The organism is Brachybacterium sp. FME24 (assembly GCF_014897705.1).
Lineage (GTDB): Bacteria > Actinomycetota > Actinomycetes > Actinomycetales > Dermabacteraceae > Brachybacterium.
Genome location: NZ_JABUXV010000007.1, coordinates 113,839 through 227,933, shown reverse-complemented (window position 1 = coordinate 227,933; position 114,095 = coordinate 113,839). Strand labels below are relative to the sequence as shown.

General features: G+C 70.0%; 97 protein-coding genes (2 of these 97 only partly in view). 46 read left to right on the top strand and 51 right to left on the bottom strand.

The annotated features are described in order from the left end of the window. The 3 genes from INT51_RS10165 to INT51_RS10155 form a co-directional block, all read left to right on the top strand. Window positions 1-1,549, top strand: the final stretch of a protein-coding gene (locus tag INT51_RS10165) for an ABC transporter transmembrane domain-containing protein (protein WP_193105179.1). It extends 1,787 nt beyond the left edge of the window; only the last 1,549 of its 3,336 coding nucleotides appear in the window; the start codon falls outside the window, past its left edge; it ends in the stop codon at window positions 1,547-1,549. 232 nt (window positions 1,550-1,781) lie between these two features. Beyond that, window positions 1,782-3,149: a UDP-glucose/GDP-mannose dehydrogenase family protein gene (locus tag INT51_RS10160; RefSeq protein WP_193105178.1), complete on the top strand. Its 1,368-nt coding sequence runs from the start codon at window positions 1,782-1,784 to the stop codon at window positions 3,147-3,149. Between the two features lie 86 nt (window positions 3,150-3,235). Continuing rightward, window positions 3,236-4,759 carry a BCCT family transporter gene (locus INT51_RS10155; protein ID WP_193105177.1) on the top strand — a complete coding sequence of 508 codons (1,524 nt, stop codon included), beginning with the start codon at window positions 3,236-3,238 and terminating at the stop codon, window positions 4,757-4,759. A 44-nt stretch (window positions 4,760-4,803) separates the two neighbouring features. On the opposite strand, the gene INT51_RS10150 is transcribed toward INT51_RS10155, so the two are convergent. From INT51_RS10150 to INT51_RS10130, 5 genes are all read right to left on the bottom strand, one after another. Beyond that, entirely contained in the window at window positions 4,804-7,950 is a 3,147-nt protein-coding gene (locus INT51_RS10150; RefSeq protein WP_193105176.1) for a YhgE/Pip domain-containing protein, read from the bottom strand. A 152-nt stretch (window positions 7,951-8,102) separates the two neighbouring features. Next, on the bottom strand, window positions 8,103-9,086 hold the full coding sequence (locus INT51_RS10145) for a peptidoglycan-binding protein (RefSeq protein ID WP_193105175.1): 984 nt from the start codon (window positions 9,084-9,086) through the stop codon (window positions 8,103-8,105). Window positions 9,087-9,279: 193 nt separating this feature from the next. Then, window positions 9,280-10,254 carry a tRNA glutamyl-Q(34) synthetase GluQRS gene (gene gluQRS, locus INT51_RS10140; RefSeq protein WP_193105174.1) on the bottom strand — a complete coding sequence of 325 codons (975 nt, stop codon included), beginning with the start codon at window positions 10,252-10,254 and terminating at the stop codon, window positions 9,280-9,282. Between the two features lie 31 nt (window positions 10,255-10,285). Further along, window positions 10,286-10,822 carry a GNAT family N-acetyltransferase gene (locus INT51_RS10135; RefSeq protein ID WP_193105173.1) on the bottom strand — a complete coding sequence of 179 codons (537 nt, stop codon included), beginning with the start codon at window positions 10,820-10,822 and terminating at the stop codon, window positions 10,286-10,288. 91 nt (window positions 10,823-10,913) lie between these two features. Continuing rightward, window positions 10,914-11,702 carry a hypothetical protein gene (locus tag INT51_RS10130; RefSeq protein WP_193105172.1) on the bottom strand — a complete coding sequence of 263 codons (789 nt, stop codon included), beginning with the start codon at window positions 11,700-11,702 and terminating at the stop codon, window positions 10,914-10,916. A 254-nt stretch (window positions 11,703-11,956) separates the two neighbouring features. Between INT51_RS10130 and INT51_RS10125 the strand changes: the two genes are divergently transcribed. Beyond that, window positions 11,957-12,493, top strand: a complete 537-nt coding sequence (locus INT51_RS10125) for a peptidylprolyl isomerase (RefSeq protein WP_193105171.1) — start codon at window positions 11,957-11,959, stop codon at window positions 12,491-12,493. 472 nt (window positions 12,494-12,965) lie between these two features. Here the strand turns inward: INT51_RS10125 and INT51_RS10120 are convergent, their stop codons facing one another. After that, entirely contained in the window at window positions 12,966-15,191 is a 2,226-nt protein-coding gene (locus tag INT51_RS10120; RefSeq protein ID WP_304502143.1) for an MMPL family transporter, read from the bottom strand. A 153-nt stretch (window positions 15,192-15,344) separates the two neighbouring features. Here INT51_RS10120 and INT51_RS10115 point away from each other — a divergent pair, with 153 nt between their 5' ends. Together INT51_RS10115 and INT51_RS10110 are read left to right on the top strand one after the other, a co-directional pair. Then, window positions 15,345-16,499 carry a DNA glycosylase AlkZ-like family protein gene (locus INT51_RS10115; RefSeq protein WP_193105170.1) on the top strand — a complete coding sequence of 385 codons (1,155 nt, stop codon included), beginning with the start codon at window positions 15,345-15,347 and terminating at the stop codon, window positions 16,497-16,499. A gap of 52 nt (window positions 16,500-16,551) precedes the next feature. Beyond that, a complete protein-coding gene (locus INT51_RS10110) occupies window positions 16,552-17,472 on the top strand; it encodes a rhomboid family intramembrane serine protease (protein ID WP_193105169.1) in 921 nt (306 codons plus the stop codon). A gap of 165 nt (window positions 17,473-17,637) precedes the next feature. Here the strand turns inward: INT51_RS10110 and INT51_RS10105 are convergent, their stop codons facing one another. Beyond that, complete coding sequence (locus tag INT51_RS10105) at window positions 17,638-17,904, bottom strand: hypothetical protein (RefSeq protein WP_193105168.1); 267 nt, start codon at window positions 17,902-17,904, stop codon at window positions 17,638-17,640. Between the two features lie 239 nt (window positions 17,905-18,143). On the opposite strand from INT51_RS10105, the gene INT51_RS22685 reads away from it, so the two are divergent. Together INT51_RS22685 and INT51_RS10095 are read left to right on the top strand one after the other, a co-directional pair. After that, window positions 18,144-19,277, top strand: a complete 1,134-nt coding sequence (locus INT51_RS22685) for a sensor histidine kinase (RefSeq protein WP_193105167.1) — start codon at window positions 18,144-18,146, stop codon at window positions 19,275-19,277. After that, entirely contained in the window at window positions 19,274-19,876 is a 603-nt protein-coding gene (locus tag INT51_RS10095) for a DNA-binding response regulator (protein ID WP_193105166.1), read from the top strand. Before INT51_RS22685 ends, INT51_RS10095 begins: the two co-directional genes overlap by 4 nt. A gap of 689 nt (window positions 19,877-20,565) precedes the next feature. Here INT51_RS10095 and INT51_RS10090 read toward each other — a convergent pair. Continuing rightward, window positions 20,566-21,195 carry a pyroglutamyl-peptidase I gene (locus INT51_RS10090; RefSeq protein ID WP_193105165.1) on the bottom strand — a complete coding sequence of 210 codons (630 nt, stop codon included), beginning with the start codon at window positions 21,193-21,195 and terminating at the stop codon, window positions 20,566-20,568. Window positions 21,196-21,301: 106 nt separating this feature from the next. Between INT51_RS10090 and INT51_RS10085 the strand changes: the two genes are divergently transcribed. Further along, window positions 21,302-21,958, top strand: coding sequence for a GNAT family N-acetyltransferase (locus tag INT51_RS10085; protein ID WP_193105164.1), 657 nt, complete (start codon window positions 21,302-21,304; stop codon window positions 21,956-21,958). A gap of 102 nt (window positions 21,959-22,060) precedes the next feature. On the opposite strand, the gene INT51_RS10080 is transcribed toward INT51_RS10085, so the two are convergent. The 5 genes from INT51_RS10080 to INT51_RS22680 all read right to left on the bottom strand — a co-directional run bounded on the left by INT51_RS10080 (window position 22,061) and on the right by INT51_RS22680 (window position 27,828). Continuing rightward, window positions 22,061-23,878, bottom strand: a complete 1,818-nt coding sequence (locus INT51_RS10080) for an ABC transporter ATP-binding protein (protein WP_193105163.1) — start codon at window positions 23,876-23,878, stop codon at window positions 22,061-22,063. Further along, entirely contained in the window at window positions 23,875-25,857 is a 1,983-nt protein-coding gene (locus INT51_RS10075; RefSeq protein WP_193105162.1) for an ABC transporter ATP-binding protein, read from the bottom strand. The genes INT51_RS10080 and INT51_RS10075 overlap by 4 nt, the downstream gene beginning before the upstream one ends. Window positions 25,858-26,159: 302 nt before the next feature. Further along, window positions 26,160-26,513: a hypothetical protein gene (locus tag INT51_RS10070; RefSeq protein WP_193105161.1), complete on the bottom strand. Its 354-nt coding sequence runs from the start codon at window positions 26,511-26,513 to the stop codon at window positions 26,160-26,162. 231 nt (window positions 26,514-26,744) lie between these two features. Continuing rightward, entirely contained in the window at window positions 26,745-27,146 is a 402-nt protein-coding gene (locus INT51_RS10065; RefSeq protein WP_193105160.1) for a hypothetical protein, read from the bottom strand. A 112-nt stretch (window positions 27,147-27,258) separates the two neighbouring features. Further along, on the bottom strand, window positions 27,259-27,828 hold the full coding sequence (locus tag INT51_RS22680; protein WP_304502142.1) for a GNAT family N-acetyltransferase: 570 nt from the start codon (window positions 27,826-27,828) through the stop codon (window positions 27,259-27,261). 161 nt (window positions 27,829-27,989) lie between these two features. Here INT51_RS22680 and INT51_RS10055 point away from each other — a divergent pair, with 161 nt between their 5' ends. The 3 genes from INT51_RS10055 (at window position 27,990) to INT51_RS10045 (ending at window position 30,245) form a co-directional block, all read left to right on the top strand. Continuing rightward, entirely contained in the window at window positions 27,990-28,574 is a 585-nt protein-coding gene (locus INT51_RS10055) for a YdcF family protein (protein ID WP_193105159.1), read from the top strand. Window positions 28,575-28,758: 184 nt separating this feature from the next. Then, the gene (locus tag INT51_RS10050; protein ID WP_304502141.1) at window positions 28,759-29,637 is read left to right on the top strand and encodes a hydrolase; all 879 of its coding nucleotides are present in this window, start codon (window positions 28,759-28,761) and stop codon (window positions 29,635-29,637) included. Between the two features lie 92 nt (window positions 29,638-29,729). Continuing rightward, entirely contained in the window at window positions 29,730-30,245 is a 516-nt protein-coding gene (locus INT51_RS10045) for an ATP-binding protein (protein ID WP_193105158.1), read from the top strand. Window positions 30,246-30,373: 128 nt separating this feature from the next. On the opposite strand, the gene INT51_RS10040 is transcribed toward INT51_RS10045, so the two are convergent. Further along, a complete protein-coding gene (locus INT51_RS10040) occupies window positions 30,374-31,783 on the bottom strand; it encodes an alpha-amylase family glycosyl hydrolase (protein ID WP_193105157.1) in 1,410 nt (469 codons plus the stop codon). A 95-nt stretch (window positions 31,784-31,878) separates the two neighbouring features. On the opposite strand from INT51_RS10040, the gene INT51_RS10035 reads away from it, so the two are divergent. Further along, window positions 31,879-32,652 carry an alpha/beta hydrolase family protein gene (locus INT51_RS10035; RefSeq protein ID WP_193105156.1) on the top strand — a complete coding sequence of 258 codons (774 nt, stop codon included), beginning with the start codon at window positions 31,879-31,881 and terminating at the stop codon, window positions 32,650-32,652. Window positions 32,653-32,680: 28 nt separating this feature from the next. Here INT51_RS10035 and INT51_RS10030 read toward each other — a convergent pair whose 3' ends face one another. From INT51_RS10030 to INT51_RS10020, 3 genes are read right to left on the bottom strand one after another with little or no spacing between them, the layout of a single operon-like run. Continuing rightward, window positions 32,681-33,058: a hypothetical protein gene (locus INT51_RS10030; RefSeq protein WP_193105155.1), complete on the bottom strand. Its 378-nt coding sequence runs from the start codon at window positions 33,056-33,058 to the stop codon at window positions 32,681-32,683. Next, entirely contained in the window at window positions 33,055-34,272 is a 1,218-nt protein-coding gene (locus INT51_RS10025; RefSeq protein ID WP_193105154.1) for a serine hydrolase, read from the bottom strand. Before INT51_RS10025 ends, INT51_RS10030 begins: the two co-directional genes overlap by 4 nt. Window positions 34,273-34,274: 2 nt before the next feature. After that, a complete protein-coding gene (locus tag INT51_RS10020; protein WP_193105153.1) occupies window positions 34,275-34,859 on the bottom strand; it encodes a helix-turn-helix domain-containing protein in 585 nt (194 codons plus the stop codon). Window positions 34,860-35,050: 191 nt separating this feature from the next. Between INT51_RS10020 and INT51_RS10015 the strand changes: the two genes are divergently transcribed. Further along, window positions 35,051-35,335: a YciI family protein gene (locus tag INT51_RS10015; RefSeq protein WP_193105152.1), complete on the top strand. Its 285-nt coding sequence runs from the start codon at window positions 35,051-35,053 to the stop codon at window positions 35,333-35,335. A 51-nt stretch (window positions 35,336-35,386) separates the two neighbouring features. Here INT51_RS10015 and INT51_RS10010 read toward each other — a convergent pair whose 3' ends face one another. From INT51_RS10010 to INT51_RS10000, 3 genes are all read right to left on the bottom strand, one after another. Further along, window positions 35,387-35,890, bottom strand: a complete 504-nt coding sequence (locus tag INT51_RS10010) for a hypothetical protein (protein ID WP_226832195.1) — start codon at window positions 35,888-35,890, stop codon at window positions 35,387-35,389. A 130-nt stretch (window positions 35,891-36,020) separates the two neighbouring features. Beyond that, a complete protein-coding gene (locus tag INT51_RS10005; protein WP_193105151.1) occupies window positions 36,021-36,938 on the bottom strand; it encodes a LysR family transcriptional regulator in 918 nt (305 codons plus the stop codon). A gap of 101 nt (window positions 36,939-37,039) precedes the next feature. Further along, complete coding sequence (locus INT51_RS10000; protein ID WP_193105150.1) at window positions 37,040-37,450, bottom strand: Rid family hydrolase; 411 nt, start codon at window positions 37,448-37,450, stop codon at window positions 37,040-37,042. Between the two features lie 78 nt (window positions 37,451-37,528). Between INT51_RS10000 and INT51_RS09995 the strand changes: the two genes are divergently transcribed. Further along, window positions 37,529-38,014, top strand: a complete 486-nt coding sequence (locus tag INT51_RS09995; protein WP_193105149.1) for a helix-turn-helix domain-containing protein — start codon at window positions 37,529-37,531, stop codon at window positions 38,012-38,014. Here the strand turns inward: INT51_RS09995 and INT51_RS09990 are convergent. From INT51_RS09990 to INT51_RS09970, 5 genes are read right to left on the bottom strand one after another with little or no spacing between them, the layout of a single operon-like run. After that, window positions 37,966-39,297 carry an LLM class flavin-dependent oxidoreductase gene (locus INT51_RS09990; protein ID WP_193105148.1) on the bottom strand — a complete coding sequence of 444 codons (1,332 nt, stop codon included), beginning with the start codon at window positions 39,295-39,297 and terminating at the stop codon, window positions 37,966-37,968. The genes INT51_RS09995 and INT51_RS09990 overlap by 49 nt on opposite strands. Continuing rightward, the gene (locus INT51_RS09985; protein ID WP_193105216.1) at window positions 39,294-40,274 is read right to left on the bottom strand and encodes an LLM class flavin-dependent oxidoreductase; all 981 of its coding nucleotides are present in this window, start codon (window positions 40,272-40,274) and stop codon (window positions 39,294-39,296) included. The genes INT51_RS09990 and INT51_RS09985 overlap by 4 nt, the downstream gene beginning before the upstream one ends. A 5-nt stretch (window positions 40,275-40,279) precedes the next feature. Next, the gene (locus tag INT51_RS09980; RefSeq protein WP_193105147.1) at window positions 40,280-41,275 is read right to left on the bottom strand and encodes a transporter substrate-binding domain-containing protein; all 996 of its coding nucleotides are present in this window, start codon (window positions 41,273-41,275) and stop codon (window positions 40,280-40,282) included. After that, entirely contained in the window at window positions 41,275-42,306 is a 1,032-nt protein-coding gene (locus tag INT51_RS09975; RefSeq protein ID WP_370540799.1) for an amino acid ABC transporter ATP-binding protein, read from the bottom strand. Before INT51_RS09975 ends, INT51_RS09980 begins: the two co-directional genes overlap by 1 nt. After that, window positions 42,303-43,340 carry an amino acid ABC transporter permease gene (locus INT51_RS09970; RefSeq protein WP_193105146.1) on the bottom strand — a complete coding sequence of 346 codons (1,038 nt, stop codon included), beginning with the start codon at window positions 43,338-43,340 and terminating at the stop codon, window positions 42,303-42,305. The genes INT51_RS09975 and INT51_RS09970 overlap by 4 nt, the downstream gene beginning before the upstream one ends. 148 nt (window positions 43,341-43,488) lie before the next feature. Between INT51_RS09970 and INT51_RS09965 the strand changes: the two genes are divergently transcribed. From INT51_RS09965 to INT51_RS09955, 3 genes are all read left to right on the top strand, one after another. Continuing rightward, entirely contained in the window at window positions 43,489-46,161 is a 2,673-nt protein-coding gene (locus INT51_RS09965) for an FAD/NAD(P)-binding protein (RefSeq protein ID WP_193105145.1), read from the top strand. Window positions 46,162-46,243: 82 nt separating this feature from the next. Beyond that, window positions 46,244-46,744 (top strand): MarR family winged helix-turn-helix transcriptional regulator, encoded by a 501-nt coding sequence (locus INT51_RS09960; protein ID WP_193105144.1) that lies wholly within the window; start codon window positions 46,244-46,246, stop codon window positions 46,742-46,744. Continuing rightward, entirely contained in the window at window positions 46,741-47,163 is a 423-nt protein-coding gene (locus INT51_RS09955; protein ID WP_193105143.1) for an organic hydroperoxide resistance protein, read from the top strand. Before INT51_RS09960 ends, INT51_RS09955 begins: the two co-directional genes overlap by 4 nt. 83 nt (window positions 47,164-47,246) lie before the next feature. Here the strand turns inward: INT51_RS09955 and INT51_RS09950 are convergent, their stop codons facing one another. Further along, a complete protein-coding gene (locus INT51_RS09950; protein ID WP_193105142.1) occupies window positions 47,247-49,046 on the bottom strand; it encodes a SulP family inorganic anion transporter in 1,800 nt (599 codons plus the stop codon). After that, window positions 49,043-49,411: a helix-turn-helix transcriptional regulator gene (locus INT51_RS09945; RefSeq protein ID WP_193105141.1), complete on the bottom strand. Its 369-nt coding sequence runs from the start codon at window positions 49,409-49,411 to the stop codon at window positions 49,043-49,045. Before INT51_RS09945 ends, INT51_RS09950 begins: the two co-directional genes overlap by 4 nt. Before the next feature lie 96 nt (window positions 49,412-49,507). On the opposite strand from INT51_RS09945, the gene INT51_RS09940 reads away from it, so the two are divergent. Then, window positions 49,508-50,074, top strand: a complete 567-nt coding sequence (locus INT51_RS09940; RefSeq protein WP_193105140.1) for a hypothetical protein — start codon at window positions 49,508-49,510, stop codon at window positions 50,072-50,074. 149 nt (window positions 50,075-50,223) lie between these two features. After that, window positions 50,224-51,204, top strand: coding sequence for an aldo/keto reductase (locus INT51_RS09935; RefSeq protein ID WP_193105214.1), 981 nt, complete (start codon window positions 50,224-50,226; stop codon window positions 51,202-51,204). A 24-nt stretch (window positions 51,205-51,228) separates the two neighbouring features. Here the strand turns inward: INT51_RS09935 and INT51_RS09930 are convergent, their stop codons facing one another. Next, window positions 51,229-51,981, bottom strand: a complete 753-nt coding sequence (locus INT51_RS09930; RefSeq protein WP_193105139.1) for an SAM-dependent methyltransferase — start codon at window positions 51,979-51,981, stop codon at window positions 51,229-51,231. Between the two features lie 174 nt (window positions 51,982-52,155). Here INT51_RS09930 and INT51_RS09925 point away from each other — a divergent pair, with 174 nt between their 5' ends. After that, window positions 52,156-52,335 (top strand): hypothetical protein, encoded by a 180-nt coding sequence (locus INT51_RS09925; RefSeq protein WP_193105138.1) that lies wholly within the window; start codon window positions 52,156-52,158, stop codon window positions 52,333-52,335. A 49-nt stretch (window positions 52,336-52,384) separates the two neighbouring features. Here INT51_RS09925 and INT51_RS09920 read toward each other — a convergent pair whose 3' ends face one another. From INT51_RS09920 to INT51_RS09880, 9 genes are all read right to left on the bottom strand, one after another. Then, a complete protein-coding gene (locus tag INT51_RS09920; protein WP_193105137.1) occupies window positions 52,385-52,927 on the bottom strand; it encodes an AAA family ATPase in 543 nt (180 codons plus the stop codon). Between the two features lie 30 nt (window positions 52,928-52,957). Continuing rightward, window positions 52,958-53,878 (bottom strand): HAMP domain-containing sensor histidine kinase, encoded by a 921-nt coding sequence (locus INT51_RS09915; RefSeq protein WP_193105136.1) that lies wholly within the window; start codon window positions 53,876-53,878, stop codon window positions 52,958-52,960. Window positions 53,879-53,947: 69 nt separating this feature from the next. Continuing rightward, entirely contained in the window at window positions 53,948-54,730 is a 783-nt protein-coding gene (locus INT51_RS09910) for a hypothetical protein (RefSeq protein ID WP_193105135.1), read from the bottom strand. Beyond that, the gene (locus INT51_RS09905) at window positions 54,727-55,647 is read right to left on the bottom strand and encodes an ABC transporter ATP-binding protein (RefSeq protein ID WP_193105134.1); all 921 of its coding nucleotides are present in this window, start codon (window positions 55,645-55,647) and stop codon (window positions 54,727-54,729) included. The genes INT51_RS09910 and INT51_RS09905 overlap by 4 nt, the downstream gene beginning before the upstream one ends. 117 nt (window positions 55,648-55,764) lie before the next feature. Continuing rightward, complete coding sequence (locus INT51_RS09900; RefSeq protein ID WP_193105133.1) at window positions 55,765-56,472, bottom strand: response regulator transcription factor; 708 nt, start codon at window positions 56,470-56,472, stop codon at window positions 55,765-55,767. A 68-nt stretch (window positions 56,473-56,540) separates the two neighbouring features. Next, window positions 56,541-57,227, bottom strand: coding sequence for a hypothetical protein (locus INT51_RS09895; protein WP_193105132.1), 687 nt, complete (start codon window positions 57,225-57,227; stop codon window positions 56,541-56,543). A gap of 157 nt (window positions 57,228-57,384) precedes the next feature. Beyond that, complete coding sequence (locus INT51_RS09890) at window positions 57,385-58,725, bottom strand: MFS transporter (protein WP_193105131.1); 1,341 nt, start codon at window positions 58,723-58,725, stop codon at window positions 57,385-57,387. 352 nt (window positions 58,726-59,077) lie between these two features. Continuing rightward, window positions 59,078-59,824 carry a response regulator transcription factor gene (locus INT51_RS09885; RefSeq protein ID WP_193105130.1) on the bottom strand — a complete coding sequence of 249 codons (747 nt, stop codon included), beginning with the start codon at window positions 59,822-59,824 and terminating at the stop codon, window positions 59,078-59,080. Continuing rightward, window positions 59,809-61,107: a sensor histidine kinase gene (locus tag INT51_RS09880; protein WP_193105129.1), complete on the bottom strand. Its 1,299-nt coding sequence runs from the start codon at window positions 61,105-61,107 to the stop codon at window positions 59,809-59,811. Before INT51_RS09880 ends, INT51_RS09885 begins: the two co-directional genes overlap by 16 nt. Before the next feature lie 163 nt (window positions 61,108-61,270). Between INT51_RS09880 and INT51_RS09875 the strand changes: the two genes are divergently transcribed. Further along, complete coding sequence (locus tag INT51_RS09875; protein WP_226832194.1) at window positions 61,271-62,389, top strand: CPBP family intramembrane glutamic endopeptidase; 1,119 nt, start codon at window positions 61,271-61,273, stop codon at window positions 62,387-62,389. On the opposite strand, the gene INT51_RS09870 is transcribed toward INT51_RS09875, so the two are convergent. From INT51_RS09870 to INT51_RS09855, 4 genes are all read right to left on the bottom strand, one after another. After that, window positions 62,302-63,039 carry an NADPH-dependent F420 reductase gene (locus INT51_RS09870; RefSeq protein WP_193105128.1) on the bottom strand — a complete coding sequence of 246 codons (738 nt, stop codon included), beginning with the start codon at window positions 63,037-63,039 and terminating at the stop codon, window positions 62,302-62,304. The two genes, INT51_RS09875 and INT51_RS09870, sit on opposite strands and share 88 nt — an antisense overlap. 71 nt (window positions 63,040-63,110) lie before the next feature. Next, a complete protein-coding gene (locus tag INT51_RS09865; RefSeq protein ID WP_193105127.1) occupies window positions 63,111-64,163 on the bottom strand; it encodes a LacI family DNA-binding transcriptional regulator in 1,053 nt (350 codons plus the stop codon). Window positions 64,164-64,238: 75 nt separating this feature from the next. Then, the gene (locus INT51_RS09860; protein ID WP_193105126.1) at window positions 64,239-65,528 is read right to left on the bottom strand and encodes an ABC transporter substrate-binding protein; all 1,290 of its coding nucleotides are present in this window, start codon (window positions 65,526-65,528) and stop codon (window positions 64,239-64,241) included. A gap of 38 nt (window positions 65,529-65,566) precedes the next feature. After that, entirely contained in the window at window positions 65,567-67,093 is a 1,527-nt protein-coding gene (locus INT51_RS09855) for a sulfatase-like hydrolase/transferase (protein ID WP_193105125.1), read from the bottom strand. Between the two features lie 415 nt (window positions 67,094-67,508). On the opposite strand from INT51_RS09855, the gene INT51_RS09850 reads away from it, so the two are divergent. The 4 genes from INT51_RS09850 to INT51_RS09835 all read left to right on the top strand — a co-directional run bounded on the left by INT51_RS09850 (window position 67,509) and on the right by INT51_RS09835 (window position 71,102). Then, a complete protein-coding gene (locus tag INT51_RS09850; protein WP_193105124.1) occupies window positions 67,509-68,552 on the top strand; it encodes a CAAX protease in 1,044 nt (347 codons plus the stop codon). Window positions 68,553-68,661: 109 nt separating this feature from the next. Continuing rightward, the gene (locus tag INT51_RS09845; RefSeq protein WP_193105123.1) at window positions 68,662-69,675 is read left to right on the top strand and encodes a glycoside hydrolase family 43 protein; all 1,014 of its coding nucleotides are present in this window, start codon (window positions 68,662-68,664) and stop codon (window positions 69,673-69,675) included. A 184-nt stretch (window positions 69,676-69,859) separates the two neighbouring features. Beyond that, entirely contained in the window at window positions 69,860-70,759 is a 900-nt protein-coding gene (locus INT51_RS09840; RefSeq protein ID WP_226832193.1) for a sigma-70 family RNA polymerase sigma factor, read from the top strand. Window positions 70,760-70,865: 106 nt separating this feature from the next. Continuing rightward, window positions 70,866-71,102, top strand: coding sequence for a hypothetical protein (locus INT51_RS09835; protein WP_193105122.1), 237 nt, complete (start codon window positions 70,866-70,868; stop codon window positions 71,100-71,102). 179 nt (window positions 71,103-71,281) lie between these two features. On the opposite strand, the gene INT51_RS09830 is transcribed toward INT51_RS09835, so the two are convergent. Next, window positions 71,282-72,292 (bottom strand): LacI family DNA-binding transcriptional regulator, encoded by a 1,011-nt coding sequence (locus tag INT51_RS09830; protein WP_193105121.1) that lies wholly within the window; start codon window positions 72,290-72,292, stop codon window positions 71,282-71,284. Window positions 72,293-72,597: 305 nt separating this feature from the next. On the opposite strand from INT51_RS09830, the gene INT51_RS09825 reads away from it, so the two are divergent. From INT51_RS09825 to INT51_RS09795, 7 genes are all read left to right on the top strand, one after another. Next, a complete protein-coding gene (locus INT51_RS09825) occupies window positions 72,598-73,599 on the top strand; it encodes a sugar ABC transporter permease (protein WP_193105120.1) in 1,002 nt (333 codons plus the stop codon). A gap of 77 nt (window positions 73,600-73,676) precedes the next feature. Continuing rightward, a complete protein-coding gene (locus INT51_RS09820) occupies window positions 73,677-74,558 on the top strand; it encodes a carbohydrate ABC transporter permease (RefSeq protein ID WP_193105119.1) in 882 nt (293 codons plus the stop codon). An 83-nt stretch (window positions 74,559-74,641) separates the two neighbouring features. Then, entirely contained in the window at window positions 74,642-76,291 is a 1,650-nt protein-coding gene (locus tag INT51_RS09815) for an extracellular solute-binding protein (protein ID WP_193105118.1), read from the top strand. A gap of 101 nt (window positions 76,292-76,392) precedes the next feature. Further along, window positions 76,393-78,042: an extracellular solute-binding protein gene (locus INT51_RS09810; RefSeq protein ID WP_193105117.1), complete on the top strand. Its 1,650-nt coding sequence runs from the start codon at window positions 76,393-76,395 to the stop codon at window positions 78,040-78,042. 161 nt (window positions 78,043-78,203) lie between these two features. Beyond that, window positions 78,204-79,469, top strand: a complete 1,266-nt coding sequence (locus INT51_RS09805; protein WP_193105116.1) for a sulfatase — start codon at window positions 78,204-78,206, stop codon at window positions 79,467-79,469. 206 nt (window positions 79,470-79,675) lie between these two features. Beyond that, window positions 79,676-80,686: a serine hydrolase gene (locus INT51_RS09800; protein ID WP_193105115.1), complete on the top strand. Its 1,011-nt coding sequence runs from the start codon at window positions 79,676-79,678 to the stop codon at window positions 80,684-80,686. A gap of 44 nt (window positions 80,687-80,730) precedes the next feature. Beyond that, complete coding sequence (locus INT51_RS09795; RefSeq protein WP_193105114.1) at window positions 80,731-82,053, top strand: hemolysin family protein; 1,323 nt, start codon at window positions 80,731-80,733, stop codon at window positions 82,051-82,053. 104 nt (window positions 82,054-82,157) lie between these two features. Here INT51_RS09795 and INT51_RS09790 read toward each other — a convergent pair whose 3' ends face one another. Continuing rightward, on the bottom strand, window positions 82,158-86,075 hold the full coding sequence (locus INT51_RS09790; protein ID WP_193105113.1) for an endo-alpha-N-acetylgalactosaminidase family protein: 3,918 nt from the start codon (window positions 86,073-86,075) through the stop codon (window positions 82,158-82,160). A gap of 223 nt (window positions 86,076-86,298) precedes the next feature. Between INT51_RS09790 and INT51_RS09785 the strand changes: the two genes are divergently transcribed. The 3 genes from INT51_RS09785 (at window position 86,299) to manA (ending at window position 90,441) form a co-directional block, all read left to right on the top strand. After that, window positions 86,299-88,050 carry a pyruvate dehydrogenase gene (locus INT51_RS09785; protein WP_193105112.1) on the top strand — a complete coding sequence of 584 codons (1,752 nt, stop codon included), beginning with the start codon at window positions 86,299-86,301 and terminating at the stop codon, window positions 88,048-88,050. Window positions 88,051-88,189: 139 nt separating this feature from the next. After that, entirely contained in the window at window positions 88,190-89,242 is a 1,053-nt protein-coding gene (locus INT51_RS09780) for a hypothetical protein (RefSeq protein ID WP_193105111.1), read from the top strand. A 2-nt stretch (window positions 89,243-89,244) separates the two neighbouring features. After that, entirely contained in the window at window positions 89,245-90,441 is a 1,197-nt protein-coding gene (gene manA, locus INT51_RS09775; RefSeq protein WP_193105211.1) for a mannose-6-phosphate isomerase, class I, read from the top strand. A 9-nt stretch (window positions 90,442-90,450) separates the two neighbouring features. Here manA and INT51_RS09770 read toward each other — a convergent pair whose 3' ends face one another. Then, the gene (locus tag INT51_RS09770; RefSeq protein WP_193105110.1) at window positions 90,451-91,569 is read right to left on the bottom strand and encodes a MauE/DoxX family redox-associated membrane protein; all 1,119 of its coding nucleotides are present in this window, start codon (window positions 91,567-91,569) and stop codon (window positions 90,451-90,453) included. A gap of 119 nt (window positions 91,570-91,688) precedes the next feature. On the opposite strand from INT51_RS09770, the gene INT51_RS09765 reads away from it, so the two are divergent. Beyond that, window positions 91,689-93,140, top strand: a complete 1,452-nt coding sequence (locus tag INT51_RS09765) for an aldehyde dehydrogenase family protein (protein ID WP_193105109.1) — start codon at window positions 91,689-91,691, stop codon at window positions 93,138-93,140. 69 nt (window positions 93,141-93,209) lie between these two features. Here the strand turns inward: INT51_RS09765 and INT51_RS09760 are convergent, their stop codons facing one another. Continuing rightward, window positions 93,210-94,841 (bottom strand): hypothetical protein, encoded by a 1,632-nt coding sequence (locus INT51_RS09760; RefSeq protein WP_193105108.1) that lies wholly within the window; start codon window positions 94,839-94,841, stop codon window positions 93,210-93,212. Between the two features lie 134 nt (window positions 94,842-94,975). Between INT51_RS09760 and INT51_RS09755 the strand changes: the two genes are divergently transcribed. Together INT51_RS09755 and INT51_RS09750 are read left to right on the top strand one after the other, a co-directional pair. Then, a complete protein-coding gene (locus INT51_RS09755; RefSeq protein ID WP_193105107.1) occupies window positions 94,976-96,406 on the top strand; it encodes an MFS transporter in 1,431 nt (476 codons plus the stop codon). A gap of 24 nt (window positions 96,407-96,430) precedes the next feature. Then, complete coding sequence (locus tag INT51_RS09750; protein ID WP_193105106.1) at window positions 96,431-97,690, top strand: hypothetical protein; 1,260 nt, start codon at window positions 96,431-96,433, stop codon at window positions 97,688-97,690. 50 nt (window positions 97,691-97,740) lie between these two features. Here INT51_RS09750 and INT51_RS09745 read toward each other — a convergent pair whose 3' ends face one another. Continuing rightward, a complete protein-coding gene (locus tag INT51_RS09745) occupies window positions 97,741-99,315 on the bottom strand; it encodes an MDR family MFS transporter (RefSeq protein ID WP_304502140.1) in 1,575 nt (524 codons plus the stop codon). A gap of 284 nt (window positions 99,316-99,599) precedes the next feature. Between INT51_RS09745 and INT51_RS09740 the strand changes: the two genes are divergently transcribed. Both INT51_RS09740 and INT51_RS09735 read left to right on the top strand, forming a co-directional pair. Then, window positions 99,600-100,343 carry a GolD/DthD family dehydrogenase gene (locus tag INT51_RS09740; RefSeq protein ID WP_193105105.1) on the top strand — a complete coding sequence of 248 codons (744 nt, stop codon included), beginning with the start codon at window positions 99,600-99,602 and terminating at the stop codon, window positions 100,341-100,343. Window positions 100,344-100,649: 306 nt separating this feature from the next. After that, window positions 100,650-101,714, top strand: a complete 1,065-nt coding sequence (locus INT51_RS09735) for a transglycosylase family protein (RefSeq protein ID WP_193105104.1) — start codon at window positions 100,650-100,652, stop codon at window positions 101,712-101,714. A 111-nt stretch (window positions 101,715-101,825) separates the two neighbouring features. Here the strand turns inward: INT51_RS09735 and INT51_RS09730 are convergent, their stop codons facing one another. After that, on the bottom strand, window positions 101,826-102,410 hold the full coding sequence (locus INT51_RS09730) for a TetR/AcrR family transcriptional regulator (protein WP_193105103.1): 585 nt from the start codon (window positions 102,408-102,410) through the stop codon (window positions 101,826-101,828). A 125-nt stretch (window positions 102,411-102,535) separates the two neighbouring features. Between INT51_RS09730 and INT51_RS09725 the strand changes: the two genes are divergently transcribed. From INT51_RS09725 to INT51_RS09715, 3 genes are all read left to right on the top strand, one after another. After that, window positions 102,536-104,059 carry an MFS transporter gene (locus INT51_RS09725; RefSeq protein WP_304502139.1) on the top strand — a complete coding sequence of 508 codons (1,524 nt, stop codon included), beginning with the start codon at window positions 102,536-102,538 and terminating at the stop codon, window positions 104,057-104,059. A 264-nt stretch (window positions 104,060-104,323) separates the two neighbouring features. After that, a complete protein-coding gene (locus INT51_RS09720; RefSeq protein ID WP_193105102.1) occupies window positions 104,324-106,387 on the top strand; it encodes a nucleoside-diphosphate sugar epimerase/dehydratase in 2,064 nt (687 codons plus the stop codon). A 4-nt stretch (window positions 106,388-106,391) separates the two neighbouring features. After that, a complete protein-coding gene (locus tag INT51_RS09715; protein WP_193105101.1) occupies window positions 106,392-107,537 on the top strand; it encodes a DegT/DnrJ/EryC1/StrS aminotransferase family protein in 1,146 nt (381 codons plus the stop codon). Window positions 107,538-107,706: 169 nt separating this feature from the next. Here the strand turns inward: INT51_RS09715 and INT51_RS09710 are convergent, their stop codons facing one another. Further along, window positions 107,707-108,741 carry a GNAT family N-acetyltransferase gene (locus tag INT51_RS09710; RefSeq protein ID WP_193105100.1) on the bottom strand — a complete coding sequence of 345 codons (1,035 nt, stop codon included), beginning with the start codon at window positions 108,739-108,741 and terminating at the stop codon, window positions 107,707-107,709. Window positions 108,742-108,841: 100 nt separating this feature from the next. Beyond that, window positions 108,842-110,179, bottom strand: coding sequence for a hypothetical protein (locus INT51_RS09705; RefSeq protein ID WP_193105099.1), 1,338 nt, complete (start codon window positions 110,177-110,179; stop codon window positions 108,842-108,844). A gap of 65 nt (window positions 110,180-110,244) precedes the next feature. On the opposite strand from INT51_RS09705, the gene INT51_RS22675 reads away from it, so the two are divergent. Further along, window positions 110,245-111,318, top strand: coding sequence for a sugar transferase (locus tag INT51_RS22675; RefSeq protein WP_370540798.1), 1,074 nt, complete (start codon window positions 110,245-110,247; stop codon window positions 111,316-111,318). Further along, a complete protein-coding gene (locus tag INT51_RS09695; RefSeq protein WP_193105097.1) occupies window positions 111,318-112,355 on the top strand; it encodes an ATP-grasp domain-containing protein in 1,038 nt (345 codons plus the stop codon). Before INT51_RS22675 ends, INT51_RS09695 begins: the two co-directional genes overlap by 1 nt. Window positions 112,356-112,448: 93 nt before the next feature. Here the strand turns inward: INT51_RS09695 and INT51_RS09690 are convergent, their stop codons facing one another. Then, window positions 112,449-113,531 (bottom strand): hypothetical protein, encoded by a 1,083-nt coding sequence (locus INT51_RS09690; RefSeq protein WP_193105096.1) that lies wholly within the window; start codon window positions 113,529-113,531, stop codon window positions 112,449-112,451. Window positions 113,532-113,769: 238 nt separating this feature from the next. Next, window positions 113,770-114,095, bottom strand: partial view of a hypothetical protein gene (locus INT51_RS09685; protein WP_193105095.1) — the 3' end only. 862 nt of this gene lie beyond the right edge of the window; the window shows 326 of its 1,188 coding nt (coding positions 863-1,188); the start codon falls outside the window, past its right edge; its stop codon occupies window positions 113,770-113,772.

Here is a 114,095-nt window from a genome sequence, read left to right as displayed (position 1 = left end):
GGTGATCGCTCGTTTCACGGCGATCGCCGCCCTCGGCCGAGTCGGGGTGCGCATCGCGACCGCCCTGCGCTCCCGGCTGCTCGCTCACGTCCATCGCCTGTCCCCGGGCGACGGCGGGGCGCCCACGATCTCGGCCCGCAACGGCGGTCAGGCCGACGATGCCACGGTGCGCCCGCTGATCGATGATGTCGCCGCGTTGCGGGATCTCCTGTCCCACTCGGGCCCGCGCGCCGTCGCGGCCGCGCTGACCCTCCTGTCCCTGCTGCTGGTCACCGTGATCGTCGAGCCGCTCGCGGCGCTCGTGCTCCTCGTGGTCGGGGCGCTGTACGTGCTGACCGCCACGTTCGCGCTGCGCCGCGGCCGCATTGCGGAACGCAAGGCGCTCACCGAGTCCCGCATGCTCGCCGACACCGCCGAGGAGCTGGTCGCCGCCACCGGCACCATTCAGTCCTACGGCCTGGAGTCCCGCTCCGAGCGCGGACTGACCGAAGCCGGCACCCGCGCCGGTCGCGCGCTGACCCGGGCCCGTCGCTCCGAGACCCTGGTGCACCTGCTCACGCAGCTCATCGCCGGGATCGGCGTCGTCGCCACTCTGCTCCTGGGGGGCCAGCGGGTCGCCGCAGGAACCATGACCCCGGGTGACCTGGTGCTCGTCCTCGCCGACGTCCTGATCACGATCGTCGTGCTGCGCGAGCTGCTCCAGCACCTGGGCAGCGTGAGGTCGGCGCCCGCCGCGGGCGACCGTATCGCCGCTCTGCTCGCGCGCGAGGCCGGCATCCCCGAACCCCAGCGCACCCAGCCCGTGGACCAGGTGGGCGGCGAGATCGTGTTCTCCGCCGTCAACACGGCCGGTGGGCCCGGCGGTGACCTGTTCGATGCGGTCTCCCTGGTGGTCCCGGCCGGGCAGCACGTGGCCCTGCTGGACCGGGCGGGCCACGAGTCCGCGGCGCTGATCTCCTACCTGCTGCGCTTCGACCAGCCGGATACCGGTCGCGTGCTGCTGGATCGCTTCGACACCCGCACCCTCTCCCTGACGGATCTGCGCCGCCAGGTCGCCGTCGTCCAGCGCGAGCCCGTGCTGTTCACCGATACGGTGCGCGAGAACATCCGCATCGGCCGTCCCGACGCCACCGACGCCGAGGTGGCCGAGGCCGCTCGCCGCGCCGGGGTGGACGACGTCATCGCCCAGCTCAGCTCCGGCTTCGACACCGTGCTGGTGCGACGCGGGAACGTCCTGACCGACGGTCAGCGGCGACGGATCGCGATCGCCCGGGCGCTGCTGCGCGATGCCCCGATCGTCGTGCTCGACGCCGCGGACGCGGATCTGTCGACCGCTGAGCGTCAGCCGGTCCTGGCGGCGCTGGCGGCCCTCGTCCAGGGGCGCACCGCGATCGTCAGCAGCCGTGACCCGGAGACCATCACGGCCATGGACCGCGTGCTGTGGTTCGAGAGCAGCGACGTGCGCGAGGACGGTGCCCCCACGGCCCTGGCCGCGGACCCGTCCTCCCGTCTCGCGCGCTGGCTGCGCACCCAGGACGAGAGCGTCTGAGCGGAGTCGACCCGGTGAGGAGCCGGGTCGATCTCCGATGGGCCGAACCGGCCCCGGACGAGCCGCACCGGCCGCCGATGCGCCGAGGCGTCGTCGGACTCTCGACTGCGCTCAACCGTGCGGCCACCTCCCTGTCACCCGGGGAGGCAACAGTGGAGCCACTGTCCGGGCCCCGAGGGGTTCGTCGGCCGTACCGGTGATCTCCGGGGCAGCGCGAGAAAGCGGGTCCACCATGAAGCTCTCCGTCATCGGTGTGGGATACCTCGGCGCCGTCCATGCCGCGAGCATGGCCGAGCTCGGCCACGAGGTGATCGGTCTGGATGTCGACGCCCGTCGCATCGAGCAGCTCAGCGCGGGCGAGGCACCGTTCCACGAACCCGGCTTCGCCGAGATCCTGGCCCGCGGGCTGGCCTCCGGCCGTCTGCACTTCACCACCGACTACGCCGACCTCGCCGACGCCGAGGTCCACTTCCTGGGCCTGGGGACCCCGCAGCGGGCCGACGGGTTCGGGGCGGACCTCAGCCACCTCCACGCAGCCGTCGACTCGCTCGCCGCAGTGCTTCCCGCCCGCGACGGCGCCGCGACCCTCGTGGTCGGGAAGTCCACCGTGCCGGCCGGCACCGCCCGCGGCCTCGCCGAGAGCCTCGAGCGGGTCGACGGGGTGCACCTGGTGTGGAACCCGGAGTTCCTGCGGGAGGGCTTCGCCGTGCAGGACACCCTGGAGCCCGATCGCGTCGTCTACGGCGTGCGCGATCCCGATGCCGGCGGCACCGAGGTCGAGATGCTCGACGCCGTCTATGCGCAGATCCTCGAGGGCGGCGTGCAGCGCCTGGTGATGGGCTTCGAGACCGCCGAGCTGGTCAAGGTCTCCGCCAACGCGTTCCTGGCCACGAAGATCTCCTTCATCAACGCGATGGCCGAGCTGTGCGAGGCCACCGGCGCCGACGTCACCGACATCTCCCGCGCGCTCGGTATGGACGACCGCATCGGGAACAAGTTCCTGCGCTCCGGCGTGGGCTTCGGGGGCGGTTGCCTGCCCAAGGACATCCGGGCCTTCATCGCCAGCGCGGAGGATCTCGGCGCCGGGCAGGCCCTCGGGTTCCTCCGCGAGGTCGACGCCGTGAACCAGCGCCGACGAGTGCGTGTGGTGGAGCTGGCCCGCGAGATGCTCGGTCCCCTGCGCGGGCGCCGTATCACCGTGCTCGGCGCGGCCTTCAAGCCCGACAGCGATGACGTGCGCGACTCCCCGGCCCTCGAGGTCGCCTCCCGGCTCATGGCCTCCGGTGCCCACGTCACCGTCACTGATCCGGAGGCGCTGGCCAATGCGGAGCGTCGCATCGAGGGCCTGGTCACCGAGGCGGACGCCAGCGAGGCCCTGCGGGGCGCGGAGCTCGTGCTGCTGCTGACCGAGTGGCGCGAGTACCGTGACCTCGACCCGATCGCCACGGCCCGCCTGGTCGCGGCCCCGCGGATCATCGACGGCCGCACCGTGCTCACTCCGCGGGACTGGCGCGCCGCCGGCTGGGAGTTCCGGGCCCTCGGGCGCCCCGAGGCCCCGGTCGCCGACCACGTCCCCGATCCGGAGCTCGCCCTGTTCTGATCGGTCCCGCTGCGAGCCCCGGAATGGGGCCGCAGGTCACCGCCACCCCGAGGCCCCCGAGCTAGGCACTTCTATACTCGACAGGGATGACCGCGCCGGCGCCCGTACCGCAGGCCCGGGGGCGACTCGGGCCCGTCTTCCACGCGTCCCTGCTGCTCTCCCTCGCCTTCGTGGCCTTCGGGCTGTGGCGGCCCCACCTGCTCACCGCCGTGCTCGCGGCCCTCCGCGACGTCGTGGTGGGCACCTTCGGCCCGGTCTACCCCATCACCGTCACGGCACTGCTGCTGTTCGTGCTCGTCCTCGCGGTCAGCCCCGTCGGCCGAGTCCGGCTCGGCGGGCCGGACGCGACCGCGGAGTTCGGCGTCGTCTCCTGGATCGCCATGCTGATGAGCGCCGGGGTGGGACTCAGCTTCCTGTTCTGGGGCAGCGCAGAGCCGCTCATCCACCTCGCCGACCCGCCGCACGGCACGGCGGATCCGGAAACTGTCGCGGCCGCACGGGACGGGATGCGCCACGCCCTGATGTTCTGGGGCCCGCACGCCTGGGCGCTGTACGCGGTGGTGGCCCTGGCGATCGGCTACGCGAGCTTCAATCGCAGGGAGGGGATGCTGGTCAGCGCCGCCCTTCGCCCGCTGCTGGGAAAGCACTCCGACGGGTGGCCGGGCACCGTGGTGGACGTGATCGCGGTGTTCGCCATCCTGTTCGGCGTGGCCACCTCCCTGGGTCTCGGCACCGGGGAGCTCAGCGCCGGCCTCGCCGCCCACTTCGGGATCGCCGACTCGTTCGGCGTGAAGATCACGATCATCGCGGGCCTGATGGTCTTCGCGACGATCTCCTCGATGACCGGGCTGGGTCGCGGCATCCGCCTGCTCAGTCTGGTGAACATGACGTTGTGCGGGGTGCTCCTGGCAGCGGTGTTCGTGCTGGGGCCGACGACCGCGATCCTCACCACCGCCGGTGCCGGGTTGCGCGACCTCGGCCTCCACCTGGTGCCGATGAGCCTGGCGATCGAGGCGCCTGTCGGTGACCCGTGGACCGGCGCCTGGGTGTACTTCTTCTGGGCCTGGTGGATCGCGTGGGCGCCGTTCGTCGGCACCTTCATCGCGCGGATCTCGCGGGGGCGGACGATCCGCGGCGTCGTCGGCGGCGTCGTCCTGGTGCCGTCCGCGGTCGGCGTCGTGTGGTTCTCCGTGTTCGGAGGCACCTCCCTGGAGCGGGAGCTCAGCGGGGCCGTGGACGTCGCCGAGATCGCCGGGGAGACGAAGTCGGTGGCCACGCTCGCCGTCCTCGACACCCTGCCGCTGACCGGGTTCACGCTGGTGCTGCTGGTCCCGGTGCTCGCCCTGCTGTTCATCACCTCCGCCGATTCGGCGTCGTTCATGCTGGGCAGCACCACGACAGGGGGCAGCCTCAAGCCTCCCCGGCCGGTCCGGCTCCTGTGGTCCTTCGCGGCAGCCTTCGCCGCGGTGCTGCTGCTGGGCGGTGGACCGGAGGACCTCCGGGGGGCTGCCGTGGTCGCGGCGATGCCCTTCACCCTGCTGATGCTCGCCCTCGCGGTCTCCTTGGTGATCATGCTGTGGCGGGACCGCCGTCGGGAGGATTCCGCGTAGCGCGAGTTCCCGGGCCCTCCGCGTTCGGGACCGTGCCCGGCCCGTCAGGTTCGCGCGGCATCCGGAGTCGAGAGGTCACCGGCAGGGGCTGGGTCCTCCTCGAAGGTGTGACCGTCGGCCTCCTGCAGTGCGCGTCGACGCTGCACGACGGCGCCGACCAACCCCAGGGCCACGCCGACTGCGAGCCAGCCGGCGAGCCACAGCAGATCGCCGGTGGGATCCACCCACCCCCCGCCGATCGCGCCGCGGAACGCATCGACCGCGTGGGTCATCGGCAGGAAGGGATGGATGACCTGGAAGAACTGTGGCAGGGTCGCGGTCGGATAGGTACCGCCGGCCCCGGAGATCTGCAGGGCCACCAGCACCAGGGCGACGAACTTCCCGACCGGCCCGAACAATGCCCCGAAGCCATGGTTCAGCGCCACGAACACCAGGCTCGTGATCGCCGACAGGCCGAACAGCAGTGGCAGGTCGTCCATGGTGATCCCGACCGCCCAGTGCAGGGCGCCCACGGCGATCGCGGACTGCACCAGGCCCAGCAGGAATGCCGGCACCAGTCCGCCGGCCAGCAGGCGTGCCGGGCCCACCCCGCGGGAGGCGGCCTGCGTGGAGAACGGCGGCATCATCAGGAAGATCGCCATGCCACCCACCCACAGGCTGATCGCCAGGAACAGCGGGGCCAGGCCTTCGCCGAAGCGGGACAGCTCATGGTCGCGCTCGAAGCTCATCTGCACCGGATCGGAAGCGGTCTGCGCGAGCTCCTCGCCCTCGGTGTCGGTGTACGAGGGCACATCGCCCTCGGCGTCGCGCAGGCCGTCGCGCAGCTCGGCCGAGCCGTCGCGCACCTCATCGGCGCCCTCGTCGAGCTGGACCGCACCGTCGGCGAGCTCACCGGCGCCGTCGTCGACCTGCCCGGCGCCGTCGGCGAGCTCGGTGGCGCCCGCGTCGAGCTCGCCTGCTCCGTCGGCGAGTCTGCCGGAGCCGGCGCGAGCCTCACGGGTTCCATCGGCCAACTGGTCAGCTCCCGTGGCGAGGTCCGCGGAGCCGTCCGCGAGCTGCTCGGCGCCGGTGCGGGCGGTCCCCACACCGTCGGTGTACTGGCCGACGCCGGAGGCGAGGTCCTGGGCGCCGTTCTTGGCGGTGCCGCTGGCCGCGGCCAGCTTCTCTGCGCCGGAGGAGACGTCCTGGGCACCCGAGTTCAACCGGCGCACGTCATCGGCGCCCTGCTGGAGGGTGGCGTACGCGTCGGGCAGGGCGAGGGCCGCGGTGCGGGCCTGCTCCGTGAGATCGGCGGCGAGGTCGCTCGCCGTGGAGCCTCGCTCCGGGGTGGGAGCGGCAGCGGCGGTGTCCTCACGGAGCGTCGCGAGATCGGAGTCGAGGCTCGAGGAGTCCTCGGCGAGGGCGCCGGTGGTGCCCGCGACCGAGGAGGTGCCCTCGGCGAGCGACGTGGTGGTGGTGGAAAGGTCCTCGAGGTACGTGACCATGGCGTCGGCCGAGTCGGTCATCCCGGTGGCGGTGTCCTCGAGGGAGGTGGACTGCTCGGCGGCAGTGCCTGCGGCATCGTGCGCAGTGGTCGCGTCGGTGGAGGCCTGGGCGGCGTCGTCGCGGGTCTGCTGCGAGGTCTCCGAGACCCCCGCGAGCTCCTCGCAGAAGGCGGCATCGGCGCCGGAGTCCTCGCAGCGTGCGGCCAGGTCGTCGACCGAGTCGGTGTACGCCTGCACTCCGTCCTGCGCGGTCGTGGCGCTGTCTGTGGCGGTATCGGTGGCGTTCGCCGTGTCCTGCGCCGCCGTGTCGAGGGTGGCGGCGTCCTCCGCGATGCTGGCGGCACCGTCCTGCAAGGTGCGGGCGTCGGCGGCGCGGTCGGTCGTGTCGGAGTCGAGGGCCTGCGCCGCGTCGTCCGCGCTGGTCGCGGTCTGGTCGAGGGCCGTCGCCGCGTCGGAGAGGGTGCCGGCGTCGGCCGCAGGCTGCTGCAGCCGGTCGGAGAGCCCGGTGGCGGCGCCCTCGAGGGTGTCGATCGCCGCGACCAGGTCGTCGCTCGTGGTCTGCACGCCCTCGGGGGTCACGCCGATCTCCTCGGCGCGCTGCTGGGCGGCGCTGATGGTCTCGTCGAGCTGCTGGGTGCCGCCGGCGACCTGTTCGGCGCCGTCGGAGAGGTCGGTGGCGCCGGTGGCCAGCTGGTCGGTGCCCGCGGCGAGATCGTCGGCCCCGGTGCGCAGGGGCCGACCCTTCTCATCGAGCGTGACCAGGCCGGTGCTGAGCTGGTCGGCGCCCTCGCGGAGGGTCGCGGTGCCGCTGCGCAATTCGACCGCGCCGGCGGTGAGCTGATCCAGGCCCACCACCAGGTCGAGACTGCCGTCGTGCACCGTGGAGGCGCCGGTGGCGAGCTCGTCGGCCCCGGAGGCCAGCTCGCCGGTGCCCTCGGTGAGCTCACTGCTGCCGGAGACCAGGTCGCCGGTGCCGTCGGCCAGCTCGGTGGTGCCGTCGGCGAGCTCGCTCGAACCGTCGGCCGCACCGGCGATCCCGTCGTGGATCGTCGTGAAGCCCACGTAGACGTTGCTCAGGTACTCCTCGAGCACGCTCGCGCGCAGCGAGTCGGTCAGGGCCGTGCCCACCGACTTCGAGAAGTTGCCGCCGACGTAGTTGATGGAGTCGTTGGTGGTGACGGTCAGCAGTGCCGGGGCGGCCTGCTCGGCCTCGCCGCCGAGGGAGGCGACGTTCGCGGAGAAGGACGAGGGGATCTCGACCGTGGCGCCGTAGGTGCCGTCCTCCAGCCCCCGGTGCGCCTCGGCGGCGGAGACCTCCACGAAGCGGTAGACGTTCTCCTTGTCCATGTCGATCAGGGTGTCGGTGAACTCGCGACCCACATCGATGCTGGTCTCCTCGCCGCTGTCACCACCGGCCGGCGATGTCATGGTCGCGCCCTCGTCCTCGTCGACCACCGCGGCGGTGATCTGGTCGAGGTTGTTCGACGGGTCGTGGAAGGACCACGTCATGTTCCCGGAGTAGATGACGGGGACCAGCGCGAGGCCGACGACGAACAGCGCCGCGATCGGCTTCTTCCACTCCCCGGGCAGCAGGGCGACCGCGCCACGACCAGCGGCGGCGATCCCGCGGCCGGCGCCGCGGAGCGCGGACAGGAGGGCGTGGGCCACAGCGGTCAGCGCGGCCTGGAGAGCTCGGAGGATTCTCATCACGAGCAACACGATACATTTGTGTATTGAGATTCGCAGTTACCGAGCAGTAAGTGTGGCGAGCGGAACCCGGGACCCGGGGCTCGAGGCGTGACGTCAGCGCACGATGCTCGGGCCCCGGTTCCCGCGCCGGGTGTCGCCCTTCGTCCGCGTCAGTCGGCGATGCGGGTGTAGCGATACGGCTTGTACTTCGAGCCGCTGGGCGAGGGCGAGTACGGATAGCCGATGGTGCGTCGCGCCGTGCCCTCGGTGGAGTACGCCTGCTCGAGGATGACCCAGGTGGTGCGGGCAGCATCCGCCCACTTCTCGAAGATGCCGACGTGGCCCACCTCCTTGCCGTTCTCCTCCGGGGTGATCAGGAGGATGTCCCCGGGTTCGAGCTCGGACTTCTCGATCGCACGGGTGACGCCGTGCCCGGCGTCCGGATGCAGCATGCCGGTGGTGAAGCCGATCTCCTTGTCCGCGGGGAAGGTTCCCCAGGCCATGGACACGAAGCCGGAGCAGTCCGTGCGCCACAGCTTCGCCGGCTCCGGCCCGGGGCTCGACTCGCCCATGGAGTAGGGGCGCTTGTCCTGGGCCCAGAACATCGCGCGGTCGATCACCTGCGAACGGCTGATCTCGGTGTTCCACTGCGCGAGCACGAGGTCAGGGTTGAGGTCGTTCCCCCCGCCGGGAACCGTGCGGACGAGGCCCATCAGGGCCATGGTCTTCGCTCCGGCGCGTCCGTCGACCACCAGGTCGGACTCCCCGCGCTGGAACTCCTCGACCGCGGCCACAGTCTTGGCGCCGTAGTCGCCGTCCTCGGAGACGGAGACGTGCGCTTGGACCTCGGAGACCACCGAGACGAGCTCCGCACGGGTGATCGCCCCGGCATCGCCATCCACGACCAGCGCGCGGTCGGCCTGGAACTGACGGATCGCGGTGTTGGACTTCGGGCCGAGGTCGCCGTCGCGAAGACCGTCGTAGTAGTAGAGGCCCCACAGCGCCGTCTGCACGCCGAGGGTCGAGAGCGCAGAGGCGGGGCTGGTGATCAGCAGGCCGCTCGCCGCAGCGACACCCGTCACCCCCGCAGTGCGGAACAGGGAACGACGGGTGAGGAGGGAGGGAAATCGTGCAGTGGTCTGGTGCTCGGGCATGAGAGGACCTCTCGCAGGACGTGGGGGAACGCAGTGCCGTGTCGGGCACCGCCGCCCCGACGCTACGTGCACCAGGTCATACTCCGCATCGGCAGAACTCCCCCTTCTCAGATCCGGCCGAGGGTGGTAGCGAAGTTGCGCGGTGATCAGACTGCGCCGTCATCACGCTGCGGAACCGCGAGCGGGCGCGCACTCAGGTGGGCAGGTCCACGACCCAGGGTGCGCGATCCAGGGTCGAGGGGTCCCAGCGCTCGAGCACGTCCGCCGCGATGCGGCAGCCGGGCAGTCCCAGCGAATCACCGATCCGGCCGACGACGTCGGCGATGGCCTCCCCTCCCTCCAGGCGATCCCGCAGCGTCACCGCACCGTCCCGCTTCGCCAGTCTCGTCCCGGCGGCATTCACCGCGAGCGGCACGTGGGCGTACCCGGGTTCGGGCAGCCCCAGCAGATGCGCCAGGTGCGCCTGCCGGGGTGCGGAGCTGAGCAGGTCATCGGCGCGGGTCACCTGGTCCACGCCCGCGGCCGCATCGTCCACGACGACCGCCAGGTTGTACGCGACCACGCCGTCCCCACGGCGCAGCACCAGATCGTCGACCGGGCCCCGGACGCTCCCGGCCCACAGGTCCTGGACCGTCCGCTCGGGGACGTCGGCCCGCAGGCGCAGTGCCGGGTCGCGGCGCAGTTCGCGCATCCGCTCCCGGCCCGTCTCGCGCGCGGACGCGCTGAGATCCCGACAGGTCCCGGGATACGCGCCGGGCGGGGCGTGCGGCGCGCTCGGTGCCTCGAGGATCTCCCGACGGGTGCAATAGCACTCGAAGACGAGGTCGTGGGAGACGAGACGGTCGATCGCGGACTCATAGGCCGCGCCGCGCTCGGACTGCCGCACCACCTCCCCGTCCCAGTCGATCCCGAGGGCGGCGAGATCCTCCAGCTGGCGCCGCTGGGACCCCTCCCGCACCCGATCCAGGTCCTCGACGCGCAGGTGGAAGGCACGACCGGAGCGACGGGCCAGCACCCAGGCGAGGATCGCGGTGCGCAGGTTCCCCAGATGCAGATCGCCGCTGGGGGAGGGGGCATAGCGGCCGGCGCCGGGCGACTCATCGCCGGTGGACGCCTCCTGGTCGGCAGGATCCGCCGTCGTGCGGTCTGCGGGGCCCGGTGCACTCATGGCCTCGCAGTCTACGGACCGGGGCGCGCGCTCAGGCAGGGCGGATCAGCAGGACGTCACCTTCGCGGCCGCCGGGCACCGGACGCGACGCGGGGGCGAGGGCGAAGCCGAGCCTCGCGGCCAGAGCGCGGGACGCGGCATTGCCCGCGGCGGTCACCGCCAGCACCTCGCGACCACGGGCCCCGATCTCCGGGTGGCCCAGCACGGCGTGCATCGCCTCGGTGGCGACCCCGCGGCCGCTCACGCCGGGGGAGACGCGCCAGTAGGCACTCAAGTCTGCGTGAGCGTCCACCTCGAGCGGGGCGAGGCCGACGACCCCCAGCAGCCCGGACGGGAGCGTGCCCCGGGAGGGCTCGCGGGAACGCACCGTGAGGTACCCGGCGCCGTGCTGCGCCCAGTGCTCGATCCACTGCGCGAGCACCCAGCGCATCTGCTCGCGCCCGGTCAGCGGCTCGGTGAGGTCCTCGGTGAAGGCGCGCGGGTCCGCGTGCAGGGCGAACAGCTCCTCGAGGTCGCCCTCGACCACCGGGGCCAGCTGCAACCGGGCAGTACGCACGGGAGGGCTCACGGCAGGCAGACGAACGGCGCGGCGATCACCGTCGAAGGACGGGATCGCCGCGCCGTGCACGGAATGCTCCGCGAGCGCTCTGAGGCGAGGCTCAGACGTCGCCGCGGTGGGTGCCGCGCTTCTCGTCGTCCAGAGCGGTCGCGCTCTCGTCCGCATCGGACTCGACCTTGACCTCCTTGGGCGCGACGTCCGAGGAACGGTCGTCACCCTTGAGGGCCTGGGCCACGTCACCCGCGTCGGCCGAACCGACGGTGTCGGAGACGGTCGAGGAGTCGTCTTCGCTCGAGGCGGAGGCCGGGTAGTGCGCCCGGGCGAAATCTGCGGGCGGGGCCCACGGATCCTCGACCGGACGGGTCTTCTGCCAGGCGATGTAGCCCGCAGCGGCGCCGGCAGCGGCCAGCCCGAGGACGAGCAGCACCTTGCCGGCGCGACCCTTCTTCTTGACCGGTTCCGGCTTGAGGGCAGCGGCCCGGATGTCGCCCTGACCCTTGTCGAGCTCGGTGCGTGCGGCGTCGACGGCGGCCTTCAGGACAGAACCGGTGGTCTCGGCGGTCTTGCGGGCGCGCGGGAGGTAATCGTCCTGCACGTCCTGCTTGAACTTGTCGGCGCGGGGGCCGAGGTTCGAGGACAGCTCGGAGAACTTCTCGCTCTGATGGCGGAAGCGCTCCTCGACGCCCGGACCGTACTGGTCGACGAGCCCGGTGGCGCGCGAGCGGGCCTCGCGGGCACCCTCGGACATGACGGGCCCGACGGTGGCGGCGAGCTTCTGCAGCTCCTCGACGGCCTTCTCGGCCCTCTGCGCGGTCGTACCGGCAGCCTCTGCGGTCTTCGCGGCCTGCTTCTTGGCCTTCTTGGACTCGCGCTTGGTGGTCAGCGCCATGAGGTTCCCCTTTCGGTCGAATCCGCCGGGTCGGGCCGACGGTGGTCCCTGGGCCGGGCCGCCCTGGCGGACGACGCGCCCCGTGTGGCACAACTCTAACGCGAGCGAGTATGGGCGTTCCTCGGTCAATGGTCAGGTTTGCGCCCTGCCGAGCGGTCGGGCCAGCGCAGGGCCGGTGTCCGCTGAGAGCGGACCGCTCTTTGTCAGGGGGTCTGTCTAAAGATCCGGCAGGGCGTTTGTGCGAAGATGACGCCATGTTCGCAACTCTGCATACCAACCACGGGGACATCCGTCTCGAGCTGTTCCCCGACCACGCCCCCAAGACCGTCGACAACTTCGTGGGCCTCGCCGAGGGAACCCGCGAGTTCACCGACGCCGAGAGCGGCGAGAAGGTCACCCGCCCGTTCTACGACGGCGTCGTCTTCCACCGCATCATCTCCGGCTTCATGCTCCAGGGCGGCGACCCCCTGGGCACCGGCACCGGCGGCCCCGGCTACAACTTCGACGACGAGATCTCCGAGAAGAACTTCAACGAGCCGTACATGCTCGCCATGGCCAACGCCGGCAAGCGCATGAACGCGATCACCGGTAAGCCCGCGGGCACCAACGGTTCGCAGTTCTTCATCACCGTCGGCCCGACCCCGCACCTCCAGGGCAAGCACACCGTCTTCGGTGTCGTCGCCGACGAGGACTCCAAGAAGGTCGTCGACGCGATCGAGGGCGTCAAGACCGACATGCGTGACCGTCCCCTCGAGGACGTCGTCATCGAGAAGGTCTCCGTCGAGAAGTGATCCCGCACGGGGTCGAGAACTGACCCCGTACGGGCCGAGACTGCTCTGAGCAGCCGGCCCCCGCGACGAATGCAGAACTGCCCGCTCCCTCGCACGAGGGGACGGGCAGTTCTGCATTCGTCGGCACCCTCTCCCTCCACCGCTTCCCGATCTGCCACCGCTGGCCCCACCCGGCCGCGCCGCCGACCGTCCCACTGGCCCCACCCCACCCCGCCGCGCCGGCCGCTGGCCGCCCGCCGCCAGCCGCCGCCCGCTGGCCGCCGCTGGCCGCCCGCCGCCGCCCGCTGGCCGCGCATCATGCCCCGCCAGCCGAGTCGGCCTCGCCGATACTCCGAAAATGTCCCCTGAGGACCGATCTTGGTGGGCGGATCGGTCCTCAGGGGACATTTTCGGGAGGGGTGCCGGGACGGTGCCGGGACGAGCTGGTGGCCGGCGACCCGGTGCCGGCGACCGGGACGGGCCGGGTGGGCGGTCAGTCGCGCTGAGCGGCTGCCGGGCGCGAGGGCCACCACATGCGGTCCCCGATCAGGGCGAACAGCGCCGGCACCAGCACGGTGCGTACCAGCAGCGTGTCCAGCAGAACCCCGAGGCCCACGATCAGGCCGAGCTGACCGAGCACCACCAGGGGCAGCACTCCGAGAGCGGCGAACACGGCGGCGAGCACCACACCCGCGCTGGTGATGACCACACCGGTGGAGCCGACGGCCCGCACCATGCCCTGGGTGGTCCCGTGGGTGGCAGCTTCGTGACGGGCGCGGTGGACCAGGAAGATCGTGTAGTCCACGCCGAGAGCGACCAGGAACAGGAACGCCAGCAGCGGCACCGTCACGTCGAGCGCGGGGATGTCGAACAGGAGGCGTCCGGCCCACAGGCCCAGGCCGATCGCCGCGACCGAGCTGGCCACGTTGACGGTGAGCAGCACCAGGGGTGCCACCACGGCACGCAGCAGTCCCATCAGCACGATCAGCACGACTGCGAGGATCATCGGGGCGACGACGAGCAGGTCGCGGACGGAGTCGGAGCGCACGTCCATGGCACTGGCCGTGGTGCCTCCCACCAGGGCGTCGGCCCCGGTGAGGGCATGGAGCGAGTCGCGCAGCCGCTCGGCCTCCTCGATCGCCCCGGGCGACTCTGGCTCGGAGGAGCCGACGGCGGAGAGCACGGCCCAGCCGTCGGGCGTGGTGCCGCTGACGGAGGCGCGATCGATCCCGGGCACGGACTCGGCGGCCTCTGCGGCTGAGTCGGCGGCGGCCTCTCTCACCACGATCTGGTGCGGGGCGCTCTCTCCGGCGCCGTAGTGCTCGGACATCGCGATGAACCCGGTCGAGGATTCGTTGGCGGAGGCGAACTGCTCGTCCTGGGAGAGGCCCACGCGGGTCCCGATCAGGCCCGTGGCCAGTACACCCATCAGCAGCACCGAGACGACGGCTGCGATCGCCGGGCGGCGGGTGACGGTGCGGGCGACGGCCGCGAAGGGACCGTGCTCGGCGTCGTCCCGGCGCGTCGCGGCGTTCCCTGCATTCCCTGCGCTCCGTGCCTCCTCGGGCTTGGGCACGAAGGGCCAGAACACGCGCCGGCCCACCACGGCGAGCAGAGCGGTCAGCGGGAACAGCACGGCGATCACAGCGATGATCAGCCCGGCCGCGGCCGCGATGCCGAGCCCGCGAGTGGCGGGCATGACGGCGGCCAGCAGGGTCAGCAGGGCGAGCACGACGGTGACATTCGAGGCGATGATCGCGGGTGCGGTGCGGGTCCAGGCGGAGCGCAGCGCAGCGCGGTGATCACCGGTGTCGTGCAGCTCCTCGCGGTAGCGGGAGATCAGCAGCAGCGCATAGTTGGTGCCCGCGCCGAACACGAGCACGCTGATCACGCCTGAGTCGAAGGCCAGGGAGAACTGCTCGCCCAGGGTGTCGGTGACGGCGCCGGCGGCCCCGTCGGCCAGGCCCACCACGGCCAGCGGCGCCAGCCACAGCACGGGGGAGCGGTAGGTGAGCAGCAGCAGCACGGCGACCACGGAGATGGTGACGGCGAGCAGCGTGAAGTTCGCCCCGGCGAAGGCGCCGCGGATGTCGGAGCCGACGGCGGGGCCGCCCGTGACGGACACGGTCAGCTGCTCGGCGGCGGAGTCCTCCGCCGCAGCGCGCAGGTCCGTGATCATCGCATCGATCGCGTCCTTGTCAGCTTGGGAATCGACGGTCGTCATGACCAGGTCGGCTTCGCCGTCCTCGGCGGGCATGGGACCCACGGCGTCGCGGCCGGAGACCTCGGCCAGATCGGCCCGGAGGGTCTCCACGGCGGCCTGGTCCTCAGCGGTCAGCGCGCTGCCGTCCTCGCGGGTGACCACGGCGAACACCGGCTGGTAGCGGTTGCCCTCCATGGTGTCGGCGATCGCGGCCGCCCGGGAGGACTCGGAGGTCTCCGGAAGCGCATCCATCCCGGAGGCGGGCCCGGCGCCGCGCAGACCGCCCATCACGGCCAGGAGCAGCACGACGAAGACGCCGAGCACGACCCACGCGGAGCGGCGACCGGTGAGGGTGCCGGCGATCCGCGCGGAGAGGCGCCCGACGGGCCCGGCGGGCGCCTCGGGACCATCGGCCGAGGTATCGGACGGAGCGGGCGAGGCGCCGTCGACGGGCGCAACGGGCTCAGCGGAGTCGCCGCCCCGGTGGCGGTGGGAGGTGGGTGTGGGTGCAGGCACTGTGGGTCCTTCGCGAGAAAACCGCTGGTGGCGGCGAGGGGTGCGGTCCCCGATTCGGGGTGCTTCCCACGCTATGGACGCGCTGCGGGAACCGGATCAACCGTTCGATGTATTCGCGGGGCGGGTGGGGGCGGTGGCGGTTACGCTCGGCGCATGACGCAGCGACACCTGGCCGGTGCCCGGATCCTCGCCCAGGGCCTGGCCGGCCCGCAGCGCTTCTCGAGCCCGACGCAGGCCGCGCACGCTTTCGGGGCGCATCAGGGCCAGGACCTGCCCGGGGTGATGGCCTCGCTCGCGCTGCGCACCGGCGGTGACCTGGATCCGGTGCTCGCCGCCTTCGACCGCGGGGAGATCGTGCGCGGTTACCCGATGCGCGGCACCGTCTTCGCGGTCGCTGCCGACACCCTCGCGTGGCTCACCGAGCTCTGCGCCGCCGGGCCGCTGCGGGCAGCGATCGGCCGACGCGGTCAGCTGGACCTCGAAGACCATCACGTCGGCCGCGCCCAGGAGGTCCTCGAGGAGGTCGCTGCGGAGCATTCGGTACCCGGCGCCGGCCGCGGGGTGCTGCGCAAGGAGCTGCTGGCCGCCTGGGAGGCAGCCGGGATTCCCACCGGACAGGGACGCGGCTATCACCTGCTGGGCGAGCTGATCTCCTTCGGGCACGCCGCCTACGGCCCATGGCGCGAACAGGAGACCACCGTCGTGCTCGCGAAATCCTGGCTGCCCGCCGGCACCGACCTCGAAGGAGCCTTCGGCGGAGAGGAGACCGCGGCCGCCGCCGAGCTCGCGCGACGCTACTTCACGTCCCACGGCCCGGCGGGGGAGCGGGACCTCGCCTGGTGGTCCAAGCTGCCGCTGCGCACGATCCGTGCCGCGATCCCGCTGGTCGCCGACCAGCTCGAGACCGGGTACGCCGACCGGGACGGGCGCCTGCATGCCACGGCGGCCGACGCGCGCGGTGGAGACGGTGAGCAGCTGTGGTGGCGCCCCGGGCTGGCCGAAGAGTACGCGGCAGCGCAGAAGGAGACCATGCGGGAGCTGCTGCTGCCCGGCTTCGACGAACTCGTGCTGGGCTATCGAGACCGGCTCTATCTCATGGACGCCGAGCGGCACGTCGCTCTGGTCCCCGGGAACAACGGGGTCTTCAAACGCTGCGCGATCCGTCGCGGCGAGGTTCTGGGCACCTGGACCCGCAAGGGCGCGGCCGGGAAACGAACGCTTGACCTCACCGCCCTGCGCCCGATCAGCGATCCCCAGCGTCGTCGCTTCGCCGCGCTCTTCACCGCGTTCCCGTACACCGTGGCCTGACGCGCGGCCCGCGACCCGGCGTCGGCCCAGGCGCACATGGTGGAATGACCCCATGGAACGCCCCAGCTACGGCTACAGCTCCGAGGACAATCCGGACCCTGACTCGCAGAGCCCACCGGTCTGCCCTCGACACCCCGATCGGGTGAGCTATGTGCGCTGCAAGCGGTGCGAGCGTCCGGCCTGTCCGGACTGCCAACGTCCCACCCCGGTGGGCGTGCTGTGCGTGGACTGCGAACGAGAGCTCAGCAAGCAGCAGGCCAACAGCCGACCGCGCAATGCGATGGGTGGCCGGATCGGCAAGGGCAAGCCGTACGTCACCTACACCGTGATCGCGCTGTGCATCCTCGGGTATGTCGGTCAGACGGTGATGCCGGAGGTCGTCTACCAGCTCGGGGTGTTCTCGCCGTTCCGTGCGCTGGTCATGCCGTGGACGTTCCTCACGGCCGGCTTCCTGCACGGCGGGGTCATGCACCTCCTGTTGAACATGTACGCGCTGTTCATCGTGGGGCAGTACCTCGAGCCGACGATGGGCCGCGCCCGGTTCGCAGCGGTGTACTTCTCCTCGGTCCTCGGCGGCCACACCGCCGTATACCTCATCGCGGATCCGCTCGGCCAGGCATGGGTGACCGGCACGCTCGGTGCCAGCGGTGGCGTGTTCGGGCTGTTCGCGGCGATGTTCATCGTCAACCGTCGCCTGGGCGGGCAGACCGCGCAGATCCTCGTGCTGATCGGCTTGAACCTCGTCATCACCTTCACCGTCCCGAACATCTCCTGGCAGGGTCACCTGGGCGGGCTCGTGATCGGTGCCGTGGCCACTGCGGGGATGTTCGCGCTGCGACCCAAGGCCACCCCGGGCGCTGATCGGCAGGCCCTCGCGACACGGTCAGCCCTGCTGCACGCGGGCATCGTGGCGGGCATCGTGCTGCTGTGCGTGGTGCTGGTCGTCGTGAAGTCGATGACGGTGCCGTACTGACGGCATCCTGAGGTCACGTTCCTGGGAGCGGGCCGGTGCGGCGCAGACGCCGTGCCGGCCTGTTCTTCGTGTCCGGGGCATCGCGCTTGGACATCGTGCTAAGTCTTATCGTAGGCGCAGCGCAGCTTCTCGACCTCGATGACTGGTTCGGGACGGGCATCGTGCTCACCACCCGGCCTTCGTCTCTTGCACGCGTGCGGCGAGTGCGCTGCGGCCCATGAGCAGCGCGGCGGCCACGATCCACAGCACTCCCGCGGCGATGACCCAGCCCACGTTGTCCAGCACCGCTGCGGGTAGGAAAGAGGACCCGTAGAAGTGCTCGGGGATGTCGTCTGCAACACCGCCGCCGTCCAGTTCCAGCCGTCGTGTGCGCACCGCTTCCACGGTCACGGTCACCACCACGAGCGGGGCGACGAGCATAGTGATGAGCATGGCTTTCGTTCTTGCTCGCATATCTCCTCCTGGTTAGGTGCAAGTCGCTGTGTCTACACCATCTCCTGCCCTCGCCTGTTGCGGCAGATCCGAGAATCACGACCTAATCTGACGAAGGCAGGACCGAAATCTGACAGTTGTCATGCCCACCTCTGACTCACCCCACTGCCACTACCGACTGTGGGTGCGAGAACCTGGATGCAGGCGCTTGATCCATACTCAGCAGAAAGGAGAAGTCTGTGACCGAGGACCCTGCGCGTGTACTGCTGTGGTCCACGCGCGCCCTCCCCACCGAGCTCCGCGGGCTACTTATCGGGGTCATCGCCGTGTTCGCGGTCACCTCAACCGCTCTGACCTTGGCGGCGGGGCGTGGGTGGGAGTCTGTTCTCTTCGCGATCGTGGCAAGCCTGGTCAGCGTCGGCGTGACCGTGTGGCTAGCCTGGTCCTACGACACTCCGCGCTCACGTGGGATGCTCACCGCGGTGCTGCTGGCAGCCTCTGTCCTGCTCGTGACGTCCTTTGCCATCTCCGCTCAGCCGACCACCGTGCTCGCGAGCGGCTTGCCGTTCGCGTTCGCCATCACCTGGCACCGCCCCGCTTGGTTCCCTCTGATCGCCAGCCTCACCGCGGTCGGCGCGGCGGCGGCCGTGTCCGCGTTGCAGTCGCAGGGCTCGCTCCCGGTGCAGGACCTGATCGTCATGATTGCTTTGCTCGGCGCGCCGACCGTCGCCTTCGCCAGCGCGCAGATCGGTTGGCAGTGGCAGCGGCGGCTCGACCAACACAATGCCGACCAGCGCGACCTCGCCCTGACGCGTGAACGGCTGCGGTTCGCCACCGATCTGCACGACATCCAGGGTCATACCCTGCTGGCCATCAAGCTCAAGGCAGAGCTCTCCCGCCGCAGCATCGACCACGACTCTGACCTCGCACGCCAGGAGCTCCACGCGATCGAAGACCTCGCCGCCGAGGCCGACCGGCGCACCCGCGACCTCGCCCACGGCTACCGCACCCTGAACCTCGCCGCCGAACTCGCCAATCTGGACCAACTTCTCACCGCCGCCGGGATCGACGTGACGTTCCACCGCGCAGGGACGCCACCTCCCGAGCGCGACGAGACCTTCGCTGCTCTGGCGAGGGAAGCGGCCAGTAACATCTTGCGCCACGCCAACGCCACCACCGCGCGCATTCTCCTGAACGAAACCACCATGGTCATCGACAACGACGGGGCGGCACCCGGCGAGGCGGTGGCAACGGGCAGCGGCAACGGGCTATCCGGCTTGCAACGACGGTTCACCGAACGCGACGGCACCTTCACCTGGCAGCATGAAGGTGACCTGTTCACCGTCACCGGCGAGATCGGGTTGCGACCATGATCCGCATCTTCCTTGCCGATGACGAAGAAATGCTCCGCACCGCCTTGGTTTCTCTACTCAACCTGGAGGAAACAATCACCGTTTCCGGCCACGGCGCACACGGCCAGGCGGCACTTGACCACACACCTGCCGCGGACATTGACGTGTACGTACTCGACCTGGAGATGCCCGGACTCGACGGCCTCGACGCTGCCCGGGCGTTACTCGCGCGCGACCCGCAGACCGCCATCGTCATGATCACCCGGCACGCGCTCCCCGGCGTCCTGCGCTCCGCCCTAGCTGCCGGAGTGCGCGGATTCGTTCCCAAGAACACCCCCGCGGAACAACTCTCCCGCATCATCGAACGCGTCCACTCTGGCAAACGGTACGTCGACCCCGACCTCGCCGTCACCGCACTCGGTTTCGACTGCCCCCTCACCGACCGAGAACTCGACGTCCTGCGGCTGACCCGCCAGGGCAAGAGCGTGGCAGACATCGCCGCCACGCTCCATCTGGCCGCGGGCACCGTACGCAACTACCTTTCCGAGGCCATGACCAAACTCGACGCCCCCAACCGTCTCACCGCAGCCCTAACCGCCCACCAGCACGGTTGGATCTGAGAAGCGGAGCGTTGACCGCGTCGGTCTCGATCTGGACCGGGGCCACCTTCGGCGGGTACCCGTTGGGGAATCACTTGATCAACACTCATTAGCATCCGAATCCCGCCATCGCGCCGCCAGGACGCCGGCCCGTGGTGGATGCGCACGAATGACAACGGTGTGACTATCCCCAGTTGTGGACAAGGGTGGGGATGAATCGCGGTACGGCTGGGGATTTCAGGATGTTGCTGTGGAAAACCGGGGATCCGTTGTGGACGGACGGTGAGTTCCGCGGAACTGCTGCGTGATGCGACTCTCTGGTGCTAGGGGCCACGCCTCCGCCACCGGTCAGCGTTTCCGACTGTTCGTCGCGGACCGAGCAGCGACGAGAATCCTGCATCTGAACGCGATAAAAGGCGTTTGACCTGCATTGATGGATGATCGGTGCGGGGTGGGGCAAGGAGAGGGTCCCGTCGTGATCGAAGACGACGGCCCGAGAGGGGACGACACGCCGCGTGCACCGCTCGTACCTGCGGAACTACATGCTTGTCATTCATCCACGACTGTGGAAAACCTTGTGGATAACTTCGGGATTCAGGCGTGAGCGCGATGCTCTCACGGCGCGGCCGTCCACCACGAGGCGCGCTGTGCACATCTCAGTGCGCCTCAGGCGCGTGGGGAGCGGGGACGAAGCCGGACCATCCACCGGATCAGTGCTCGGCGCCGCCCGAGCGCGCGAGATCCACCACGGTCCCTTGCGCGGCGTCGACCATGGCCACCAGGGCTTCTGCGGCGGTGGCGGCGTCGACCACGTCGGCCGACGGCACGTGGACGAAGCCCCCGCGGATGCCGGCCAGCGCCTCGTCACTCGCCAGCAGGTGCTGCAGCCGGTAGAAGACGTCGTTGCACACGTACGTTCCCGCCGTCTGCGAGACCGACCCTGGTATCCGCTCCGCGTCCAGAGCGGAGACCATCGCCTTGATCGGCAGGCCCGTGAAGTACCCGACCGGGCCGCCTTCGACCACGGGCTCGTCCACCGGAGAGGCGCCCGCGTTGTCGGGGATCCGGGCGTCGCGCACGTTCAGCGCGACCCGCTCCGGGGTGATGGCGCTGCGGCCCGCGGCGAGGCCCAGGGCGATCACGAGCTGGGGTCGATGCTCCCGCACCGCCTGCTCGAGCAGATCGCCGGCGCGGCCGAACTCGACGGGCAGCTCCACCTCCGCGACGCGCGCGCCACGCTGCCGCAGCCGCGGCGCGGCCCGCGAGACCGCCGCCCAGGATTCGTTGCCCGCAGCGCCCGCGAAGGGCTCGAAGCCTGTCAGCAGCACGTCGATCGTCATGGCCCCAGAGTACGGAGAACGGTCGTGCGCCGTCGTGCTCGCTGCGCGCGACATGACCCCGGGGAATTCCCGTGCTCGGCTCGCTCTCCCGCACTACCCTGGGCTGATGTCGTCGACCTTCGGCCTCGCCTCCGCTCATCCACCCTTCGGTCTCCGCCTCCGAGCGGGTGACCTCACGCTGCGCCCGCTCTGCGACGCGGACTTTCCCGAGTACGTCGAGCTGATCCGTCGGCCGATCTTCGCGGACCCCGAGTCTCCGCAGGTCTTCGGCTGGTATCGGGCCGAGCCCGAGATCCGTGCGCGGGAGGCCCTGCGGTTCCAGTGGCGACTGCGCTCGGAGCTGTCGGCCGAGCAGTGGACCCTGCCGCTCGGTATCTGGGCCGGTGGTCGCCTGATCGGCTGCCAGGATGTCGCTGCGCACCGCTTCGCCGAGCGCCGCACCGTCACCTCCGGCTCGTGGCTCACGCTCGACGCGCACGGGAAGGGCTACGGGACGCTCATGCGCCAGGCGATGCTGACCTTCGCCTTCGATCATCTCGGGGCCCAGCGTGCGGAATCCTCAGCGGTCATCGGCAACGACGCGTCCTTCGCTGTCTCGCGGGCCTGCGGCTACGCGGAGAACGGCACCCAGGTGTCGACCGAACCGGGTCCGGCAGTGCTCCAGCAGCGCTTCCTGGTCACTCCGGCACGGTTCCGTCGGCCGGTCGCCCCGGTGGAGGTCGAGGGCGACACCGCCGAGCTGCGCGCGCTGCTCGGCGCCTGAGCAGCGCCCACCGCGGGGAGCCCGACGCAGCACATCGGCCGACGCTCGAGGGGAGCGCCGGCCGATGTCAGCAGCAGGTCGGATCGCGCCCGACCATCGACCTCACATCGAGTCCTGCCATGCCTGGTAGAGCGCGGCGAAGCGACCGCCCTGGGCGACGAGCTCCTGCGGGGAGCCGTCCTCGACGACCTCGCCGCCGTGCACCACCAGCACCCGGTCGGCGATCATCACCGTGGTCAGGCGGTGGGCGATGATCAGCGAAGTACGGTGCCCCAGCAGCTTCGTGAGCCCCTCCTGCACCATCCGCTCCGAGGGGATGTCCAGGGAGCTGGTGGCCTCGTCGAGGATCAGCACCCGGGGATCGGCGAGGAAGGCGCGGGCGAAGGAGATCAGCTGACGCTGACCTGCACTGACGCGACCTCCGCGTTTGTTCACGTCGGTGTCGTAGCCGTAGGGGAGCTGCTCGATGAAGGAGTCCGCACCGATCGCGCGGGCGGCCGTCTCGATCTCCTCGCGGCTCGCCCCGGGCTTGCCCAGCGCGATGTTGTCCGCAACGGTCCCGGAGAACAGGTACGCCTCCTGGGTGACCATGACGATGTTGCTCGTCAGGTCCTCCATCGAGATGTCCCGCAGGTCCACTCCATCCAGCTGCACGCTTCCCTCGGTCGCGTCGTAGAAGCGCGAGATGAGCTTGGCGACCGTGGACTTGCCGGCGCCCGTCTGCCCCACCAGCGCGATCGTCTGGCCGGCGGGGATGTGCAGATCCATGGGCTTCAGCACCAGCGGGCCGTCCTCCGTGTACCGGAAGGAGACGTCCTCGAAGTCGACCTTGCCGCTCGAGCTGGGAAGAGGGACCGGCGAGGTGGATTCCTTGACGTGCGGCTGCACGGCCAGCAGATTCGCGATCTTCTCGAGCGCCGAGACCGCGGACTGGAACGCGTTGTAGAAGTTCGCGATCTCATCGACGGGCTGGAAGAAGCGCCGCGAGTACAGCACCAGCGCGACCAGGGTCCCGACCTGAAGATCGTCCGACAGCACCCGGAAGCCACCGACGATGAGCACGGCCGCGATCGTCACGTTGGCGAGGATGCGCAGCGCCGGCTGGTAGATGCCGAACACTCGGATGGAGCGCATCGAGGCGTCACGGTAATCCTGGGCAAGGGTGTCGAACTCCGCCTGGTTGCGGTCCTCCTTGCGGAAGGCCTTGACCGCGCGGATGCCGGCCATGGCCTCGACGAAGTGGACGATCAGCCGGGCGGAGTGGGTGCGGATCGCGCGGTACTCGATGCGCGACCGCTTCTGGAACCACATCGTCAGCAGGACGCAGGGGATCAGCATCAACAGCATCACCACGCCGGTGACCCAGTCCATCCTCACGATCAGCACGATCGTGAACACCATCGCCAGCGAGGCGCCGACCATCACGTTCACGCCCGAGTCGAGCAGCTCGCGCAGCGCCTCCATATCGGAGGTCTGTCGCGAGACGATGCGGCCGGAGGTGTACGACTCGTGGAACTCGAGGTCCTGGCGCTGGGTGAAGCGGAAAACGCGGCGCCGCAGCGCCAGCAGCATCTTCTGGCCGACGACCACGGATTGGCGCACGTACCCGAAGGTCAGGATGCCGCCGACGATCGCTGCGCCGATGGTGAGCACGGCGGCCTGGATGGCCGGGGTCGAATTGCCGTCGATCAGCTCGGGCAGGCCGACGTTGATGCCCCAGGCGATGATCGCGGGGCCCGCGACCACCGCGAGCTGCGCGACGATGACCATGAGCGCCATCAGCGCGAACTGGCCCTTCACCGGGGAGATGAGCTCACCCAGGAGCGCGAAGGAGCGATTCCGGGAGGCCGTCTCCTGGGCGGAGGTAGGGGTCTGCTGCTCGTCGTCGTTCTGGTTCTGATCAACGGTCGTCGTGCTCATCGGCCCTCCTTCCCACTGGTCGGCTCCGTCGGATGGCCGCCGACGGACGGGATCCCGGCGGTCACCGTCGGTTCGTGGCGCCGCGGATCATCTGCCTGCGGATCGCCTGCACCGTCTTCCGGGTCCGGCGGCGTGGCAGGGGCATCGCCGTCGGCCGCGGCGGCGTTCTGGATCGCGCGCAGGTCGAGCTCCCCGGTGAGGGTCTCGATGTCCTGGTCGCGCCGAACCTCCTCCTCCTGGTTCGCGATCACCCAGCGGTAGCGGGCCGAGGTCTCCATCATCTCCGTGTGGGTGCCGACGGCGACCAGGCGGCCGCGGTCCAGCAGGGCGACGCGGTCGGCCAGGGCCACGGTCGAGGTGCGGTGGGCGACGATCAGCGTCGTGGTCCCGGAGAGCACTTCGCGCAGGCGGGAGGTGACGGTCTCCTCCGTCTTGGTGTCCAGGGCCGACAGCGGGTCGTCCAGCAGCAGCACCGCGGGGCGAGCGGCGATCGCCCGGGCCAGTGCGAGCCGCTGGCGCTGGCCACCGGACAGGCTCATGCCCTCCTCGCCGATGGGGGTGTCCACGCCCTCGGGCATGTCGAAGGCGAAGCTGGCGTCGGCCGTGCGCAGCGCGAGTTCGAGCAGCTCCTCCCGCTCGTCCTCGGACAGCGACTGGTCGGCGCCGATCAGCACGTTGACCCGCACCGAGTCGGAGAACAAGGTGGCGTCCTCGAAGGCGAAAGCGGTCAGGGTGCGCAGGTCGCGCAGGCCCATGTCGCGGATCTCGACCCCGTCGATCGTGATCGACCCGGAGGTGACGTCGTACAGGCGCGGAACCAGCTGCAGCAGAGTGGACTTGCCGCTGCCGGTCACGCCCACCAGTGCCATGGTCTCGCCGGGACGGATCTCGAGGTTCACCCCGTCCAGCACGTCGGGCACGTGGTCCGGAGCGTCCTCGAAGCGGAAGTGGACGCCCTCCAGGCGCACGGCGCCGGTGGCGCGGGTGGTGTCCACCTCGACCGGATTCTCCGGTGACGTGATCCGGTTGGGCTCGTCCATCACCTCGTAATGACGATCGAGCGCGGTGGTGGCGTTGACGGCCTGGCCCAGCAGCATGCCGAGCTGGCGCACCGGGCCCACCACGAGGGTGGCGGTCGCGAAGTAGGAGGCGAGCTGGCCGGTGCTGATCGCCCCGTCCGCGGTCTGGTAGAGCCCGACGAGCAGGGCCACGCCGAGGGCGAGCTCGGGAAGCGTGAACATGAACATGTCGAAGCGCGCGATGGCGGTCGCCTTGCGCACCTCGGTCATGCGCAGCTCTTCGGCCTGCTCGGTGAAGCCGTCCAGGGCAGTGGGCCCGCGGCCGAAGGCCTTGAGCACGCGAATGCCCTGCACCGACTGCTCGATGGTGGTGGCCAGGTCGCCGTTCTGGTCCTGGGAGCGGCGCGAGAGGATCGAGAACTTACGGTTGAAGCGGTAGGCGATCACCGAGACCGGCACCGCGGCCAGGAAGAAGATGATGGCCAGGATCGCGGAGGAGCGCCACAGCAGGATCATGCCGACGACGATGGTGACGGCGCTGGTCACCGCCATGATCATGCCGAAGGCGATCCAGCGGCGGATCTGGTTGATGTCGGTGAGCATGCGCGAGAGCAGCTGACCGGACCCCCACGCGTCGTGGAAGGAGACCGGCATGTTCTGGACCTTGCGGTAGAAGTCCACGCGGATGAGCTTCTCGACCGTGGTCGACGGGGAGACGGCGAAGGTGCGCCGCAACCAGATCAGGGCGGCTTCGACCAGGCCGAGTCCGAGCACGACGGCGCCACCTGTCCAGATGGTCGCGGCCACGGCGTCGGTCTCGAGACGGTTGACGATGATCTCGAGGACCTGGGGGATCATCAGCGCCACGATCGAGGCGGTGAGGGCGCTGAGCAGACCCAGGTAGAGGCGGATACGAATAGGGCGGACCGTCTGCCAGAGGCGGCTCATGGTGCCGAGCATGGGGAAAGGAGTCCTCAGGGATTGCGCTGTCCCGGCGGTCGGGACGAAGTCTTAGCCTAGTCAACTATTCACGCGATGGACAGCGAAAAACCGTTCCAACACGACTCGGTTGCATCGATTCACCGCCGCCACGCCCGCCGTCGCGCTGGCCGCCTCCGCGTCCCCACACCCGCCGCCGCCCCGGCGATCTCGGTGCGGTTCTCGGCCCGGATCGGTCGATGTTCGGCGGCGAATCGGACCGGCACGAGGTGTGCGGAGCTGGACCGGGGCGTGCGGGGCCGGGCGAGCTGGGGCCGGGGGAGTCAGGCCTCCGGGTTGGCGGGGGTCCACTCGCCATAGGCGGCGTCGGACAGCAGTGCGGCGGCGCCGGCGGCCGCCACGGTCACGGTGAGCACCGCAGGCCAGGAGCCCATCTTCTTCGCCAGGGGATGCGAGAGTCCGAAGCCGACCACGTAGGTCGCACCGAGCGCGGCAGTGGTGGCGGGGCCTCGGCGGGCCAGCCAGGTGCGGCCCGCGTAGAGCCCGGCGGCCGCGAGCACCACTCCGCCGAGCGGACGGATGCCGGTCTCGCGAGCGGTCAGCCAGCCCCCGATCAGTCCGAGGGCCACGACGGGTGCGGTGTTGACGGATTCGGCGGGCTTGATCGTGATGCTCATGGCCGCGAGCCTACGCCGGGCTGTGGAGCAGTCCCTGATCACCGGGCGTCGTGAGAACGGAGCACCGGAGGGGGATGTGTCGTTGCGGCTCGTGGCTCGCAGGGCGTGCCCCGTGGCATCGCAGGCTGTCGCACCATCGCGCGCCGAAGCACGAATCATGGCGATCTCGGGGAGTGCGCGGGGAGCGCCTGTTCGCGGGAGCGCGACTGCGCAAGTGCGGGCGCCTGCGGATCAGATCATCATCGCCGCGATGACCATCGACGCGATCAGCGCAGTGACCGCCACGAAGGGGCTGACGACAGCCAGGATGATGCCCCAGACAGCTCGACTGTTCGCCCCTCGCCGCACGATGGAGACGATGCCGGTCACCAGAGCAGCGACCCCCAGGGCGGCCCACAGGACCATGGTCGCGCCGAGCGCATAGACCGAGATCTGATAGGTGCCAGGCGTGTCGGTGAAGAGCCGGCCGTGCGCGGCTTCCATCGGCACGATGGTGATCCCGATGATCAAAGCGGCAATGGTGGCGCCGAGCAATGCCACCACACCGAGAGCTGGCGACCAGCCGTCAGAACGGGATCGCTGCGCTCGAGGAGCGGCGGTCGGCGGGGGTCCGGGCACGGTGTGATGCGACACGAGGCGAGCGTATCGAGGCGGGTCCCGCAGGAGGAACGGGGCCGGCCGCCAGGTCAGACGGGGGAAACCCCCAAGGACCGGCTCAACGACGAGCAATCCATGGACGGTCGATTCAGATATCGGCCGCGCCGCGAAGCATCGAGTGGACGACTGGGCCGTTCGGGATCTCTGTCGTCGCGGTGACGGTGAAACCATGACGCGAGTACAGAGCGACGTTGCGAGCATCCGAGGTCTCCAGCGACGTAGCAGCTCGGGAATCGTCGAGTCTGCGCAGCCCTTCGGCGATGATCGCGGAGGCCACTCCTTGACCCCAATTATCGGGGTGGACCCCGATGGTGGCGAGGTCCCATGACTCCGCAGGGCGCTCGGGAAGCTCAGTCGCTGCAAGGGCTGGGAGTCGATCGCCCAACAACTCCGCGATCCGCCCCTGCGCGACCACGCTCGGTTCCGGCGCATCGGGTGGGAGGAAAGCCGCCACACCCCTCTGCTCATCGTCTACGAGCACGAACCCGTACCCGAGCGCATGGAGGAGGTAGAGCCCTTGTAGCTCCTCCAGGCGCTCCGCGTAGTGTGCAGTAGGGATTGACCAGCGAGTCCACGGATAGTCATCGAAGGCGGCAGAGAGCGTACGCGCAGCTCTCGGAACGTCATCAGCAGTCGCGTCGCGAACATGGATCGTCACACGTCAACGCTATCGTCCGGGGCCGCGCAGCCGCGCGCCCTAAACGGTCAGTTCGAGTGCATCGGTAGCGGTCGTTGAAGGTTGACAGCTCGGTGCTCCTGTTCTGTCGAGTGTGATGATGTGGTGGCCCTGGGCAATCGACGCGCTCTAGTGTTTAGTGCATGCGTAGAGGACTGGCCCTTGCGGGCGCCGTGGCGGCGGGAGTTCTGGCCTGGGGCGAGTGGCAGAACCGACGATGGTCGCAGACCCTTGTCGACCACCCGACCGGAACCTCAGAGTCGATCGTGGTGCTGGGCTTCAAAAACCCTCAGGTGGATGCCAACTTCGTCAACCGAATCCGCGTTCAAGCAGCTCTCCGTTCTCTTGATCCGACTGCTGAGACGCGGCTGATCTTCAGCGGGGGTTTCACCACAGCGTCGAGGTCGGAGGCTCGAGTGATGGCCGACTACGCCGTGAACATCCTTGGGTACCAAGGCGCCTATCTGCTTGAGGAGGAGAGCCGCACGACCTGGGAGAACATCGCCAACGTGATTCCGATGGTCGAGGACGTCGACCGAATCAAGATCGCGTCGCTACCTGCCCACGCACTCAAGGCGCGGGTATACGTCCGGCGGCAGCGGCCGGACCTGGCCCCCAAACTAGGTATGGCTGCCGACTACAAGTTCGGCGAGTGGGCCGCGCTCAAACCGGCACTCGCCGCCTACGGGCTGCGCACGTTGCGGTCGGTGCGAGAAGACCTGCCCTGAGCGGGAGGGGGAGTAGCCCCGACAGCCGTGCAGCGCAAGCACGCCCCGGGAACGTGAGAGTACGACACCACTTGCTTGGCCCGCGCCATGAGCGGTCGGATCGTGCATCTGCGTGGGGCGCGCAGAGTTGACCTCAAGGGAGCTTGAGGTTAAAGGATCGGCTCATCGACCCGAGGAGATGGCCGTGGCTGATCCACTGATCATGAATGAACGTCTGTCCGAACTGCTCCAGGGAATCACCCAGTGCGCGACCTGCGGCGTGGAGTACGACGCGGCAACGTTGCCCGCCGTGTGCCCCGTGTGCGCCGACGAGCGGCAGTATCTTCCCCCTGATGGTGTGCAGCGCTGGCACGAACCTGCTGTCGCGATCGCCCGCATCGAGGTCGCCGAGCTCGAGGATCGCCTCTTCGCACTGCGCGTCGACGGCGGAGTCGGCATCGGCCAGGAGGCGAAGCTGCTGGTCACGGAGGTCGGCACCGTGATGGTCGATGTGCCGGCGGCGATCACCGTCGAGGCGGTCGCGGAGGTCGCGAAGCTCGGACCGCTGCGCGCGATCATCCCGAGCCATCCGCATATGTTCGGCCTGCAGTCGGCATGGTCCGCGGCTCTCGACGACGCGCCTGTCTGGATCGCTCGAGCCGACGCCGGCTGGCTCGGACGCACCCCCGCACACCTTCACCTCTGGCAGGGCGAGGAGAGGGTGCTGCCCGGCGTCGTCGCTGTCCAGCTCGGAGGGCACTTCCCGGGCAGTGCCGTCGTCCACTGGAACGGTGGCGACGGCCGGGGTGTCCTGCTGTCGGGCGACACGATCGCCCCGAACACCGACGGGCGCACCACCACCTTCATGTACTCCTACCCGAACCGCATCCCCTTGTCCGGCCCAGTCGCCCTGCGGGTCGCAGCCGGCGCCGCACGCTTCGCCTTCGACCGTCTCTACGGCAACTTCCCCGGTGCGATCCGCGGGGGCGCACGGGAGGCTGTACTGACCTCAGCTGCTCGTCACGCTGCCTGGACCAGCGGAGACCACGACGACCTCACCGGGCCGGCCGGACTATCCGGCTGACATCGACCAGACCTGCTGGGACCGCGCCAGCTCCGGGGAGTGGGAGACATGGACTTCGCGGGTCCTCCCACCCTGGTCAGTAGGGTTGCCGCATGACGCTGACTTTGATGTGCGGTCTCTCGTTCTCCGGCAAGAGCACGTTGGCGGCGCGGCTGGCCCACGAGTTGCCCGCTCACCTGATCAGTCTCGACCTCATCAATGACGAACGAGGTCTGGATGGCGGCCAGGGAATTCCCGTGGAGGAATGGGCGGCGACGAACCGGATCGCTCACGAGCGGGTGGGCACGCTCCTGAGGGAGGGGCATCACGTCGTCGTGGACGACACGGGATCGCCGCGTTTCCTTCGAGATGCATGGCGCGCCACCGCAGGTGCCGCGGGCGCACCCTTCGCGCTCGTCTGGGTGCAGATCGGCCCTGACCTGCAGCGTGAACGCGTTCGCGCCAACAGAGAGGCGCAGGTTCGTCACGACGTCACCGACGCCGTGCTTCGGGAACATGCCGCGAGCTTCGAACCTCCGACCGATGAGGACGCGCTCGTCATCGCTGCACGGAGCACGAACGACCCGGAGCGCGTCACGGCGATCGTGCGCGAGCTCGGCGCTCGATAGCTGCTGTACTAGTCGCTATCCCCAGCGGGGATCACGGGCGGCTCGTCGCCCGCGAGTCCGACTGCCATCGATGCGCGCGACTCGACCCGGAGACACTGCTCCACCGCACGATGGCGGTCCCCAGCAGCTCAGCGCACCACGGCGATGCCATGCGCGGGGACGACGCCCGAGGCGGGCGGGCCGACGCCGTCGAGCATGTCGGCGCCGCTGACCGCTTCGAGCACCTCGCCGGGAGCAGGTCGGTCGTCCTCGCCGAGATTGAGCACGAGAGTCAGGGCGGCCGTCGCCCCCGCGGGCTGGGCCGCGCCGTCCTGCGGGGTCAGCACGATCTCGGCGTAGGTGTTCTCGAGGGTCTCCTCGCGCACCTCGACGCGCGCGGAGGCCAGCCACGGCTCGCGCCGGCGCAGGGAGAGCAGTCGGCGATGCACCTCGAGGATCCGTGGGGCGGCGTCGACGCTGAGCACGCTCAGGTGGTGCGGGGCCTCGGCGGGGTCCTCGGGGAACGACGGGCGCACCGCGTCGTCGCCGCCGGCGCGCTCCTCCTTGATCCCGGTCGCCCCGAACTCATCACCCGAGTACACCGCTGGGATCCCCGGCAGCAGGGCCAGCAGCGCGTACGCGACCGAGAGGTCCCGACCGTCCGTGAGCTGAGAGGCGATGCGCGTGGTGTCGTGGTTGCCCACGAACGTCAGCGGGCGCGCCCCGCCGTCGGTCTCCAAGAATTCCTGGTGGCGGCCCAGGGCGTGCGCCAGCTCGAACAGGTTCTCGTCGTGCAGAGCGGACCAGATCGCCTTCCACAGCTCGTACTGGGTGATCGAGTCGGCGCCCGAGGCCGCGGCGAACTCCGGGTAGTCGCCGTGGATGACCTCGCCGAGGATCCAGGCCTCCGGGTGTTCGGCGCGGACCCGTTCGAGGATGGGCGCCCAGGCGGAGGCCCCCGCGGCGTACATCGCATCGAGTCGCCAGCCGTCGGCCCCGCGCTCGAGCCACCGACTCATGACGTCCACGAGCGCGTCCTGCACGACCGAGTCGGTGAGCTCCAGTTCGACCAGGTCGTCGTTGCCCTCGAAGCCGTAGGGGTGGTCTCCGGCCCAGCGGATGTGCGCACCCTCGGGACTGTTCGGTCCGGTGGAGATCGCGCGGCGAGCCACGGGGTGCTGGTCCGAGACATGGTTGAAGACGCCGTCGAGCACGATCCGGATTCCCCGCTCACGGCAGGCGGCGACCAGGGCATCGAAGTCGGAGTCGTCCCCGAGCCGCGGGTCGAGCCGGCGATGATCGAGGGTGTCGTACCCGTGGGAGACCGAGTCGAAGAGGGGGTTCAGGATCAGCACGTTCGCGCCGAGGCCGACGAGATGGTCGAGCCACCCGGTCAGGCGTCCCAGCCGGTGCACGACGTTCTCACCGTCGGCGCCGCCGTAGCCCTCGCCGCCCAGATCCTCGCGATGCGAGGGCGCACCGCAGAAGCCCAGGGGGTAGACCTGCCAGCAGATCGCATCCTGGGTCCAGGTGGGTGCAGACGGCGCCGTCGTGTTCATGAGGCCATCGTAGGCGCGACGTGGACAATGGGCCCCGAGCCGCACGGAGCTCGAGGCCTCCGATGCGCCGCCCCCGACCCCAGGAGTGATCACCGATGATCCGCATGCGCACCGACTTCTTCTCCGAATCCCTCGGAATGGGCACCTCGATGGTGGTGCTGATGCCGCAGTCCGCGGCGGGAATCGGCATGGAGGGGGCCGACGATGCGGGGTCCTCGAGCGCGGTGCCGGTGCTGTATCTCCTGCACGGTCTCAGCGATGACTGCACGATCTGGGAGCGCCGCACCTCGATCGAGCGCTACGCCACCGAGAAGGGCATCGCGGTGGTGATGCCGGAGGTGCGCCGCTCCTTCTACTGCGACGAAGAGGTGGGTGAGAAGTACTGGACCTTCGTCGCGGAGGAACTGCCGCAGCTGGTCGCGAGCACCTTCCGCGTCTCCACGGCGCGCGAGGACACCTTCGTGGCGGGCCTGTCGATGGGCGGTTTCGGGGCGTTCAAGCTGGGCTTGAATCATCCGGAGCGCTACGCGGCCGCGGCGAGCCTGTCCGGTGCGATCGACCCGGCCGCGCTCGAGCTCGGCGAGAATCGCGGGAACCTCGCCCAGCGGGTCTGGGGCGGTCGCGATCTGACCGGCACGGCCGACGATCTGCTCGGCCTGCTCGGTGCCGCAGAGCCGCACCGGCTGCCGGCATTGTTCCTGGACTGCGGCACCGAGGACGAGCTGATCACGCAGAACCATCGCTTCATCGCCGCGGCGCAGCAGCACGGCGTCGACCTGCGCTCCCGCCTGCGCCCGGGCGCACACACCTGGGAGTTCTGGGACCAGGGGATTCAGGACGTGCTGGACTGGCTCCCGCTGCGCAGCTGAGGACCCAGTCGCCCAGCCGCTCAGCCACTCAGCCACCTACCAAGGCGATGAGCGCCGCCACCGCCCACAGGATGCCGCTGCCGAGCAGGGATCGGACTCCGACGGGATGTGCGGCGGCCCGGGCGCGGGCGCTGAGATCCGGCCCGTGCGGTGCCGACGCGGTCAGGGCCCGCCACGTCGCGATGCCGGCGCCCGCCAGGTGCAGCACCAGGACCGCCCACCAGGCGAGCGCGAGCCAGCCGCTCATCGGCAGGACCAGGCCGCAGACCAGCAGCATGAATCCGGCGCTGAATGCCTCCAGCGTCAGGCGGCTCGGGTGCGTCCAGTGCCGCAGCAGGGCGAACCCCGAGGGGACGAGGGTGGCCAGGAGCAGCAGCGGGAAGATCGCGGTGAGGATCAGGGTCATAGCGGCACGCTCCCGTCGATGATTGCGGCCCCGAGGTCATCCAGGTCGCGAGCAGAGGCCGTCAGCAGCGCCACGCCGCGTCCGGTGTCGCGGTTGAACCCGCAGAACGCGGAGAAACCGCCGGTCATGCCGTTGTGCTGGACGAGGGTGTCCCCGTCGTCAGTCTGATTCAGGCCCCACACGACGCCGACGGAGCGGCCTTCGCCGCGGTCCACGAGCGGCTCCAAGCCGGCCGCCCCGGGGTTCGAGCCCTCCTGCAGGGAGCGCAGGTACCGGCCCATGTCGGCCGCGGTGGAGCGGATGGCGCCGGCCGGGCCGTAGCCGTGCATGGTCCACGCGCCGGCGCTCAATCCGCTGGAAGTGCGGCCGCGCGGGGCGTCCTCGCCGACGTCGGCGAGGTGGAACGGCGCGCGGGTGCTGGTCATCCCCAGCGGATCGAGCAGTCGCGCCCCGAGGAGCTCCTGCCAGGTCGCCTCGGCGCGTACGGCCAGGAGCTGCCCGAGGAGAGCGACTCCGAGATTCGAGTAGGCGTAGTCCCCGCGGTCCCGCAGGGTCGCGCCCAGGGCTGCGTCGATCACGTCCTCCGCCGACGTGCCCAGGTAGGAGTCCTTGCGGAGCACGATCATGGGGAAGCTCGCCAGGAGTCTTCGCACGGGGAGGCGCGGCAGGCCGGAGGACTGGGACGCGAGCTCGGCGAGGGTCACGTCGGCTGCGTCGGAGCCGTGGGCGCGCTCGCCGAGGATTTCGGTCACCGTGGTGTCCAGGGTGACCTCGCCCCGCTCGACCGCGTCCATCAGCAGGGCGCCGGTGAAGGTCTTGGTCACCGACCCGATCTCGAACTCGGTGTTCTCGTCGGCCCCGAAGGCGGCGAAGCGGTGCTGCTCGCCGTCGATCACCACGACGGAGACCCGGTGGTGACCTCCCAGATACGGGCGGAGTTCTGCGGCCAGCTCCTCGTCGCCGCCGACCGGGCCGAGTCGCGGCGGCCGCGGACCGGCCGTGACGGCGGTGACCGCGAGAACCGCGCCGGCGCCGGCTGCCCCGGCGAAGACGGCCCGACGAGAGGGCGCCGGGATGTGCGGGGACGTCGCGTCCTGCGCTGCGCCGGGCCCGGACTCCGACTCGCCGTCCGAGGCGGAGCGGTCGACGCTCGGCGGCGGCGCCCCGCCCGCAGAAGCGGAACCGATGGGGTCTCTGGGGTGCTGGGTGGTCATGGTCAGCTGTCCTCGAGAGCGGTGACGATGGTGAGCAGAGGGATCACGCGAGACGCAGGAATCGACCAGCTGCCGCGGCGCGGGGAGGTCACCCAGCCGCCGGTCTGCAGGGCGGAGAGGTGGTGGTAGGCGACGCCGGTCGAGCCGAGTTCGAGCTCGTCGACGATCTGGGCGACGGTGTGCTCGCCGTCCAGGAGCCGGCGCAGGATCGCCAGCCGCAGAGGGTGGCCGAGGGCCGCGACGGATTCCGCACGGTCGGCCCAGTCCGTGGCCAGCAAGTATTCGGTGGGGCGGGCCCACTGGTACTCGACATGGCCGAGGCCCACCTCGACCGAACCGGCGAACAGGACGGCGCCGGGGTCGCCCACCTGCTCCTTGAGCGAGGTCAACGCCCAGAACGGGTCAGATGGGGTCGAGGTGGTCGGGGGGCCAGCAGGAGCTGATGACGTCGCGCTGGTCGACGGCGCCTCGGTATCGGAGGGGGGCGACGAGGTCGCGTCGGCCGCCGCGGTCTCCAGGTCGCGCACACGTGCTTCGAGCGCTTCGAGCTGCGCGAGCAGGGCAGCGGTCGAGGGCTGCGATCCCATGGGTTCCTCCTCTGCGATCGCGCTCGTCGGTGACGCGATGCGGAATCAGAATATCCGGAAATCCGGAAAAGTAAAGAGTGTGGTTCGTGGAACGCGCTCCGTCGATCGTCCGTCATACGGCACGATGTGGGACAGACCTGCGGATCCGACGGCTGGCGCCGGCCCGCACCCTCGAGCATCCGGGAGAGACCGTGGCCATCTTCGCCGTCCAATACACCTATACCGACGACGCCGATCGGGTCGCGACCTTCCGTCCCGAGCATCGTGCGCACCTCGACGAGCTGCACCGTGAGGGCACCTTGCTGCTGTCCGGCCCGCTCGGAGGCGGACCCGGTGGGCTGCTGATCGTCACGGCCGATTCCGAGGAGGATGCGCTGGCCAAGCTCGACGGCGACCCGTTCCGGCGCGAAGCCGTCATCATCCATCGCGTCGCGCGGGAGTGGACTGTCGCGATCGGCGAGATTCCGGGCGCCTGACCAGCGGTCCCGGGATCCGGGCGCCCCGTTGTGATCGCGGAGCGCGGTTGCTCAGTCCTGCTGCGCCGCGCGCGCCTTCCCGGCGGCCTGCATGTCCAGCAGCTGCACCGCCGTGGCCGCAGGCGCGGTGTCCTCGCCGACGATCACCAGGGGCACGGCGTCCGCACCGCCGTGTCCGGCGAGGAACTGCTGGGCCGCAGGATCCTGATAGACGTTCACCCACACCACGTCCTCCCGAGGACTGCGGATCGCGGTCTGCAGTCGCGCGGACAGAGGGCTGCCCGGCGCCCACAGCACGATCACGACGTCGTCTCCGCGCCGGTCGAGGGCGGTGGCCAGGGGAGTGTGCAGCCCGGCGTGCAGTGGGCTGGTCCAGTACGCCATGAACAGTGAGAACAGCAGGACGGCCCCGGCCCCGATCAGTTGATCGGCGAGCACCAGGACGACGGTCACGAGCAGACCGCCCCCGAGCAGCAGGGCGGGGCGCAGCCAGGCCCTCAGCGGCGTGCGGCCACGAGCCGAGGTCGCAGGACTGGGGGTATCAGGGCCGGTCATGGATCCAGAATAGGGGTCCTCGCTGGGCGGGCGGTCGAGGATCGGGGCGGTGCCGGCTGTGCGGCGCCGCGGGCGCGGATCGGGCGGGGTGAACGAGGGTGTGGTCTGATGCTGCTGCTCGCCGACCTGCTCAGATCATCGCCGCGGTGGACAGCCGCTTGTTGGTCTCCGCCGACAGCGCGTCACGCAGCGCACCCACCGCCGGGATGGACAGGGCGCCGCGCCGGTTGATCAGGCCGATCATGCGATTGTCGAGGTCCGCCAGCTCGCGCACCACGACGCCGTCTCCCGGGGGCGCGGCCTCCAGGGCGGTCTCCGGCATCAGGGCGACGCCCCCTCCGTGGACGATCAGGCGCTGCACCACGATCGAGTCGTCGGTCGAGTGGCGCACCTTGGGCACGAAGCCGGCCCGGCGGGCACTGCTGAGGAGGTTCGCCCGACAGCGCTCGCAGCCGGCGATCCAGGGGTCCTCGGAGAGATCGCCGAGGCTCAGGTCCGGATCGTCGACCCGGGGATGATCACGCGGCAGCACCGCCATCACGCGGTCCTCCACCAGCGGGGTCCACTCCAGGGTGCCTTCGTCGTCGATGTCGCTGCAGGGGTAGCGGAACACCAGGGCGAGGTCGAGCTCGCCCTCGCGCACCGCCGGGATCGCATCCGGCGGCTCGAGCTCGGAGAAGGTGATCTCGAGATCCGGGGCCGTCAGCGCCAGGCTCGCCAGCACCGGCGGCAGGAGCACGGCGGCGGCCGACGGGAAGGTCCCGAACTTCACCGTCCCGCGGCGCAGCGCCGTGATGTCGGCCAGCTCTTCCTCAGCGGCGTGGAGCTGGGCCGCGATCGCCTCGGCGTGCGACGCCAGCCGGCCCCCGGCCTCCGTCGGCGTGATCCCGGAGGAGGAACGCAGCAGCAGCTGGGTGCCGACCTCCTTCTCCAGGGCCGCGAGGTGCTGGGAGACAGCGGGCTGGGTCCATCCCAGCTCGCGCGCGCCGGCACCGATCGAGCCGTTGCGCACCACAGTGCGGAAGATGAGCAGGCGACGAGGATCCATACCGACCATGGTAGGCGCGGGTGGCAAGCCCTGCTTATGGGTTGGGGCACACCGCTCGGTCCGGTCCCGCGATCCTGTCACACCCAGGGCGCGAGGAGTCCTCAGTCGAGGATCGCGTAGGCCTCGACCTCCACCATCACGTCGGGTTCGAACAGGTAGTCCACACCGATCACGGACAACGGGGGAAGCGGCTGCGGGATCCCCAGCTCCTCGGTGACGCGGTGGAGTCCGTCCATGAACGGTTCCATCATCTCGGGCTGCCACTTGGCGACGAAGAAGCGCAGTCGGACGACGTCGAGGAAGGTGGCACCAGCTCCGGCCAGCCCGCGCGAGGTGTTGCGCAGTGCATGGGCCAGCTGGCCTGCGAGGTCACCCGGAGCCACGACGGTCGCGATGTCGTCTCGATTGATCTGGCCGGCGACGTGGACGTGGCGGGTACCGGTCGCGATGGAGACATGGTGGTAGGGGACGGGCTGGAACATGCCGTCGGGCGTGGTCAGGTGGACAGGCATGGGGTACCTCCAGGTCGGTGAACGCGGTACGCGATGTCTACCTGGTGCTGGAAAGGCACGTCAACGAAACTAGGTGTCATGGTCGAATCCATTGCCCCCGGATCACAGCGTCCCGCGCGCTCCCCGGGAATCCGATCCACCACGGTCGATGCGGAGCGGAGCCCGGTCCAGATCTCCCCGGAGCAGCGCGAACTGCTCGACCAGGTCCTGGACAAGTGGTCCCTGCACGTACTGGATCGCCTCTGCGAGCATCCGCACCGATTCAACGAGCTGCGACGGTCGATTCCCGATCTGGCGCAGAAGTCCCTCACGACCACCCTGCGCCGCCTGGAGCGGAACGGGATGGTCGCGAGGGACGTGCAGAGCACGAGGCCGATCGCGGTGGAGTACCGGATCACGGACCTCGGATCGACCCTGCAATCACTGATCGACGCGCTGCTGCTGTGGTCTGCGGAGAACTTGCCAGCGGTGCTGCGGGCCCGCGAGGAGTATGAGGACGGCCTCGACGAAGCGGATCAGCGCGGCCCCAGCCCCAGGTTCTCCCGCAGCGTCGACCCGGCGTAGTCGGCCGGGTACACGCCGCGCTCCTGGAGCCGCGGGATCAGATGGTCGACGATGTCGTCCAGGCCCGAGGGGATCAGCCATGGCGTGATGTTGAGGCCATCGATCGCTCCGAGCCGCGCGAACTCGGTCAGACGATCGGCGACGGCGTCGTAGCTGCCGGTGAAGGTGCCGCGACGGGATCCGGCCTTCACACGGGCGAACTCGAGGATCGACTGCCCCTTCTGCGCGGCCTCCTCCCGCCACTGCCGCGTGAGGTCCTGCGCCTGGGCGAACTGGAATCCGGCTCCGCGGGTCACCCCGGACTCGACCACCTCCGGCTCGACGTCGGGCAAGGGGCCCTCGGGGTCGAAGGCAGACAGGTCCCGGCCCCAGTACTGCTCGAGCAGCGCGATCGCCTGTTCGGGCCCGACCTGCAGGTCGCGCACCCAGCGCACCTTCTCGTCGGCCTCCTCCTCGGTGGCGGCGAGCACGACCTCCGCGCCCGGCAGGATCTTCACGCTGTTCGCGTCGCGGCCGGCGGCCACGGTGCGCTCGGCGATGCTGCGGCGGAACTCGACCGCCGCCTCGAGGGTGCCGTGCGGGGAGAAGATGACGTCGGCCGTGCGGGCGGCGAAGTCCTGACCGGCGGGGGAAGCGCCGGCTTGGAACAGCACCGGCTGGCCCTGTGCGGAGCGCGGCAGGTCGCCCTGGGCGCGCACCGAGTAGTGGGCGCCGTCGTGTGAGATGGACTCTCCGCGCCAGTACTGCTGGGCGATCTCCACGAACGCCTCGGCGTGGGTGTACCGGTCGGCGTGGTCGAGGTAGCCGCCGCGGCGGAAGTTCTCCCCGGTCCAGGCGTTGTCGGTGGTCACGATGTTCCACCCGGCGCGGCCCTCGGAGAGCAGGTCGAGGGTCTGCAGCCGGCGGGCCAGGTCCACGGGATCGTTGTAGGTGGTGTTCTGCGTGGCGACCAGGCCGATCTTCTCCGTGATCGCCGCCAGAGCCGCCAGCAGGGTCTGGGCGTCGGGGCGGCCCGCCACGTCGAGCTCGAAGGGCACGCCGCGGTGCTCGCGCAGTCGCAGACCTTCACCCAGGAAGAACGCGGCGAACTTCCCGCGCTCGGCGGTGCGGATCAGCGCCTCGAAGGACTCCCAGGCCACCTGGTCGCCGCTGTCGGGCAGGCGCCAGATCGTCGAGGAGTTCACCCCCTGGAAGAACGCTCCGAAGGACAGCTGCCCGGTGGGGGTGTGCGCGGGGTGAATGGGATGGGCGTTCGTGCCGGTCACAGGCGTGGCGGTGCTCATGCGAGGTCCTTGCTCGTGAGGCGGGCGCGGTCGGAGCGGCGCGCGGGATCGTTGCTGTGGGCCGCAGCGGGCAGCCCCATCTGCTCGCGCAGGCTCTGCCCGGCGTCCGGGGCCGCAGCGATCAGGCCCCGATCGCGCAGGGCGGCGGCCAGCTGCGTGACGGTGCCGAGCGGATCAGCCTCGAGGTCCAGGCCCACCAGGCGCACCAGGCGCACGACGGGCCCCTGCTCGCCGGCCAGGGCCGTCGCCAGGGCGTCGGAGGCAGCCTCGAGGTGGGTACCGGTGGAGACGTCGAGGTCCAGCACGCGGCCATCGGCCAGCTCGGCGGCCACGCGCTCGCCGGCGGCGGCGCGATCCGTATCGGCGAGCAGCACCGGAATCAGTCCCTGCGGTGAACGGGGAGTGATCGCGGGACCGCGCACCGAGAAGGTCTCGCCCTCGAAATCGGCGTACTGCAGGCGCGAGGCGTCGACATACACACCGCTTACGGTGTCACGCACCACGGCGTCCTCGGCCCAGGAGTCCCACACCAGACGGGACGCCTCGAGCACGTCCGCAGCCTCGCGGGAGGTCGCGGCGAGGTCGAGCGTGGTGCGGCCGACGGTCGCCGGCACCGCCGGATCGGTCTCGGCGGTCAGCAGCCAGCCGGCCCGGCCGTGCGAGATGTGGTCCAGGCTCATCAGCTGCGTGGCCAGGTGGAACGGCTCCACGTACACCGCATCGGTGCGCGGCAGCAGCGCAATGGCACGGGTGAGCGGGGCCAGGTGGGCAGCCACCTGGATCGGGTGCAATCCGCCGTCGCTGAGCGTGAGGGCGCCGACGCCGGCCTTGTCGAGGCCGCGCGCAAGGTCCGCGAGGCCACCGAGCAGAGCGGGATCGGTGACCAGATCGACCGCGAGCACAGGCAGGCCGCACGGCGGATTCTGCGGGGCTCCCGGGGCGTCAGCGCGCGCCGCGATGGAGGGATGGTCGGTCATGGTGCTCACGGGTTCTCCTGGGTATGGGCGCGGGATGCGGGAAGGGCCTCTTCGGTCAGCTGCCAGCGCTCGAGCACCTGGGTGTAGGTGCCGTCCGCGATCAGGGCGTTCAGCGCGGCCGCGTACGCCTCGACCAGGCCGGTGCCGGCCGGGAAGGTTCCCGCGACCAGGGTCTCGTCCGGCCAGCCGGCGTTGATCTTGCCCTGCAGCTCGAGGTCGTCACGACGCGCGGTGACGAAGGACAGCGACGCGTACGGTGAGAGGTAGCCGTCGATGCGGCCGGAGCCGAGGGCCAGCAGGGTGTCGGCGTCGCTCGAGTAGTGCTTGAGCACCGCGGGTTCCTTCCCCGCGGACTCCAACTGCGCGTTCCACTCGGTCAGGATGCGCTCCTGATTGGTGGCAGCGCTCACGGCGATGAGGCGACCGCTGAGCGACTCGGCGTCCTCGAGCTGGAAGTCGGCGCCCTTGGCGACCAGGAACGACATGTACGCCGCGCGGTACGAGGCGAAGTCGAACTTCTGCAGCCGCTCGGCGTTGATGCCGATATTGGCGTGCACCACGTCGAACTCCCCGGCCTCCAGCTTGAGCGGCCAGTTCTCCCAGGTGGTCAGCTTCAGCTCGAAGTCGAGTCCGAGCTTGTCGGCCACGATGCGGGCGATGTCGATCTCGGAGCCGATGTATGTCTGGTTGTCGTCGGCCAGGAACGACAGCGGGGCGGCGCTGGCGCCGTTGATGCCCACCCGCAGAACGCCGGATTCTGCGATCTCCGGCGGCAGCAGGGTGGCGACCTCCTCGTCGGCGGCGGCACGGATCAGCTCCTGGGTGCCGGAGGTGTCGAGGGCGGCGCCGCCTGCGCCACCCCCGTCGGAGGCACCGGCACCACTGGCGGATGCGCCGCCGGTGGCCGCGGGTTCCGGATCGGCGCAGGCCGCGAGCAGTCCGAGAGGTAGCAGCAGGCCGGAGGCCGCGAGGGTGCGGCGGGAGAGAGGGCGTGGGGTCATCAGTGGTCCTTGGAAGGGGAGCGGGGCAGAGGGGAGCGGTCGGCAGCGGAGGGGGAGCGGTCGCCATCGAGCGGCGGCGCCTCCTCGCCGGTGCGTACGCGCTGCAGGAAGGAACGGGTGCGTTCCTGGGCGGGATGGTCGATGACCTGGGCCGGCGGGCCCTGCTCGACGATCAGGCCGCGATCCATGAATACGACGGCGTCGGCCACGTCGCGGGCGAAGGAGATCTCGTGGGTGACGATCACGAGGGTCGTGCCCGCTTGGGCGAGCGACCTGATCACGGCGAGCACCTCCTCGACCAGTTCCGGGTCCAAAGCGCTGGTGGGCTCGTCGAACAGCAGTACCTTCGGCTCCAGGGCCAGCGCCCGGGCGATCGCCACCCGCTGCTGCTGCCCGCCGGAGAGCTGGCGCGGGTAGACGTCGGCCTTGTCCTGCAGGCCCACCAGCGCGAGCAGCTCCCGGGCCCGGATCTCGGCGGCGCGCCGTGGCATTCCGAGGGCGCGTCGCGGCGCCTCGGTGACGTTCTGCAGCGCCGTCATATGGGCGAACAGGTTGAAACTCTGGAACACCATGCCGATCGCCGTGCGCTGGTGGAGCACCTCGCGCTCGGGCAGCTCGTGCAGCAGGTTCCCCTCACGGCGGTAGCCGATCACCTCACCGTCCAGGCTGATCAGTCCCTGGTTCACGGGCTCGAGGTGGTTGATCGTGCGCAGCAGCGTCGACTTGCCGGAGCCGGAGGGGCCGAGGATCGCGGTGACCGAGCCGGGGGTGATCGTCAGGTCGATGCCGCGCAGCACCTCGAGGTCCCCGAAGGACTTGTGGACCCCGCGGATCTCGACCAGCCCGCCCCGCGCCGTCGCAGCTCCCGCGGCGGCGGGGCGCTCCGGGATGGAGTCCGGGGTGGAGACTGCGGCGGAGAGTCGGAATCCTGGCTCGGAATCCGTGCCGAGGTGCGGGGTGAGGTGATGCTCGGTGCCGCGTGGGGCGCCGTCACGGGTGCCGAGGGAGCGAAGACGGTCCAGGAGCGTCATGCGAGGGCTCCCGTCGGCTGGGCGCGGTGCCGGGTGAGGCGGGCGCGCAGGCTCTGGAGCGGCGTCGGCGGCAGGTTTCGCACCGCGCCCTTGGAGTAGTGGCGCTCGATGTAGTACTGCCCGACGGACAGCACGGAGGTGATCACCACGTACCAGAGCGTGGCGACCAGCAGCATCGGCAGCACCTGCTGGGTGCGTCCATAGATGAGCTGGATCGTGAAGAACAATTCCGCATGGGCCAGCACGTAGACGATCGAGGTGCCCTTGACCAGGCCGATGATCTCGTTGAAGGCAGTGGGCAGGATCGCCCGCATCGCCTGGGGCAACACGATCCGCAGCGAGCGGTCACGGGCCGGGATGCCGAGCGCGCTCGCCGCCTCCAATTGACCCTGGTCCACAGAGAGGATGCCGCCGCGGATCAATTCGGCCGCGTAGGCGGCCTGGTGCAGGCCCAGACCCAGCACCGCCGCGAGCATCGGGGTCATCAGGTCACTGGTGCGGGCATCGAAGAAGGTGACGTCGGTCAGCGGGATGCCGAGAGTGACGCGCTCATAGAGGTAGCCCAGGTTGTACCAGAGCAGCAGCTGGACGAGCAGCGGGGTCGAGCGGAAGACCCAGGAGAACGTCCAGCTCACGCCGGAGATCAAGCCGGACGGGGAGAGGCGCATGAGGGCGAGGAGGAGACCCAGCCCGAAGCCGACCGCGCCGGCCAGCACGGTGAGCTTCAGGGTCTCCAGCAGACCACGGATGATCGTCTCCGCGAAGAACCACTGGGCGACCACGCCCCACTCCCGGCGCGGGTTGGTGGCGAAGGAGAACGCGACGGCGGCGAGCAGCAGGCCGACGACGATCGCGAGCACCACGCGGCCCGGATGCTTTGCCGGCACGACCCGCAGCTGGGAGAGGTCCTCGTGGTGGGGCGGCGCAGGTGGGCACGACATCGCGGTGGCTCCCGTCGCCGGAGCGGTCCCGGCGGCAGCAGCTGCCGAGGGCGCGTGGCGTGCGGTCTCGGTGGAGACGGCGGAGGGGGTCATGGCGGTGCCTTCCGTGACGGTGCATGAACGCGGGGGCGGACAGGGCTTGCACCGCCAGACGGTATAAGCCAATCTAATGGATGTGCAAGGCGGCGACTATGGGTCGTCACAGTGCGACACAGAACCACCTCGGAAGGGATCCACCCGGATGAACCCCTGGATCAGTACCACCGCCACGCGACTGGTGATCGTCGGTGGCGGGCCGCGGGCGATCGGCCTGCTCGAACGGCTCGGCGCCAGCGCTGCTGAGCCCGTGCAGGCCGCGCGCCTCGAGCGGGCCCCACTGCACGTGGACATCGTGGATCCGCACATGCCGGGCGCCGGGCGCATCTGGCGCGCCACCGAGAGCCCGCTGCTGCTGATGAACTCGCGCGCTGCCGACGTGTCGATCTTCACCGACGACACCGTGCAGTGCGAGGGCCCGGTGGTCGCCGGGCCGTCGCTGGCGCAATGGGCCGACGGGATCCGCCGCGGCACCATCGCCGCGCCCACCGCAGGCACTGCTCGCCTCGCGGAGATCCACGCCCTGGAGGCCACGAGCTTCGCCAGTCGTCGGGTGCAGGCGCTGTACCTCGAGTGGTTCTTCGGTCAGGTGCTCGCGACCCTGCCGGCCACCGTCACCGTCACGGTCCATCGCACCACCGCGACCGCCGTGCGTCGATCCGGGGATGTGGGCGGGCCCGGGCATGTGAGTGACGCGGAGTCCGCGGCGGCGCCGTCGTCGGGAGCGTCAGCGTCGTCGTCCGGCGACCGTCCCGCGAGCTGGAGCGTCGAGCTCGAGGAGCGCGATCCGCTGCATGCCGACCTGCTCGTGATCGCCGCCGGCCACACCGACTCGCGCCCGTCGGCCGCACGGCACGAGCTGGCGGCGTTCGCCCGTCGCCACGGCGGTGCCTACTTGGCGCCCTCGCAGGCCGGTGATGCCCACCTCGACCTGCTCGCTGCCGGTCAGGAGACGATCGTGCGCGGCATGGGCCTGGGCTTCATCGACCTCATGGCGCTGCTCACCGAGGGGCGCGGCGGAGAGTTCGAGCCCGCCCCGCTGCCCGGGGACCCGGATCGTCTCGACTACCGGCCCTCCGGTCGCGAACCCCGGCTCTGGGTCGGCTCGCGCCGCGGCGTGCCGTACCACTCGAAGGTGCGCGCGGAGGGCGACCCCGCCGGCCCCGGTGATCTCGTGCACGTCACCGCTGAGAACCTCCGGGAGCGGGAGGATGTGCAAGGGCGCCTCGATTTCCGGGCCGACGTGGTGCCCCTGATAGCCGCTGAGGTGGCTCGCTGGGTGCCCGATGCCCCGCGCGCCCAGCCCGGCGAGGAGCCCCTGGCCTGGCTCGACGACCCTCTGTCCTGGCTCGAAGGGGACGCCCCGGCGCAGGTCACCCGCGACGCCGTGGTGCGCCATATCGAGCACGATCTGCGCTCCCGCACCCGGGGCGGTGCCGACTCCGCCCGGGCGCTGTTCCAGTTGCTGCTGCGACTGCACGGCGTCCTCGTGGACCAGCTGCCCGCCACCCGGCTGCGGGAGTCCTCACGCGGCGACTACCCGCACTGGTGGCACTCGTTGTTCAGCTTCGTGGACTCCGGCCCGCCCCCGCACCGTCTCCACCAGCTGCTCGCCCTCGAACGCGCAGGCGTCGTGCACTTCCTGGGCCCGCGCACCCGCGTCACCGCGGACGATGCCACGGGGCGCTTCGTGGCGCACGGCGGCGCCGGTGCGCAGATCGCCGCCACCGCCCTGGTCGACGCCTTCCTGCCCGAACCCTCCCTCACGGAATCCACCAATCCCGTGCTGCGGGACCTGGTCGCCGCAGGGGCGGATGCGGTGGGCCGCGAGTCCGCTGCGGCGGCCGGCAAGCTCGAGGTCGATGCCCGGTACCGGGTGATCGGGCCCGACGGCGTCGCGCACGAGACCCTGTGGGCGGTGGGTCCCTGGACCTCCGAACTGCCGATCGGTGCCTTCGCCCGCCCCCGGACCAACGCACCGTGCCACCGTCGCAACGACGCCCTGGCCCGGGAGATCCTGGAGACGGCTCTCGCCCGGGGCGAGCGGACCGCGTGGAGCGCCGCGGAGCCGGCCGGGGAGGCCGCCCGGGCGTCGCGGGGGATCCTGGGACGGTCGCACATCGATCGGCGAGCGGTCCCCGACGAGCCGGCGCCGCGCGCGCTGACGGCCCCGCGCCTGGGAATCCTCGGCCCCGGCAAGATCGGCACGGCCCTGGCCCGCACCGCCCTGCGCTCCGGGCTCGAGGTCCACGTGGCCGGCCGTGCTGCAGCCGCAGCGGTCGCCGCGAAGCTCCCCGGCGCGCTGCGTGTGGACGTCGCGGACCTGGGTGCGACGTGCGACGTCGTGGCGATCACGGTGCCACTCCACGTGGCGCTCGGGATCGATCCGGAGGTGTTGCGCGGCGCGATCGTCATCGACGCCACCAACCCCTGGGGCGAGGCCGACGCCGCCGCCGTGGCCGCTGCCCGCGCCGTGATCGGTGATGTCCACGGCGAGCTCTCCACGAGCGAGCTGCTCGACGCCCACCTCGTCGGGTCCCGAGTCGTGAAGGCCCTGAACCACATCGGCTACCACGACGTCGAGGACCTCGGCCGGGAGTCCGGCGACCCGCAGCGACGGGCGATCGCGGTGGCCTCGGACGACTCCCGCGCGGCCGACGTGGTCGGTGCGCTGTTGAACCGGATGGGCTACGACGGGGTCAAGCTCGGTGCGCTCGCCTCCGGTCGCCATCTGGAGCCCGGGGCCGGGCTGTTCAGCGGCTGGAGCACTCGGGCCGAGCTGCATCGCCGTCACCGGGAGCAGAGTCGCGTGGCTTGATCCCTGCAGGCCGGGCTTCCTTCGGAAAAGGATTGTGCACAAGTAGGTTGCGCACAACCTAATCCAGTGGGAGCATGAGCCCATGACGACGACCGACGAGATGGTGTGCTTCGCCCTCTACGCGGCCTCGCGCGCCACCACCCAGGCCTATCGGGTACTGCTCGACCCCTGGGGGCTCACCTACGGCCAGTACCTCGTGCTGGTCGTGATGTGGTCCGAGGGGGAGCAGACGGTGTCGGCGCTGGGAGAGGTGCTCCAGTTGGACTCCGGCACCCTCTCGCCGATGCTGCGACGCATGGAGAACGCCGGAGTGGTCGCGCGCCGCCGCGGCGGACCCGACGAGCGCGTGGTCACCGTGTCCCTCACCGAGCACGGCGAGGACCTGCGTGACCAGCTCTCCCATGTGCCCGCCTGCATCGCCGAGGGCACCGGGCTCGGCAGCATCGAGGAGGCGCGCACGCTGATCTCCACGCTGCAGGAGCTCACCCGGTCGATCCGCGACGTCGTTCCGCCCCAGCCCCCCGGCACGCCCGCCGGGACCATTCGCCGACCCCCGTCGGCACCAGCGAAGGAGACTTCATGAAGACGCTCTACACCGCAGAATCCCTGTCCACCGGATCGGGACGCGACGGCCACGTGCGCACCGTCGAGGGCGCCGTCGATCTCGACATGGCGACTCCGACGGCGATGGGCGGCTCCGGCAAGGGCGCGAACCCCGAGCAGCTGTTCGCCGCCGGCTACGCCGCCTGCTTCCACTCGGCGCTGACCCTGGTGGCCGGCAAGGCGAAGGCCGACGTCACCGATTCGACCGTCGGCGCACGCGTCCACATCGGGCCGGACGACAAGGGCGGCTTCCAGCTGGCCGTCGAGCTCGAGGTCGTCATCCCCAACCTGCCGCAGGAGCAGGCGCAGGAGCTCGCCGACACCGCCCACCAGGTGTGCCCGTACTCCAACGCCACCCGCGGCAACATCGAGGTCACGGTCACCGTCTCCGACGACTGAGCAGCCCCGCTGGTCGACTGGCCGGGTCGCTGGCCCTCGGCCCCGGGGCCCGCTCCGGGGTCGAGGGGATCAGGTGGTGGGGATCAGCTGGTCGTGGCGTGAGCCGACGGCCCGTCGGCGGCCGGTGCCTCCTGCGCCGCCGTCCGCCGGGCGGCGCGGTCCCGCCGCACATGCGAGCGGGCATGCTCGAGGGCGTCGTCGAACTCCACGAACAGGTGTTTGTGGTGGCGCAGCGCCCGCAGCACCCCGACCTTGCGGAACAGCTCGGAATGGTCGGCCTGCACACCCTTGAGGAGCACGGTGATCCCGCGACGCTCGAGACCGCGCACGAGCTCCGAGAGGATCTTCGCGCCGGAGGCGTCCACCGCCTCGAGGGCGGACATCCGCAGGATCACCACGCTCACGGGTCCCACCGCCATCACGGTGTCGAAGACCCGTTCCGCGGAGACGAAGAACAGCTGGCCGTCGAAGCGCACCGCGAGGATCTCCTCATCGCCTACCTCGGGCTGTGCGGCGCGGATCGGCTCGAGGGTGACCCCGCTGGAGCGGGAGATGCCGCGCAGGGCGAAGACCGCCGCGAGCGTCACGCCGATCAGCACGGCCGCGATGAGGTCGAAGGACACCGTGATCAGGGCTGTGACGGCGAAGGTGAGGGAATCCGCTCGGGTCGAGCGGAGGATCGTGCGCACCGTGGCCAGGTGGATCATGCGCGCCGCGGTCATGAACAGCACGCCCGCGAGCGCGGCCAGCGGGATCGCGCCCACCGGGCCGGCGGCCACGTAGACCACGGCGAGCAGCACGAGCGCATGCACCACCGAGGCCAAGCGGCTCCGAGCACCGGCGCGCACGTTCACCGACGTGCGGGCGATCGCGCCGGTGGCGGGCATGCCGCCGAACAGGGAGGCGCCGATCGAGGCGACACCCTGGCCCACGAGCTCCCGGTCCGGGTCGTACACCCCGGTGTCGGCGAGTCCGGCTGCCACCCGTGCCGAGAGCAGAGATTCGATGGCCGCCAGGGCCGCGACCGTCGCGGCGGCGGGGAGCAGCACCTGGAGCAGCGCGGGGTCCAGGGAAGGCAGGGACGGGGGCGGCAGAGTCGCGGGGATCGTCCCGATCCGCGCGAGCGAACTGGGCAGGATGGCGCACAGCACGGTCACCACGGCGATGCCGATGAGGGAGCCCGGGATCGAGGGGTGGATCTGCGGAGCGATCAGCATGCACGCCACGACCACGGCGACCGCACCGAGCGCCAGGAGCAGGTACCCGGGATCGGCCGCAGTGAGGGCTTGGAAGGCCGCGACCAGGGCGTTCGAGCTGTGCTCCCCGGGGGCGGCCTGGACCGGCGAGGTCACCAGGGGGATCTGCTGCAGGAAGATGATGCAGGCGATCCCGAGGGTGAACCCTTCGATGACGGGCCAGGGGATCACCCCGACGACGCGGCCCAGGCGCAGCACACCGGCGGCCAGCACCAGCAGTCCGGCCAGCAGGGTCACGGTCGCGACGGCCGCGACGCCGTAGGTCGCGACGATCGGGACGAGCACCACGACCATCGCGCCGGTGGGGCCGGAGACCTGGACGTTCGATCCACCGAAGACGGCGGCGAGCACCCCCGCGATGATCGCGGTGACCAGGCCCTGCTCGGCGGTGAGTCCGGAGCTGACCCCGAAGCCGAGGGCGAGCGGGAGAGCCACGATTCCCACCGTGACGCCAGCCAGCAGGTCCCCCTTCCAGGTGCGGCGGAGGGTGCGGTAGTCGGCCGGCGAGGGAAGCAGCGTCGCGGCGCGGCGCAGGGATGCGCGCAGGCGGGTGGAGGTCGCGGGAGAGGCGTCGGACGCGCCGTCGGGCGATGAGGGGATCGGGGGGATCCGGGCGGGGGACGTCATCGACCTGCTCCGGGCAGCGCCGGGAGCTCCTGGGCGTCGCTGAGTCGATCGCCGTCCGTGGCGAGGATGCCCAGCAGCAGCGCGCGGGCCACGGCGAGCAGCTCCGCGGTGCGAGGGTCGGCGAGGCGGTAGTAGACGTGGCTCGCCCGACGCTCGGAGATCACCAGGTGGTGGCGTCGCAGGACGGACAGGTGCTGGGAGAGGTGGGAGGCCTCCAACTCGGTCTCTCGCTGGAGATCGCCGACGCTGACTTCTGCGGAGGCCGCGAGCAGTTCCAGGATGCGGATGCGCAACGGATGGGCGAGGCCCTTGAACAGGTTCGCCTTCACCTCGTAGAGCGGGCGCTGGGTATGAGATAGCGGCATGATGAAAGCATCATATGGACTGGTCGGGGCCCTGGCGAGGAGTTGTGAGGTACGGCCGTCGGTCCCTGAGCGGGCTCCTGCACCTATCGTGGACGCATGAACACTCCATGGGGGAACAACGATCACGGACCGGGTGGGGACCCGTCATGGCTGGGCGGCAAGGATCGCGGCGGCCAGCAGGGAGCTTCCGACCTGGGGAGGTCCGGTGCGTTCGGCACGGCAGGGGAGCCGGCCGGAAACGGGACATCGAACGGCGGATGGTCTTCCGACTTCGGCAGGGACCCCTCCAGTGCGCAGTCGTCACCAGCAGGTGGCACGAGCGTGGATGCTGGCAGCGGCTCCTCGACGGATCCGTTCCACCATCAGGCACCCGAGTTCGGCCGGGGTGACGGAGACGGCCAGGCTCGTGGGCGTGACGATGCGGAGTCCGGCTGGGCCGCGGGCTTCGGTGGTGAGAACGGATCAGAGGACGGCTCGAGCGGCGCCACGGGGAAGTCGATGGCCGCCCAGCTGATCGGGCTGCTGACCTCGCTCGTCGGCCTCGTCATCTTCGCCGTCATCGCCTACAACATGGGCATGAACCTCTGGTGGGTCATCCTCGTGGTGGGCTTCCCACTGCTCAGCCGGGGGATCCGGATGCTGCGGCGGAACCTCAACCGCTGAGAGCGCGCCGTCTGTGACGGGCAAGTCAGGTCAGCTCCGGATCGGTGAGGGAGGACCTGGCAGAGCCTCCCTCGCGTCTGTTCTTGATGCGAGCATGGTCGTGATGACGAGCGACGATGCCTCGGATCACGCTGGAGAAGGAGTACCTCATGGAGTACGTGAAGCTGGGCAGCACCGGACTGGACGTCTCGCGGCTGTGCGTGGGCGCGATGGGTTTCGGGGACCGCGAGAGATGGATCCACCCGTGGGTCCTCGACGAGGACGCCTCCCGTCCGGTCATCAAGCATGCTCTCGATCGGGGCATCAATTTCTTCGACACCGCGAACGTCTACTCGATCGGCCGCAGCGAGGAGATCCTCGGCAAGGCCCTGGTGGACTACGCGAACCGCGAGGAGATCGTGCTGGCCACGAAGGTGCATGGGCGCATGCATGAGGGGCCCAACGGTGCCGGACTCTCCCGCAAGGCGATCCTGTCGGAGGTCGAGAACAGCCTGCGCCGCCTGGGTACCGACTACATCGACCTGTACATCATCCATCGATGGGACTACTCCGTCCCGATCGAGGAGACCATGCGCGCGCTGGACGACGTGGTGCGCTCCGGGAAGGTCCGGTACATCGGTGCCTCGGCGATGTTCGCCTGGCAGTTCCTGCAGGCCCAGCATGTCGCCGAGGTCAACGGCTGGACGAAGTTCGTCTCCATGCAGAACCACTACAACCTCCTCTACCGCGAGGAGGAGCGCGAGATGATGCCGCTGCTGCGCGCGACCGGCATCGCCTCCACGCCGTACAGCCCGCTCGCCGCCGGGCGATTGACCCGCGACTGGAACGCCGACACCGAGCGCGCACGCACCGACAAGACCGCGATCTCGAAGTACGACTCCACCGAGGACACCGACCGGGCGATAGTGGAGCAGGTCGCGGCCATCGCCGAGCAGCGCGGCGTGGAGCGGGTTCATGTGGCGCTGGCCTGGCTGCTGGCCAAGGATCCCGTGGTCGCCCCGATCATCGGTGCCACCAGGACCGGTCACCTCGACGCCGCCCTGGGGGCGCTCGACCTCGAGCTGACCGAGCAGGAGTTGACCGCGCTCGAGGCTCCGTACGTCCCGCACCGGGTCGTCGGCGCCCAGTGACCGGTGGCGCCGGTCCGGGTGCGGTCAGCGCCGCGCCCGGATCAGGTGCCGCGTCGAGTGGGCGACGAAGGCACCGTCGCGCCGGATGATCTCGTCCATCGCGAGCAGACGCTCCCGATAGCGATCCACGTCGAAGCCCGGCACCCACCACACGCATTTGCGCAGGATCCACGCCACGGCGCCGACGTCATAGAACTCCATCCGCAGCCGCGCCGTGCGCAGCTCGATGACGGTGAGACCGGCGGCCTCCGCCGCGGCGACCTCATCGTCCGGATGGCGGCCGCGCCGCTGCTGCGCGGTGGTCTCGCCGACGAAGTGCTCGATCAGCTCGAAGGCCGAGGCCGGGCCGACATGCTGAGCGAGGTACTCCCCGCCCGACGTGAGCACGCGGGCGATCTCCGTCCAGTCCGGTCGCACCGGATGCCGTGCGGTGACCAGATCTGCCTCGTCGTCGGCCAGCGGGATCGGCGCTCCGGGCCCGACCTCATGGACCTCGACCCCGAGCGGACCCAGCAGCTCCCGCGCCTTCGCCACGTTCGGTGGCCACCCCTCGGTGACGTGCTGCTGGGCGGCAAGGCGCGGGCACTGGGCGAGCACCTCGCCGCCGCCGGTGTCGAGGTCGACCGCGACGCTCGCCCTGGCCACGGAGTCCGCGAGCAGCCCCAGATACCCCCACGACGGTCGCTCCTCGGTGGCGCGGCCCTCGAGATGGCCGAAGCCCCAGCCGTCCACGTCGGCCATGGCGGCGTCGGCGATGAGCTCATCGGTGGTGCGCATGGGAAGCATGGTGAGGGGACGCAGCATCAGGGGCCAGCGCTTTTCGAGGAGAGGGCGACAGAGGGAAGGTAAACTCGAAGACCCTCCGCGGCAGAAACGGGAAGCCGCATCACCGCCTTGATGAGCGAAAGGACCGTGGATTATGTCCCAGCTCTCTCACGACGGAGGACCCTCATGAGCGCCCTCACCATGATTCTTTTCATCGGGGCCAGCGTCCTGATGCTTGCGGCCCTGATCTTCCTGTACTTCGCGAACGTGACGTCCAGAAAAAGTCGCGGAGTCTCCCGCACGGTGATCTACCTCGGCGCCGCTGCCGTCCTCGTCGCGGTCGCAGCGGTACTGACCGCTCTGTGATCCCGCGCGGCGGGCGCCGACGGCTGGTGACGGCGCTCGGCCGGTCCGGTCAGTGCGCGCCTGACCGCGTCCCCAGCGCAGCACGGATCCGCCGCACGCTCTCCGCGAGATCCGTCGTCGCGGTATCGAGCACGAGATCGGCGCTGATCAGAGGCATCTCGTCGACCCATCGCTCATGCACCCCGCGCAGGAAACCCGGATCGCGGGAGATGCCGCGCGTCGGATCGGCCGAAGCCCTCTCGAGCGCGGTCTCGAACGGGCAGGTGACCACGACGGTGAGGACATCCGTTCCCGCGGGAACGTTCTGGAGCACCATCGCTAGCTCGGCGCGGTCGCTGACGGACTCGGCGATCACCACATCGAGGCCGGCGACCAGCCACTGACCGGTCACTGCGGCGAAGATGCCGTGCGCGTGCGCCCAGTCAGGCAGCGTCGGCCGGGCCATGTCGGCGATCGCATCGAGCTCGACCAGCGCCGCCTGCTGCCCGGACGCGCGCAGCTCCTGGGCAAGCCGGCGAGAGACGGCGCTCTTCCCGGCGGCGATGGGACCGGCCATGAGCACCAGGGGAGTGGGAGATGGGTGGGGCTGCATGCGGCGAACCTCTCGTCGACGAAGATGCGGTCACTGAGCCCGCGAAGCAGTGGTGAAGCTCGGGATCCGTACCCAGATCTGCACGGTGCCGGCGTCGTGGTCCTGCCGCGCCCCGACGCTCCCTCCCAGTTGGGTGGTCAGCACCTGCACGATCGCCAGGCCCAGCCCGCTGGTGCGACCGGTGCGCGAGCGATCCGTCGTGTAGAAGCGGTCGAAGAGGCGCGCGGCATCGATCTCCGCGCCCGGCGCAAGCCCGTTGGTGAAGCGGATCTCGACGGTCTCCTTCCCCTGCTCCACCTCGACCTCGAGCAGGTCACGGCCGTGCTGGACGGCGTTTCGGGCGAGATTCTGCACGATCCGGGTCAGCTTCTCCCGATCGGTCCCGATCACCAGGCCCGTCGGCGGCTCGACCTCGACGTCCAATCCCGCGCGCTCGATCTCCGTGGTCATCCCCAGCAGGCATTCGCCGACCAGCACGCCGACGTCCAGCGGCTCGATCTCCAGGGTCGGCTCCACCTCGAGCAGGTACGCGTACTCGTAGAGGCGGTCGACCAGGGAACCGAGTTCCTCGGCCTGCCGGTGCGCCACCGCGAGTTGCATCCGCTGGTTCTCGTCGAGGTCCGTACGCTCCAGCAGCTGCAGGTACCCGCGCACCGTGGTGAGCGGGGTGCGCAGGTCGTGGGAGATGTCAGCGATGAAAGAGCGGATCCTGCGCTCCTCCTGACGGGTGCGGGTGGAGGCCGCCTGCGACTGCCGCACCGTGTCGTTGACCCGTGCCACCAGCGCCTCCAGCTGCGGCACCACCAGCGAGAGCGTCACGGCACGGTGGGACTCCTCGTGCAGCTGCCGCTCCAGCTGCCGACGCACTGCGGTGATCTGCCGCAGCACGACCACCAGGTACCCGGCGGTGACCAGCAGGAGAGCGCCGAGGAGAGCGATGAGGACGGTCACGGCGCTCCCGGGGTGAGGCTGGTGGCGGACGCCGCTCAGCCTACGGCTGCGACCCCTGCGATCGCGTGATCACTTCACGTCGGCCCGACGGAAGATCAGCCAGGACAGCGCGCCCATCAGGGCGATGAACACGATCGAGACCGCGACCGTCGACAGCATCTCGCCACCGGTGGACCCCGGAGCCGGCAGGTGCTCGGCCGAGAACGGGGTGAGCCGCACCAGGGCGTCCAGGCCGTCGACGTCGGCCGCGGCTCCCGCCAGCAGATCCGCGAGGAAGGACCACACGAATCCGGCGGCCATGACCACCAACGGGCGCTTCAGCCAGATCGCCAGCGGCAGGCACACCGCCAGCTTCGCCGCGGTGAGGACCGCGCTGGTCAGCGTGAGCGCGACGATCGACCCGGCAGCCTGGCCGGTGAGGTCGCCGCCCTCGGCGAGCGCCAGGGAGAAAGCCGTCGGGATCGCCGGAGCGAACTCCGCTCCGGTGGCGCGGCCGATCAGCACAGCCACCCCGTAAGGGAGGGACAGCGCCGTGACCAGAACCGCCGCGATCGTGGCCTTGGAGGCGACGAACGCGCCGCGCCCGGAAGCCAGCAGCGCATTGTGCACGGACCTCGTCTCGAACGGCTGGGAGAGGACCACTCCGTACAGGAGCGGCCCGAGCAGGGAGACCAGCAGGATGTCGCTGAGGCCCTGCACGCCGTTGGCCGAGGCGGCGCTGAGCTCATCGACGATGAGGCTGTGCTGCAGCCAGGTGTAGAGCGCCGCAGCCACCGAGGCGACGAGCAGGCACAGCGACGCGGTGGGGCTGTGGCGCAGGACGTAGAGGTCCGCGCGAAGCTGGTTGATCATGACCGGTCACCTCCGATGACGGACAGGAAGAAGGATTCGAGGCTCTCGCCCTCGCGGGCCAGGCGGGTGGGCCAGACGTCGGCGGCGATCAGTGTGCGCAGCACCTGCTCGGCCTCATCGGCGTGGTGGGGCAGGCGCACGGTGCGATCGGGCATCACCTGCAGATCAACCTTCGGGAGCTCCCGCTCGAGCACCGTCACCAGCCGCTCGGTGTCCGCGGCGGCGATCTCGAGGAACTGCTGGGTCTGCGCCTCCAGCTCCTCGAGGGGGAGGGTCAATCTCACCTCACCGGCCTCGACGATGAGGTAATCGGTCGCGGTCTGGAACAGCTCGGGCAGGTTGTGGCTGGAGATCAGCACGGTGATGCCCCGCTCGGTCGCGAGCTCGCGCACGAGGCGTCGCACCTCGATCACCCCGAGCGGATCCAGGCCGTTGACCGGTTCGTCGAGGATCAACAGCTCCGGATCCGCGATCAGCGCGAGGGCGATGCCCAGGCGCTGCCGCATGCCCAGCGAGAAGTCCTTGACCCGCTTGCGACCGGTGTCGCCCAGGCCCACCAGGTCCAGCAGACGCTGCTCGACGGCGGCGTCGGGAACGCCTCGCATGAGCCGGTGCAGGTGCATGTTCTGCCGGGCGGTCATCCCGCCGTGCAGGCTGGGGGATTCGATGAGGGTGCCGATCCGGGCGAGATCCTGCTGGCGCGGCGAGTCGGACCCGGAACCGAACAGTTCGATGCTCCCGCTGGTGGGGACGCTCAGCCCGGAGACCAGGCGCATCAGGGTGGTCTTGCCGGCCCCGTTGCGCCCGATCAGTCCGTAGATGCGGCCGCGCTGCAGCCGCAGGTCCATCGACTGCACGGCGGCGTGGCTGCCGTACCGCTTGGTGAGATCCCGGGTGATCAGGACGTCCTCGCTCATGGGTGCTCCTCTCGTGCGATGGTTCGACGGTACGGAGCGAAGGTCGGGCGGAGGTCAGGGCCCGGCGCGAGAAGGTCAGGAATCCGTGAAGATCGCGCCCGACGGGCGCGCCGAGCCTCAGGCGCTCGGCAGGGCGCGCAGTCGGTAGCCGAGCCCCCACACCGTTTCGATCGGGTCGTGGTCAGGAGCGGCTTCACGCAGCTTCGCGCGCAGATTGGAGAGGTGGGTCTTCACCGCGGCGTCGTCGCCGAGGAAGGGTTCGCCCCACACGCCCTGGTAGATCCGCGGCCGGGAGAACACCTGCTCGGGCTGCTCCAGGAGAAGCTGCAGGATGCGCAGCTCGGTGCTGGTCAGCGCGACGTCGGCGCCGCCGAGGCGCACCCGTGCAGCGGCGGAGTCGAGCTCGAGGTCGCCATGGCGGAGCACGCTCGGGACAGCGGATGCTGGTGAGGAGCGGCGCAGCAGGGCCTCGATGCGGGCGGTGAGCTCGGTGAGGTCGAATGGCTTGGTCACGTAGTCGTCGGCCCCGAGCCGCAGCATGTCGACCTTCGTGAACACGGCATCCTTCGCGGAGAGCACCAGCACGGGCAGATCGCTGTCGCGACGGATCTCGGCGAGCAGCACGGAGCCGTCGACGTGGGGGAGCATCAGGTCCAGCACGACGAGATCCGGCCCGGCCGTACGCGCCGCGTCCTTGTCCGCGAGGGCCGCGCGAGCGGCGAGCCCGTCGTGCACCCCATGCACGGTGTGGCCTTCGGCGCGCAGCGTCTCGACCACCAGGGCATGCACATCAGGGGAGTCCTCGACGACGAGGATGCGGGCCATGTGGATCCTCCGGGATCTCGGGGCGGACGGGCTGCCAGCCTATGCTGACCCGCGCCGAGCTCGACGGGTCACGGGGCTGCGGCTACCGGGCCTCGACGAGGAGTTCTGCGGTTATCGGCGCGTCGGAGCGACGTGCGCAGTGCCGCGCGATCCTCGAGGCTCCACGGGCCCGACCAGGCGAGCGGGATCTCAGTCAGGTAGCGACGCTGGTCCTCGGGGATCACCAGGGTGAAGCGGTCCGGTTCGCGCTCGGCGGTGGCGTACAGCTCCCGGCCGTCCGCGTAGTACGGGTCGGTCAGGATGAGCTGCCCGGCGAGAGTGCGCATGATGTTCGACGGGTTCGTGTCCAGAGGCCCGCACCACGGAAGGTCGCTCCGCGCATCGGCATGCACGCGGGCCACGGTCTCGGCGAGGGCAGCGAGCTCCGGCTCGGGCTCCGCGAACCGGGCCAGGAAGTCCATCGCCTCGGGTTCCGGCACCTGGAGGAGCCGCTCCATCACCTGGAGATCACCGCCCCCGGCCAGGCGCCGATGCGCCAGCAATCGAGGCACCCGGCCCGTCATGGACGCCTCGTCGTAGAGCCGAACGGTGTAGGGCCCGACGGGGTCGAAGGGGCTGATCCGGGCGACGACGTCGGCGTCAGGGGCCGCGAAGGCGACCGCCCAATCGCCAGCGCCGCATGAGCTCCAGCCGGAATCGCAGAGCAGATGCTCGGCGTCGCGGTGCGTGGATTCGGCATCGAGAGCATCGAGCACTGCGGAGACCAGCGGGCGGATTATGGGCGTGAGAATACAAGGGCACCGGGGGCCCGCCCAGGGAATATTTCACCCTCGGCCAGGTGTCGCGGCCGGAGCGTGCAGCCCGCCGCCACGCCCGCTCCACGAAGGGGTCAGCACGGCGGCGGGCGAACTCTCACGCGGCGGGTTCGGACAGTTTCGCAACCGGTGCGCGATGAATGACCACGGCACCGATGATCAGGCCGGCGACTGCGAGCACGGTGGCGATCAGGAACGGGTCCGCGAAGTGCACGGCCGGGGCGAACCCGATCCCGACGTAGATCGCTACCCCGCTGGCGCCGCCGAGCTGATCAGCCGCTCGTTGGACTCCTGAGGCGATGCCCGCGTCCTTCTCCGTCGCGCCGCTGACGGCTATGTACTGCAGGCCGACCAGCCCGAAGCCCATCGCAGCAGCGATCAGCACCATCGCCGGGAGGAGCCACAGCGACCCGGCCCCGAGGGCGGCGACCAGCGCGATCGTGGCCATCGCGGCTGCCGCGAGGCCGAGACCGGCCAGTACACAGATGCGAGCTCCCCATCTGCTGAGCAATCGAGGCACCAGCAGTGACGCCATCACCAGCGAGACGGCAAGCGGCAGCATCGTCAGTCCCGCCCCCAACGGGCCGATCCCGAGGACGTCCTGCAGGTAGAACGTGAACAGCAGGAATGAGGTCGACAGCGCCCCGCTGAGCAGCATCGTGGCCAGGTTCGCGGCGACCCGTGCCCGATCAGCGAAGAAGCTCAGCGGCACCAGCGGGTGAGGAGAGCGCGCTTCGACACGCACGAAACCGACACCAGCCAGGACTGCAGCAGCCAGCGCCGCCGCGCTCACCACAAGATTCGCGCCGGGCTCGCCGACTTGTACCACGCCGTAGGTGAACGCCAGCGGGCAGGCGGTCAGCAGCAGCGCCCCCGGCAGGTCCAGCGGAGCGGTTCCACGCGCCACGGGCCGGTCGGCCCGCACGAGGAGAAGGGACGCCACGATCACGATGAGGATGAACGGCACCGAGATCAGGAAGACCCACCGCCAGCCCAGGTGCGCGGTGATGATGCCCGACAGGACGAAGCCGAGCACCAGCCCGCAGCTGGCGACCGCGGCCCACACGCTCAACGCCCGTGACCTGAGCGGTCCCTCGGGGAACATCATCACGATGGTGGCCATCGCGGCCGGCAGGGCGATGGCCTCGCCGACGCCCTGCAGGAGTCGCGCCAGCACGAGAACGAGGAACGAGGGGGCCAGCCCCGCCAGCAGGGACGCGGCACCGAACAAGGTGGCACCCGCCAGCAGCACACGACGGCGACCGAACAGATCGCTCAGGCGACCGCCGAGCATCAGCAGGCCACCGCCGGTGATGGTGTAGCCGACGACGACCCAGGTCAGGGCGTGCCCGGCGACGTCGAAATCGGCGCCGATCGACGGCAGCGCGATGTTGACCACGGTCACGTCGACTGCGATGAAGAACTGCAGCATCGACATCGAGCACAGCACCAGCCATGCGCGTGTCGAAGACGGGCTCTGCCCGCGTGAGGAAAGAATGTCTGAAAGCATCAAGTGCTCCGCTCAGTAGTGCGTCTGAGCAGCATGGAAGCGCCGCTCCGGAGTGATCACGAAGCGGCAGTACGTTCCAGGTGAGTGGTTCTGTGACTCGGAACGCCCGCCGCTAGCGGGTCGTCCTGGTCACTGCCGCGCAAGCGGCCGAGCATGATGCGGCTGACATGCCCGAAACGCTATCAGAGGGCACCGTCGGGCTGCCCGGCGCAGACGTATGCGCTGACGCACGCGGGTCGTCGCGCGGGATGTCGGGAGCAATCGGATCGTCGGCGCGTGCTCAGCCGCCCAGCTCGAGCACCCGGATCGCGAGCTGGACCCGATTGGTGACCTGCAGCTTGTGGTACAGCCTGCCCAGGTGGGTCTTCACCGTCGCGACGCTCATGAACAGCTTCTCGCCGATCTCCGGGTTCGCGAGGCCCCGGGCCACCAGACGGCCCACCTCCCACTCGCGCTCGGTGATCCCCGCGGGGGTCGGGGAAGCGGTCGTCGACGCCCCAGGTCCCTCCCCGGCCTTCTCCCCGCCTGACGCTCCGCGTCCGGTCACTGCGCCGGACGGGTCCGTGCCGTCGGCCGATGCGAGCCGCACCAGGCGGGTGAGCACGTCGGGGGAGAAGCGGGGGCGGTCCCCGGCCGCCTCGAGCACGGCCTGGACGACCTCCTCCGGCGGGGAGTCCTTGAGCAGGAACGACACTGCCCCGGCGCGCAGCGCCTGCAGCAGGAACTCGTCCGTGTCGAAGGCGGTCAGCATGATCACTCGCGCCTCGCAGCCCGTCTCGCGCAGTGCCTGCAGCGCTTCGAGACCGGTCATGCGGGGCATGCGGATGTCCATCAGGACCACGTCGGGAGTGAGCTCGTGGATCTGTTCGAGCGCGGCCTGACCGTCTGCCGCGTCACCGATCACCTCGATCCCGTGGGCGCCGTCGATCATCAGCCGGAGACCGGCACGCATCAGCGCCTCGTCGTCCACCAGCAGCACCCGCACCCGGCGGTCCTCGCTCCCTGTCTCGTTCACCATGGCATCCATGCTTCCACCTCGAAGGCGCCGTCGTTCACCCCATAGCGGGCGTCGCCACCCAGCAGTCGGGCCCGTTCCTGCACCCCGAGCAGCCCGTGCCCGGTGGAGGTGGGCGCCGCTGAGGCTTCCCCGGTGGCCGCGCTCGCGGGGCAGGGGTTGCGGGCGCGGAGCACCACGTGGTCGTCGGTTCGGGACAGCGTGATGCGCAGCGGCTCGCCCGGCGCGTGCTTGGCAGCGTTCGTGGTGACCTCGGTGAGGATCCGCGCAAGGGTGACCACGGCGCTGCGGTCGTGGGCGGCGAGAGCATCGGCCGTGACACCGTCCCAGGTCAGCTCCACATCCTGGTTCTCCTCGCGGCAGCGCTCCACGATGTCGCACAGCGTGGGGGCAGTGGCCAGCGGCGCGTCGCCCTCGGTGGTGCGCAGGGTCAGCAGCACGGTGCGCAGCTCCCGGTTGGCCTGCTGCGCCGCGTCCCGCACGGTGCCCGCGGTGCGCCGCAGCTCCTGCGGCGGGAGGTCTTCGCGGTAGGACATGGCCCCGGCGTGCATGGCGATGGTGGCCAGGTGATGGGAGATGCTGTCGTGCATGTCGCGGGCCAGGGCGGCGCGCTCCTCGGCGCGCACGCGGGCGGCGTCGGCGTCGCGTTCGCGCACCAGCGCTGCAGCCTCCCGTTCCGCGGCCTCGCGCTCGCGCTGCGCGGTCTCCCGCTCCCGGTCCGAGGATGCAGCTCGGTCCCGCAGGGAGGCGAGCAGTTCATCACGGGTCCCGACGACGCGGCCGATCAGCAGCGGGATCGTCGCGCCCGCGATCATCACCAGGATCGTGAGGAGCACGAAGGTGCCCATCGGGTCGGAGCGGATCCAGGAGTCCAGCAGCATCGTGACCATCGAGGCCACGCCGATCACCACGAGCACGGAGACGTCCAGCACCGGTCGCCTCCGCATCCCCAGGCGGTACAGCGCGATCGCTGAGGCCGGCAGAGCCCAGACGCTGAGCCCTCCGCTCATCGCGAGGAGCAGGTGCACGACGGAGTGGAGGCGCCCGGGGTGCAGGAAGCGCGCAGGACCGATTGCGAGTCCCGCGGCGGCGCCGACCAGCGCATCCATGCCTGTCATGGCCAGCAGCCCGACGGGGGGATCGTCGTGGAACTCCTCGAGGAGGAAGCCGAAGATGATCAGCCAGAGGAGCAGGCCGACGAGAGTGCAGCCCACGGACTGCACGATGGCCACGGCCCATTCACGGAACCGCCGTGGAGAGGGCGGCGTCGAGGTCGTGGGCGCGGTGACGGTCATGGTGACAGCGTAGGGAGAACCCACGGCCGACGGATCGACCGTGCGGCTGATGGCCCGGCCTGCAGTATCAGCCGTGCGGCAGGGTCGGGCGGGGGACCCGCGCTGCGCGAAGGGGGACGAGAGGCGGATGCCCGGGGACCGGAGGAACCGAGAGGATCGGGGCATGATGCAGCACGAACCCCTTCCCCGAACCCTGCTCGACTCCGTCGGCGCCCCCATCGCAGAACCGGCCGACGCAGAACCGGCCGACGAGGGCCACGGCTCCGCCACGGCGACTGTTCCCGGCGAAGCGGTGTCGGTCGACGCTGCGGCGTCCTCGCCGGCGCAGCCCTACCATCGCTCCGCTCACGCGATCCCGCACCGTCACTACTGGTGGCGCCCGCTGGTCACGATCGCAGTGGCCGGAATCGTGTGGATCGCGATGAACCTTCACGTGATGGTGCCGCTGATGATCATCGGAGAGGTGTGGCCCGCCCTGGCGACCAGTCCCTCCCTCACCGATCCGCTGAATCCGGCCGATCAATTCCTGGGGCTGGGCATGCTGGCCCTGCTGGTCCCCGCCGTGCTGGTGGGCACGCTGGTCGGCTACGGCCGCGCCGGCATCGCCCTGTCGGTGCTCGGGAGATTCCGCTGGGGCCTGATGGGGCGCGCGGCGCTCGTCGTGGTTCCGGTGTACGTGCTGCTCAACATGGGCGCGAACCTGATCCTGGAGCGTGAAGCCGTCGTGGTGCCCCCGCTCGAGGCGGGCGTGGTTCTCGCGTGGCTGGTGGCCCTCGTGCTCGCCCCGCTGCAGTCCGCGGGCGAGGAGTTCGCCTTCCGGGCGCTGCCGATGCAGGCTCTGGGCACCTGGCTGCGCTGGCCGATCGTCGGGATTCTCGTACCCGTCCCGCTGTTCATGGTGGGCCACGGCTACAACTGGGTGGGCCAGATCGACATCGCCGCCTTCGCGATCGTCATGGGCCTGCTGGCCTGGAAGACCGGGGGCCTTGAGATCCCGATCCTGCTGCATGCGGCCAACAACTGGACCCTCTTCGCGATCTCGCCGCTGATCCCGGGCTTCACCGAACAGGGCGAGGTCGGCCTCCTGGGCCTCGCACTCGCCATGGTGCCGATGCTGCTGCTGAGCGCCGGCATCTGGTGGTGGTACTCGCGGCGCGTCGGACTGGGGATGTGGGAGCCGCAGCGCGGGAGGGGTCAGACCCTCTCGTCGGTCAGCTCATCGGCACTCGCGCCGGCACCCGCTCCGAGCGCCGACAGCACCTCGCGCCCCCTCTCGGTCTGAGGGAAACGGTCCACGATCGCCCGCAGCGAGGCGGCATCGACCCCGGCACCGAAGGCCTCGGCGAAGGGCTGCAGGCGCACTCCGTCGGGGAGGAGCCCGATCACCACCGGCTCGAAGCCCAGCTCGTCGACCAGCTCGGCCACCACGCCGGACGCCGGCGAGGGCCCGGCGATCGCGATGGCCGCCCGCGGGGTCGGGTCCGTGTGGGCGGTGCGCCGCGCGAGATCCTCGAGGTCGTGGTACCCCATGTGGTTGAAGGCCTTCACGACTCTCGCCCCGGGCAACTGCTGCTGCACGAACTCGCTGGTCGACGCGCCTGGATGCGCGAACTCCTCGACGTGCCCGTCGGTCTCCCACCAGTAATTCATGGCATCGACGACGATCTTCCCGGTCAGGGCGTCGGCCGGGAGCGAGGCGTGCTTGCCCAAGGGCAGCGCCAGGATCACGAGGTCGGCTCGTTCGGCAACCTCCCGGCTCGTCACCGGCTGTGCGCCGGGGGCCAGGATCCGGGTGATCAGGTCGATCTTGGCCGGGTCGCCGGAGCCGGAGATCAGGACATCGTGCCCGGCGGCGACCGCGAGTCGCGCCAGCACGGTGCCGACCTTGCCGGCGCCGAGGATCCCGAGGGTGCGGTGACTATGTGTGCTCACATCCCTCCCGAACGCCGACGGCAGGCGCGGGCTTCCCGGATGTGACCGGGGCCGCGCCCGCCTGCCGGTGATCAGGCCACGGGCCGGGTGGATTCGCGGATGACCAGACGGAACGGGGCGCACCGCTCGGACTCCGGCGGGGAGGCCGTGGCCCCTGGACTCCCACCGGCTCCACGGGGGACCAGTTCTTCGAGAGCGTCGACGGCGAGGCGGGCGACGGCGCCGCGGTCCGGGGCGATCGTCGTCAGCGAGGGGGAGACGCTGCTCGCGTACGGGATGTCGTCGAACCCCATGACCGCGACGTCCTCCGGCACGGAGAGGCCGCGGGCGTGGAGGGCACGGATCGCCCCCATCGCCACCCAGTCGGTGACGGCGAACAGGGCGTCCGGCGGGTCGGCGACCTCGTCGAGCATCTGCGCGGTGGCCCGTTCGCCGTCCTCGCCGGTGTTCGCCCTGATCGGGCGCATGAGCTCGGGCATCACCGGCAGGTCGGCCTCGTGGAGTCCGTCCAGGACCCCGGAGGCGCGGTCGTCCGCCACCCCGGAGGCGGTGGCACCGATCATCGCGAGTCGTCGGCACCCACCCGCGATCAGGTGTCGAGCAGCTTCGAGGCCGGCCGCGCGATTGTCGATCCCGACATGCGGGGCGGCGCCCGCGAGCCGGTGGTCCCCGAGCATCACCAGGGGGAGGGTGGCGCGGCGATCGGCCAGGTCGTCGGCACCGAGCTCCCGGGCGCTGAGGATCATGCCGTCGATGCGCTGCGGGAAATCGCCGTGGAGAGCGCGGCGCTCGCCGTCGGGATCCCCGCCGGTCTGGTGCATGAGCACGAACCAGCCATGTTCTCCGGCGGCCTCGACCACGCTCCCGGCGAGCGAGGCGAAGTAGGGCAGCTCGAGGCGCGGGACCGCCAGCACGATCACCCCGGAGCGGCCACGGGCGAGGTTCCGGGCGGAGAGATTGGGTCGGTACCCGACCTGGTCGACGGCCGCGAGCACCTTCGTGCGGGTCGGCTCGGAGACGGGTGCGTAACCGCCCATGACGTTGGAGACGGTCTTCATCGACACGCCTGCGACCGCGGCGACGTCGGTCAGGCGCGGACGGGGAGAGCGTCTGTCCTGCGGCACGCGGGCCAGTCTACTGACGGCCTGACCACCCCGACGGCGATGTCGCCGACGGGACGCGCACGGCCGGCCGCGCCGTCAATCGGAGAGGGCGGCGGCCGCGGCCTCGATGAACGACGCCGCAGCGGCCGACGGGGTCGCCTTGCCGAAGGCGACGTCCTCGTTCAGGCGGCCGAACTCGGTGCCCTGCAGGGCGCCGTAGCCCTGAGGCCAGGGAGCCGGTGGCGGTCCCGTGCTCCCGGCCACGGACTCGACGTAGGCCATGGCCTTCGACGCGGCGGAGTCCGCCGCCTCGTCGAGCAGGTCGCGGGAGGCGGACGACGGCGGCACGCCGAGCGTGAGACCGATCGACGAGACGGCCGCGGCATCGGTGACGAGGAAATCGATGAGGGCGGCGGCGTCGTCGGGGCGGGGGCTCGAGGAGAGGATCGACCAGAAGTCGAGGGCGGTCACGAACTGTCCCGACAGGTCGCCGGCGGCGGCGCCCGGGACGTCGGCCACCTCGAGCGGATGGTCCGGCACCACCGGCTGGTAGAACGTCACCTGCTGCACCCAGCCGAAGGTGACCGCTGCCGTCAGGGCGGCGAACTGCGAGTCCTCGAAACCGGTGGACTCCGCGGTGAGCTCAGGGGGCGGCGCGGCGCCCGCGTCCCGCAGGCTCTGCCACATCACCAGCCACTCCTCGATGACATCGGCCCCGACGGCGAGGGAGCGCCCGTCGAACAGCTCCGTCCCGTGCTGGCGCGCGAACACCCCGAAGAGCTGGAAATCCCCGCCGGCGTCGGTGGTCCCGTACATGTCGGGACCAGCCTGCTCGGCGAAGCCGGTGGCGAACTCCGTGAAGTCGCTCCAGTCCCAGGTCTCGGGCAGCTCGATCCCGTGCTCCTGGACGAGGGCGGGGTTGCGGAAGCTGGTCTGGGTGATCGAGGACTGCCCGATGCCGAACTGCCCCTCCGTGGTGGTGCCGGCCGCGGCGGCATCCTCGTCGAGCGCGGAGACGTCGATCGTGGACCCGATGAGGTCACCGAGGTCCAGCAGCGCACCGCGCTCGGCGTACTCGGACAGCCAGGACATCGACATGCGCACGATGTCGGGCCCCTGCCCGCCCGCGACCTGGGTGGCGAGCTTGTCCCAGTAGTCCACGAAGGCGGCCTTCTGGGTGGTGATCGGGAGGTCGGGTTTCGCCTCCCGATAGGCGGTCAGCGCCCCGTCGATGCCGTCGTGCACCGGTTGGCCGCCGTACCAGGCGACCAGCAGATCGGCCGAGGCGTCCTTGGCGCCCGGACCGCAGGCGGCCAGAGGGAGGGCTGCGGCGGCGCCTCCGGCGGCGAGCAGCGATCGGCGCGAGAGGCGGGTCGAAGGGGTCATGTCGGGCCTCCGAAATCTTCGAGGGGGCGGCGAGGGCCTCATGCCCAGCGCCAGTTGTGGGGTCGGGTGCGGGGCGTGTATGCGCCGGCGGGGAGGTCGTCGGCGGCCCGCATCATCCAGCGCACCAGCCGTCGGTGCAGGTCGGAGCGGATCTCCTGGTGCTCGGGATCCTCGCTGAGGTCGTGGATCTCCAGGGGGTCGGCGGTCAGGTCGTGCAGGGTGTCGTGGCCGTGGTCGTCGACGACGAGCTTGTGGTGGCCGTGGACGAGCATCCGCATCTCGCCGCCGAGGGTGACGGAGTTGAGTTCGTCGAAACCGGCTCCCTCGTAGGAGAAGTGCAGCGGTGGCCGATCGGTCTCCTCGTAGGAGACCCCGCCGTAGCCGAGCTCACCGAGGATCGAGCCGAACTCCTCCTCGGGTACCTTCTCGCCGCGCAGCAGCGGATCGAGGGAACGGCCCTGCACCCCGTCCGGGATGGCGCCGGTGAGGCGCTCGGCGAGGGTCGGCATGATGTCGATGATCGAGACCAGCTCCTCGCGGACCTGGGGAACGATGCCGGGGCCGCTGAAGCCCAGGGGGATGCGCATCAGCGCGTCGGGCATGGCGGCGCCCTTGCGCTGCAGCCCGTACTCGCCGACGAAGTCGCCGTGATCGGAGAGCACCACGATGATCGTCTCCCGGCCGCCCTCGGCGATCGCGTCGAGCAGACGCCCGATCTGGTCGTCGATCAACCGCAGCATGCCCAGATAGTTCGCCCGGTACCGGCGCCACTGCCGGTCGAAGCCGGGCCGCTTCTCCTCGATCAGGCGGTGCAGCCAGCGGAACCGCCAGTCCATCCCGTCCAGCACGCTCGCGTCGGTCGCGCGCTCGGGGATCTGGTCCTCGAACATGCTGAAGTACGGCTCGGGCACCTGGTACGGATTGTGCGGTTCGGGGAAGGACACCCAGGTGAACTGCGGGCGATCGGCCGGCGCGGTGTCGAGTGCCTGCAGCGCGCCGTCGACGATGCGCACCGGGAACTGGTCCTCGAGGGCGAAGGGGGTGGGCACGTCGGCGACGCCGTGGTCGAGCTCGCGCAGCCACTGCTCGAACGCGGCCGGGTCGCGGTCGGGAGGAGCAGGCGGATCGGACCGGTCCGACGGGATCGGCGTGGCAGATGCGCCAGGAGAGGCGTCGGGGCCTGCGCTGGGCCCGCTGTCGTGGAAGAACGGCCCGCTGTAGCTGTCGAAATCGTCCGGGCCGGGGTGCATATGCGGTTTGCCGCTGAAGTGCAGCGAGTAGCCGGCGTCGCGCAGCACGTCCAGCAGGTCGGTCCCGAAGCTCGCGTGCCGCGCGGTGCTGTTCTGGCGCACCCGGTGGGCGGTCGGGAAGCGGCCCGTCAGCAGGCTGGTCCGAGCCGGGACGCAGACCGGGGAGCTGGTGTAGGCGCGCTCGAAGCGGGTCCCGGCGGCGAGCAGGGCGTCGGTGCGAGGCATCGTGTCGGGGCCGCCCTGGGCGGCTGTGCAGCCCACGCGCTGCTGGTCGGTCATCAGCAGCAGGACGTCCGGGGAGCGTGATCCTGGCATGTCCTGCCTCCTCGTCGTGGCCGGTGGGTGATGTCCCGCCCGTGACTCTACAGCGCTGTAATGCTGCGGGGTCAAGGCCTTCCCTGCGGTAACTCCTGAGGTGCCGAGCGGCCCTGGCGGAGAGGGGCAGCCCGTCTCCGGAGTGCGCCGACGAGGCCGGACGGGCGACCGGCATCGCCGTCGTGAGCGACGGATCAGGACCGGACTGCCCAGGGGTGGCCGCCCTCACGGCGTCCACAGCCAGGGGGTTCTACAGTGGAACGGTCATGTGCAGACTCCTCGCTCTTCCTCCCGACCAGCCCGTCACGGCCGATCTCCGGTCGCTCGGTGCGCCCCGATCCCTGCCGGACCCGTCGCGTGCGCACGCCGACGGGGCGAGCCCCGCCGCCCACGACGAGAGTGCAGGCAACGCCGCATGAGCACCCCCCGGGCCGATCGCCCCCTTCCGTATCACCGACTCGCGACGCTGCGCCCCGCCTGGGCAGCCCCGTCCCGGCCCGTGCTCACGCTCGCGACGGCCCTGGTCGTGTATGTCATCCTCGCCTCCGTCCTGCTCGTGGGGACCGTGCTGGTCCTCGCGCTCGTACCGGGCGTGAACGCCGCGATGGGAGTCACCAGCGGCGACCCCACCAGTCCCCTCGATGTGGGCATCGCTCTCGCGATGGGGGCCCTGTGGTGGCCCGCCGCACTGGTCGGCGTGCGCGTCGGCGGGTGGCGTCCGCTCGGCCCGACCTGGTCGGTCGCCAGTCGCTGGCGCACGGAACTGCTGCGCTCCACCGGTATCTGGGTCGTGGTCGGTGCGCTCGGCGTGGTCGCGATCGCCGCCGTCGCGGGCGCGGTCGTCGGCGCCGACGGTGCCGGGTCGGTCGGCGGTGGGGCATCCTTCCTTCAGCTGTCGGTGGTGGTCCTGCTCGTGCTGGTCCTGGCGCCGATCCAAGCCGTCGGTCTCGAGCTGGCACTGCGCGGGATGGTGCTCCAGGCCATCGGCACCTGGCTGCGGAGCCCGGTGGTCGGGATCCTGGTCGTGGCTGCCCTCGCCCTCATCGGCCGTGAGCTCACCGCCGCGGTGATGCTTCCGGCCCTGGCTGTTGCGCTCAGCGCCGCCGTGCTGGCCTGGAAGACGGGCGGCCTCGAGCTCCCGATCCTGCTCACCGCCACCGCGACGGTCTCCGCACTGTGCGTCTCCGCGCTCGCAGCGGGCACCGGCGCCGGAGCCGGCGCGTCGGCGGTCGGCGCGGCGGTCTCTGCCCCCGGCACCTCCGCCGCGGCCCTCGCGAGCACGGAGGTCGGGCCCGCCTCCGCCGAGGCGGCCCTGGCCGGGGGAGCGGCTGGCGCGATCGCGCTGCTGATCCTCACCGTGGTGTTCGTGGTGCTGGTGAGTCGGCGCGACGGGCTCCGCCTGCTCGAGCCCGTCGGTCGGTCGTCGGGCGAGCTCCCGCCGAAGCCCGTGCTGATCTGAGCGCACCGTCTGAGTTCCACGGAGGCCTGGACACCTCCTGGCTTCTCACGTAGGAATAGGGGCGGCCGGGCACTGCCGCACGGTCTCCACTCCACGAAGGACGCCGACGATGACGCCTCTCGCCCGTATCTCCCGCCGCACCCTGTTCGCCTCCGGGACCCTCTCCGTGGCCGCCGGGGCAAGCCTGCCCGCCGCCCACGCCACCTCCGGCTACACCAACCCCGTGATCGCCACGAATCAGCCGGATCCCGGAGTTCTGCGCGTCGACCAGGGGTACTACCTGTACTCCACGGCGGGAGCCGCCGGGAACATGCCCGTGCTGAGATCCCCGGACCTCGTGCACTGGCGTCGGGTGGGGGACGGCCAGCCCGTCATCGCTCCCTGGTCGATCAGCGGAAGGCACTGGGCGCCTGAGGTCATCGAGGTGGACGGCAGCTTCCACGCGTACTACACGGCCCGGGAGCGCGCCACGGATCGGCAGGCGATCGGCGTCGCGGTGGCGCAGAGACCCGAGGGGCCCTTCGTCGACTCGGCGGACGCGCCGCTGCTGTCCACCCCCGACGAGGGAGGATGCATCGACGCCTCCCCGTTCCGGGACGAGGACGGCTCGCTCTGGCTGCTCTGGAAGAACGACGGCAACGCCGCAGATCAGGACTCCTTCCTGTTCGCCCAGCGCCTTGCGGACGACGGCCTCTCCCTCGAGGGGGAGCGCACCCGGATCCTCGAGCGCGATCAGGCCTGGGAGATCTACACGATCGAGGGCGCGGCGGTGATCGCCGACGGCGGCCGCTACTACCTGTTCTACTCCGCCGGCGAGTACTGGAACGAGACCTACGGGGTGGGCGTCGCGATCGCCGACGCGATCGACGGGCCGTGGACGAAGCTCTCCGACCAGCCCGTGCTCTCGGCCAACGACGTCGCCGCGGGGCCCGGGCACGGCATGCCCGTGCGTGCATCGGATGGCATCTGGTACGTCTATCACGCCTGGCAGCCGAGCCCCGTCGGCGAGGATCCCGGCCGCCAGACCTGGCTCTCCAAGGTCCGCATCGACGGCGAGAGCGTGAGCATCGACGGTCCATCGATCGGCAACCCCGAGCGTCCCGATACCGACTACCGACCCTGAGCGGGCAGTCCGCCGAGGGGCCGGGCGGGCCGTCGACGGGCAGGCGGGCCGCCGAGAGACCGAGCGGGCCGCCGAGAGACTGAGCAGGTCGCCGAGGGGCCCGTCACATCCGGCGCACGGTGCGCGTCGAACGTGCAGGAGTCTTCGGCGGCATGGCCGGCGGCGCAGAGGGAAGGATGGGGTCATGGACCCGATGGAGATGGATCCGATGGCCGGCACAGACGCCGGCGGAAGTGACGGCACCGGTACGGACGACCTCGCCCGACGCTTCGAGCAGGAGAGGCCCCGGCTGGTCGCACTCGCCGCCAGGATCCTCGGCGACGCCACCGAAGCACAGGACATCGCGCAGCGTGCCTGGTTGCGACTCGATGCCACGGACCAGGACATCGAGAACCTGCCCGCGTGGCTGACGACCGTGACGACGCGACTGTGCCTGGACCGGCTGCGCCGGCGCACCCCGATCCCCGAGGAGGAGATCGAGGTCGAGGGGACCGCCCCCGACCCGGCGGAGGACGTGGCGCTCGCCGACACGGTGGGCATCGCCCTGCAGATGGTGCTGGACCGGCTGAGCCCGAACGAGCGGGTCGCCTTCGTCATGCACGACAGCTTCGGCTTCGAGTTCACGACGATCGCGCAGGCCCTGGACACCACGCCGCAGGCGGCCCGCAAGCTCGCCTCCCGCGCCCGCGCCAAGGTCGCCCAGCCCCGCCCCGAGGACGCGCTCGCCGACTGGGAGGTCGTCGACGCGTTCATGGCCGCTGCCCGGGGAGGCGACTTCACGCGCCTGGTGCAGCTGCTCGCCCCGGATGCCGTGGTCCGCGGGGATCGGCAGGCGATCGAGACGGGCACTCCCACAGCTCTCGATGGACGCGACGACATCGCGAGCTTCTTCAACGGCTCGGCGCACGCCGCCCTGCCGGTCAGTGTGGATGGTCGCGCCGGTTCGGCGTGGTTCCACCGCGGGCAGGCGATGGTCCTGTTCGACTTCACCGTCGAGGACGGTCGCGTGGTGCGCATCGACTTCCGTGCAGATCCTGAGGTCATCGACCGGGTGGTGCGGCGCGACGGGGCCGATCCCCGCTGACCCCCGCCAGGGATCGCGCCCGGCGGTCACACATCCGGCCCGGCGTGCGTCAGAGAAGTGAGTGCGGGAGAACCCGCAGCATCCACCTTCCTGGAAGGACAATCCGATGAAGACCATGACCTGCAAACAGCTCGGCGGACCCTGCGACCTCGCCCATCAGGGTGAGAGCGCTGACGACGTCATCCATGCCCAGGACAAGCACCTCAGGCAGGCCGTGAAGAGGGGCGACGAGGCCCACGGGCCGGCCCGCCAGGAGATGAAGTTCCGCTGGCTGCACCCCAAGCAGTCCCTGGGGTGGTACAACGCCTCCAAAGCGACTTTCGCCGAGCTGCCCGAGGACTGATCGGGCCCGGTTGCTCGCCATCGTGGCGAATGCGGGACTTATTCGTGGAGCCGATGCCATATAGGCAGTCGTTCCACGAATAAGTCCCGTTCTCGTGCGCCCCGCCGGGCCACGCCGCGCCGGGCCACGCCGCGCCGGGCCGCGCCGCGCCGGGCCGCGCCGGGCCGGGCCGCGCCGGGTCAGCCCGGGGGCGGCCCGGTCGACCCTCGCCAGATCACCGTGGACAGGGCCTCCTCTTCCGGGAGTGGCTGCTCGCGCAGGGCGGCGATCAGGCGGCTCATGGCGTTGCGACCCAGCTGACGTCGATCATCGTTGACGGTCGTGAGTGTGGGCCGCAGGTGTGCGCCGAGGAACTGGTTGTCCCAGCCGGTCACGCTGAGGTCCTCCGGAACACTCCAACCGCGTTCCCGGGCACCGTTGATCACCCCGGCGGCGATCGTGTCGCTCCCGGCGATCACAGCGGTGGGGCGATCCTGTTCCGCCAAGGATGTGATCGCCTCCTGCCCTGATCTCGCCGACCAGATGCCCGTGTGCACCTGCGGTGGCCCGACCTGCAGGCGGTCGGCGGACTCGATGAACACCGCGAGGCGATTTCGGGCCGAGGCATAGGTGAGTTCGCCGGTCACGTGGAGGAACCGTCGATGTCCCAGTCGGTGGAGACCGTCCATCAGCTCGGCGATCGGAGCCCCATCCGCCATCGCGCCCATGCTGCGGGTGTTCTCGTCGTAGTCCGCCGAGGCGACGATCGCCGCCCGGCCCGGGTAGCTGTTCTCCGTCTCCGGGGGTAGAGGCGCGAGCGCGAGGACCCCGTCCACCTGCCCTGAGTCGGCGATCTGCAGGACACGTTCGAAGGCGGCGTGCGCGTCGCCGTCCACGCTCAGCACCTCGAGTGCGTACCCCTCGGCGGTGGCGATGTCGATCGCGCCGCTCAGTGCTGACGCCTGGAACCCGCTGACCGCCGGCAGCAGCACCCCGATGCGCTGGGTGCGACGCGTGCGCATGGTCCTCGCCGAGAGGTTGGGTCTGTATCCGAGCTCCGCGATGGCGAGGCGCACCTTCTCCTGGGTCTGGGGCTTCATCCCCGTGTCGGCGCGAAGGTACCGCGAGACAGTCTGGTGGGAGACTCCGGCGGCTGCCGCGACCTGCCAGATCGTCGCCCGATTGGTGCTCTTCGTCGAGTCCGGCTGCATCTGGTCGTCCCTTGGATCGGATCGTGGTCGGCACCGCTGCGGCAGATCCGACATGACTCCCAGTATTCCTGGCTGAGCATTGCTGCGCGCGAGGCTCCGGGCTCGACCCAGGGCTTGACGGGTGAGCGATCGGAGCAGGGGGTTGCGCGCTAGAACAACTGCCTCTAACGTGAGAATACCAGAGTGATCGATCACTATGCGATGGAGCAGATTGTGGGCCGATGGCAGTGCGAGCCTTCCCGGCAACCGCGGGAAAGCGCATACAGGTACTCAGCAGGATCCCGACTCCCCAAGGGGGCGGCACGATGACAGCAGACGTCAAGAACACCTCCTCCCCCCGGAAGGAGAAGGAAGTCCGCAAGGCGGGTGGATCCCGAGCCGGAAGATCTCGAGCGCAGTTGCCGTGGTGGCAGCGGATATGGCGCGACCGCGCCGTGCTGCTGCTCGCCCTGCCCGGCATGGCGGTGATCGTCGTCTTCCAGTACCTGGCGCTGGGCGGCAACGTGATCGCCTTCCAGGACTTCCAGCCGTACTTGGGGATCTCCAAGAGCCTCTGGGTCGGGTTCGAGAACTTCCAGATCCTGGTGAGCGGGGACCCGGAGTTCCTCAACGCACTGCGCAACACGCTGATCATCACGGCGCTGCAGACGGTCATCGTCTTCCCGGCGCCGATCATTCTGGCGCTCATCCTGCACAGTCTGGTCTCCAACAAGGTTCGACAGGTTGTCCAGTCCGTGCTGTACCTGCCCCATTTCCTGTCCTGGGTCATCGTCGTCGCGGTCTTCCAGCAGATGCTCGGTGGTGCAGGTCTGCTCAACAACTTCCTGCGCGCCAACGGGTGGGAGCCCATCGACATCATTGGCAATGCCGATACCTTCTACGCGCTCATCACCTCCCAGGTGATCTGGAAGGACACGGGATGGGCGACCATCCTCTTCCTCGCCGTCCTCGCGGGGATCGACAAGTCGCTCTACGAGGCGGCAGCCATGGACGGCGCGACCCGCTGGCATCAGACATGGCACGTGACGCTCCCGGGCATGAGGCCGATCATCATCATGCTCTTCATCCTGAAGCTCGGCGACTCCCTCTCCGTGGGCTTCGAGCAGTTGATCCTGCAGCAGGACGCGGTCGGGGCCGGCGTTGCGCAAGTCCTCGACACCTACGTCTACAACAACGGCGTGGTCGGCGGGTATTGGGGCGTCTCGGCCGCGGTCGGGCTGGTGAAGGGCGTCGTCGGGCTGATCCTCGTGCTGATGGCCAACAAGATCGCGCACATGTTCGGCGAAGAAGGGGTGTACAAGGCATGACTGCGTCAGAGACTTCTCAGGATGTGCGCGAGGCCGACCAGGGTCGTCGCGGCAGGTCCCGGAGGAAGAAGCCCCGGATGATCGACGGCATTGCGACGCCGGGCCCCACGGAGTCGGTGATCAAGGGCATCGTCCTCACGATCGCCTGTGCGGCGGTAGTGCTGCCGTTCGTGGGCGTCTTCTCCACGAGCATCGCCTCGCCGGATCAGGTGACCAAGGCCGGCGGGTTCGTCCTGTTCCCTACCGGCATCGACTTCACCGCGTACCAGATGATCTTCTCCGGCGGCGTGGTCACCCGCGCTCTGGGAGTCAGCATGCTGGTCACCGTGGTCGGGACGTCACTGAGCCTGATCCTGACGACAACCCTGGGCTGGGCGCTGAGCCGCAAAGGAGCGTTCGCGAATCGACCGTTGCTGGTGCTTGTCCTGATCAGCCTGCTGTTCGGTCCCGGCATCATCCCCAGTTACCTGGTCGTCGAGCGGCTCGGGCTGCTCGACAGTCTGTGGGCGCTGATCATCCCGACTTCCGTATCGGCCTTCAACGTGGTGGTGGTGCGAGCCTTCTTCGTGCAGCTCCCGCAGGAGATCCTCGACTCGGCCAAGGTCGACGGTGCCGGCGAATTCCAGCTCTTCCTGCGTATCGGGCTGCCTCTGTCCAAACCGGTCATCGCGGTCGTCGGCCTGTTCTACGGCGTGGGCTACTGGAACGCCTTCTTCAACGCGCTGCTCTACCTGAGTGACGCGAGCAAATGGCCTCTGCAGATGGTGTTGCGCACGTACGTGGTCCAGGGCACCCAGCTCGGTGGTCAGGACCTCGGTATCGACACCTCGTCCCTGCCCCCGCAGACGTCCCTGCAGATGGCCATCCTCGTCATCTCGATCGTGCCCGTCCTGATCGTCTACCCGTTCCTGCAGCGACATTTCGCCAAGGGGATGCTCACCGGCGCCGTCAAGGGCTGACGCCACCACCTGTCACGGATCCCGGCACCCCACGTCGGCGACCCCTGGTCACTTACTCCATGAAGAGCGAAGGAGCAGTCATCATGAATCTCTCGACCACCACCTCCGGGGTCTCCCGGCGCAATCTCGTCAAAGGCGGGCTCGGCCTCGGCGCCGCGGCAGGCCTCGGCACGCTGGGCCTCTCCTCCTGCAGCAACGAAGGGCGAGGCGGAGCGGAGCTCGGCAACAATGCGAGCGTCACCCGGCCTGACTACATCCCCTTCGAAGGCGTCGCTCTCGACCTCGAAGGAGACGACGAGAAGGGCATCAGCGGGGCGATGCTCAACTACCCGGAGAACCCGCAGCCGGTCCTCGACGGGACTCCCGGGGACGGGCAGGACATCGGATTCTTCGTCCCGACCAACACGCCGGCGCCTCCTGGGCCCGGCAGCAATGCCTTCTGGCAGGAGCTCGACGAGCGCCTCGGGTCCACCACCTCGATCTCCGTGGTGCCGACCGGTGACTTCGCCGACCGTTTCAACACCACGATCGCCGGCGATCGTCTTCCCGACATCTTCTCGTTCTTCCCGGGCGACGTGCCGAGCCTTCCCGCGATGCTCGCGGAGCGCGCCGCGGACCTCACCGATCTGCTCGCCGGAAGCGCGGTCGCGGACTATCCCTTCCTCGCGAACGTGCCGCCGAAGGCCTGGGACGCCTGCATCTACGGCGGGAAGATCTACAGCATCCCGGTGCCCCGCGGCGTCGTGCAGACCTCTGTGCTGTTCGCGCGCCAGGATCTCCTGGAGTCGGAGGGTCTGGAGGTCGACGTCAGTTCCCTGGAGGGCTTCCTGGATTCGTGCAGGGAGTTGACCGGTGGGAACAGATGGGCGCTCCCGCACGTCCCGCTCGGGTTCCTGCGGCAGATGTTCGAGATCCCGAACGGGTGGTCGGGAGACGCCGATGGACTCACCAGCGCCAACGAGCACGAACGACAGGAGGACGCGCTGGAGGCGGGCCGACGAATTGTGCAGGAGGGCCTGGCCCACCCCGACTCCTTCACCGTGGATCAGCCCAAGAGGAAGACCTGGGTCGCCAACGGCACCACGCCCTTGATCTTCGACACCATGTCCGCCTGGCCGGACTTCGCGAACTTCGCCCTCCCGGACGGCTTCCTCCTCGACGTGCTCCAGCCTCCGCTGGCGGAAGGCGGCGGAGTGGCCCCGGTGCACATGGGGCCGTCGACCCACAACATCACGTCGATCAGCAAGAAGTCCGAGGATCGTGCGGCTGCTCTCCTCGAGGTCCTGAACTACATCGCGGCGCCCTTCGGGACCGCCGAGCAGCTGTTCATGGCGTACGGCGCGCAGGGCGTGCACCACGAACTCGACGGCACGAACCCGGTGGTCACCGAGAAGGGGCGCAGCGAACTGCAGCTCAGCGTGAAGTACATGGCCCAGGGGCCATGGGTCCATTTCAGTGCGAAGGACCCCACGGTCTCGCAGGCGCAGTACGACGCGTCGATGGAGCTGGGTCCGGGGGCGACGCACAATCCCGTCGAAGGCCTCTTCAGCGAGACCCAGAGCCGCAAGGGCAGGCAGATCGGCACCACCCTCGGCGATCTGGAGACGGACATCCTCCAGGGCCGAAAGCCGGTGAGCGACTGGCCGAAGGCCGTGGAGACCTGGAAGAAGGGTGGTGGAGACGACATACGCGACGAGTACCAGCAGGCGCTCGCCGAGAGGGCCGACGGCTGACCGCAGGTCGCGGAGCAGGCTCCGCGCCCCCGAGGCAGTGCCCTCTCCCGCACTCAAGATCCCCTTCCCCCATCCCGAGAAAGAGCGAAGGAGCAGTCTCCATGAAGACGTCCACCACCACACCAGGTATCTCCCGACGTGGCCTCGTCACAGGAGGGGTCGGGCTGACCGCTGCCGCTGGCCTCGGCCCCCTGAGCCTCGCAGCCTGCAGCAATGAGGGCCGCGGCGGCGCCGAGCTCGGCGACAACGCGAACGTCACCAGGCCCGACTACATCCCCTTCGAAGGGGTCACCCTCGATCTCGAGGGGGACGACGAGGCGGGCATCAGCGGAGCGATGCTCGACTATCCCGAGAATCCCGAGGCAGTGATCGACGGCCCGCCCGGTGACGGCGAGGACGTGGGCTTCTTCGTGATGACCAATACGCCGGCACCTCCGGGGCGCGACTCGAACGCGTTCTGGCAGGAGCTCGACGAGCGCCTCGGTGCGACCACCTCGATCTCCGTGGTGCCGACCGGCGACTTCGCCGACCGCTTCAACACCACCATCGCGGGCGACCGCCTGCCCGACATCTTCTCGTTCTTCCCCGGTGACGTCCCCAGCCTGCCGTCCATGCTGTCCGAGCGTGCAGCGGACCTGACCGATTTGCTCTCGGGCGGTGCGGTCGCGGACTACCCCTCCCTGGCGAACGTTCCTCCCCGGTGCTGGGACTCGTGCATCTACGGTGGGCGGATCTACTCTGTCCCCGTACCTCGCGGGATCGTGCAGTGCACGGTGATGTACTCCCGCCAGGACCTCATGGAGAGCGAGGGGCTCGAGGTCGACGTGAGCTCCCTGGAGGGCTTCCACGAGTCCTGTCAGGAGATGACCGGCGGGAATCGCTGGGCGCTTCCGCTCGTACCGCTCGGGTTCCTGCGGCAGATGTTCGAGATCCCCAACGTGTGGTCCGGGGACGCCGACGGACTTGTCAGCGCCCACGAGCACGAACGCCAGGAGGACGCGCTGGAGGCGGGCCGGAAGCTGGTCAAGGAGGGCCTGGTGCACCCGGATGCCTTCACGGCGAATATCCCGCAGCGCAAGACCTGGGTGGTCAGCGGTACCTGCACCCTCTTCTGGGGAACCCTGTCCGGGTGGCCGGATTTCAACAACTTCCCCCTCCCCGACGGTTTCGGCCTGCGAGTGCTCCAGCCGCCGAAGGCGGAGGGCGGTGGGGTGGCCCCGGTGCACATGGGGGCGGCGACCCACAACATCACCTCGATCAGCAAGAAGTCCGAGGATCGTGCGGCTGCCCTCCTCGACGTCCTGAACTACTTCGCGGCACCCCACGGATCCGCCGAGTACCTGTTCAACTCCTATGGGCTGGAAGGTGTCCACCATGATCTCGAGGGCACCAACCCGATCCTCACCGAGCAGGGACGCAACGAGCTGCAGCTGGGGCAGAAGTACATCGCGCAGGGGCCCTGGGTCCACTTCACCCCGAGGGACCCCGAGGTCACCAAGGCGCTGTACGACGTCACGCAGGAGCTGGCTCCGACGGTCACGCACAATCCCGTCGAGGGTCTCTACAGCCAGACCCAGAGCCGCGATGGCCGGCAGATCGGCTCCGCCCTCGGGGACATCGAGACGGACATCCTCCAAGGTCGCAAACCGGTGAGTGCCTGGGCGGATGCCGTCGCCACCTGGAAGAAGGGCGGAGGTGACGCGATCCGCGACGAGTATCAGCAGGCACTCGCCGAGAAGGCCGACGGCTGACCCCGGCAGCGGCGGCGCGGAACAGTCCCATCTGCCCGGTCGAGCCGGGCCCGGCGCGCCGCCGAATCCACTGCACGACGAACGCGGACAAGAACGCGGACAAGAACGCGGACAAGAACGCGGACAAGAACGCGGACAAGGACGAGAACGAGGAGGACCGGGTGCGACCGAACGTCATCTACGTGAATTCCCACGACACGGGGCGCTATGTGAGGCCCTACGGATATCCGGTGGCAACACCGGGCCTGCAGCAGTTCGCGGAGGAGGGCGTGGTCTTCCGGCGCGCCTTCTCCGCCTCACCGACCTGCTCGCCGAGCCGAGCGGCGCTGTTGACGGGGCGATACCCGCATGAGGTCGGCATGCTCGGGCTCAGCCATCGCGGATTCTCGCTGACCGATCACCATCAGCATCTGAGCCATGTCCTGCGAACGGCTGGCTACCGCACGGCGCTCGCAGGATTGCAGCACGTGGCCCAGGACCCGACGGAGCTCGGATATGACGAGATCCTCCCTGTACCGAGCCACTCGGCAGGCGACGTCGCGCCCGCCGCTGCAGACTTCCTGGCTTCGGCCCCCGAGCAGCCCTTCTATCTCGAGGTCGGCTTCTTCGAGACCCATCGCCCGTATCCGACTCCGGAACCGGCGGACGATCCCCGGTACCTCCAGCCGCCGACACCGGTTCCGGATTCGCCGGAGACCCGTGAGGACATGGCGGGATACTCGTCGAGCGTGCGACGGTTCGATGACGGGGTCGGTCAGGTGCTCGACGCGGTGGAGCGAGCAGGCATCGCCGACGACACGCTCGTCATCTGCACCACCGATCACGGCCTCGCCTTCCCGAACATGAAGTGCACGCTCTCGGACGACGGAATCGGGGTGATGCTGATGATGCGCGGACCAGGTGGTTTCACCGGCGGCACCGTGAACGATGCGCTGGTCAGTCAGCTCGATCTGTTCCCCACGATCTGCGAGATCGCGGGAATCAGCCCCTCGGAGGGCTTGCGCGGGCGATCGCTGCGGCCCCTGATGGACGGCAGAGAGGACCATCTGCACGACGCGGTTCATGCCGAGCTCACGTACCACGTGGACTATCAGCCGCAGCGCTGTGTCCGCACCGATCGGTTCAAGTACATCCGCTCGTTCCGCCAGCTCGACCACCGGATCCTCGAGCACACCGACGCCGGTGCCAGCAAGCAGTACCTCGCCGCCCGCGGGTGGGGTGACCAAGGTCAAGAGCAGGAGATGCTGTTCGACCTGCTGCTGGACCCGCACGAGGCACACAATCTCGTCTCCGACGGCGAGCACGCCGACACGGTGGAGGGCATGCGGGCACGCATGGAATCGTGGATGCGCCTGACCGACGACCCGCTGCTGCGCGGACCCGTTCCGGCCCCACCAGGGGCGAACGTGCAAGGAGCGCCATCATGAGTCCGCGGATCTCACCGGATCGGGGCGCCGTGACACTGCTGAGTGCGCAGCTCAGCTGCGGATCGCGATGATCGCGTAGGCGAGGATGTCGAAGCCGCCGAGGAGGACCGGGGGAAGCGGGCGGCGTCCGGGACGTCAGGAGTCCTGAATATTCTGACGGGTGTCGGCGACTATGGCCAGCGGTTCTCGCGCCGTAGGCTCGAACCATGTGCCCTGCCGATGCCGCCAGCTCCGCTTCGTCGACCCTCGCAGCCAGTTCCTCAGTGGGCGGCTCGGTCGACTCGGCCGTCGTCGGTGACACCCCGGTGCTCCCCGATCACCTGCTCCTGCTCCCGCTGCGCCAGCGGATCCTCGAACGCGACCTCGGAGTACGCGCGATCCACCTGCACCGCGCCGGTCGCGAGGAGGTCTCCCACCGCTTCGTCGAGGACACGGCCGAGAACATCTACTCCTGCTCGAAGACGGTCACCGCTCTCGCCGTGGGGATCGCGGCCGGCGAGGGCCTCCTCGACATCGAGGATCTCCTGGTCGATCACCTGCCGGCCCCGAGCGGCGGCTACGGCCGCGGGATGGACCGGGTGCGACTGCGGCACCTGATCACGATGACCTCGGGCTCCCCGATCCTGGGCTTCCTCGACGAGCAGCGTGACCACGAGGACCTCACTGCGCTGATACTCGGCACCGATCTGGTCGCCGCGCCGGGGGAGCGCTGGGAGTATTCCAACGGCTCGATCTTCCTGCTCTCGCGGGTGATCGGTGAACGCACCGGGCAGTCGATGCGCGACTGGCTGATGCCGCGGCTGTTCGAGCCGCTGGGGATCATGAACCCGCAATGGCACACCACTCGGGACGGCCACAGCTGGGGCGCGACCGGCCTGCACCTCAAGAGCGGTCAGCTGGCCCGCATCGGCCGTCTCCTGCTGCAGCGCGGTGAGCACGAGGGTCGCCAGCTCGTGCCCGCCACCTGGATCGATGCGATGCACGCCGACGCCGCCTGGGTCGCCACCGGCGACGTCGAACCCGAGAGCGTCCACTACGGCTACGGGGTCTGGCAGTGCACCCCGGAGGGTGCCTGGCGGGCCGACGGTGCCTACGGTCAGCTGATCATCGTGCTGCCCGCACAGCAGGCGGTCCTCACGATCACCTCCCATCTCGAAGGTCGTGGCATGGCCGAGATCGCACGCGCCGTGTGGCAGGAGCTGCTGCCGCTGCTGTGACGTGGCGTGGTCGGGACCCACCCGGGCACCGGTAGCGTTGAGCCATGGACTGGACTGCGCTCGCCAACCTCGCCCTCGTGCTCCTCTTCGTGCTCGTCGGCGGACTCTTCGCGGGCACCGAGATGGCGATCGTCAATCTCCGTGAATCGCAGATCAAGCAGCTGGAGGAGAGCGGTCCCGGCGGCGCACGCACGGCGACGCTGGTGCGCGACCCCAACCAGTTCCTCTCGGCGGTGCAGATCGGCGTGACCGTCGCCGGTTTCTTCTCCTCCGCCTACGGCGCCTCGACCATCGCCCCGTCCCTGGCCCCGGTGCTGACCGATCTGGGCCTGCCCGAGGCGAGCGCGAGCACGGCAGCACTGATCGGGATGACGCTGGTCATCGCGTACCTCTCGCTCGTCCTCGGGGAGCTGGTGCCCAAACGGCTCGCGATGCAGAACGCGTTGGCGATGGCGAAGGTCGTCGGCCCACCGCTGCACCTGTTCGGCAAGGCCATGCGCCCGTTCATCTGGCTGCTGTCCGCGTCCACCAACCTCGTGGTGCGCCTGCTCGGCGGGGACCCTCACGCCAACCGCGAGGCCGTCTCCGCCGAGGAGATCAGGTCCATGGTGCGCTCCTCCGAGGCGCTCGAGGAGGCAGAGTCCCGGGTGCTGGGCGACGTGTTCGATGCGTCCGAGCGCACCGTCGTCGAGGTGATGCGGCCCCGCCACCAGGTGCACTTCCTCGACGGCACCGACACCGTGGCCGACGTGCGCGCGGAGATCCGCGACACCGGCTACTCCCGCTACCCCGTCACCGGGGAGGACGTGGACGACGTGCTCGGCTTCGCCCACGTGCGCGACCTCCTGCTGGTCGATGACCCGGCCACCACCCGCATGGCGGACCTCGCCCGCCCCATCGAGCACATTCCCGGCACCGTGCAGGTGCTGCAGGCGCTGAACCGGATGCGCGCCCACGCGGACCAGATCGCCGTGGTGGTCGACGAGTACGGCGGCACCGACGGCATCGTCACTCTCGAGGATCTGCTGGAGGAGCTGGTCGGCGAGATCTACGACGAGTTCGACCGCGAGACCTGGCCGGCCGCGGGGGGCCTGGACCGGATCGTCGAGGCCGACGGCACGCTCGAGGGCGGGCTGATCCTGCAGGAGTTCGAGGCCGCCACCGACATCGAGCTGCCCGACACCGGCGGCTACGAGACCGTGGGCGGCTTCATCATGGCGCGCCTGGGGCGCATCCCGGAGGGCGGCGACGTGGTCGAGGTCGACGGTGGCCGTCTCGAGGTGCTCGAGGTCGACGAGCGCCGCGTGCAGAAGGTCCGGTTCCAACGGGCCGCCGCTCCCGATCCGGTGGAGGCCGACGAAGGGTGATCGCGGGCGCCCGGGCCCGGCCGGCGTGACGCCGATGGAGGCGCCCACCGCCTGTCCGGCAGCGGGCGCCCCGTCTCATCCTCGGGTGACCTGGAGTGCGAGGATCACTCGCTCGGTGCCTCCTCGGTCGCGGTGCAGTCGGGGGTCGCCTCGGCCTCGCCGAGATCCTCGACCCGCAGGTTGTCGAGGACCAGATCGTTCTGCGGCCCGCTGCCCACGTTCTCGATGCCGATCCAGGTCGCCTCGCACGCGCCGGCGGTGAACTCGTGCTCGAAGCGGTGGTCGCTGCCGCGGGCCTGCGGGATCGCCTGGCGCTCGAGCACCGTGGTGCCCGGCTCCCCGCCCTCGGCGGCGAGGGTGTCCCCGCCGACGATCAGGCGGTAGGCCCCGTCGAATCCGGTCTGGTGGTCGAAGGAGACCCGGTAGCGATGACCGGTCTCCAGCGGCAGCGAACCGGTGGTGGTGCGCAGGACGAGCCCTTCCTTCTCCTCGTGCGACATCAGCGACCAGTTCCCGTCCAGCACGTTGTCCAGCAGCTTGCCGCCCTCGACCGCGTCGCCGTCGGTGTTCAGCCCGTACCAGCCGGCCTGCGAGTACGGGGCGTGCAGCTCGGCCAGCTGGGTGCGGGCGTCGCCGCCCAGCTCCGCCGATCCGGTGACGAAGGGCCAGTAGCCGGTATCCACGTTCTCGAAGTCCTCGAACAGCACCGTCTGCTCCGTCGCGCCGGAACCCGTGGCATCGGTATCTGTCGTGTCCGCAGGTGCGGGGGCCACGAACGGGACCACCCGCACGTCGTCCACGCGCACCGCCGCCTCACCGTCATCGGCGGTGACCGCGAAGGTCACCGGGGAGCCGTCGGTGGTGAAGGTGACCCGTACGCGCTGGAAGTACTGCCCGTGCTTGTCGTCCGAGGCGGTCGCGTTGATCGCCAGGGACGAGTCGATCGTGGTGGTCGCCGCGCCCTCCTCACCGGCCTGGTGCGCGGTCGGAACGACACCGTCGCCGGTCGCCGAGACGCTCACCGCACGCGTCGCGGTGGGAGCGATCTGGAGGGAGGCCCAGGCACTGTAGGTCCCGGCGGGCAGGTCCTCGGTGGGGTCGGCCGGGTCGTGAAGCTCCTGGGAGATGCCTCCCGCGCCGCCGTCGATCCGCGCCTGGAGGTTGCGGTTCTCGTCGGTCTCGATCTCCACGGCGCCCTGCGGCGACCACTGCGCGAGGGTGCCGGAGAAGAACCCGGGATCGGCGACAGGGCTGCCCTGACCCCACTGCGGATCGACCTTCTCGGGCATGTCCCGCGTCGGGTGGAGCACGTACGCGGTGCCCGCCTCGGCCTCGAGGGTGACTGTGCCCTGACGCACCGGCACGGTGACGCGGCCGCCGCGGCCGGTGTCGGAGAGCTTGTACATGACCACCGAGCCCTGCTCGGCCCATTCGGGCGTCAGGGTCCAGGTGGTCGTCCCGCCCTCGGGGTTCCAGTGGTAGAGGCGATCGCCGCCGTCGTCCCAGGGCAGGAGGTACTTCCCGTCCTCGTAGACGGTCGCACCGCCATGGGTGATGGTGCGATCGGTGGGGATCTCGGTGCCACCGACGGTCTCGACGTCGCTCGTGGCCACGGTGCCGTTCTCCAGGGCGACCTGGCCGTCGCCCCACTGCATGATCGGTGCCTGCTGCATGTACTTGGTGGGCAGATTCCGCTCCCACACCATGTCGAAGAAGGCGTTCGCGTCATGGTGACCGGTCCAGCCCTCGAACTCCTGCACGTTCGCGTTCGACAGCAGCGGGTCCGGATTCCAGATGTCCTTCTCCTCGTTGTCGATGAAGCGGATGACCTGCGAGTTGATGCCCTTGTTGGTGGAGCCGCCGTAGTTCTCGTCGTTCGCCCAGTGCGACCACATCGAGGCGCGCGGCATCTTGTCCGCCCACTCGGTGGAGACGCCCCAGCCCTGTGCCTGGAGCTCCTGCGCCAGGCGCTGTCCTTCCCAGCCGTTGGGGTAGTACACGTCCATGTACAGGAAGGTCAGGTTCTCGGGCGCTTCGTCGCGCAGCTGCTGGAAGCGCTCCAGGACCTTGCCGGTGCCGAGGTCCTTCGGGCCATCGATCGCGTAGGACTGGTTCATCCATCCCCAGGCCGGTGTGATCGGCGTCTTCAGCAGGTCCTCGTCGAAGGCGTGCGCCTCGGAGTAGGACTCGGTGGCGTTGACATGCACTCCGAACGTGGCGTTCCAGTCCTCGCCCGCCGCGGCCAGTGTGTTCAGATCCTCCAGGCCGCCGGCTCGCTCGTTGTAATGGCCGGCGTAGTCGGGATGGGCGGAGTCGTGACCTTCGGCCTGGTAGCCCTTGAGCATGACCGACTGGCCGAGGCCCTCGGTGGCCAGCGACACCCGCTTGGTGTCATCCAGGGTGCGCAGGAACGGGTGCGTGGCCTGGGAGACGATGTTGAACGGGATCCGCGTGATGACGGTGTCCTTGACGTCCTTCACCTTCTCGGCGCCGGCGATCGGCGCTTCCACGGCGCGGGCGGCGATCGCACTGTCCTGCCAGGTCACCGCGCCGTCGTCGTTCGCATCCGCGGTCAGTCGCACCCGCACGAACGGGTCGGCGTCGGCCCCGATCCCGAGGTCCGCGGTCGAGCCGCGCACCACGAAGGTGCCCGGGGAGACCGTGCCGTAGGAGGCGCCGTCGCCCTGGCCCAGGGTGACGAGATAGCGGGAGTTGTCGTTCTGGACGCGCCCCGCGGTCGCACCGCCGGCGGTGTTGTCCTCGACCGCATTGGTCTCGAACCCGGCGGCGAGCTGGTCGCTGTTGAGCAGTGCCACGTGTGCGGGATCCTCGAGCGTCGTCCCGGGTTCCAGCGATGCCAGGTCGTAGATGTGATCGCCGCTGCGGTCACGGTCCGTGGAGAGGTCCGCTCCGACCACCTGGGCTCCGGCCGCTGTGCCGTTGGCTGAGGCCAGGTCCAGGCGCGGCACCGAGATCCGGTGGATCACGCCGCCGGGGTCCACGAAGTTCGTGAGCGTCCAGGTGAAGGTGCCGTCCTCGACCCCGAGGACGGCATCGAAGGAGGTCCCCTCGAGCGCGGGCACGGTGAGGTGATAGGTCGCGCTGGTGCCTTCCGCGGAGAGCTCCGGGGCGGTCACGTCGACGTCGTAGGAGATGTCGTCGATGACGACGGCGGAATGGGCCTCGCCGTAGCGGCCGGCCAGCGTGCTCGCACCCAGGGAATAGTCGACGACCTGCGGGAAGTCAGGATGCAGGCGCACACCCAGCTGCCCGTCGGAGATCTCGACGGTCCCCTCCGGCGGGTCCACCACGATCGGGTCCGGCGGTCCCGCCTCGCCGATGACGTCCACGTTCAGCTCGGCCAGGGAGGCCACCTTCTCCGGCGGAGAGGTCTCGGGATCGGAGGCCTTGCCGCCCCAGGAGCTGAGCCACACGATCTTCACGCAGCTCGCCTCGACGGGGGCATCCAGGGTGATGGTGCGCTCGGTGGTGGCGTCGGCCAGGGCGCCGTCGAAGCTGCCCTCGGCGGCCGTGGTGTAGGCGTTGTCGGCGCAGGTCGGATCGGTCGACGTCAGGATCTCGTAGTCGCCGATGCGGCCGGAGCCGTTCGAATCCTTGCGGGGATCAAGCTGCACCCGCGCCACCTCGACGGGCGTCTCGGAGACCTGCACCGAAAGATGGTGGGGGAGCTCGTCGACCTCATCACTCCAGGCGGAATGCCAGATGGTCGAGGTGTTTCCGTCCAGCACGTTCGACGCCGGCGAGCCTTCCTCGACGGAATCGGCCTCCATCACGCTCATCGCGCTCTGCGGCAGCGGCACGTAGGTGGGCTCGGCGCCCGCGGGCACTGTGATCGCCAGGGGAGCGATCAGCGCGCCGGCGGCGGCGAGGGCGAGGCTGCGCAGCGGCCGACGGGAAGGAGCCCAGGGCGCCGCTGCCCGTCGGCGTCGGGATCGAACGGAGGCGAGGGAGGATCCCGGTTCGGGATCGGTCGCGGGCGAGGAGAGCGATCGGCGCGTCATCGGAGCCTTTCGGGGCGGGAGGGTTCGGCGCGACCGACGGAAGGAGAGCGCCGGACTGAGCGATCCTTAATCGTTTTACGCGCGGGCCGCTCACCACTATGCACCATCTGTCACCTCCTGGCGGGGCATACGTCATATTGTCCGGCGGTTGCAGGACTACGCTCAGAGGACGGACCCGAGCCGGGCGCCACGCCCGGCTGCCGCAACCCCGGGAGGCACTTCGATGGCTCGCACTTCTTTCGCTCAGCTCCTCGTCACCCAGCTCCGCGACCTCGGCGTCGAGCGCATCTTCGGGGTGGTCGGTGACTCCCTGAACCCCGTGGTGGACGCCGTGCGCACCACCGAGGGCATCGAGTGGGTGCATGTGCGCAACGAGGAGGCCGGGGCCTTCGCGGCCGGCGCCGAGGCCCGCCTGACCGGGAAGCTCGCCGTGTGTGCGGGCTCCTGCGGCCCGGGCAACACCCACATGATCCAGGGCCTGTACGACGCGCATCGCGATGGTGCCCCGGTGCTGGCGATCGCCTCCCACATCCCCTCGGCCAAGATCGGCACGGGCTTCTTCCAGGAGACCCACCCCGAGATCCTGTTCCAGGAGTGCTCCCACTTCTGCGAGATGGTCAATTCCGGCGCGCACGGTGCCACCATGCTTCACATCGCCGTGCAGACCGCGATCGCCAAGAGCGGCGTCTCCGTGCTCGTGCTGCCGGGTGACGTCGCCGACGAGGAGGTCGACGGGCCCCTCACCAAGGCCCTCGCCACCGACCTGGGCACGGTCCAGCCCGCCCCGGCGCCCGTGGGCCGTCTCGCCGAGATGATCGACGAGGCCGAGAGCGTCACCCTGTTCACCGGCGCGGGCGTGCGCGGCGCGCGCGAGGAGGTGCTCGAGCTCGCCGACCGCATCAAGTCACCCATCGGCCATGCCTTCGGCGGCAAGGAGTGGATGCAGTACGACAACCCCTACGACGTGGGCATGAACGGCCTGCTCGGCTACGGCGCCTGTTACGACGCGATGCACGAGGCCGACCTCGTGATCCTGCTGGGCACCGACTTCCCCTACACCGAGTTCCTCCCCGGCGGGGACGGCAAGCAGGGCCCGAGGATCGTGCAGATCGACGCCGACGCCTCCCGACTGGGCCGACGGGTGGGCCTGGACCTCGCGATCCACGGCGACGTGGCCCTCACCCTGCAGGCCGTGATGCCGCTGCTGACCGCCTCCAAGAGCCACCGCTTCCTGCACCGCATGCTCAAGGCGCACCACAAGGCGCTCACCGGCGTGGTCGCGGCGTACACCAAGAACGTGGAGCGGATGAAGCCCATCCACCCCGAATTCGTCGCCGCCACCCTCGACGACCTCGCCGACGACGACGCGATCTTCACCGTGGACACCGGCATGTGCAACGTGTGGGGCGCCCGCTACATCACCCCCAACGGCAAGCGCCGCCTGTTCGGCTCCTGGCACCACGGCACCATGGCCAATGCGATGCCGCAGGCCATCGGTGCCTCGATGGCCTTCCCGGATCGCCAGGTCATCTCCATGAGCGGAGACGGCGGCCTCGGCATGCTGATGGGGGAGCTGCTGACCGTGAAGCTCCATCGGGTGAACGCCAAGATCGTGGTCTTCAACAACTCCAGCCTCGGCATGGTCAAGCTGGAGATGCTCGTGGAGGGCCTGCCGGACTACGGCACCGACCACGAGCAGGTCGACTTCGCGGCGATCGCCCAGGGCGTGGGCATCCCCTCGGTGCGCATCAGCGACCCCAAGAAGCTGAAGAAGGAGCTGGCGGCCGCGCTCGCCACCCCGGGCCCGATGCTGATCGATGTGGTCACCGATCCCGACGCCCTGTCGATGCCGCCCAAGATCAGCGCGCAGCAGATCCGCGGTTTCGCGACCGCGTCGACCAAGATCGTCCTCGGCGGCGGCGTGGGCAAGATGCTCGGCATGGCAGCGACGAACATCCGCAACCTGCCGCGGTGAGGGAGAGGGTGCGCGCGCAGCAGGCGGGTCCGGCATCCAGGGGTCCCTTCCAGCGGGCCGAGCCGTCAGGATCTGGGCATCCCGTGTGGAATGCTGGACGCTCGGGGTCGACAGTCGTCCGAGAAAGGGGTGCCGCACCATGGCGTTGATCCATCCGCGAAGCCTGGAGCACTGGCAGGAATGGCGGGCCACCCGGCGGCGTGCCCCGGGCATCCACGGCTCCGCGCGCGGGCCTCTGCACCGGTCGTCCTCCCCCGCGGCCAGCGGCCACGTGATGCACACCCGGGACGGCGAGGGCGCCGGCCGCCTTCTGCTCGGCGTCGACCTCGCCTCGGAGACCGCCCGCGAAGGACTCCTCGCGGCGCTGCCGTACCTGCACGGCACAGCGGTGGTGCTGACCCCTGCCGGGATGGACCTGCCGGAACTGACGGGACCGCAGTGGCGCCACGAGGCCGTCGCCGACCCGCAGGCCGCCCTCGACGCGGTCGGCGTCACCTCGGCGATCACGCTGGGCTGGCACCTCGGGGTGGGTCGGCTGGTCCATGAGTGGGCGCGGGCGGCCGGAGTGCCCGCTGCCGTCGTCCAGCACGACGTCCTCACCCCCTTCACCCCTCCCTTGCCCCCGCAGACCACCGTGCTGGCCTGGTCCGATGACGACGGCCAGTTCCACCGTGGGGGGCGCGACGACATCGACGTGCGGGTCGTCGGTTCCCAGCGCCTGTGGCAGGCCGCCCACGAGGACTCGGTCGACCGCGGCTCCCCCGAGGACCGGCCCGTGTTCCTGGGCCAGCTGGCCTCGATCGAGCTGCCGCGCCGGCTCACCCTCGGTGCCGCCCACGCCTACTGCCGCTCCCTCGGTGCGCTCTACCAGCCGGGACTCGAGGAGACCGACCGCCTCTCCCGGGCCGCGCATGCGCTGCTGCGCCGCCGCGGCGTGGAGCTGCAGGAACCCCCACGCCCGGTCGCCGAGCAGGGGCGGCCCGTGGTGGCCGTGTACTCCGCCGACGTCCTCGAGGCCGCCGTCCGCGGCCTGCCCGCCTGGGTGCACGGCCCGCGCATGCCGTCCTGGGTCCACGAGCAGTGGGAGCGCTACGGCATGCGTCGCACCGGTGGTGACCCCACCCCCGCCCCGCCGCAGGATGCCGACGAGCCCGCCCGGCTGATCGCTCAGATCCTCGAGGGCACTGCGTGAGCATGCTCGCGCTCGAGTCTCACCTGCAGCACTACTCGTGGGGATCCGAGACCGCGATCCCCGAGTTCCTGGGGCGCGAGAGTGACGGGAGGCCTTGGGCGGAGGCGTGGTTCGGCGCGCACCCGATGGCCCCCTCGACCGTCGCGGGCGGTCGTCGCCTCGACGAGGTGATCGCCACCGATCTCGAGCACATGCTGGGGGTCGACGTCGGCCGGGCGTTCCAGGATCGGCTGCCGTTCCTGTTGAAGGTGATCGCCGCGGAGCGCCCCCTGTCGTTGCAGGTCCATCCCACCCGGGAGCACGCCGCCGAGTCCTACGCGGCGGAGAACGCCGCCGGGCTCGACCTGGACTCCCCGCGTCGCACCTACCGCGATGCGAACCACAAGCCGGAGATGCTGATCGCGCTGACGCGTTTCACCGCGCTGTGCGGTTTCCGGACCCCGCGTCGCGCCGCCGTGATTCTCGACGGTCTGGGCACAGGGCTGACCGATCGCCTGCACAGCCTGCTGATCGCCAACCCGACGGCCCATGGCATGCGCGCCGCGTTCCGCACCTTGGTCTCCGCCTCGCTGCGCCCGTCCCCGCAGGCCGTCCACGAGGTGGTGGAGGCATGCCGCGCGCGCGCCGAGGCCGGGGCCTCGCCGTCGCCCCGGATCGACCGCTTCGTCGCCCTGCTGGCCGAGCATCATCCCGGGGACCCCGGCGTGGTCGCCGCCCTGCTGCTGAATCCGGTCACGCTCGCGCCGGGGGAGGCGATGTTCGTGCCCGCCGGCGCGCTGCACGCCTATCTCCACGGAGTGGGCCTGGAGGTGATGGCGGCCAGCGACAATGTGCTGCGTGCGGGCCTGACCCCGAAGAAGGTCGACGCCGACGAGGTGCTCCAGTGCGTGAGCGTCACCGCCGCTCCGCCGCTGCGTGTGGCCCCGGAACGGCAGAACCCCACGTCCGTCGCCTACTACGCGCCGGTCGACGACTTCGAGCTGGCCATCACCGAGCTCACGGGCAGCTCACCGCAGGTGCCCCGGCCGATCCCGGGTACCGGGCCCCGCATCGTGCTCGGTCTGGATGGCGAGATGACCCTGGAGACGACGGCCGGGACGCACGCGCTGGCCGCCGGTCAGGCCGTCTTCATCCCAGCGGCGGACGGGCCGCTGGTCGCGAGCGGCGCGGGTCGGTTCGCCCAGGCCAGCGTGCCCTGAGGCGAGTCGTCAGCCGTCGGTCACGGGAAGCTCGCCGTCGCTCTGCGCACCGCGCAGCTGTTCCCGGATCTCCTCGACGAACTCGATGACCGTGCTGCCGCCGGTCACCGGCCCTCCGGCGAGGAGGCCGTCGGCCCCGATCAGGACGGCACTGGGAGCACCTCGGCCGCCGAGGGATTCGCGAGCACTGAACTGAAGATCGTGCAGCGCGTGCTCGCCCACGCGCTCCCGGGTGCGCTCCCGCAACTGATCCAGAGGCCGGGAGAACACCGGCTTCACCTGCATGTACGGGGAGAGATCCTCGATCCACCGCGGGGTCTGGTCCAGCACCCGCTCGCAGGGTCCGCAGCCCTCGCTGGCGAACAGCAGCAGGGCCGCCTGCTGGGCGGTGAGCTGGCGCAGCGTGATCAGGGAGCCGTCGGGGCGCTGCAGCACACCTGCCGGAGTCCTGTCGCGCTCGTAATCGAGCAGTTCCTCATCGTCCGTGTCCTCGACCTCCTCGACCTCCTCGACCTCCTCGACCTCCTCGGAGTCCGGGAGCTCGGCGTGCGCCGGACCGCTCGCCGCGCCGGGCCGAGCGGTCCAGGACTCGGCAGGCTCGTCGGTCCCGGGCGTCGTGCCGCCGATCGCGAGCACGGTCAGTGCCACCGCCATGAGCAGGGCGACGCCGAGACCCACCAGGGCGAGGGGCTCCTGCACGAGCGCCCGGGTCATCATGCCGGATGCCGCGGCGGCCACGGCCAGCAGCCCGAGCGCCGAGAGCACGACATTGCGGCCCAGGGTGGTGCGCGAGACCGTCGGCGAGGCGAGAGTCCCGAAGCAGGAGCACTCCACGACCTCGTCCCAGGTCAGAGCGCGCCCGATGATCAGCAGATACGTGACCATGAGCAGTGCGACCAGCACGGCCACCATGACTTGCAGCGGCACGAACGGCACCCAGAGCACCAGCGCCAGCACGATCTCCAGCACCGGCAGCACCGAGGCGACCGACCGATGGAAGGGCCGCAGCGGCAGCCGCAGCGACGTCATCGCGTCCTCGGTGCCCTGCCGTGCGCCGAGCTTCGCCAGTCCGGAGACCAGGAGCGTCAGGGTCAGCAGGATCGGCGCCGCGATCAGCAGACTCGCCATCGATGTCCTCCCTCGCCGGCCCGCGTGCCGGGCCATCGTCACCACCCATTGTCCGGGATCGGGAGCCCGCGTGGAGTCACGCTCAGGCGGGGGTCGGTGACTCGCCCTACGCTGGCCCCATGTCGACCGATGCGAACGCCTCGACCACCCCTGCCGCCGAGCCCGCCGACGCTCCGGATGCCGCTCTGCGCACCCGCATCACCGCCGAGGTCTCCGCCCTGCGCGACTCCTTCGACGCCGGGACCACTCGCGACATCGGCGCGCGCCTGGCGCAGCTCGAGGCCCTGCGGCGCGGCCTGCGCCTCGAGGACCGGCGCCTGCGGGCGGCCCTGGCGCAGGATCTCGGCAAGAACCGCACCGAGGCCGCGCTCACCGAGATCGGCGTGGTCACCCAGGAGATCACGCATGTCACCACGCATCTGAAGAGCTGGCTGCGTCCCGAGAGGTTCTCGATGGGCGCGATGCTGGCCCCGGCCTCGGGGGAACTGCGCCGCGAACCGCTCGGCACGACGCTGATCATCTCGCCCTGGAACTACCCGGTGAACCTCACCCTCGTGCCGCTGATCGCGGCGATCGCGGGTGGGAACACCGTGATCCTCAAGCCGAGCGAGGTGGCCCCGGCGACCTCGACAGCACTCGCGCACCTCGTGCGGACCCACCTCGACCCCGCCTGGGTGCGGGTGGTCGAGGGCGCGGTGGAGGAGACCACGATCCTGCTGGAGCAGCGCTTCGACCTGATCTTCTACACCGGGAACGCCGCCGTCGGCCGGATCGTCGCGCGCGCCGCCGCCGAGCATCTCACCCCGACCGTGCTCGAACTCGGCGGGAAGTCACCGGTGTTCGTGGACGATGGTGTGGACCTTGCCGTCGCTGCGCGCCGCATCGTCTGGGGGAAGTTCACCAACGCCGGGCAGACCTGCATCGCGCCCGACTATCTGATGGCCACCCCGCGCACTGTCCGACGACTCGTTCCGCACCTGCGCAAGGCGGTGCGCGCGCTGTACGGGAGCGCGCCCGAGCGCAGCCGGGACTACGGGCGGATGGTCAACCCGAAGCACTTCGAGCGGGTCCTCGGCCTCATCGACGACGATCTGGTGATCGCCGGCGGCACGCAGCACGCCGACCGCGCCACCCGATACCTCCCGCCCACGATCATGACCGGCGTGGACTGGGACGATCCGGTGATGGGGGAGGAGATCTTCGGGCCCGTCCTGCCGATACTCACCGTCGACGGGCCCGACGAGGCGATCGCCCGTATCCGCGAGCGCGAGAAGCCGCTGACCGCGTACCTGTTCACCGGCCGCACGCAGATTCAGGAGCGCTTCGCGACCGAGACCTCCTCCGGCTCCCTCGCCGTGGGCATGACCCTCGCGCACATCGGTACTCCGGCCCTCCCGTTCGGCGGGGTGGGGGAGTCCGGGATGGGCGCCTATCACGGCCGCGCCGGCCTGGAGGCCTTCACCCACGCCAAGCCCATCGCCCGCAAGCCGCTGACGCCCGACACCCTGCGCCTGGTCTACCCGCCGTACAAGGGGGCGAAGAAGGCGATCCTGCGGCGGCTGTTCGGATGATCCGGGGCCGCGGCCGGCTCACGCCCGTCCTCGGCTGATCGGCTGCTCCGGCGCGGCCGGTCGCCATGCTCAGAAGGGCGAGATATCTTTGGCCGTCGCCACGACGTCATCGGCGTCGAAGGCTCCGCCGGACACGTCCTCCACGATTCGATTCGGGTTGATGCCGATCGCTGCTCCGCTGAGCGGGCCGGTATCGACGCCCGGAATCCCCCCACCCAGCGAGAACGAGACCTCGTCCGTGCTGACCACGGCGTTCCCGCTGAGTCCCACGCTCTTCCCGACGCCGTCGCTGGTGGTCGTGGACATCTGGAACCATCCCTGCGGGCTGATGTGCTCCTCGGTGTAGTTGTACCCGGCAGACGCGCCGCCACCCACGTCGAACCCTGCGGTGATACCGCTGGCCTCCCCCTCGCCGTTGCGCACCACGTTGACGTGATGGGAGGCGTGCCCCCCGGCCTTCGCGCTGCCCTCGACGGTGTAGATCGAGGAGCTGCCGTCCTCATTGACCTCGGAATAGCTGGCACTCCCGCTGGCCTCGCCCCCGGCGCGCCAGCCCACCCCGTACCCATCGCGGCCGACCGTCAGCCCGCCCTCGGCGTAGACCTCGGCGGTGCCGGAGGCCGTGACCCCGGTGCCGTCGCTGGTGCCGGCGGCACCACCGGCCTCGACACCGGCACGGCCGCCTGCGGTCACCGTGAAGTTCGAGTGCTCGTCCGAGGTGGCGGAGGCACCGCCATTGACGACCCACTTCCCCTCGGCATACCCACCGCCATCGGGGCCCCCGGCGCCGACGCCGAGCTGACCACCCTCATCCACCTGCGTCCCGACCGGGCGAGGATCATTCGTCGCATCGCCCGCGCTGCCATGGCCCTCATCGCCGTAGACGTACTGGTCGTCCGAGTCCCCGGGGAACGGGCCGCTGGGCGGCCACGGCATGTCGTCGGGCCAGTTCGCCGGCTTCGTCGGCGACGTCGGCGGGACCTCCTGCTCCTTCCCTCCCCATCCGTCCCCGAGGGGGCCGTCCTCCCCGCCACCACCCGGGGGCGCAGGGTGCTCGCCGCCGCCGGGAAGGTCGGGCAGCGGGGAGTCCTTCCTCCCCAGGACCCAGTCCCAGACGTCCTTCCCGGTATCCGGTTCCCCCGGAGCGATCCCCGAGATCTCCGAAGAGATGTCGGCGCCGCGGAACTCTCCGCCCCGGTCGAGTCCAGGGACGCCGGGGAAGCCCGTCGGACGCGATTCCCGTCCCATCCTGCCGATGAACTCGGCCGATGCCCCGGAGACCAGGCTCATCGAAGGGGCCGCGCCGTGGAGCTCCGAGTTCCCCAGCCTGGTGCCGGGCCCTGGCCCGGACGCAGCGTCGGCAGAGTCCCGGGCCGGCGCCGAGGCCAGGTCCTGCTCCTCGGCGTGCGTGATGGCCTCGGTTCGGGTCTCGAGCAGCATCGTCGCGGCGCGAACCAGACCGGGCCCGGTGCGGGCGCGCCAGTCCGCCCGCAGGGCCTCCGCATCAGGGCCGTCCCAGGCCACCGAGAGCACCAGGGCATCGAGCCGGTGCACGAGATCCAGGACCGATCGGGAGCCGAGGTCGCACCGGTGTGCGAACGCCGAGAGCTCAGCCGTATCCGCCCCATAGAACATCTGCAGGCTCCTGTCGTGCGGTCTCGCCATATCTCCGAGCGCTCCGAGGCGGTGCGCGAGAGCCATGCAACCAGAGATCGCGAGGTGGCGTCGGCGCAGCCCCCTCCTTTGTGGATAACCGGTTCCGTCCGGCGTCCTCGCCGTGCCTCTCCGCTCACCCCACTCTCCCTCAACCTGCAGTCAGTGCATATCCTGCTGGGGTGATCCCCGACCCCAGCGCGCCGACTCCTGCGGTGCGTCGTAAGCCCCTGCTCGCTGTCCTCCTCGCCCCCTTGTTCATGGCCCTGATCGCCGTGAGCGTCATCAACGTGGCGCTGACCGCGATCGGCGAGAGCCTCGACGCCACGACGGGCGGGCTGCAGTGGGTGATCTCCGGATACGCGCTGGCCTTCGGGATGCTCCTGGTCCCCGCCGGACGCGCCGGCGATGCCACCGGGCGGCGCCGCATGCTCGTCATCGGGGTCGGCGTGTTCACGGTCGGCTCCCTGCTCAGCGGTCTCGCCCCCTCGGTCGAGATGCTCAACGTCGCCCGCATCCTGCAGGGTCTCGGCTCGGGCCTGCTGAATCCGCAGACGGTCGCCCTGATCCAGCAGCACTTCCGCGGTCAGGATCGCGCCCGCGCCTTCGCGCTGCTGGCCACCACGGTCGCCGTCGCCACCGCCGTCGGCCCCGTCATCGGCGGCGCACTCATCCAGATCCTCGGCCCCGACCAGGGCTGGCGCTGGATGTTCCTGATGAACGTCCCGATCGGCATCGCCGCCATCATCGGCGCCTTCAAGTTCATCCCGGACGACCGTGCCCGCGGCAGGGCCAGACCGGACCTCGATCCCCTCGGCACGATCCTGCTGTGCCTGGCGATCCTCGGCATCATGCTGCCTTTCCTCGAGCGGGGCATGAGCGCGCTGGTGTGGCTGTCCTTCCCCGCCGGGCTGCTGATGCTGGGCCTGTGGTGGGCGTGGGAGCAGCGGTACAAGCGCTCCGGGCGCCCGCCGATGGTGGATACCGCGATCTTCGCCAACCGGGCGTTCCGCAACGGCATCCTCATCGTCTCGGTGTACTTCCTCGGAGCCACCAGTGTGTGGATCATCGTGCCGCTGTATCTGCAGATGCACCTCGGGCACACCGCCTTCGAGGCCTCCCTGATGGGCCTGCCCTCCTCGATCGCGGCCGCGATCTCCTCGCAGATCGCGGGTCGCTACGTGCTCACCCTGGGCCGGCGCATGGTGATCGTGGGCTTCGGTGTCGCCTTCGTGGGCCTGCTCGGCACCGGGATCCTCACGCAGTTCGTGGAGAACGGGACCGTGCCGTTCTGGTTCCTCGCCGCGCCACTGATGTTCATGGGCCTCAGCCAGGGCATGACGATCTCGCCCAACCAGACTCTCACCCTGAACTCCGTGGACCCCCGCTTCGGTGGCGTCGCCGGCGGTATCCTGCAGCTGGGCCAGCGCACCGGCGCCGCCATCGGCACCGCGATGATCCCCGGCATCATCTTCTCCCTCACCGAAGGTGGTCATGCCTGGCTCGAGGCATTCACGATCGCGATCGCGATCATCATGGCGCTCACCCTCGCCGCGATGGCCGTGAGCTTCGCCGACCGCGCCCGCGAGAAAGCGAACCCGGGAGCGCTGTAGAGCGCAGACCCGGCGAGGAGAGACATGGGGACGTCACGACGCGACCGCAGGCAGGGTCAGGCGATCCCGCTGGGCTGGGGCGAGGATTCCGACCCGTCGGCCGCGCCGGCCCCGTCCCGACCGGCGCCGCCCGCGCCGCGAGGCGGACTCCGGCCACGGGCGCGCCGGATGCTCGGCGTCGGCGCCGCCCTCCTGCTGGTCGTGGCCTTGGCCGTGGGACTGCCTCGCCTCCTCTCGACCACCTCGACGCCGGAGCGGGTGGCCCAGGACTTCCTCCAGGCGCTGGTGGCCGGCGACGCGGATCAGCTCCGTGAGCACGTGGTGGCGGCGCCGGACGCCAGTGGCGCAGCGCTGACCACGCAGATCCTGCAGTCCGCGACGGACCGCATCCAGTCGTTCGAGATCGACGAGGTGGAGGTGGGCGCGGGGACCGCCACGGTCACGGCGACCCTCGACAACGGGGAGGAGGCGCTCGAGACCACCCTGACGCTCACCCCGGAGTCGGGCAGTGCCTTCACACCCGTGACCTGGGTGCTGGAACCCGTGGAGGTGCCCGAGTTCCTGGTGTCCCTCCCGCTGGGGGCCGAGGACATCGTCATCAATGGCATCCCGATTCCGGTCGAGGACCTGCTGGTCCAGCCGGATAGCATCTCACCGCAGATCGCGATGCAGCTCCTGCCCGGCACCTACGAGATCACCGTCCCGGAAAGCGGGCCGTGGCAGAGACCGAAGCAGGTCACGCTCGAAGCCCCACCGGTGCTCGGAACGTGGAGGAAGCCGGCGGGAAACCTCTGGTACGACCTCAGCGAGGCCGGTCATGAGGAGGTGCGGGATCAGGTCGCCGACGTCCTCGAGCGCTGCACGGCCAGCACTTCGCCGGTCCCCGAGGGGTGCCCGTTCGCGCTCCCCGACGTCTCGGCGGACGAGGCCGACGAGCCCTCCCGTCAGGGGACGTGGGTACTGCTGGAGGAGCCCGTGGTGGACGCCCGCAGCGGTGATGCCTTCATGTGGTACGTGATGAGCACCAGCAGTGGGATCGCCGAGTTCACCCCGCATGAGGGGCAGGGCCAGGACGGCGAGCCCTCCGGGGAGGCGGGAAGGGAGAAGCAGCGCATCCCCGTCGACGTCGACGCGATCGCGTACGTCGACCCCGGCGGTGAGCTGGCCGTGGAGACGGACCTCGAGTCCGGCTTCTCGTACGCCTTCTGCATGGATGCGGAGACCGGAGAGATCACCGGGCTGATGCTCACGACCGACGTCGAGACCTGGAACAACTGCAGCTGAGGCCGAGAGGGCCGACCCGCGAACTGGGCGCCCAAGGTGCCCCGAGACCCTCAGGCGGCGACGCTGGTCTCCGCGGAGTCGTCGCGCGCCGTCACCGGCGCATCTCCGGCGTTCGCCGGGTTGCGGCGGATGAACAGCGCGATGAGCACGGTGGCCACGCCGAGCACGGCGGAGATCGTGAACGCCACCGAGGTGCCGCTGGAGATGCCTTCGAGCTCGGTGCCGCCGTCGGCGACGGTCCCGGCCGAGACGCGCGCCATGATCGAGACCATGAGCGCGGCGCCGGCGGCCCCGGCCACCTGCTGCACGGTTCCCACGATCGCCGAGCCGTGCGGGTACAGCGGTTTGGGCAGCGACCCCATGGCGGTGGTCATCAGGGGCGTGAACACGAAGGCCAGCCCGAGCGACATGACCACGTGGCCCACCACGATCAGCCACGCCTGATCCGGTACCCGGGACATGATCCCGATCCCGATCACCACGGCGGTCAGGCCCGGGACCAGCAGTGGGCGCGGGCCCACACGGTCGAACAGGCGGCCGACGAACGGGGCCAGCAGCCCCATCGTGAGCCCGCCGGGAAGCATCATCAGCCCCACCTGAAGGGTGGACAGCTCCAGCACGCGCTGCAGGAAGATCGGCAGCAGCACGACCACACCGAACATGGCGCCCATCATGACCATCATCAGCGCCACGGCGACCGAGAAGTTGCGGGTGGCGAAGGTGCGCAGATCCAGCAGGGCGCGCTCGACCTTCTGCAGCCCCAGCTGGCGGCGCACGAACAGGACGAGCGAGATCACGCCGATGACCAGGCAGACGATCGCGGCGGTCGGAGCCCCGCCGGAGGCGGCGTCGGCCGCACCGGATTCGCCGCCGGAGATTCCGGTCAGGCCGTACACCAGGGTGCCGAAGCCGACGCCGGACAGCAGCACCGACAGGACGTCGGCGGGCTGCGAGGATCCCTCGTTGACGTTCTCGATGCGGCGCAGTCCGAAGGCCAGGGCGATGATCGCGATCGGCAGCACCAGCAGGAACAGGGCGCGCCAGGGGGCGAAGGACAGGACCAGGCCGGAGACCGTCGGGCCGAGCGCGGGCGCGACCGAGATGACGATCGAGATGTTGCCCATCACCATGCCGTGCTTGGACGGCGGCACCAGGTTCATCACCGTGGTCATCAGCAGCGGCATCATGATCGCCGTGCCGGAGGCCTGCACGATGCGGCCCAGCAGCAGCGGCAGGAACGACGGCGAGATCGCACAGATCAGGGTGCCGATCACGAAGGTCGTCATGGCGAGGCCGAACACCTGGCGGGTGGAGAAGCGTCCCATCAGGTAGCCGGTGATCGGGATGACCACGGCCATCGTGAGCATGAAGCCCGTGGTCAGCCACTGCGCGGTGGTCTCGGCCAGGTTCAGGTCGTCCATGATCGGGGGCAGCGCCACCGACAGGATCGTCTCGTTCAGGATGACGACGAACGCGCTGATCAGCAGCAGCACGATGACGCTGCGATCGCGCGGGGAGATGACGCCCGGCGCAGGGGTCGCGGCGGGGGCGGCGGTGCGCGCGCCGGCGAGGGTCTCGGAGGTGGGCGTGCTCGTGTGCTCGGAGGCGGCAGAGTTGTTGTGCACGGGAGAAGAGTAGGCACGCCGTGGTGCGTGGGGCCAGGCTTTAACGCGAGTCCCCTGTCCCCGTTCACCCACGGCGCAGAGGAGTCGGGATTCGTCCCGTCCCGTGATCGCGTGGGGGCAAGGCAGCGCCCCCTTCTGCGTCACCCGCAGTGTCCTCGTCGGTGCAGGGAGTCCACCGGCCGCGTCGCGGCGGTGAGGGGTGAGAATGGATCATCACGGCAGAACGCGGAAGGGCACGGCAACCACATCGCGGCCCCCGCGATCACGAGACAGGAGACGCCTGCATGAGCAACGACTTCACCGATCAGATCGCCGTCATCACCGGCGCGGCCACCGGGATCGGCAACGCCATCGCCACCTACCTCGCCGAGCGCGGAGCCCGTATCGCCGGAGTCGACATCGCCCCCTCGCTGCAGGAGGCGCTCGCCGCCCTGCCCGGGGAGGGCCACCTGGCCGTCACCGCGAACATCGCCGACGCCACCGTCGCGCACGAGGCGATCTCCCGCGTCGTCGCCGAGCTCGGCGCCCCGCAGATCCTCGTCAACTCCGCCGGCATCGGCCGTTTCGGGCCCGGGGAGGAGCTCTCCGAGAAGGACTGGCAGTCCACTCTCGCGGTGAACCTCTCCGGCAGCTTCTTCATGTCCCAGGCGGGAGGTCGCGCGATGCTCGAGGCCGGATACGGTCGCATCGTCACCATCGCCTCCCAGGCCGCCGAGATCGGGCTGGTCGAGCATGCCGCCTACTCCGCCAGCAAGGCCGGGGTGCTCGGCTTCACCCGGGTGCTGGCGGTGGAGTGGGCGAGCCGCGGGGTCACGGTCAACGCCGTCTCCCCGACCATCGTCGACACCGCGCTGGCCCGCGAGATCTGGGTGGGGGAGAAGGGCGAGACGGCGCGCAGCGCGATCCCGGCCGGCCGTTTCGCCACGCCCGACGAGGTCGCCTCCCTCGTCGCCTTCCTGGCGAGCGCGGACTCGGCGATGATCACCGGCGAGAACATGCGGGTCGATGGCGGGCGCTCCGTCATCTGAGCAGGGCGGCCGTCGACGGTGCCGGGGCAGATCGCCCGAGACCTGGGTTCTTGTACTCAGTAATTCCCTCCGTGTCATTCGATATCGAGCAATTTCGGTAAAAGATTGACAAAATTCGGGGACGGAATTGGTCTGCAAGCCTATTGCCAGGGGTATTGACGGGGCACGGTGGGAACAGCCCGGAACGGGCGCGCGGGTCATCGGCCTGCAGCAAGGGGATGTCGACTCGGCGCACCGGTGCCGGATCGGGGCATTCCCGACCTCGTCGCCTCGTTCTCTCCCTGTCCTTTCCCCAGGAGCCCGCAGATGTCCGCACCCGCTCGCACCCCCTCTCACCGCGCCGACGGCTCTGCCGTCTACTTCCGCGGAGTCCGCATCGCGCCCAAGGTGGCCGCCGCGACCGGAGGCGCCGTCGTCGCGGCCGGTCTGAGTGCTGCCGGACCCGGCGTCGCCACCGCCGACGACTCCGTGTGGGACAAGGTCGCCCAGTGCGAGTCCGGCGGCAACTGGTCCATCAACACCGGCAACGGGTACTACGGCGGTCTGCAGTTCTCGAGCTCCACCTGGAAGGCTTTCGGGGGCGGCCAGTACGCGTCGACCGCGAACAAGGCCTCCAAGTCCGAGCAGATCGCGATCGCCCAGCGCACCCTGCAGCAGCAGGGTCCCGGCGCCTGGCCCACCTGCGGCCAGCGCGCGGGTCTGACCAAGTCCAATGGTGGCGCCGACTCCGACGCGCAGCCCGGTGGTGGCAGCTCGGGCGGGGGTGGGTCCAATTCCGGAGAGACCTCCGGCGCCCTCGCGGTCGACGGCAAGTTCGGGCCGGCGACCACCCGGGCCCTGGAGGCCTGGATCGGCGTGGGTCAGGACGGTTCGCTGTCCACCAGTGACATCAAGGCTCTCCAGTCCTCCGTGGGCGCCTCGGCCGACGGCAAGATCGGCTCCGAGACCACCGCCAAGCTGCGCGCGGCGATCGGCCTGGGCGGCAACGGCGCCTGGGACTTCCGCTCCAGCTACTCCACCACCAAGGCGCTGCAGTCGTTCCTCAACAGCGGTGCCCCCGCACCCAGCGCGCCCGCTCCCAGCACCGGCGGCTCCTCGCACGCCGGCTCCCTGGTGGTCGATGGCAAGTTCGGCCCCGCCACCACGAAGGCGCTGGAGGCCTGGGTCGGCGTGACCCCGAACGGCTCGCTGTCCACCAGCGACATCAAGGCCCTCCAGACCAAGGTCGGCGCGACGGCCGACGGCAAGATCGGGTCCGAGACCACCGGCAAGCTGCGCGCCGCCCTCGGGCACGGCAGCAACGGTGTCTGGGACTTCCGCACCTCCTACGGCACGGTGAAGGCGCTGCAGGAGCACCTCAACAGCAACTGACCCGTCGCGGCCCGGTCGCCGCATCGCCGCACCCCGACGCGTCGGCCCCTTCCGGGGGTCGGCGCGTCGCGCCGTGGGGCCGCATCCGGCAGCAGGTTCGCGATGGTGCGGTCAGGGCCCCGGGGAGTCCACGGCAGGGGCGTCGACGACAGGAGCATCGACGGCAGGGGCGGCGACGCTCGCGATGAGCCGGTCCACCACCCCGACCAGAGCTTCGGCATCCTCGACGCTCGTGGTGAAGCCGCCGGTCAGCGCGGCATCGAAGTACAGGCCGTCGCCGATCAGCAGGATGGCGTGGGCGGTCGCCTCGTCGCCGACCTCCTCGAGGATCAGGAGGAGCCATCGATCGCGCGCGCGGGCGATCGCCTCCCGCGCTGGGGGATGGGACTCCTGTGCCAGCTGCGCGACCGCGACCAGCGTGCGATCCACGGGGGAGTCGCTCCACACGGAGTTGCGCACGTAGTACCGCGACGGCCCGTCCGGGGCGTCGCGCATCTGGTCGCGGTCCGCGGCGACGAGCTCGTCCAGTCGGTCGATGAGGCCTGCGGCCAGCGCTTCCTTGGAGCGGAAGTGGTAGAGCAGTCCGCCCTTGGAGACGCCCGCCCGGGCGGCGACCGCGTCGAGCGTGGCGGCGCGCTCGCCCTCGTCCAGGAGCAGGGCCTGGTAGGCGTCGAGCAGTGAGTCGCGTGCGGACATGAGAGCGACCTTACGTGATGGGTGGTCCGTAGCCTCTTGAACTGTACCGTCTGGACGGTCTAGTTTAGGGCGAGTCCCGCACGCGTCGAGTCCTGAGCGCGTCGCATCCCGATCCAGGAGTTCCCGTGCAGAGCGTCATCAGCCCCGCCCCTACCCGCGCCCTCCGTGGCTCCGCCGCGCGCTGGTGGGCGCTCGTGGTGCTGATGCTCCCGGTGCTGCTGATCGCGGTCGACAACACGGTGCTCGCCTTCGCCCTGCCCGCGATCTCCGAGGCGCTCACCCCCTCCGGTCAGCAGCTGCTGTGGATCGTCGACGCGTACCCGCTGATCCTGGCCGGCCTGCTGGTCCCCATGGGCAGCCTCGGCGACCGCGTCGGGCGACGGCGTCTGCTCCTGATCGGCGCCCTCGGGTTCACCGTGATCTCCGCCGCCGCGGCGTTCTCCCCGACTGCGGAGCTCCTGATCGCCGGGCGCGTGCTGATGGGCTTCTTCGGGGCGATGCTCATGCCCGCCACGCTCTCGCTGATACGGAACATCTTCACCGACCCCACGCAGCGGCGCACCGCGATCGCGATCTGGGCGGCAGGCTTCTCCGGCGGCGCGGCCCTCGGCCCGATCGTCGGCGGTTTCCTCCTGGAGCACTTCGCCTGGGGCTCCGTCTTCCTGCTCGCCGTACCGGTGATGCTGCCGCTGCTGCTCCTGGGCCCCCTGCTGGTCCCGGAGTCGAAGGATCCCACTCCGGGCCCGGTCGACCCGATCAGCATCGCCCTGGCGCTGCTGACCATGACGCCGCTGGTCTACGCGATCAAGGCCGTCGCCGGCAGCGGCCTGAGCGCGATCGCCGTGCTCAGCGCCGCGGTCGCACTGGCCTCCGGGTTCGCCTTCGTGCGCCGCCAGCTGACCCGTGCGCAGCCGATGCTCGACGTGACCCTGTTCGCTCGGCCCGTGTTCACCGGCGCCGTCAGCGCCAACCTGCTCAGCGTCTTCTCCCTGGTCGGCTTCCTCTACTTCATCTCGCAGCACCTGCAGCTGGTCAGCGGGCGCTCCCCGATGGAGGCAGGGCTGGTGCTGCTGCCCGGGCTGCTGGTGACCGTCGCCGCGGGACTGCTGGTGGTGCGCCTGGTTCGCCGCATCTCCCCGGCAACCGCTGTCACCGGCGGATTGCTGCTGAATGCCTCCGGCTACCTCCTGGTGGCGATCACGGGCTCCTGGGGCAGCGACCTGACGCTGCTGATCGCCTTCGCCCTGCTGGGTGCGGGCGTCGGTGCGGCCGAGACCATCAGCAACGACCTGATCCTCTCCGCGGTGCCGGCCGAGAAGGCCGGCGCCGCCTCGGCGATCTCCGAGACCGCGTACGAGACCGGTGCGGTGCTCGGCACCGCCGTGCTGGGGTCCCTACTGAATGCCGCCTATCGACGTCACGTCGACCTGCCTGCGCAGCTCACCGCGTCCCAGCGGGAGTCGGCCTCCGAGACCCTCGGCGGCGCCACGGGTGTCGCGGAGGAGCTCCCGGAGGCGTCGGCGCGTTCGCTGCTGGAATCCGCCCATCACGCCTTCGATTCCGGGGTGGTCCTCACCAGCTCCATCGGTGCGGGGCTGATGGTGCTGGCGGCGGTCATCGCGCACCGCACCCTGCGCACTCGGGGCTGACCCGCGCACTCAGGCACCGACGTCCAGGCAGTGGACGTCGGTGTCTGAGTGCGTCCGGTGGCGTCGAACGCGCCTCCGACGCGCTCAACCTGCGCCTTTGCGGTCCCGGGTCAGTCCTGAGAAGTTTCCGATCGGTCACCTGAGATGTTTCTCAAAACGGACATAAAGGGTGTAGGGTCTCGAAACGAACAAGGCAGGCAAAGCGGACATGCTGGACATCGGGATGGCCGTGACATCTCCGCACTGAGCTGTGGAAGGGGAATCATGTCCATCTTCTCTCTGCGTGACGATTCACGACCTGTGGGCGGTGCGGGGAAGGCGCCCTGGAGGCGAGCCGCCGCTGCGCGGGCGCGGACAGTGCGCTCGGCGGCCGCCCGGAAGGAGCTCGCGACCCTGCCCGACGCGGCGAGCGCCGTGCCGGAGGGGACCGCGCCCGTGGCCGCCGCACGACAGGCGTCCGCAGTCCCGTCCCCCCAGGTCGCGGCCTGGACCCGGGAGCTGCCGCCCGCGACCCTTTCCCTCGCCGTGGTCGATGCGGTCGTCTGGTTCGTGGGTCTCTGGATCGCCGCCGGGCTCCGGTTGGAGACCCCCGCCCTGTCGGCCGGGGTCACGCTCGACGGGAGGGCGACGCCGTTCTTCGGACTGCTGCTGTGCGCCGGGATAGCGGTCCTCGCCTACACGGCCCTCGCGCGGACTCTGCGACTGCATCAGGGACGCCACCTGATCGGCAGCTTCGACGAGATCATGCCCCTCGGTGTCGTGGTGGCGGCCGCCGCCTGCATCGTCACGGTCCTGAACGCGCTCTCCCCCGACAGGATCATCCCGATGACCGCGCCCCTCATCGCGGCCCCCATCGTGCTGGTGCTCGCCGGAACGGTCCGCTGCGCTGTGCGCCTCGCCATCCTCCGCGAGACCCGGCACCTGCAGGCCGACGCCACGAGCAGAGCCCTCATCGTCGGTGCCGGCGAGGTCGGCCGGGCGCTCGCCGATTCCATGCGCCGCGACCCCTCCTCCGTGTGGGAACCGGTCGCCTTCCTCGATGACGACCCGCGCAAGCGGCACCTGCGCCATGCCGGGGCCCCCGTCCTGGGGACCACGGCGCAGCTGGCCGAGGCGGTGCAGCGGTCCAGCGCCGACGTGCTCGTGATCGCCACCCCTTTCATCAGCGCCGACACCATCGGTGCGCTCACCGCCGAAGCCGCCGAGATCGGGCTGACGATGAAGATCGTGCCGCCGCTGGGCGAGATGATCGGCGGGGTGCGCCATACCGACCTGCGTGAGATCCAGCCACAGGACCTGTTGGGGCGGCGTCCGGTCGCGACAGACCTGACCACGATCTCGGGCATGCTGGCAGGGAAGACCGTGCTCGTGACCGGGGCCGGCGGGTCCATCGGATCCGAGCTCTGTCGCCAGATCGCCACCTTCGGACCGAGCGAGCTGGTGATGCTCGACCGCGACGAGTCCGCCCTGCATGCGCTCCTGCTGACCATGGACGGCACGGCCGATCTCGGGAACGACAACATGGTGCTCGCGGACATCCGCGACGCCGAGCGGATGGACCGGATCTTCGAGACGCACCGCCCCGACGTGGTCTTCCACGCCGCAGCGCTCAAGCACGTCAACATGCTCGAGAAGGCACCGGACGAGGCGTTCAAGACCAACGTCCTCGGCACCCGGAACGTGCTCGATGCCGCCGAGCGCTACGGTGTCGAACGGTTCGTGAACATCTCCACCGACAAGGCCGCCGATCCGCACAACGTGCTCGGCCTGAGCAAGCGGGTCGCAGAGGGCCTGACTGCGCAGAAGTCCCTCACCGCCGAGGGTGGCTCCTGGGTCAGCGTGCGATTCGGCAATGTGCTCGCGACGCGAGGATCGGTGGTGCACACCTTCATCGCCCAGATCGAACGGGGCGGCCCCGTCACGGTGACCGACCCGGACGTCACGCGGTACTTCATGACGGTCTCGGAGGCAGTGCAGCTGGTGCTGCAGGCCGCTGTGGTCGGGAGCAGCGGTCAGGCCCTCGTGCTCGACATGGGCGAACCGGTCCCGATCGCGCACCTGGCCCGCCAGTTGATCGAGGCCTCGGGGCGTGACGTCGAGATCGTGTACTCGGGGCTGCGCCCGGGCGAGAAGCTGCATGAGGTGCTCTTCGCCGACGGCGAGAACCATCAGCCCACATCCCATCCTCTGATCTCCGGGGTCCCGGTGGCGCCCGTGGACATGCAGGACGTCCCGAACCAGGGCGACCTGCACCATGCCTCCCAGTTCATGGCCACGATGTGGAGCGTCTGCGGGTCCATGAGCGCCCCGGTCGCGGTGGGGTTCTGAGACCATGACCTCGATCCTCCTCTCCGGCCCGGACATGTCCGATGCCGAACGCGCCGCGGTCATCACCGCCTTCGACTCCGGCTGGATCGCCCCGTTGGGGCCGGCCGTGGACGCCTTCGAGCAGAAGATGGCCGAGCGGCTCGGGCGCCGCCACGCGGTCGCGCTCAGCTCCGGCACCGCAGCCCTCCACCTGGGCCTGCTCGCCTGGGGCGTCGGCCCCGGCGACGTGGTCCCCACCGCGACGATGACCTTTGCTGCGACCGCCAATGCCATCACCTACACCGGGGCGACCCCATACTTCGTCGACGCCGATCCCGAAACCGGCCAGATGGATCCGGACCTGCTCGAGGAGGTGATGTCCGAACTGCGCCGGCAGAGGCGGCCCGTCCCCGCGATCGTCCCCGTGGACCTGCTCGGCCGCTGCGCGGACTACACGCGGATCGGCGACATCGCCCGCCGGTACGACTCGCGGGTGCTCGCGGACTCCGCCGAGTCGCTCGGCGCCGAGCACGCCGGCATCCCGGCCGGCAAGCACGGTGACGCCGCCATCCTGTCCTTCAACGGGAACAAGGTGATGACCACCTCCGGCGGCGGCATGTACCTCACGGACGATGTCGCCGCCGCGGCACGGGTCCGGTTCCTGGCCACCCAGGCCCGGGAGCCGGTCGCCCACTACGAGCATCGGGAGATCGGGTACAACTATCGGCTCTCGAACCTCCTGGCCGGAGTCGGCCTCGCACAGCTCGACCGGCTCGACGGCATGCTCGAACGACGCCGCGACCGTCGCGAGGCCTACGCCCGCCTCGTCGCCGACGTGCCGGGAGTCGAGGTCTTCCAGCGTGAGGACGACGAGCGCGACAACTGCTGGCTCACCGCGGTCCTCGTCGATCCCGAGGTGGCGGGCTTCGGCGCCGCCGATCTCGAGGCAGCGCTCAGGGGCGCCGGGATCGAGAGCCGACCATTGTGGAAGCCGATGCATCTGCAGCCGGTCTTCGAGTCTGCTCCCGCAGGCATCACCGGTGCCGCCGAACGTCTTTTCGTCACCGGGCTCGCTCTCCCCAGCGGGTCGGGCCTGACCGGCGAGGAATGTGCGCGGGTGGACTCCGCGCTGGAGGACTTCTTCGGTTCCCGTGCCGAACGCGCGGCCTAGGGAGGCACGTCGTCGACCGCAGCCGACGTCGTCCGCGGTGACGGCCCGGATCGCCGACCGGGACTGATCCTGGAGGCGGCACCTCCCCAGGGGCGGAGGATGGCATGGCGTCGGCATCGCCGCCGTCAGCACGCCGCGGAAGGAGTGGGAACCCGGCGGGTTCGATCGCTCACGCAGCTGGTGCGAGGGGCGCGCGGTACCCGGGAAAGAAGGAATCCCCGCCCTCCGCGAGGGGGCCGTTCGATGATTCCCAGGCAGAGCAGAGCCGCTCGTACTCGGTCGGATTGACGATGATGCGGCCTGTCGATGCCGGCCGCTGCGTCCGGGTGAAGCCCGCTTTGAAATGCAGCAGTGATTCCTGCAGGCCGCCGCCGAGGAAGTAGTCAGTGTTGCCCCGCTCATGGGCCCACTGCAGAACGGCGTCGAAGATGGCCACCTGCGGGACCTTCTGATAAAAGTCGGGATGCGTCGCTCCCAAGAGGTATTGGACCGTCCCGTTGCATTCGGTCACCGCGTGAGCGCCGGCCAGCTCGCCGTCCATCCTCAGGACCCATAGGGAACTGAGTCCTCCCACATCATCGCGCAGGCTCTCGAAGTATTCTCGAGTGAAGCGGTAGGCCGGACGAGCCTCCAGGCGGTCCATCGTCTTCGTATAGATCCAGTGGAACTCGTCGAGATGCTCCCAGCCGGAGTCCAGCTCCGCAACGTGGCCGGCTCGCTCCGCCTTCCTCATATTGCGACGATGGTTCTGCCGCATGCCCCCTTTGATCTCGTCCAGGGGGCGGTCCAACGGGATCACGAACGTCGGGCCGTGCTCCACGATCGTTCCGACGGCAGCGAACTCGTCGAGCCCGAACAGGGGGTGGGCGCGCAGGAACAGGGAGATCACGCCCGCCTCTCGCAGATGACGGAGCGCAGCGGAAACTGCCTCGTGACGCCACTGCCGGGTAGAGCCGATCGTGAAGAGCGGCCCGGCATGACGGAACGGGGACGACGCATCGCTCAGTCCGTCAGGCAGTGAAGAGAAGACGAGGGGCATCAGGAGTGCAGAATCGCCTTCTTCGACAACGAGGAGCTGGGTGGTCGTTCCTCGGAATTCGTCCTCCGCTCGGAGGTACTCGGGGATGTGAAAGATGTCGTGGCGGGCGCCGGAAAGGTAGGATTTCCAGTCCGGGTCCGTGGTCTCCAATGTGTGCACCTGCATGGTTGCCCCAGTCCGTCGTCTCGTTCCCGTGGATGTCACTCCGACTGCCCTGTCGGTCATGTCCTGCTCGGTGTGGAACCCCTCGCCCGTCGGTCTCAGCTCAGGCATCTGTGGCCGTGCCGATCTCGCTCCGCCCGGGTCGGAGCAGGGCCTCGGGGTCGGGGATCTCGTTGACGAATGTCTGACGCTTCCCGGCCCCCGAATGCAGGGTGGCGTCGGTATAGACGAACGAGCAGCTGGTGATGTCGCCGATCTCGTCGTCGAGGACCCGTCGCAGCTCGGCCTCGAGCTGCGGGGACCTCGCGGCGCTGAGGATCCAGGTGAAGCGTCCAATCGCGTGCTGACGCAGTTGGAACTGGGTGATCGATCGGATCCGTTCGACCGGCTCGAGAATCCTGAAATGCGTGGCGCGACGTGGCGCTTCGGCTGTCCCCGCGATCGGGAAGTCCCGCACCCGTCCGGCGAGCTCTGCCAGCGTGTTGGGCACGAGCTGCCCGGAGGCGTCGCGGGTGAAGCGCCCGAGGTCCCCGGTGTCGTACCGGATGAAGGGCATGGCACGGTTGTGGAGATCGGTCACGACGATCCGGCCGAGTTCCCCGGCAGGTGCCGGCTCATCGGAGTCGAGGTCGAGGATCTCGACGTGGAAGGCGCTGGTGTTCAGCTTGTAGGTCGTGGACCCGGCCGGCGTGATTCCGAGAAGCCCGTTCTCCGTGTTCGAGTACCGCATCCGAAGTTCGACGCCGAACTGCCTCCGAGCCAACTCGGCCAGATGTGCGGTCGGCGGTTCGCCGCCGCCCAGTACGACGGAGACTGTCCCGGAGTCGAAGGTGAGGCCGAGGTCGTCGAAGCGTTCGAAGAGGACCTCCATGTAGGAGCAGAGTCCGATGATGACGGAGCCCCGACGCCGCCTGAGCCAGCGTGCGATATCACGGACGGTCCGGTCGTCCTGTTCGGCGGCGTACAGGTACTGCCCGCGGAGAGCGTAGGAGGACCGTTGGCGAGAAGTGACCTGGTACCACGTCCGGCAGTGCAGGAAGGAGCCGAAGGGGTCCGCGCCCAGGAAGCGGTACATGCCGACCAGCTCTGCGCGATGGTGGGCGATGCGCTGGTCATCGAAGTAGCTCCGGAACATGATTCCGGAGGTGCCGGAGGACAGTCGCGACGTGAGCTTCTCGGGTCGGCTGCCGACGGCGAAGAAGTCCTGTGGGTCGGCGACCATCATCGGCTTGGACGCCACGGGCAGCTGGTCGAAAGGAGCTCCGACGCGGCGCCGGTAGAACGGGACGGTCGCGGTGGCGTGGCGCACGATGCTATCGACAGCCTCCTCCGAGGCGCGCGCGTCGTCCCTCTCGAGCGTTCGTCGGACCTCGTCGGCGACGGGTGGAGATGCCCCGTTCGGCATCAGGCGGGCAACGGCGCTTCGAGCTGGAGAAAGCACGGGATCACACCTGTCTCGTCGTGGGTCGGTGTACTGGTATGTACTATATGTCCATCTAGCGCGAAATGTCGCGCAGTGCGGTCGCCTCTCCCGGTGAGGTTCCCAGCGCGAGATCTCTGTCAACGGAGAGTTGGTCGATCCCTATGCCGCCCTCGTCCCCGCCGCCGGCGACCACCTACGATCGGATCAAGCGGGTCGGGGATGCTCTTGTCGCCGGTGGAGCGCTTTTCATGCTGTTGCCGGTGGTGCTCGGAACGGCGCTCCTGGTTCGGGTGAGGCTCGGGGGGAACGTGCTCTTCCGACAGGAGCGGCCCGGACTGCATGGTCAGACCTTCACCATCCTGAAGTTCCGCACCATGCTCGATCCCGATCCGGAACGTGGGCTGATGACCAACGAGGAGCGTATGACCCCCTTCGGAGATCGTCTTCGCGCCACGAGCCTCGACGAGCTCCCGGGACTGATCAACGTGCTTCGAGGCGAGATGAGCCTGGTCGGTCCGAGGCCGCTGCGCACCCCGTATCTGGAGCGATACTCGCTCGAGCAGGCACGTCGGCATGAGGTACTGCCCGGTCTGACGGGACTGGCGCAGGTCTCGGGGCGCAATGCGCTGTCGTGGGACGACAGGTTCGAGCTCGACCTCCGCTACGTCCGCACCCGGAGCCTGTCGACCGACCTCGGGATCCTGCTCGCCACCGTGCCCAAGGTCTTCCGCCGGGAAGGCATCGCCGAAGACGGGCAGGCCACGATGAGCGAGTTCTTCGGTCCCCGCCGAATCGGGATCCATGAGATCCGGCCGGTCGGCGAGGAGGGGTCGGGCGGTCCGTGGGAGATCGTGGACCGGTCGTCGGGCGACGTCGTCGCCCGGTGCGAGCTGGATCGTGTGGGCGAGGCCGGGAGAGCGATGAGGATCGAGGTGGACAGGGGAGCCGCAGAGCCGGAGCTGATCCGGCACCGCGCAGCGGAGATGCTGGTGGGACTGGCGCGTGAACTGGACGCCGACGCCGTGCACCTCACGGTCGCCCCCGAGGACCGCCCGTGCGAGGAGGTCCGGGACCGCTTGGGCTTCCGGCCCGAGCGCGAGGCAGTGGGCAGCGGCCCCACCACGTGGGTGAGGACGCTGGGAAGGGGCGGAGGGTGATGGGGGCCCCCACCATCGTCATCGGTTCGGCCGGTCGGCGCCTCTACCTCATCGACTGGTTCCGCGAGGCGTTCGCCGCGCTCGGTCTCGACGGGAGCGTCGTCGTCACCGAGAACGACCCCTGGAGCTCCGCCGCGTCCTACGGAGACGTCGCCCGGCAGCTGCCGCGCTACTCCGACCCCGCGTACGCCGTCGAGCTCCTCGATCTCGTCGAGGATCTGCGACCGCGACTGTACGTCTCCGTGAACGACTACGAACTCATGCACCTCCACGTGCGCTCCGACCTCGCCGAGCAGCTCCGCTCTCGAGGTGTCCTCGTGCCCGGGGTCAGCCCGAGATGGCAGCTCGACTGCGCCGACAAGCTGCGCATGGCCCACCAGCTGGACGAGATCGGCGTCCGCACCCCTGCCACAGTCCGGGGAGGTGATCGCGAAGCGATCACGGCGATGGCCGACCAGACCGAGGAGGTGGTGGTCAAACACCGGTTCGGCAGTGGCTCCTCCGGTCTCGCGATCGTGCCTGCGCGCGCGGCCATGGCTGCCGTGGAGACTGCCGCCCGGTCCGCACCGGCGACCGGGAGGGATCTCGAGCCCGACGATCGCGTCATCGTCCAACCGAGAGTGCTCGGCGTGGAGCACGGAGTCGACATCGTCGGCGACCTGCGCGATGCGGGAGCACTGCGCGCGGTTCTCGCTCGCCGAAAGCTGAGGATGCGTGCGGGGGAGACGGACCAGGCCGTCACCGTCGACCCGGCGCCGTTTCGTCGCAACGCCGAGCTCATCGCCCGCGCGGCCGGACTCACCGGTCTCGTCGACGTCGACATGTTCCTCGACGACGACGAGGGGGCCACGGTCATCGACATCAACCCTCGATTCGGAGGCGGCTACCCGTTCGTGCACCTGGCCGGCGCCGACGTGCCTCGCTACTACCTCACGCAGGCGTTCGGCATCGAGGACGACGAGGCGTGGCGGGACTACGCGACCGGGGTCGTCTCGGCGAAGTACGAGAGCGTGCGCGTGACCGGACACGTGGACTGACGGGTATCCGGATGACCCGCGGCGGAGAGGGTCCCGAGGGCGCAGGCCATGCGTTGCCTGCGCGGCCGGGGACGCAGCTGGCCGGGGTCTGATCTACCTGATGGTGTCGCGTGCTTGGCGCGTCGCGGCCACCCAGGTGTCCGGCACCGAGGAGGTCGGGTGGCCGGTGCCCCACCAGTCGTGCTTCTCGGTGTAGGCCCAGACGTAGCGGTCGGTGGCGTGCAGGGCGTTGGTCAACGTGGCCTCCCATGCCCCGGGGTTCATGGGAGGGCTGCTGGCGGACGCGTCGTACACGCCAAAGGCAGCCGATGTGCTGGCCGCCCACTGCGGCCTCTGATCCTCGGGCACGAGGCTTCCCGAGGTGAGTGACCCTTCCTCCTGCCACGACTTCAGGTCTGTGAAGTTCTGCAGGGTTCTGGCGGAGTAGACCTGGCCGCCATCGATGTACTGCGCATCGTTGCCGACGGTGGCCGAGGCGATGCCGGCCGCGAACGCGCCGCGAAGCACATTGGTGCGGGAGACGTCATTGAAGGACATGCCATGCGCGTCGAGGTAGTCGGACGTCTCGGCTTCGCCGACATACGGGCCGTGGGCGATGAGGATCTCAGCATCGGGCCAGCCTGAGCGTATTGCATCCAGCACTTGCTGGCCACGATGGAACGCTTGGGTGCGGCACTCATCTGCAGTTCTGCCGCCAGCGCAGTTGGCGTCCATGTCTAATGCGTTTCCGAAGTACTCTTCGTTGTCGAAGAATATACCTTCAAGTCCCGCTTCGTTCGCCGCTCTGGCCATATTGGTGTAGTTGCTGAGCGGCGTCGACCAGTTATCGAAGATGTCACCGGCCGGCGTCGAATAGATGATCAAGAAGTTGTGCTTCATGCTCGTCAGGTCGGCGTCCGCCAGGGGAGCCAAGGTACCTCTGAACGCCTCATGGGTGACGGGTTCCTGGCTCTGCACAGCAGAGCTGAGTCCGTCATCCATCCGCATCACGACGCCGTCGAAGGGCATCTGCTCCATGGTCGTGGAATTGCTGACGACGAAGGAGATGTCCGGTATGTCCCACCCGTGCTTGATGAGGAGGGGTTCGCCGTCCAGGGCGGCAGGTGTGAGGGCGCCCTGATCGGAGCCGCCGGCCGGTGGTCCGGTCATGATCGTGGATACCTGCGTCCAGGCCATCAGGCACGTTGCGGCGATCGCCACGATGACTGCCAGTCGCGTGATGATCGTGTTTCGTCGGGGTGAACGTTCGTGCGCAGTGTGTGGAGCTGAGTTTCTCATGGATGGCCACTCGAATAGAGGTATCTGCCGTTTCGATTGTTTCTGAAGTGTCCGAACTGTAGGCGTCCGGCGATATGGCGATATAGTGCGCGGGCGTCTTTCGTGGTGGGGGAAATGACGATGATCCACGATCCCCTCAATGCGCTGGTTCGTGAACCTCGGCCGCGAGGGCTCGACGATCAGCGCGCTGCGGGATCCAGAGGGGGGAGGCGACGAGTTCGGAGAGAGCGGCGAACCAGATCACAGCTCCTGGTCCGAAGAAGATCACCCCGGAGGCCGTCAGCCCCAGCACGACGACCGTGTGGACGACGCGGCGCACGATGAGCCGCCGACCGGTGAAGGTGCCGCGGCCGGCGAACTGGATGAAGGAGGAGATCGACAGGGTGCTCACCCAGGCGGCCACCGCGAGCGCGTGCGGCGCCATCGCCTCCACGATCGTGCCGGGGGGCAGGATTCCCCATC

Excerpts from the sequence above, each read along its gene's own strand:
- INT51_RS10160 (WP_193105178.1), top strand. The coding sequence starts at position 1,782 with ATGAAGCTCTCCGTCATCGGTGTGGGATACCTCGGCGCCGTCCATGCC.
- INT51_RS10155 (WP_193105177.1), top strand. The coding sequence starts at position 3,236 with ATGACCGCGCCGGCGCCCGTACCGCAGGCCCGGGGGCGACTCGGGCCC.
- INT51_RS10150 (WP_193105176.1), bottom strand. The coding sequence starts at position 7,950 with ATGAGAATCCTCCGAGCTCTCCAGGCCGCGCTGACCGCTGTGGCCCAC.
- INT51_RS10145 (WP_193105175.1), bottom strand. The coding sequence starts at position 9,086 with ATGCCCGAGCACCAGACCACTGCACGATTTCCCTCCCTCCTCACCCGT.
- gluQRS (WP_193105174.1), bottom strand. The coding sequence starts at position 10,254 with ATGAGTGCACCGGGCCCCGCAGACCGCACGACGGCGGATCCTGCCGAC.
- INT51_RS10130 (WP_193105172.1), bottom strand. The coding sequence starts at position 11,702 with ATGGCGCTGACCACCAAGCGCGAGTCCAAGAAGGCCAAGAAGCAGGCC.
- INT51_RS10125 (WP_193105171.1), top strand. The coding sequence starts at position 11,957 with ATGTTCGCAACTCTGCATACCAACCACGGGGACATCCGTCTCGAGCTG.
- INT51_RS10115 (WP_193105170.1), top strand. The coding sequence starts at position 15,345 with ATGACGCAGCGACACCTGGCCGGTGCCCGGATCCTCGCCCAGGGCCTG.
- INT51_RS10110 (WP_193105169.1), top strand. The coding sequence starts at position 16,552 with ATGGAACGCCCCAGCTACGGCTACAGCTCCGAGGACAATCCGGACCCT.
- INT51_RS10105 (WP_193105168.1), bottom strand. The coding sequence starts at position 17,904 with ATGCTCATCACTATGCTCGTCGCCCCGCTCGTGGTGGTGACCGTGACC.
- INT51_RS10095 (WP_193105166.1), top strand. The coding sequence starts at position 19,274 with ATGATCCGCATCTTCCTTGCCGATGACGAAGAAATGCTCCGCACCGCC.
- INT51_RS10090 (WP_193105165.1), bottom strand. The coding sequence starts at position 21,195 with ATGACGATCGACGTGCTGCTGACAGGCTTCGAGCCCTTCGCGGGCGCT.
- INT51_RS10085 (WP_193105164.1), top strand. The coding sequence starts at position 21,302 with ATGTCGTCGACCTTCGGCCTCGCCTCCGCTCATCCACCCTTCGGTCTC.
- INT51_RS10080 (WP_193105163.1), bottom strand. The coding sequence starts at position 23,878 with ATGAGCACGACGACCGTTGATCAGAACCAGAACGACGACGAGCAGCAG.
- INT51_RS10075 (WP_193105162.1), bottom strand. The coding sequence starts at position 25,857 with ATGCTCGGCACCATGAGCCGCCTCTGGCAGACGGTCCGCCCTATTCGT.
- INT51_RS10070 (WP_193105161.1), bottom strand. The coding sequence starts at position 26,513 with ATGAGCATCACGATCAAGCCCGCCGAATCCGTCAACACCGCACCCGTC.
- INT51_RS10055 (WP_193105159.1), top strand. The coding sequence starts at position 27,990 with ATGCGTAGAGGACTGGCCCTTGCGGGCGCCGTGGCGGCGGGAGTTCTG.
- INT51_RS10045 (WP_193105158.1), top strand. The coding sequence starts at position 29,730 with ATGACGCTGACTTTGATGTGCGGTCTCTCGTTCTCCGGCAAGAGCACG.
- INT51_RS10040 (WP_193105157.1), bottom strand. The coding sequence starts at position 31,783 with ATGAACACGACGGCGCCGTCTGCACCCACCTGGACCCAGGATGCGATC.
- INT51_RS10035 (WP_193105156.1), top strand. The coding sequence starts at position 31,879 with ATGATCCGCATGCGCACCGACTTCTTCTCCGAATCCCTCGGAATGGGC.
- INT51_RS10030 (WP_193105155.1), bottom strand. The coding sequence starts at position 33,058 with ATGACCCTGATCCTCACCGCGATCTTCCCGCTGCTGCTCCTGGCCACC.
- INT51_RS10025 (WP_193105154.1), bottom strand. The coding sequence starts at position 34,272 with ATGACCACCCAGCACCCCAGAGACCCCATCGGTTCCGCTTCTGCGGGC.
- INT51_RS10020 (WP_193105153.1), bottom strand. The coding sequence starts at position 34,859 with ATGGGATCGCAGCCCTCGACCGCTGCCCTGCTCGCGCAGCTCGAAGCG.
- INT51_RS10010 (WP_226832195.1), bottom strand. The coding sequence starts at position 35,890 with ATGACCGGCCCTGATACCCCCAGTCCTGCGACCTCGGCTCGTGGCCGC.
- INT51_RS10005 (WP_193105151.1), bottom strand. The coding sequence starts at position 36,938 with ATGGATCCTCGTCGCCTGCTCATCTTCCGCACTGTGGTGCGCAACGGC.
- INT51_RS10000 (WP_193105150.1), bottom strand. The coding sequence starts at position 37,450 with ATGCCTGTCCACCTGACCACGCCCGACGGCATGTTCCAGCCCGTCCCC.
- INT51_RS09995 (WP_193105149.1), top strand. The coding sequence starts at position 37,529 with ATGGTCGAATCCATTGCCCCCGGATCACAGCGTCCCGCGCGCTCCCCG.
- INT51_RS09990 (WP_193105148.1), bottom strand. The coding sequence starts at position 39,297 with ATGAGCACCGCCACGCCTGTGACCGGCACGAACGCCCATCCCATTCAC.
- INT51_RS09985 (WP_193105216.1), bottom strand. The coding sequence starts at position 40,274 with ATGACCGACCATCCCTCCATCGCGGCGCGCGCTGACGCCCCGGGAGCC.
- INT51_RS09980 (WP_193105147.1), bottom strand. The coding sequence starts at position 41,275 with ATGACCCCACGCCCTCTCTCCCGCCGCACCCTCGCGGCCTCCGGCCTG.
- INT51_RS09975 (WP_370540799.1), bottom strand. The coding sequence starts at position 42,306 with ATGACGCTCCTGGACCGTCTTCGCTCCCTCGGCACCCGTGACGGCGCC.
- INT51_RS09970 (WP_193105146.1), bottom strand. The coding sequence starts at position 43,340 with ATGACCCCCTCCGCCGTCTCCACCGAGACCGCACGCCACGCGCCCTCG.
- INT51_RS09965 (WP_193105145.1), top strand. The coding sequence starts at position 43,489 with ATGAACCCCTGGATCAGTACCACCGCCACGCGACTGGTGATCGTCGGT.
- INT51_RS09960 (WP_193105144.1), top strand. The coding sequence starts at position 46,244 with ATGACGACGACCGACGAGATGGTGTGCTTCGCCCTCTACGCGGCCTCG.
- INT51_RS09955 (WP_193105143.1), top strand. The coding sequence starts at position 46,741 with ATGAAGACGCTCTACACCGCAGAATCCCTGTCCACCGGATCGGGACGC.
- INT51_RS09950 (WP_193105142.1), bottom strand. The coding sequence starts at position 49,046 with ATGACGTCCCCCGCCCGGATCCCCCCGATCCCCTCATCGCCCGACGGC.
- INT51_RS09945 (WP_193105141.1), bottom strand. The coding sequence starts at position 49,411 with ATGCCGCTATCTCATACCCAGCGCCCGCTCTACGAGGTGAAGGCGAAC.
- INT51_RS09940 (WP_193105140.1), top strand. The coding sequence starts at position 49,508 with ATGAACACTCCATGGGGGAACAACGATCACGGACCGGGTGGGGACCCG.
- INT51_RS09935 (WP_193105214.1), top strand. The coding sequence starts at position 50,224 with ATGGAGTACGTGAAGCTGGGCAGCACCGGACTGGACGTCTCGCGGCTG.
- INT51_RS09930 (WP_193105139.1), bottom strand. The coding sequence starts at position 51,981 with ATGCGCACCACCGATGAGCTCATCGCCGACGCCGCCATGGCCGACGTG.
- INT51_RS09925 (WP_193105138.1), top strand. The coding sequence starts at position 52,156 with ATGAGCGCCCTCACCATGATTCTTTTCATCGGGGCCAGCGTCCTGATG.
- INT51_RS09920 (WP_193105137.1), bottom strand. The coding sequence starts at position 52,927 with ATGCAGCCCCACCCATCTCCCACTCCCCTGGTGCTCATGGCCGGTCCC.
- INT51_RS09910 (WP_193105135.1), bottom strand. The coding sequence starts at position 54,730 with ATGATCAACCAGCTTCGCGCGGACCTCTACGTCCTGCGCCACAGCCCC.
- INT51_RS09905 (WP_193105134.1), bottom strand. The coding sequence starts at position 55,647 with ATGAGCGAGGACGTCCTGATCACCCGGGATCTCACCAAGCGGTACGGC.
- INT51_RS09900 (WP_193105133.1), bottom strand. The coding sequence starts at position 56,472 with ATGGCCCGCATCCTCGTCGTCGAGGACTCCCCTGATGTGCATGCCCTG.
- INT51_RS09890 (WP_193105131.1), bottom strand. The coding sequence starts at position 58,725 with ATGTCGATGCTGCAGTTCTTCATCGCAGTCGACGTGACCGTGGTCAAC.
- INT51_RS09885 (WP_193105130.1), bottom strand. The coding sequence starts at position 59,824 with ATGGATGCCATGGTGAACGAGACAGGGAGCGAGGACCGCCGGGTGCGG.
- INT51_RS09880 (WP_193105129.1), bottom strand. The coding sequence starts at position 61,107 with ATGACCGTCACCGCGCCCACGACCTCGACGCCGCCCTCTCCACGGCGG.
- INT51_RS09875 (WP_226832194.1), top strand. The coding sequence starts at position 61,271 with ATGATGCAGCACGAACCCCTTCCCCGAACCCTGCTCGACTCCGTCGGC.
- INT51_RS09860 (WP_193105126.1), bottom strand. The coding sequence starts at position 65,528 with ATGACCCCTTCGACCCGCCTCTCGCGCCGATCGCTGCTCGCCGCCGGA.
- INT51_RS09855 (WP_193105125.1), bottom strand. The coding sequence starts at position 67,093 with ATGCCAGGATCACGCTCCCCGGACGTCCTGCTGCTGATGACCGACCAG.
- INT51_RS09850 (WP_193105124.1), top strand. The coding sequence starts at position 67,509 with ATGAGCACCCCCCGGGCCGATCGCCCCCTTCCGTATCACCGACTCGCG.
- INT51_RS09845 (WP_193105123.1), top strand. The coding sequence starts at position 68,662 with ATGACGCCTCTCGCCCGTATCTCCCGCCGCACCCTGTTCGCCTCCGGG.
- INT51_RS09840 (WP_226832193.1), top strand. The coding sequence starts at position 69,860 with ATGGACCCGATGGAGATGGATCCGATGGCCGGCACAGACGCCGGCGGA.
- INT51_RS09835 (WP_193105122.1), top strand. The coding sequence starts at position 70,866 with ATGAAGACCATGACCTGCAAACAGCTCGGCGGACCCTGCGACCTCGCC.
- INT51_RS09830 (WP_193105121.1), bottom strand. The coding sequence starts at position 72,292 with ATGCAGCCGGACTCGACGAAGAGCACCAATCGGGCGACGATCTGGCAG.
- INT51_RS09825 (WP_193105120.1), top strand. The coding sequence starts at position 72,598 with ATGACAGCAGACGTCAAGAACACCTCCTCCCCCCGGAAGGAGAAGGAA.
- INT51_RS09820 (WP_193105119.1), top strand. The coding sequence starts at position 73,677 with ATGATCGACGGCATTGCGACGCCGGGCCCCACGGAGTCGGTGATCAAG.
- INT51_RS09815 (WP_193105118.1), top strand. The coding sequence starts at position 74,642 with ATGAATCTCTCGACCACCACCTCCGGGGTCTCCCGGCGCAATCTCGTC.
- INT51_RS09810 (WP_193105117.1), top strand. The coding sequence starts at position 76,393 with ATGAAGACGTCCACCACCACACCAGGTATCTCCCGACGTGGCCTCGTC.
- INT51_RS09800 (WP_193105115.1), top strand. The coding sequence starts at position 79,676 with ATGTGCCCTGCCGATGCCGCCAGCTCCGCTTCGTCGACCCTCGCAGCC.
- INT51_RS09795 (WP_193105114.1), top strand. The coding sequence starts at position 80,731 with ATGGACTGGACTGCGCTCGCCAACCTCGCCCTCGTGCTCCTCTTCGTG.
- INT51_RS09790 (WP_193105113.1), bottom strand. The coding sequence starts at position 86,075 with ATGACGCGCCGATCGCTCTCCTCGCCCGCGACCGATCCCGAACCGGGA.
- INT51_RS09785 (WP_193105112.1), top strand. The coding sequence starts at position 86,299 with ATGGCTCGCACTTCTTTCGCTCAGCTCCTCGTCACCCAGCTCCGCGAC.
- INT51_RS09780 (WP_193105111.1), top strand. The coding sequence starts at position 88,190 with ATGGCGTTGATCCATCCGCGAAGCCTGGAGCACTGGCAGGAATGGCGG.
- manA (WP_193105211.1), top strand. The coding sequence starts at position 89,245 with ATGCTCGCGCTCGAGTCTCACCTGCAGCACTACTCGTGGGGATCCGAG.
- INT51_RS09770 (WP_193105110.1), bottom strand. The coding sequence starts at position 91,569 with ATGGCGAGTCTGCTGATCGCGGCGCCGATCCTGCTGACCCTGACGCTC.
- INT51_RS09765 (WP_193105109.1), top strand. The coding sequence starts at position 91,689 with ATGTCGACCGATGCGAACGCCTCGACCACCCCTGCCGCCGAGCCCGCC.
- INT51_RS09760 (WP_193105108.1), bottom strand. The coding sequence starts at position 94,841 with ATGGCTCTCGCGCACCGCCTCGGAGCGCTCGGAGATATGGCGAGACCG.
- INT51_RS09750 (WP_193105106.1), top strand. The coding sequence starts at position 96,431 with ATGGGGACGTCACGACGCGACCGCAGGCAGGGTCAGGCGATCCCGCTG.
- INT51_RS09740 (WP_193105105.1), top strand. The coding sequence starts at position 99,600 with ATGAGCAACGACTTCACCGATCAGATCGCCGTCATCACCGGCGCGGCC.
- INT51_RS09735 (WP_193105104.1), top strand. The coding sequence starts at position 100,650 with ATGTCCGCACCCGCTCGCACCCCCTCTCACCGCGCCGACGGCTCTGCC.
- INT51_RS09730 (WP_193105103.1), bottom strand. The coding sequence starts at position 102,410 with ATGTCCGCACGCGACTCACTGCTCGACGCCTACCAGGCCCTGCTCCTG.
- INT51_RS09720 (WP_193105102.1), top strand. The coding sequence starts at position 104,324 with ATGTCCATCTTCTCTCTGCGTGACGATTCACGACCTGTGGGCGGTGCG.
- INT51_RS09715 (WP_193105101.1), top strand. The coding sequence starts at position 106,392 with ATGACCTCGATCCTCCTCTCCGGCCCGGACATGTCCGATGCCGAACGC.
- INT51_RS09710 (WP_193105100.1), bottom strand. The coding sequence starts at position 108,741 with ATGCAGGTGCACACATTGGAGACCACGGACCCGGACTGGAAATCCTAC.
- INT51_RS22675 (WP_370540798.1), top strand. The coding sequence starts at position 110,245 with ATGTCGCGCAGTGCGGTCGCCTCTCCCGGTGAGGTTCCCAGCGCGAGA.
- INT51_RS09695 (WP_193105097.1), top strand. The coding sequence starts at position 111,318 with ATGGGGGCCCCCACCATCGTCATCGGTTCGGCCGGTCGGCGCCTCTAC.
- INT51_RS09690 (WP_193105096.1), bottom strand. The coding sequence starts at position 113,531 with ATGGCCTGGACGCAGGTATCCACGATCATGACCGGACCACCGGCCGGC.